This is a genomic window from Pseudomonas sp. UBA1879 (assembly GCF_002338065.1).
Classification (GTDB): domain Bacteria; phylum Pseudomonadota; class Gammaproteobacteria; order Pseudomonadales; family Pseudomonadaceae; genus Aquipseudomonas.
In genome coordinates, this window is the sequence record NZ_DDHJ01000011.1 from 114,967 (window position 1) to 215,798 (window position 100,832).

The 100,832-nt window shown below is 60.7% G+C and carries 97 protein-coding genes, 4 pseudogenes and 1 riboswitch (1 of these 102 running past the window's edge); of the genes and pseudogenes, 52 read left to right on the plus strand and 49 right to left on the minus strand.

Features of this window, described 5'->3' with window-relative positions; all coding sequences use genetic code 11:
• On the minus strand, positions 1 to 157 hold the 5' portion of the coding sequence (rmuC, locus tag B3N48_RS11050) for a DNA recombination protein RmuC (RefSeq protein WP_296183573.1). The gene continues 1,178 nt to the left of window position 1, outside the view; 157 of the gene's 1,335 nt are visible here — the first part of the coding sequence; it begins with the start codon at positions 155 to 157; its stop codon lies beyond the left edge, outside the window.
• Positions 158 to 1,254: 1,097 nt separating this feature from the next.
• Between rmuC and B3N48_RS11055 the strand changes: the two genes are divergently transcribed.
• The 3 genes from B3N48_RS11055 (at position 1,255) to B3N48_RS11065 (ending at position 3,689) form a co-directional block, all read left to right on the plus strand.
• On the plus strand, positions 1,255 to 1,479 hold the full coding sequence (locus tag B3N48_RS11055; RefSeq protein ID WP_296183371.1) for a hypothetical protein: 225 nt from the start codon (positions 1,255 to 1,257) through the stop codon (positions 1,477 to 1,479).
• A 279-nt stretch (positions 1,480 to 1,758) separates the two neighbouring features.
• Positions 1,759 to 2,250 (plus strand): hypothetical protein, encoded by a 492-nt coding sequence (locus B3N48_RS11060; protein ID WP_296183374.1) that lies wholly within the window; start codon positions 1,759 to 1,761, stop codon positions 2,248 to 2,250.
• A gap of 140 nt (positions 2,251 to 2,390) precedes the next feature.
• Positions 2,391 to 3,689: an OmpP1/FadL family transporter gene (locus tag B3N48_RS11065; protein ID WP_296183376.1), complete on the plus strand. Its 1,299-nt coding sequence runs from the start codon at positions 2,391 to 2,393 to the stop codon at positions 3,687 to 3,689.
• 223 nt (positions 3,690 to 3,912) lie between these two features.
• Here the strand turns inward: B3N48_RS11065 and B3N48_RS11070 are convergent, their stop codons facing one another.
• The 17 genes from B3N48_RS11070 to B3N48_RS11150 all read right to left on the minus strand — a co-directional run bounded on the left by B3N48_RS11070 (position 3,913) and on the right by B3N48_RS11150 (position 19,381).
• Positions 3,913 to 4,464: a glutathione peroxidase gene (locus tag B3N48_RS11070; protein WP_296183378.1), complete on the minus strand. Its 552-nt coding sequence runs from the start codon at positions 4,462 to 4,464 to the stop codon at positions 3,913 to 3,915.
• 115 nt (positions 4,465 to 4,579) lie between these two features.
• A complete protein-coding gene (locus B3N48_RS11075; RefSeq protein WP_296183383.1) occupies positions 4,580 to 5,311 on the minus strand; it encodes an adenosylcobinamide-GDP ribazoletransferase in 732 nt (243 codons plus the stop codon).
• Positions 5,312 to 5,884 carry an alpha-ribazole phosphatase family protein gene (cobC, locus tag B3N48_RS11080; RefSeq protein WP_296183387.1) on the minus strand — a complete coding sequence of 191 codons (573 nt, stop codon included), beginning with the start codon at positions 5,882 to 5,884 and terminating at the stop codon, positions 5,312 to 5,314.
• Positions 5,881 to 6,933, minus strand: a complete 1,053-nt coding sequence (gene cobT / locus B3N48_RS11085) for a nicotinate-nucleotide--dimethylbenzimidazole phosphoribosyltransferase (RefSeq protein ID WP_296183390.1) — start codon at positions 6,931 to 6,933, stop codon at positions 5,881 to 5,883. The genes cobC and cobT overlap by 4 nt, the downstream gene beginning before the upstream one ends.
• A complete protein-coding gene (gene cobU, locus B3N48_RS11090) occupies positions 6,930 to 7,451 on the minus strand; it encodes a bifunctional adenosylcobinamide kinase/adenosylcobinamide-phosphate guanylyltransferase (protein WP_296183392.1) in 522 nt (173 codons plus the stop codon). The genes cobT and cobU overlap by 4 nt, the downstream gene beginning before the upstream one ends.
• Positions 7,439 to 8,929, minus strand: a complete 1,491-nt coding sequence (locus B3N48_RS11095; protein ID WP_296183394.1) for a cobyric acid synthase — start codon at positions 8,927 to 8,929, stop codon at positions 7,439 to 7,441. The genes cobU and B3N48_RS11095 overlap by 13 nt, the downstream gene beginning before the upstream one ends.
• The gene (gene cobD, locus B3N48_RS11100; protein WP_296183397.1) at positions 8,916 to 9,929 is read right to left on the minus strand and encodes a threonine-phosphate decarboxylase CobD; all 1,014 of its coding nucleotides are present in this window, start codon (positions 9,927 to 9,929) and stop codon (positions 8,916 to 8,918) included. Before cobD ends, B3N48_RS11095 begins: the two co-directional genes overlap by 14 nt.
• A complete protein-coding gene (gene cbiB, locus B3N48_RS11105) occupies positions 9,922 to 10,830 on the minus strand; it encodes an adenosylcobinamide-phosphate synthase CbiB (RefSeq protein WP_296183398.1) in 909 nt (302 codons plus the stop codon). The genes cobD and cbiB overlap by 8 nt, the downstream gene beginning before the upstream one ends.
• Positions 10,827 to 11,477 carry a 5,6-dimethylbenzimidazole synthase gene (gene bluB, locus B3N48_RS11110; protein ID WP_296183401.1) on the minus strand — a complete coding sequence of 217 codons (651 nt, stop codon included), beginning with the start codon at positions 11,475 to 11,477 and terminating at the stop codon, positions 10,827 to 10,829. Before bluB ends, cbiB begins: the two co-directional genes overlap by 4 nt.
• Before the next feature lie 171 nt (positions 11,478 to 11,648).
• Positions 11,649 to 12,944, minus strand: coding sequence for a cobyrinate a,c-diamide synthase (locus B3N48_RS11115; RefSeq protein ID WP_296183404.1), 1,296 nt, complete (start codon positions 12,942 to 12,944; stop codon positions 11,649 to 11,651).
• Between the two features lie 10 nt (positions 12,945 to 12,954).
• Positions 12,955 to 13,566, minus strand: coding sequence for a cob(I)yrinic acid a,c-diamide adenosyltransferase (gene cobO / locus B3N48_RS11120; protein ID WP_296183406.1), 612 nt, complete (start codon positions 13,564 to 13,566; stop codon positions 12,955 to 12,957).
• A 106-nt stretch (positions 13,567 to 13,672) separates the two neighbouring features.
• Positions 13,673 to 13,879, minus strand: a riboswitch (cobalamin riboswitch).
• 159 nt (positions 13,880 to 14,038) lie between these two features.
• Positions 14,039 to 14,578, minus strand: a complete 540-nt coding sequence (locus tag B3N48_RS11125) for a C40 family peptidase (RefSeq protein WP_296183408.1) — start codon at positions 14,576 to 14,578, stop codon at positions 14,039 to 14,041.
• An 87-nt stretch (positions 14,579 to 14,665) separates the two neighbouring features.
• The gene (locus B3N48_RS11130) at positions 14,666 to 15,352 is read right to left on the minus strand and encodes a C40 family peptidase (protein WP_296183410.1); all 687 of its coding nucleotides are present in this window, start codon (positions 15,350 to 15,352) and stop codon (positions 14,666 to 14,668) included.
• A gap of 75 nt (positions 15,353 to 15,427) precedes the next feature.
• Positions 15,428 to 16,192 carry an NAD-dependent deacylase gene (locus B3N48_RS11135; protein ID WP_296183574.1) on the minus strand — a complete coding sequence of 255 codons (765 nt, stop codon included), beginning with the start codon at positions 16,190 to 16,192 and terminating at the stop codon, positions 15,428 to 15,430.
• Positions 16,193 to 16,200: 8 nt separating this feature from the next.
• Entirely contained in the window at positions 16,201 to 16,905 is a 705-nt protein-coding gene (gene hda / locus B3N48_RS11140; protein WP_296183411.1) for a DnaA regulatory inactivator Hda, read from the minus strand.
• Positions 16,906 to 17,182: 277 nt separating this feature from the next.
• Complete coding sequence (locus tag B3N48_RS11145) at positions 17,183 to 18,256, minus strand: AI-2E family transporter (protein WP_296183414.1); 1,074 nt, start codon at positions 18,254 to 18,256, stop codon at positions 17,183 to 17,185.
• A 54-nt stretch (positions 18,257 to 18,310) separates the two neighbouring features.
• Positions 18,311 to 19,381, minus strand: a complete 1,071-nt coding sequence (locus B3N48_RS11150) for a DUF2066 domain-containing protein (RefSeq protein ID WP_296183416.1) — start codon at positions 19,379 to 19,381, stop codon at positions 18,311 to 18,313.
• Positions 19,382 to 19,694: 313 nt separating this feature from the next.
• Here B3N48_RS11150 and purM point away from each other — a divergent pair, with 313 nt between their 5' ends.
• From purM to B3N48_RS11180, 6 genes are all read left to right on the plus strand, one after another.
• Positions 19,695 to 20,753: a phosphoribosylformylglycinamidine cyclo-ligase gene (gene purM, locus B3N48_RS11155; RefSeq protein WP_296183418.1), complete on the plus strand. Its 1,059-nt coding sequence runs from the start codon at positions 19,695 to 19,697 to the stop codon at positions 20,751 to 20,753.
• Complete coding sequence (gene purN, locus B3N48_RS11160; protein WP_296183421.1) at positions 20,753 to 21,463, plus strand: phosphoribosylglycinamide formyltransferase; 711 nt, start codon at positions 20,753 to 20,755, stop codon at positions 21,461 to 21,463. The genes purM and purN overlap by 1 nt, the downstream gene beginning before the upstream one ends.
• A gap of 14 nt (positions 21,464 to 21,477) precedes the next feature.
• Entirely contained in the window at positions 21,478 to 22,194 is a 717-nt protein-coding gene (locus B3N48_RS11165; RefSeq protein WP_296183423.1) for a DUF3108 domain-containing protein, read from the plus strand.
• Positions 22,195 to 22,347: 153 nt separating this feature from the next.
• Positions 22,348 to 24,159, plus strand: a complete 1,812-nt coding sequence (locus B3N48_RS11170; RefSeq protein WP_296183425.1) for a di-heme-cytochrome C peroxidase — start codon at positions 22,348 to 22,350, stop codon at positions 24,157 to 24,159.
• A complete protein-coding gene (locus tag B3N48_RS11175; RefSeq protein WP_296183427.1) occupies positions 24,156 to 25,322 on the plus strand; it encodes a catalase family protein in 1,167 nt (388 codons plus the stop codon). The genes B3N48_RS11170 and B3N48_RS11175 overlap by 4 nt, the downstream gene beginning before the upstream one ends.
• 263 nt (positions 25,323 to 25,585) lie before the next feature.
• Positions 25,586 to 25,777: a hypothetical protein gene (locus B3N48_RS11180; protein ID WP_296183430.1), complete on the plus strand. Its 192-nt coding sequence runs from the start codon at positions 25,586 to 25,588 to the stop codon at positions 25,775 to 25,777.
• Between the two features lie 52 nt (positions 25,778 to 25,829).
• On the opposite strand, the gene B3N48_RS11185 is transcribed toward B3N48_RS11180, so the two are convergent.
• The 7 genes from B3N48_RS11185 to B3N48_RS11215 all read right to left on the minus strand — a co-directional run bounded on the left by B3N48_RS11185 (position 25,830) and on the right by B3N48_RS11215 (position 34,283).
• Positions 25,830 to 26,375 carry a DUF2058 domain-containing protein gene (locus tag B3N48_RS11185; protein ID WP_296183432.1) on the minus strand — a complete coding sequence of 182 codons (546 nt, stop codon included), beginning with the start codon at positions 26,373 to 26,375 and terminating at the stop codon, positions 25,830 to 25,832.
• A 25-nt stretch (positions 26,376 to 26,400) separates the two neighbouring features.
• Entirely contained in the window at positions 26,401 to 27,234 is an 834-nt protein-coding gene (gene mazG / locus B3N48_RS11190; protein WP_296183436.1) for a nucleoside triphosphate pyrophosphohydrolase, read from the minus strand.
• Positions 27,235 to 27,326: 92 nt separating this feature from the next.
• Positions 27,327 to 29,570 carry a GTP diphosphokinase gene (gene relA / locus B3N48_RS11195; RefSeq protein WP_296183438.1) on the minus strand — a complete coding sequence of 748 codons (2,244 nt, stop codon included), beginning with the start codon at positions 29,568 to 29,570 and terminating at the stop codon, positions 27,327 to 27,329.
• Positions 29,571 to 29,731: 161 nt separating this feature from the next.
• Positions 29,732 to 31,087, minus strand: coding sequence for a 23S rRNA (uracil(1939)-C(5))-methyltransferase RlmD (rlmD, locus tag B3N48_RS11200; RefSeq protein WP_296183441.1), 1,356 nt, complete (start codon positions 31,085 to 31,087; stop codon positions 29,732 to 29,734).
• Entirely contained in the window at positions 31,087 to 31,989 is a 903-nt protein-coding gene (gene cysM, locus B3N48_RS11205; RefSeq protein WP_296183444.1) for a cysteine synthase CysM, read from the minus strand. Before cysM ends, rlmD begins: the two co-directional genes overlap by 1 nt.
• Before the next feature lie 190 nt (positions 31,990 to 32,179).
• Entirely contained in the window at positions 32,180 to 33,559 is a 1,380-nt protein-coding gene (locus tag B3N48_RS11210) for a sensor histidine kinase (RefSeq protein WP_296183447.1), read from the minus strand.
• Positions 33,552 to 34,283, minus strand: a complete 732-nt coding sequence (locus tag B3N48_RS11215; protein ID WP_296183450.1) for a response regulator transcription factor — start codon at positions 34,281 to 34,283, stop codon at positions 33,552 to 33,554. Before B3N48_RS11215 ends, B3N48_RS11210 begins: the two co-directional genes overlap by 8 nt.
• 238 nt (positions 34,284 to 34,521) lie before the next feature.
• On the opposite strand from B3N48_RS11215, the gene B3N48_RS11220 reads away from it, so the two are divergent.
• The 6 genes and pseudogenes from B3N48_RS11220 to B3N48_RS11245 all read left to right on the plus strand — a co-directional run.
• Positions 34,522 to 37,275, plus strand: coding sequence for a response regulator (locus B3N48_RS11220; RefSeq protein ID WP_296183452.1), 2,754 nt, complete (start codon positions 34,522 to 34,524; stop codon positions 37,273 to 37,275).
• Between the two features lie 219 nt (positions 37,276 to 37,494).
• Entirely contained in the window at positions 37,495 to 38,478 is a 984-nt protein-coding gene (locus B3N48_RS11225; protein WP_296183455.1) for a 2-hydroxyacid dehydrogenase, read from the plus strand.
• 287 nt (positions 38,479 to 38,765) lie between these two features.
• The gene (locus B3N48_RS11230) at positions 38,766 to 39,203 is read left to right on the plus strand and encodes a hypothetical protein (RefSeq protein ID WP_296183458.1); all 438 of its coding nucleotides are present in this window, start codon (positions 38,766 to 38,768) and stop codon (positions 39,201 to 39,203) included.
• Complete coding sequence (locus B3N48_RS11235; protein WP_296183460.1) at positions 39,200 to 39,604, plus strand: META domain-containing protein; 405 nt, start codon at positions 39,200 to 39,202, stop codon at positions 39,602 to 39,604. Before B3N48_RS11230 ends, B3N48_RS11235 begins: the two co-directional genes overlap by 4 nt.
• Before the next feature lie 114 nt (positions 39,605 to 39,718).
• Positions 39,719 to 39,928, plus strand: a complete 210-nt coding sequence (locus tag B3N48_RS26860) for a hypothetical protein (protein ID WP_414704226.1) — start codon at positions 39,719 to 39,721, stop codon at positions 39,926 to 39,928.
• 228 nt (positions 39,929 to 40,156) lie between these two features.
• Positions 40,157 to 40,252: pseudogene (locus B3N48_RS11245) on the plus strand (META domain-containing protein); the annotation flags it as partial.
• A 185-nt stretch (positions 40,253 to 40,437) separates the two neighbouring features.
• Here the strand turns inward: B3N48_RS11245 and B3N48_RS11250 are convergent.
• Complete coding sequence (locus B3N48_RS11250; protein ID WP_296183462.1) at positions 40,438 to 40,905, minus strand: TlpA family protein disulfide reductase; 468 nt, start codon at positions 40,903 to 40,905, stop codon at positions 40,438 to 40,440.
• A 102-nt stretch (positions 40,906 to 41,007) separates the two neighbouring features.
• Here B3N48_RS11250 and arsC point away from each other — a divergent pair, with 102 nt between their 5' ends.
• The 17 genes from arsC to B3N48_RS11335 all read left to right on the plus strand — a co-directional run bounded on the left by arsC (position 41,008) and on the right by B3N48_RS11335 (position 56,351).
• Positions 41,008 to 41,361 (plus strand): arsenate reductase (glutaredoxin), encoded by a 354-nt coding sequence (gene arsC, locus B3N48_RS11255; RefSeq protein ID WP_296183464.1) that lies wholly within the window; start codon positions 41,008 to 41,010, stop codon positions 41,359 to 41,361.
• A complete protein-coding gene (gene wrbA / locus B3N48_RS11260) occupies positions 41,358 to 41,963 on the plus strand; it encodes an NAD(P)H:quinone oxidoreductase (protein WP_296183466.1) in 606 nt (201 codons plus the stop codon). The genes arsC and wrbA overlap by 4 nt, the downstream gene beginning before the upstream one ends.
• On the plus strand, positions 41,956 to 42,363 hold the full coding sequence (locus tag B3N48_RS11265; RefSeq protein WP_296183467.1) for a DUF2069 domain-containing protein: 408 nt from the start codon (positions 41,956 to 41,958) through the stop codon (positions 42,361 to 42,363). Before wrbA ends, B3N48_RS11265 begins: the two co-directional genes overlap by 8 nt.
• A 69-nt stretch (positions 42,364 to 42,432) precedes the next feature.
• A complete protein-coding gene (locus B3N48_RS11270) occupies positions 42,433 to 43,104 on the plus strand; it encodes a DNA-3-methyladenine glycosylase I (RefSeq protein WP_296183469.1) in 672 nt (223 codons plus the stop codon).
• Positions 43,105 to 43,197: 93 nt separating this feature from the next.
• Positions 43,198 to 43,881 carry a GntR family transcriptional regulator gene (locus B3N48_RS11275; RefSeq protein ID WP_296183471.1) on the plus strand — a complete coding sequence of 228 codons (684 nt, stop codon included), beginning with the start codon at positions 43,198 to 43,200 and terminating at the stop codon, positions 43,879 to 43,881.
• A 265-nt stretch (positions 43,882 to 44,146) separates the two neighbouring features.
• Entirely contained in the window at positions 44,147 to 45,097 is a 951-nt protein-coding gene (locus B3N48_RS11280; RefSeq protein ID WP_296183473.1) for a 4-hydroxyproline epimerase, read from the plus strand.
• A complete protein-coding gene (locus tag B3N48_RS11285) occupies positions 45,094 to 46,227 on the plus strand; it encodes an NAD(P)/FAD-dependent oxidoreductase (protein ID WP_296183475.1) in 1,134 nt (377 codons plus the stop codon). The genes B3N48_RS11280 and B3N48_RS11285 overlap by 4 nt, the downstream gene beginning before the upstream one ends.
• Complete coding sequence (locus tag B3N48_RS11290; protein WP_296183476.1) at positions 46,220 to 46,456, plus strand: (2Fe-2S)-binding protein; 237 nt, start codon at positions 46,220 to 46,222, stop codon at positions 46,454 to 46,456. The genes B3N48_RS11285 and B3N48_RS11290 overlap by 8 nt, the downstream gene beginning before the upstream one ends.
• Positions 46,453 to 47,712: an NAD(P)/FAD-dependent oxidoreductase gene (locus B3N48_RS11295; protein WP_296183478.1), complete on the plus strand. Its 1,260-nt coding sequence runs from the start codon at positions 46,453 to 46,455 to the stop codon at positions 47,710 to 47,712. Before B3N48_RS11290 ends, B3N48_RS11295 begins: the two co-directional genes overlap by 4 nt.
• A gap of 332 nt (positions 47,713 to 48,044) precedes the next feature.
• On the plus strand, positions 48,045 to 48,788 hold the full coding sequence (locus tag B3N48_RS11300) for an AraC family transcriptional regulator (protein WP_296183481.1): 744 nt from the start codon (positions 48,045 to 48,047) through the stop codon (positions 48,786 to 48,788).
• Between the two features lie 362 nt (positions 48,789 to 49,150).
• Positions 49,151 to 49,969 carry a transporter substrate-binding domain-containing protein gene (locus tag B3N48_RS11305; RefSeq protein WP_296183483.1) on the plus strand — a complete coding sequence of 273 codons (819 nt, stop codon included), beginning with the start codon at positions 49,151 to 49,153 and terminating at the stop codon, positions 49,967 to 49,969.
• 214 nt (positions 49,970 to 50,183) lie between these two features.
• Positions 50,184 to 51,953, plus strand: a complete 1,770-nt coding sequence (locus B3N48_RS11310) for an aconitase family protein (protein WP_296183485.1) — start codon at positions 50,184 to 50,186, stop codon at positions 51,951 to 51,953.
• On the plus strand, positions 51,946 to 52,611 hold the full coding sequence (locus B3N48_RS11315; RefSeq protein ID WP_296183488.1) for an amino acid ABC transporter permease: 666 nt from the start codon (positions 51,946 to 51,948) through the stop codon (positions 52,609 to 52,611). The genes B3N48_RS11310 and B3N48_RS11315 overlap by 8 nt, the downstream gene beginning before the upstream one ends.
• Positions 52,612 to 52,621: 10 nt before the next feature.
• Positions 52,622 to 53,272 (plus strand): amino acid ABC transporter permease, encoded by a 651-nt coding sequence (locus tag B3N48_RS11320; RefSeq protein ID WP_296183492.1) that lies wholly within the window; start codon positions 52,622 to 52,624, stop codon positions 53,270 to 53,272.
• A complete protein-coding gene (locus B3N48_RS11325) occupies positions 53,265 to 53,987 on the plus strand; it encodes an amino acid ABC transporter ATP-binding protein (protein ID WP_296183494.1) in 723 nt (240 codons plus the stop codon). The genes B3N48_RS11320 and B3N48_RS11325 overlap by 8 nt, the downstream gene beginning before the upstream one ends.
• Before the next feature lie 173 nt (positions 53,988 to 54,160).
• Positions 54,161 to 55,198 carry a trans-3-hydroxy-L-proline dehydratase gene (locus tag B3N48_RS11330; protein ID WP_296183496.1) on the plus strand — a complete coding sequence of 346 codons (1,038 nt, stop codon included), beginning with the start codon at positions 54,161 to 54,163 and terminating at the stop codon, positions 55,196 to 55,198.
• 235 nt (positions 55,199 to 55,433) lie between these two features.
• Complete coding sequence (locus B3N48_RS11335; RefSeq protein WP_296183497.1) at positions 55,434 to 56,351, plus strand: dihydrodipicolinate synthase family protein; 918 nt, start codon at positions 55,434 to 55,436, stop codon at positions 56,349 to 56,351.
• Between the two features lie 176 nt (positions 56,352 to 56,527).
• Here B3N48_RS11335 and ttcA read toward each other — a convergent pair whose 3' ends face one another.
• Positions 56,528 to 57,352: a tRNA 2-thiocytidine(32) synthetase TtcA gene (gene ttcA, locus B3N48_RS11340; RefSeq protein ID WP_296183498.1), complete on the minus strand. Its 825-nt coding sequence runs from the start codon at positions 57,350 to 57,352 to the stop codon at positions 56,528 to 56,530.
• Between the two features lie 284 nt (positions 57,353 to 57,636).
• On the opposite strand from ttcA, the gene B3N48_RS11345 reads away from it, so the two are divergent.
• Complete coding sequence (locus tag B3N48_RS11345) at positions 57,637 to 58,131, plus strand: SprT family zinc-dependent metalloprotease (protein ID WP_296183500.1); 495 nt, start codon at positions 57,637 to 57,639, stop codon at positions 58,129 to 58,131.
• A 253-nt stretch (positions 58,132 to 58,384) separates the two neighbouring features.
• Here the strand turns inward: B3N48_RS11345 and B3N48_RS11350 are convergent, their stop codons facing one another.
• The 4 genes from B3N48_RS11350 to B3N48_RS11365 all read right to left on the minus strand — a co-directional run bounded on the left by B3N48_RS11350 (position 58,385) and on the right by B3N48_RS11365 (position 62,553).
• Positions 58,385 to 59,719 carry a dicarboxylate/amino acid:cation symporter gene (locus tag B3N48_RS11350; RefSeq protein WP_296183501.1) on the minus strand — a complete coding sequence of 445 codons (1,335 nt, stop codon included), beginning with the start codon at positions 59,717 to 59,719 and terminating at the stop codon, positions 58,385 to 58,387.
• A 504-nt stretch (positions 59,720 to 60,223) separates the two neighbouring features.
• A complete protein-coding gene (locus B3N48_RS11355; protein WP_296183503.1) occupies positions 60,224 to 61,567 on the minus strand; it encodes an ATP-binding protein in 1,344 nt (447 codons plus the stop codon).
• Entirely contained in the window at positions 61,564 to 62,241 is a 678-nt protein-coding gene (locus B3N48_RS11360; protein WP_296183505.1) for a response regulator transcription factor, read from the minus strand. Before B3N48_RS11360 ends, B3N48_RS11355 begins: the two co-directional genes overlap by 4 nt.
• A gap of 57 nt (positions 62,242 to 62,298) precedes the next feature.
• Positions 62,299 to 62,553, minus strand: a complete 255-nt coding sequence (locus tag B3N48_RS11365; RefSeq protein ID WP_296183506.1) for a hypothetical protein — start codon at positions 62,551 to 62,553, stop codon at positions 62,299 to 62,301.
• A gap of 236 nt (positions 62,554 to 62,789) precedes the next feature.
• On the opposite strand from B3N48_RS11365, the gene B3N48_RS11370 reads away from it, so the two are divergent.
• Both B3N48_RS11370 and B3N48_RS11375 read left to right on the plus strand, forming a co-directional pair.
• Positions 62,790 to 63,596: a dienelactone hydrolase family protein gene (locus tag B3N48_RS11370; RefSeq protein ID WP_296183508.1), complete on the plus strand. Its 807-nt coding sequence runs from the start codon at positions 62,790 to 62,792 to the stop codon at positions 63,594 to 63,596.
• A 228-nt stretch (positions 63,597 to 63,824) separates the two neighbouring features.
• Positions 63,825 to 64,553, plus strand: a complete 729-nt coding sequence (locus tag B3N48_RS11375) for a 4'-phosphopantetheinyl transferase family protein (protein WP_414704227.1) — start codon at positions 63,825 to 63,827, stop codon at positions 64,551 to 64,553.
• Positions 64,554 to 64,617: 64 nt separating this feature from the next.
• On the opposite strand, the gene fhuF is transcribed toward B3N48_RS11375, so the two are convergent.
• The 3 genes from fhuF to B3N48_RS11390 are packed head-to-tail and all read right to left on the minus strand — an operon-like array spanning position 64,618 to position 67,693.
• A complete protein-coding gene (gene fhuF, locus B3N48_RS11380) occupies positions 64,618 to 65,319 on the minus strand; it encodes a siderophore-iron reductase FhuF (protein WP_296183511.1) in 702 nt (233 codons plus the stop codon).
• Complete coding sequence (locus B3N48_RS11385; protein ID WP_296183512.1) at positions 65,316 to 66,956, minus strand: ATP-binding protein; 1,641 nt, start codon at positions 66,954 to 66,956, stop codon at positions 65,316 to 65,318. Before B3N48_RS11385 ends, fhuF begins: the two co-directional genes overlap by 4 nt.
• Positions 66,953 to 67,693 carry a response regulator gene (locus B3N48_RS11390; protein ID WP_296183514.1) on the minus strand — a complete coding sequence of 247 codons (741 nt, stop codon included), beginning with the start codon at positions 67,691 to 67,693 and terminating at the stop codon, positions 66,953 to 66,955. Before B3N48_RS11390 ends, B3N48_RS11385 begins: the two co-directional genes overlap by 4 nt.
• 762 nt (positions 67,694 to 68,455) lie before the next feature.
• Here B3N48_RS11390 and B3N48_RS11395 point away from each other — a divergent pair.
• The 6 genes and pseudogenes from B3N48_RS11395 to B3N48_RS11420 all read left to right on the plus strand — a co-directional run.
• Positions 68,456 to 71,371 carry a ribonucleoside-diphosphate reductase subunit alpha gene (locus tag B3N48_RS11395; RefSeq protein ID WP_296183516.1) on the plus strand — a complete coding sequence of 972 codons (2,916 nt, stop codon included), beginning with the start codon at positions 68,456 to 68,458 and terminating at the stop codon, positions 71,369 to 71,371.
• 399 nt (positions 71,372 to 71,770) lie between these two features.
• Complete coding sequence (locus B3N48_RS11400) at positions 71,771 to 72,019, plus strand: hypothetical protein (protein WP_296183517.1); 249 nt, start codon at positions 71,771 to 71,773, stop codon at positions 72,017 to 72,019.
• Positions 72,020 to 72,364: 345 nt separating this feature from the next.
• The gene (locus tag B3N48_RS26730; RefSeq protein ID WP_349677025.1) at positions 72,365 to 72,649 is read left to right on the plus strand and encodes a YhfG family protein; all 285 of its coding nucleotides are present in this window, start codon (positions 72,365 to 72,367) and stop codon (positions 72,647 to 72,649) included.
• A 25-nt stretch (positions 72,650 to 72,674) separates the two neighbouring features.
• Complete coding sequence (locus tag B3N48_RS11410; protein ID WP_296183518.1) at positions 72,675 to 73,037, plus strand: hypothetical protein; 363 nt, start codon at positions 72,675 to 72,677, stop codon at positions 73,035 to 73,037.
• Between the two features lie 742 nt (positions 73,038 to 73,779).
• Positions 73,780 to 75,027: a ribonucleotide-diphosphate reductase subunit beta gene (locus B3N48_RS11415; protein WP_296183519.1), complete on the plus strand. Its 1,248-nt coding sequence runs from the start codon at positions 73,780 to 73,782 to the stop codon at positions 75,025 to 75,027.
• Between the two features lie 88 nt (positions 75,028 to 75,115).
• A pseudogene (locus B3N48_RS11420) lies at positions 75,116 to 75,289 on the plus strand (HNH endonuclease); the annotation flags it as partial.
• A gap of 566 nt (positions 75,290 to 75,855) precedes the next feature.
• Here the strand turns inward: B3N48_RS11420 and B3N48_RS11425 are convergent.
• Both B3N48_RS11425 and B3N48_RS11430 read right to left on the minus strand, forming a co-directional pair.
• The gene (locus B3N48_RS11425; protein ID WP_296183520.1) at positions 75,856 to 76,350 is read right to left on the minus strand and encodes a hypothetical protein; all 495 of its coding nucleotides are present in this window, start codon (positions 76,348 to 76,350) and stop codon (positions 75,856 to 75,858) included.
• A 156-nt stretch (positions 76,351 to 76,506) separates the two neighbouring features.
• Positions 76,507 to 76,797, minus strand: coding sequence for a hypothetical protein (locus tag B3N48_RS11430; protein WP_296183522.1), 291 nt, complete (start codon positions 76,795 to 76,797; stop codon positions 76,507 to 76,509).
• A 370-nt stretch (positions 76,798 to 77,167) separates the two neighbouring features.
• Between B3N48_RS11430 and B3N48_RS11435 the strand changes: the two genes are divergently transcribed.
• Positions 77,168 to 77,392 (plus strand): hypothetical protein, encoded by a 225-nt coding sequence (locus tag B3N48_RS11435; protein WP_296183524.1) that lies wholly within the window; start codon positions 77,168 to 77,170, stop codon positions 77,390 to 77,392.
• 346 nt (positions 77,393 to 77,738) lie between these two features.
• On the plus strand, positions 77,739 to 78,401 hold the full coding sequence (locus B3N48_RS11440) for a polyribonucleotide nucleotidyltransferase (protein WP_296183526.1): 663 nt from the start codon (positions 77,739 to 77,741) through the stop codon (positions 78,399 to 78,401).
• 41 nt (positions 78,402 to 78,442) lie between these two features.
• Here the strand turns inward: B3N48_RS11440 and B3N48_RS11445 are convergent, their stop codons facing one another.
• Together B3N48_RS11445 and B3N48_RS11450 are read right to left on the minus strand one after the other, a co-directional pair.
• Positions 78,443 to 79,612 carry a hypothetical protein gene (locus B3N48_RS11445; protein ID WP_296183528.1) on the minus strand — a complete coding sequence of 390 codons (1,170 nt, stop codon included), beginning with the start codon at positions 79,610 to 79,612 and terminating at the stop codon, positions 78,443 to 78,445.
• Between the two features lie 101 nt (positions 79,613 to 79,713).
• Positions 79,714 to 80,349: a LysE family translocator gene (locus B3N48_RS11450; RefSeq protein WP_296183530.1), complete on the minus strand. Its 636-nt coding sequence runs from the start codon at positions 80,347 to 80,349 to the stop codon at positions 79,714 to 79,716.
• A 279-nt stretch (positions 80,350 to 80,628) separates the two neighbouring features.
• On the opposite strand from B3N48_RS11450, the gene B3N48_RS11455 reads away from it, so the two are divergent.
• A complete protein-coding gene (locus tag B3N48_RS11455; protein ID WP_296183532.1) occupies positions 80,629 to 81,708 on the plus strand; it encodes a diguanylate cyclase in 1,080 nt (359 codons plus the stop codon).
• Positions 81,709 to 81,781: 73 nt separating this feature from the next.
• Here the strand turns inward: B3N48_RS11455 and B3N48_RS11460 are convergent, their stop codons facing one another.
• From B3N48_RS11460 to B3N48_RS11485, 6 genes are all read right to left on the minus strand, one after another.
• Complete coding sequence (locus B3N48_RS11460) at positions 81,782 to 82,498, minus strand: hypothetical protein (protein ID WP_296183534.1); 717 nt, start codon at positions 82,496 to 82,498, stop codon at positions 81,782 to 81,784.
• A gap of 175 nt (positions 82,499 to 82,673) precedes the next feature.
• A complete protein-coding gene (locus tag B3N48_RS11465) occupies positions 82,674 to 82,922 on the minus strand; it encodes a LuxR C-terminal-related transcriptional regulator (protein ID WP_296183535.1) in 249 nt (82 codons plus the stop codon).
• A 523-nt stretch (positions 82,923 to 83,445) separates the two neighbouring features.
• Entirely contained in the window at positions 83,446 to 84,765 is a 1,320-nt protein-coding gene (locus tag B3N48_RS11470; RefSeq protein ID WP_296183537.1) for an MFS transporter, read from the minus strand.
• A gap of 109 nt (positions 84,766 to 84,874) precedes the next feature.
• Positions 84,875 to 85,642, minus strand: a complete 768-nt coding sequence (locus tag B3N48_RS11475) for a helix-turn-helix transcriptional regulator (RefSeq protein ID WP_296183538.1) — start codon at positions 85,640 to 85,642, stop codon at positions 84,875 to 84,877.
• A 95-nt stretch (positions 85,643 to 85,737) separates the two neighbouring features.
• Complete coding sequence (locus B3N48_RS11480; RefSeq protein ID WP_296183540.1) at positions 85,738 to 86,223, minus strand: GNAT family N-acetyltransferase; 486 nt, start codon at positions 86,221 to 86,223, stop codon at positions 85,738 to 85,740.
• 336 nt (positions 86,224 to 86,559) lie between these two features.
• Positions 86,560 to 88,731 (minus strand): TonB-dependent siderophore receptor, encoded by a 2,172-nt coding sequence (locus B3N48_RS11485; RefSeq protein ID WP_296183542.1) that lies wholly within the window; start codon positions 88,729 to 88,731, stop codon positions 86,560 to 86,562.
• Between the two features lie 162 nt (positions 88,732 to 88,893).
• Between B3N48_RS11485 and B3N48_RS11490 the strand changes: the two genes are divergently transcribed.
• Entirely contained in the window at positions 88,894 to 89,532 is a 639-nt protein-coding gene (locus tag B3N48_RS11490) for a LysE family translocator (RefSeq protein ID WP_296183543.1), read from the plus strand.
• Positions 89,533 to 89,580: 48 nt separating this feature from the next.
• Here B3N48_RS11490 and B3N48_RS11495 read toward each other — a convergent pair whose 3' ends face one another.
• Complete coding sequence (locus B3N48_RS11495; protein ID WP_296183545.1) at positions 89,581 to 90,477, minus strand: LysR substrate-binding domain-containing protein; 897 nt, start codon at positions 90,475 to 90,477, stop codon at positions 89,581 to 89,583.
• Positions 90,478 to 90,590: 113 nt separating this feature from the next.
• On the opposite strand from B3N48_RS11495, the gene B3N48_RS11500 reads away from it, so the two are divergent.
• Positions 90,591 to 91,025, plus strand: a complete 435-nt coding sequence (locus B3N48_RS11500; protein WP_296183547.1) for a PACE efflux transporter — start codon at positions 90,591 to 90,593, stop codon at positions 91,023 to 91,025.
• A gap of 4 nt (positions 91,026 to 91,029) precedes the next feature.
• Here B3N48_RS11500 and B3N48_RS11505 read toward each other — a convergent pair whose 3' ends face one another.
• The 4 genes from B3N48_RS11505 to B3N48_RS11520 all read right to left on the minus strand — a co-directional run bounded on the left by B3N48_RS11505 (position 91,030) and on the right by B3N48_RS11520 (position 94,336).
• Complete coding sequence (locus tag B3N48_RS11505) at positions 91,030 to 92,295, minus strand: type II toxin-antitoxin system HipA family toxin (protein ID WP_296183548.1); 1,266 nt, start codon at positions 92,293 to 92,295, stop codon at positions 91,030 to 91,032.
• Complete coding sequence (locus B3N48_RS11510; protein ID WP_296183549.1) at positions 92,295 to 92,630, minus strand: helix-turn-helix transcriptional regulator; 336 nt, start codon at positions 92,628 to 92,630, stop codon at positions 92,295 to 92,297. The genes B3N48_RS11505 and B3N48_RS11510 overlap by 1 nt, the downstream gene beginning before the upstream one ends.
• A gap of 176 nt (positions 92,631 to 92,806) precedes the next feature.
• Positions 92,807 to 93,952, minus strand: a complete 1,146-nt coding sequence (locus B3N48_RS11515) for a PQQ-dependent sugar dehydrogenase (protein WP_296183575.1) — start codon at positions 93,950 to 93,952, stop codon at positions 92,807 to 92,809.
• 51 nt (positions 93,953 to 94,003) lie between these two features.
• Positions 94,004 to 94,336 carry a hypothetical protein gene (locus B3N48_RS11520; RefSeq protein WP_296183551.1) on the minus strand — a complete coding sequence of 111 codons (333 nt, stop codon included), beginning with the start codon at positions 94,334 to 94,336 and terminating at the stop codon, positions 94,004 to 94,006.
• Positions 94,337 to 94,557: 221 nt separating this feature from the next.
• On the opposite strand from B3N48_RS11520, the gene B3N48_RS11525 reads away from it, so the two are divergent.
• The 6 genes and pseudogenes from B3N48_RS11525 to B3N48_RS26870 all read left to right on the plus strand — a co-directional run.
• Entirely contained in the window at positions 94,558 to 95,649 is a 1,092-nt protein-coding gene (locus tag B3N48_RS11525; RefSeq protein WP_296183553.1) for a DNA alkylation repair protein, read from the plus strand.
• A gap of 97 nt (positions 95,650 to 95,746) precedes the next feature.
• The gene (locus tag B3N48_RS11530) at positions 95,747 to 96,583 is read left to right on the plus strand and encodes an AraC family transcriptional regulator (RefSeq protein WP_296183555.1); all 837 of its coding nucleotides are present in this window, start codon (positions 95,747 to 95,749) and stop codon (positions 96,581 to 96,583) included.
• A 56-nt stretch (positions 96,584 to 96,639) separates the two neighbouring features.
• On the plus strand, positions 96,640 to 97,242 hold the full coding sequence (locus B3N48_RS11535; RefSeq protein WP_296183557.1) for a LysE family translocator: 603 nt from the start codon (positions 96,640 to 96,642) through the stop codon (positions 97,240 to 97,242).
• Positions 97,243 to 97,697: 455 nt separating this feature from the next.
• Positions 97,698 to 98,699 carry a diaminopimelate epimerase gene (locus tag B3N48_RS11540; protein ID WP_296183558.1) on the plus strand — a complete coding sequence of 334 codons (1,002 nt, stop codon included), beginning with the start codon at positions 97,698 to 97,700 and terminating at the stop codon, positions 98,697 to 98,699.
• A 433-nt stretch (positions 98,700 to 99,132) separates the two neighbouring features.
• Positions 99,133 to 99,915, plus strand: a pseudogene (locus B3N48_RS26865) (PAS domain-containing protein); the annotation flags it as partial.
• Between the two features lie 102 nt (positions 99,916 to 100,017).
• A pseudogene (locus B3N48_RS26870) lies at positions 100,018 to 100,452 on the plus strand (methyl-accepting chemotaxis protein); the annotation flags it as partial.
• Between the last annotated feature and the right edge of the window lie 380 nt (positions 100,453 to 100,832).

Genomic DNA, 100,832 nt, shown 5'->3' on the forward strand with positions numbered 1-100,832 from the left:
CCTGCGCCTGACGAGCGGCCTCGTGTTGCTGACGCAATAGCTCGACCTCGCGGCGCAGGGCGGCCAGATCGGCCTGCTTGACGGCATTGGCTTGCCCCAGATCGCTGATTTCATCGCGACTGGCATCAAGCTGAGCATTGAGTCCGTCCTGCGCCATCTGCGCATTACTCAAGCGCTCATCAAATAACGCGAGGTCCGCTTCACGCGATGCGATCCGCCGCTGCAGCTGCCACGCCAACGCCAGCAATGGCACCGCCGCTGCCGCCAAGCCCACCAGCAGGCTGGTGAGGTCCAAAGCCATAACCATTTCCCGACTCCACAATTGATGCTGGCGGCATTATGCGCAGAAGCGGCGCAGACGTCAGATCCGCATCGAGTATTGAAACAGGCAAGCACATTCGTGTGCAGGCAATCTCAAAGCCGCGGGCTAGAGCAAGCGCTTGGGACAATCCACAGAACCTGTGGATAACTCAGTGGACAACATCCCTTGAACCCTCGCAAACGCAGACGGAATGGGGCCTGCGTTCAAACTGACGATTTTTTCACCAACAAAAAAAAGCGATGATTTTCATTGACTTAATAATTCGATACATGAAATCAAGCTGTTATCGCCGATTGTGACAGTGAGATGGCAACTAACCGCTTTAATGTGCACAAGTCGATTTGCAATCGCTATAAGCCCGCTTCCGGTTAGCACCCGCTCGCTTGAATGCCACGGAAGACAAGGCCAACAGCCATCCCTCAACCCGTATGGGACTCAGGCCAGCGCCTGAAAACAGTTTTTTTTCACACGCCGCCTTGCATGGCAGCCATTAATCGCTTAGCATCGCCGCCGTTAGTACCAAGCTGAAAGTCAATTCTGATCGAACAAATCCCCCATCCACCTTTGCGCAGTCGCAAGCGGATTGAGAAAAGGGATCGATCACCTCGATGGTTTCCAGACATGAACTCGCACGGGCTGCCGAACAATCGGAGACGTGGGGCAGCACTCATGGCCTGTCCAGACCAGCCTGCAAATTGATCAGGATCTTCACCCCGAGCATCGAACCTTTGCTCCTGTTGTGTCGCCTGCCCTCCTAAGTACCTACCAGTCAGCCCAGCGCCACACGATAACCGCGCTTCAACTGGCTGCTTTTGTTCCAGACAGGTTCTGCGCCCTGCCCTGACTCGCCTTCGAGCACCGGCCCGCGTTTACTGGAACGTTTTTCTTATGCACGCCTCTATATTGCGTGCCGATTCAGGAAACACCTTTAGATGACTACTCATATCCAGACTCAAGACGCTATCCGTACATTGACCAACGCTTTTGCCCCCATGGATTGCCTGATCATGGCGGCCCGCAAAGGCTGCTTCAGCTTCACCATCGTCAACGAACACGGCATCGCCCGTCATAGCGAACGCCTTTACCCCGATCAGTACTCCAGCGCCGAGCCGCTGCAGGCCGTGATCGACCGTACGCGCCAAGCCTTGACTGCCTGATACCGTCCGTCGGGTAAATAATCCTACGACAAGCCTCACCTTTCAAAACGGTGGGGCTTTTTTGTGCCTGTTTTTCATATGAAAACAACGCTGCGCTCATTGCCGGATGAAATATGCGCGCTTCGCCACCCGATTAATTAGCCTAAAAACAGCCCTTTACACGGTAAATTTGAGACTACGCTTCAACTCAAGCGGTTTGTGCCGCTTCCGGTGGGCCCTACCATTCATTTCGCTGCCAAGCGTCAGGGTCCGCCGGACCATTGATCTCCCGAGGGTGTTATGGGAATTGCCGCCAGTGAATTGCGCCGTTATGTGATCCGCCCGACGCTGATCTATCTCGGTCGTCAGCCGCCAGGGGCAGAAGCCTTCCTGCTTGCCGTCGCGGCCAGCCAGTCCGCCTTGGGTGCCGAGCTGGACAGCCAGCGCGGACACGGCCTTTACGGCATCTCCGACGCACTTCACTACCAGCTATGGGATGGCTACCTCGCCAAAGACCCCGACCTCGCCAGTCTGGTCAGGGGTCTCGCCAGTCAGCACGCGTTCCTGACCGGGCCTGATCTGGAACTCACCGTCAACCTGCGCTACTCCACCGCGATTGCCTGGATGATGGTCGAAGCCAGCCGGCTGACGTTGCCACCCGAGGGCGATGTGAAAGGGATGGCAAGGATTTGGCGCAGGATATTTCAACCCCGGGGTCGCACGGATGATTTCATCGCGGCCTGGCAAACCGTGGTTCGCCCTTTGTTTCACGGCGAACCGGCCATTTTGTGACCCGGCAGTTTCGCTGGAGATCGCAGCATGTTTACCCGGATTGTCCTACAAAAACTGCTCTAACTCGGGTGATCCAGCCTATAGCGCGCTGTGGAAAATATTGGTAATTTCCGCGCGGTGATCAACAAGGAGTTCTAACAATGAAAAAAACAATGATCAAATCCAGCCTCAGTCTCGCCATCACGTTTGCCTCCACCCAACTTTTCGCTTCCGGCTTTGCCCTCAATGAGCAGAGCATCAGCGGTATGGGCACCGGTTTTGCGGGCCGTTCCTCATCCGCCGACGACGCCAGTATCGTCTATGGCAACCCGGCCGGCATGTCGCGCCTCAAAGGCCAGCAAGTCACTGTGGGGGTTGCTGCTATCGACGCGTCGACTGACATCAAGGACGTCAGCGGCCGAAGCAGCGGCACCAACAAAGGCGACATGGTCCCGTTCACCGCTGTTCCGATGGGTTTCTACGTTAACCCGGTCGACGAACACTGGGCATTCGGTCTGGGCGTCTACGCCCCGTTCGGTCTGGTTACCGATTACGAAAGCAGCTTCCAGGGCCGTAACTTCGGCAGCAAGAGCATCGTCAAGGTCGTGACCTTCCAGCCGACCATCAGCTATGCCTTCAACGATAAGGTGTCGATCGGTTTCGGTCCGACCATCAACCGCATTTCGGGCGCGCTGGAGTCGAACCCGAACCTGAGCGGCCTGACAGCCCCGATCACCGGCCGTCCGGCGGGCGACGGTCGCGTCCAGGTCAAGGGCGATGACGTGGGCTACGGCTTCAACGCCGGTATCCTGGTGCAAGCCACTGACACCACCAGCGTAGGCCTGACCTACCACTCGAAAGTCACCTACAAGCTTGAAGGCCACACCGAAGTAAGGCCAGGTGCTGGCGTCCCACCGGCCCTGCTGAGCGCAGGTCGTTACGACGCCAAGCTGAACCTGGACACCCCTGAGTCGGTGGACTTCTCGGTCACCCAGAAAATGAACGATGCGTGGAAACTCTACGCGGGTGCGACCTGGACGCGCTGGAGTCGTCTGGAAGACATCACCGTGAAGAACTCGGGCGTAAGCGGCGGTGCACTCGCCCCTCGTCTGTTCGGCACCATCACCGAAGAACAGAACTGGCACGACACCTGGGCTTACGCCATCGGTACGTCGTATCAGTTGAACAAACAGTGGGTCGTGCGCACCGGTCTGACCTTCGATCAGTCGCCTACCAACAATGACAACCGCTCGCCACGTATTCCGACCGGCGATCGGACGATCTTCAGTCTGGGTGCCGGGTACAGTCCGACCGAGGACATCACGATCGATGTCGCTTATTCGTACCTGAAAGAAGAGCCTGTGAAGGTGCGTGACGTCAGCCCGCTGGGTCAGACGTATAACGCGAAGTACGAAAACAGCGCGAATGGTTTTGGCCTGGGTCTGACCTACCGTTTCTAATACCGTTGACGGGACGGGTTGATCGCCTGTCCGCTTCCAGAAAACCCCGTTTCCAGCGATGGAAGCGGGGTTTTTCTTTACCGCCGATAGAAGTTCACAGGCGCTCGGGCCGGGCCCAAACCCGGACCCATTCCAGGCAAGCACTTACGCCGTCCAGCCAAAGGTGGCGTCGCCCCTTCGGCGATTTCCCCCCGTCCGCGCAGGGCATCGAACCCCGCCCCTATCAAGGTTTCGAGGCAATCGCCTTTTCCACCGCCGAGATCAGTTCAGGATCATCCGGCGTGGTCATGCTGGAAAAGCTCGCCACCACGTTTCCTTGACGATCCACCACGTATTTATAGAAATTCCAGCGTGGCGCGTTGCTTTGCTCGGCCAAGACTTTGAACAGGTTGATCGCATCGGATCCGCGCACGGGCTGGGGTTCGGTCATGGTGAAGGTCACACCGTAGTTGACGTAACACACTTTGGCCGTCTCTGCGGCGTCATTGGATTCCTGTTTGAAGTCATCCGACGGCACGCCCAGGACTTCCAGCCCCTGCCCTTTGAACCGCTGGTTCAGCGCTTCCAGCCCTTTGAACTGCGGGGCAAAGCCGCAGAAGCTGGCAGTGTTGACCACGACCATCGGCTTGCCCGCGTACTGCTTGCACAGGTCGATCGTCTGCTTCGCGCGCAGCTTGGGCAGTTCGCCCTTTAATAAAGGAGGGCATTCAGCCGCCGCGACAAGGCCGCTCAAACCCAGGAGAAGAACAGGAAGTGCAATCCAGCGAAGGTTCATGACGGCATCCATTCAAGGTCGGGTGTCAGACACACACGCTACTCTCTGCCAACGGTGCTGCCTAGGCGCGCAGGTTCACCGGATCATGATCAGTGGCGGGGCAGCCATTTGCAGATCAGAAAAACGCCAAGGTCACCAATACCAGCACCTCCAGCAGTTCCAGCATCGCCCCGGCGGTATCGCCCGTGCTGCCGCCCAGTCGCTGATTCATTACACGACGAAGCCCAAAAAAGCCGACGGTCGCGATCAGCAACGACGCCACCCCTGCCCCACCCGCCACCAGGACGACGCCCAGCGCACTGCCTGCGAGCACCTGAAAGCCGAGGCGACGCGGCAGATGATCGGCCAGCGCCTGGCCCAACCCGCCCTTGCGCACATAAGGCGTGGTGAGGAACAGGCCCAGCATCGCCGCCCGCCCGATGACCGGTGCCAGCAGCAGGCCGATGCTGTGCTGGTTCTCGATCAGCGCCAGGAGAGCGGTGAATTTCAGCAACAACACGATGACCAGCGTGACCACGGCGATGGGGCCGCTGCGGGGGTCTTTCATAATGGTCAACGTACGCTCACGGTCGCCAAAACCGCCAAGCCAGGCGTCGGCGCTGTCGGCCAGGCCGTCCAGGTGCAGGCCGCCGCTGAGCAACACCCAGGCTGCCAGCAATAAGGCCGCGTGCAGGAAAACAGGGGCGCCGTAGAGCAGCAGGTTCAGCCCCATCAGAATCGTGCCGAACAGCACGCCTACCAGCGGATAAAATAGCAGCGAACGCCCCAAGGCCTGAGGCGCGGGCATGCCCGGCAGGCGAATCGGCAGGCTACTGAGAAATTGCAGGGCGATCCAGAATGGCAGCATTTACACCTCCGTCAGCGCGCCATTGGCGTCGACCCTGACCCCGAACAGACCGCCATGACCGACGACCACTTCCAGCAGCTGTTCGCGAGGCAAACCGCGCGCTTCGGCCAGCAGCAGGCGCATCACCCCGCCGTGGCTGATGAGCAGAATTCGCTCGCCGTCGTAGGCCTTCTGAAGACGTCGGACCGCGCCATGCACCCGTTCGGAAAACGCCAATACCGGCTCGCCATTGGGCGGCGTGAAGATGTAGGGGTTTTCCCAGAAGCGACCCAGCCCTTCGGCGTCGGTCTCCATCAGTTGCGCAGTGCTCACGCCTTCCCAGTCGCCGAAATGCAGCTCTTGCAGATCAGGCTCAAGGTGTAGGGGCAACGAAAGCCGCGCCGACAGTTCTTCCGCGAACCGCGCGCAGCGTTGCAACGGCGAGCTGACCATCCGATCCCACGACAGGGGCTCGGCCACTGCGTCGCGCATCTGCTGCCAGCCAACGGGGGTCAAAGCGTCGTCCAGACTGCCGCGCAGCCCGCCGCCCTGTTCGGTTTCGCCGTGGCGCAGCAGGTCCAGACGCAAGGTCATTCAGGGCGATCCGCCACGGCGGCCTCGGCGAACGTCGCCATGCCGTTGTGCAGCTCACACGCCAGGCGCATCAGCGGTACCGCCAATGCCGCGCCGCTGCCTTCGCCCAGACGCAGTCCCAGTTCCAGCAACGGCTCGGCCTGCAACGTTTCCAGCACATGGCGGTGACCCGGCTCGGCACCGCGATGCCCAAAGAACAACCATTCGCGGCACGACGGGTTCAAGCGCACCGCCACCAGTGCCGCCACGCTGCAGATGAAACCGTCGACCAACGCAGCGATGCCCTCTTGTGCGCAGGCCAGATAAGCGCCCACCAGCGCCGCCACTTCAAAGCCGCCCAGCGCACGCAGACTGCCCAATGCGTCGCCGGACTGGGACGTGTGTAACTGCAATGCCCGTTCGATGACTTGCGCCTTGTGCTGAATGCCGTGCGCGTCGAGCCCTGTACCTGGGCCGACCAGCAGCGGCGCCGGGCAGTTCAGCAGCGAGCAGGCCACGGCACTGGCCGCCGTGGTGTTGCCAATGCCCATCTCGCCGCCAATGAACAGCTGAGTGCCCGCCGCTTTGGCGCGCAACACGCTGTCACGCCCGCCCGCCAGTGCGCTGTCCAGTTGGGCTTGAGTCATCGCCTCGCTTTTGGCGAAGTTGGCGGTGCCCATGCCGAGGTCAAGGTGACGCACGCCGGGCAGGTTCAAGGGCGAAACCGTGCCGAGATCGACCACGTCCAGCTGCGCTGAAAGCTGCTTCGCCAGCACGCTGATCGCCGCGCCGCCCATGATGAAGTTGTGCAGCATCTGCCCGGTGACGGCCTGCGGATAGGCCGACACGCCTTCCTCGACGACCCCATGATCCCCGGCGAAAATCGCGATCCAGACATTGTCCACGACAGGTTTGACCCGGCCCTGTAAACCGGCCAGCTGTACCGCAACCGTTTCCAGTTGGCCCAGTGAGTCTGTAGGCTTGGTCAGTTGCTGCTGTCGGGCCAAGGCCTGTTCGCGGCTGGAGTGATCGATTTCTTGAGACGGCGCGAGCCACCAGGCGTTGCTCATAGCGGGGATCCTTTCAGGGTCATGGGCAATCCGGCGACCGTGAACACCACGCGCTGGCAACGTTCGGCCAACGCTTGATGCAGCCAGCCGGCTTCATCGACATAACGACGGGTCAGCTCACCGAGGGGCACGACGCCCAGCCCGGTTTCGTTGCTGACAAAAATGATTTCACCCGGCAATTGCGCCAGGCAATCGATCAGGGCGTCGCGCTCCTGCGTCAGTCGCTGCGGATCGTCCAGCATCAGCAGATTGGTCAGCCACAGGGTCAGGCAGTCCACCAACAGGCAGCGGCTCTGCCCTGCGCTTTCCTTCAATACACGGGCCAGTTCGAGCGGTTCTTCGACCAAGCCCCAAGTAGCCGGGCGACGTGCGCGGTGCGACGCCACCCGTTGATTCATTTCGCCGTCCAGCGGCTGGCTGGTGGCGATGTACACCACGTCGAGGCCGCTGTCGCTGGCCAATTTTTCGGCCAGCCGGCTCTTGCCGGAACGCGCACCGCCGAGGATCAATTGCTGCATTTAACAGGCTCCAGGCCGCAGAGTTCGCGCAGCAGTTTGCCGTCCAGGTGCTGCTCCACCAGATCCGCCAGCCGCTCGATGTCCCGCTCGCGCAAGGCGTGATAATCGACCTGCTGCACGTTCTGCAAACCGGCCCAACGCAGCAAGGCACTGCTGGACGCCGGGTGTTCGAACAGGCCATGCAAGTACGTGCCCAATACCTGGCCATCGGCACTTTGCGCGCCATCGCATCGACCGTCACTGAGCTGCACCAATGGGCGTTCCAGCGCAGGCCCGGTGGTCACGCCCGCGTGAATTTCGTAGCCGCTGACGTCGGCGCCTTCCAGGGTCAAATGCCCTGAGACGTTGCGCAGCTGCTTTTCCTGCTCCAGCACCGTGCTCATCGCCAGCAGCCCTAGACCCGGACTTGATCCCGCCGCGCCTTCCAGTCCCAGCGGGTCATGTAAATGCTCGCCGAGCATTTGCAAGCCCCCGCAGATGCCCAACACCTTGCCGCCGTAGCGCAGGTGTCGGGCAATGGCGGTTTCCCAGCCGTTATTGCGCAGGTAGGTCAGGTCGCTGCGCACGCTCTTCGAGCCCGGCAGGATGATCAGGTCGGCGGGGGGGATCGGCTGACCGGGCCCGACGAATTGCAGATTCACTTGCGGATGCAGACGCAGCGGGTCGAAATCGGTGTGATTACTGATGCGCGGCAGCACCGGCACGACGACGTTCAGCACTTGGTCGGCCTTGTCGGTCTGTCGCTGATCGAGGCCGTCTTCGGCCTCCAGGTGCAGGTCCATGACATAGGGCAAAACGCCCACCACCGGTTTGCCGGTGCGCTGCTCAAGCCAATCCAGACCCGGTTGCAGCAAGGCGATGTCGCCCCTGAAACGGTTGATGATGAAGCCCTTCACCCGCGCCTGTTCACTGGGAGACAACAACTCCAGCGTGCCCACCAAGTGCGCGAAAACGCCGCCGCGATTGATGTCAGCGATGAGTAACACCGGGCAATCCACGGCCTCGGCAAAGCCCATGTTCGCAATGTCCCCCGCCCGCAGATTGATTTCCGCCGGCGAACCCGCGCCTTCGACCATCACCACCGGCCAGCCTTCGCTCAGTCGCCGATGAGACGCCAGCACCGCCTGCATGGCGATAGCTTTGTAGTCGTGATAGGCAACCGCGTTCATGGTAGTCACCGCGCGACCGTGAATGATCACCTGCGCGCCGGTGTCGCTGTTGGGTTTGAGCAGCACCGGGTTCATGTCGGTATGGGGTTCGAGGCCACAGGCCTGAGCCTGCACCGCTTGCGCCCGACCAATCTCGCCACCGTCGGCGGTCACTGCGCTGTTGAGCGCCATGTTCTGCGGCTTGAACGGCACCGTGGGCACGCCCTGACGGGTCAGCCAGCGACACAGCGCAGTCACCAGGGTGCTTTTGCCGGCGTCTGAAGTGGTGCCCTGCACCATCAGGGTTTTGCCGGGCTTAGGAAGATTCATGCACGCCCCGGGAAAATTCGCTCAGCGCCTGTTCGAATCGCTGCCAATCGGCTTCTTCACGGGGCAGGCCGAAACGCAGGCTGCTGTTATGCGGCCCTGCGTTGAGGAAGATCCGCAGCAGAATCCCGCGCTGGGCGCAGAACTCATGCAGCTCAGCGGCCAACGGCGTGATCAGCCATTGGAATAACGCGCAACCGCCTTGAGGCGCCAGGCCTTGGCGGGTCAAAAGGTCCACCAGACGCGCACTGGCCTGTTCCGTGCGTTGCCGTTGCAGCCGCTGACCTTCAACGTCCGCGAGACAGACTTTGCCGAGAATGCGCGTAGGACCGCTCACCGACCAGGGTCCGATCTGTTTGGCCAACACTTTGAGAAAACGCGATTCGGCCAGTACGAAGCCCAGCCTCACTCCCGCAAGACCGAAGAATTTGCCGAACGAGCGCAAGACGATCAGGCCGGGGCGCTGGGTTTCGGCAGCGAGGCTCAGGTGGGGGGTGTTGTCCATAAAGGCTTCATCCACCACCAGCCAGCCGCCGCGCTCCGCCAGGCGCGCATGCCACGCCAACAGGCGTTCGGGCGTCAGGCTCAGGCCCGTAGGGTTATTCGGGTTGACCACCACCAGCACGTCGAGGGTGTCGATGAAGCGTTCCACCTCATGCTCCAGCACTTCACGCACCAGAAACCCGGTGCTGCGCCAGGCCTCGGCATGCTCGGCATAACACGGCGACAGCACGCCGACCTTGCCCGCCTGACGCAAACGCGGCAGCGCCTGAATCGCGGCTTGGGAACCGGCCACCGGCAGGACATCCGGCGCACCGTAATAAGCACAGGCCGCCGCCTCCAGCCCGTCATCGGTTTCCGGCAAACGCGCCCACGCGGCCTCCGGGATGGGGGGAACCGGCCACGACCACGGCGAAATCCCACTGGACAGGTCCACCCAGTCGGCCTCATCGATGCCGTATTTCTGGACCGCACCGCGCAACCGACCACCGTGCTCAAGCATAGAATTCAGTCCCCAGGCACAACACCAGCAACCACAGCCAGACGCCACGCTGCACCAGTTGCCAGCCTTGATCAATGGCATTCGCATCGGCTGGCGCACCTTCGCCCAAGGACGGGCGCTGATGCAGTTCGCCGTGATAAATCGCAGGGCCGCCCAGTTGCACGCCCAGCGCCCCGGCGCCAGCCGCCATCACCGGGCCCGCATTCGGGCTGTCCCATTTGGGCGCCTGGGTCCGCCAGCAACGCAGCGCCAGTCGGGTGTGGCCGAGCAAGGCGTAGGTCAACGCCACAAGCCGGGCCGGAATGTAGTTCAGCAAGTCGTCGATTTTTGCCGCAGCCCAGCCGAAACGCTCGAAGCGCTCGTTTCGATAGCCCCACATCGCGTCGAGGGTGTTGCTCAAGCGATAGAGAATCACGCCGGGCGCGCCCAGCACGACGAACCAGAAGATCGCAGCGAACACCGCATCGCTGCCGTTTTCGAGGACCGACTCGGTGGCGGCGCGGGCGACCTCGGTGGCGTCCAGTTCCGAGGTCTGGCGGCTCACCAGAAAGCCGACCCGACGCCGCGCTTCTCCCAGATCGTCGCTGCGCAACGCCTGCGCCACTGGCGCGACGTGTTCGCCCAGACTGCGCAGGCCCAAGGCGAAATACAGCGCGGCCACGTCCACCAGCCAGCCGATGTAAGGCAACCCACTCAGGAGCGTGACCAGGAGGGTCAGCGGGATGACCGCGATGAACCAGGCCGTCACGCCATGGCTGCGCCAGCCGCGGCCGCCGCTGTTGAAGCGTTGCTCGATGCGCTCGGCGTATCGGCCAAACGCCACCAGCGGGTGGTTCCGTTTTGGCTCGCCCAGCAGCGCGTCCAGCGCAACCCCGGCGACGCTCAACAACGCCACGCTCATGCACTCACCCCCCATCGGTTTTCGTAGACCAACTCATGCAGCGGACGTGCCTGCGCCCACCCCTCCAACACCAACATCGGCGCCGGATAGAACTCCTTGACCGGGCCCAGGCACAAAATTGCCAAGGGTTTTGAACCGGTTGGCATTTGCAGCAGGTCGGCCAACGCCTGCGGGTCGAACAATGACACCCAGCCCATGCCCAGACCCTCCGCGCGGGCCGCAAGCCACAGGTTCTGAATCGCGCAGGACAACGACGCCATGTCCATTTCCGGCAGGGTGCGACGGCCGAAGATGTGCTTCTCACGGTCGTCCATCAAGGCGGCGACCAATACTTCGGCGCAGTCGTTGATGCCTTCGACCTTGAGCTTCATGAAGTCGTCGGCGCGCTCCCCCAAGGCGTCCGCAGTGCGAATTCGCTCCTCTTCCACCTGCGCCTGAATCTGCCTGCGCAGCTGACGTTCGCTGATACGGATGAATCGCCACGGCTGCATCAGCCCGACACTTGGCGCCTGATGCGCTGCTTCCAACAGACGCGCCAGCAGCGCTGGCGCCACGGTGCCCCCGGTGAAATGGCGGATGTCGCGGCGCTCGGCGATGGCTCGGTAAACCGCCGCGCGTTCGGCATCGCTGAAGGCGTGGTCAGTCATGGTTTTCCCTTGCCCGGTGCAGAGAACGGAACGGATAGATACCTCGGACGCTGTGGGCGTGAGCTGGCCCACGAAAGCGGCAGACTTGAGAAGCGAAGGTGTCAAACATCGCGCTTTCATGAGTAAGCGCACTTGCACAGGTACGTGTCACATCCGAACAGTGCGGGATTTTCATGGCAACAACAGCGCCGCCATCGCCTGCGGGTTGGATGGAAAATAGAAGTGCACGTAAGACGCGGTCATCCGCCCTTCTCGATAAACCGCTTCCGCGCCGCGCCCACCGTTGGGGCTGACGCCACGGGCGATCGGGGTCAGTTCGGTGCTGGTGAGCGAATGGTGATACGTGTGCCCGCGCAAGGTCCCTTCGGGCAGTTTCACCGATTGCAGGGCCAGCGCAGCCAGGCGTTTTTGCATGACGGCTTCGCCGTCGAGCAAGCCCACCAATTCGGCGCGCTGGCCCTCGACGTCGGTCAAGGCATTCAAGAGGTAAAGCATGCCGCCGCATTCTGCGAGCAGCGGTTTGCCAGCGGCGTGATGAGCGCGAATCGCGTCCAGCATCGAAAGGTTGTGACTCAACGCGACGTGGTGCAATTCCGGGTAGCCGCCGGGCAGGTACAGACTGTCCGCGTCCGGCAATTGGCGGTCGCGAATCGGCGAGAAGAACAGCAACTCAGCGCCCATTGCGCGGAGCAGATCAAGGCTGGCGCCGTAAGTGAAAGCAAAGGCTTCGTCGCGGGCCACGGCGATGCGCACGTCAGCCAGTAACGGCTCGGCGGGCACGATCTCGGGCGCTTCGAACCTCACGGCAGGCGGTAACGTCGAATCGCAAGTGCTGGCCAGTGCGTTGGCGGCGGCATCGAGGCGCAGGTCCAGGTCATTCAATTCGCTGGCCTGCACCAGCCCGAGATGACGGCTCGGCAGCTCGATCCCGGTCTCCCGCGACAGCGCGCCGTACCAGCGCAAGCCTTCGGTCAGGCTGCCTTCGAGCAACTGCGCGTGACGCACGGTACCGACCCGGTTGGCCAGCACGCCAGCGAACGGCAGGTCCGGCTGATACCGCGCCAGGCCCAATGCCAGCGCACCGAAGGTCTGCGCCATGGCCGTGCCGTCGATCACGCCCAGCACCGGTACGCCGAAACGCCGGGCCAGATCGGCGCTGGACGGGGTGCCGTCGAACAGCCCCATCACACCCTCGATCAGAATCAGATCGGCGTCCGCCGCCGCTTGCCAAAGCAGGCGACGGCTTTCGTCCTCGCCCACCATCCACATGTCGAGCTGATACACCGGGTTGCCGCTGGCGCGTTCGAGAATCATGGGGTCGAGAAAATCAGGTCCACATTTAAAGACCCGGACATTACGCCCCTGATTGCGATGCAAGCGGGCCAAGGCCGCCGTGACCGTGGTTTTGCCCTGGCCGGACGCAGGTGCCGCGATCAGCACGGCGGGGCACTGGCGAGGCTGGCTCATGAAGGTATCCTCACAGCTCGATGCCCTTCTGCGCCTTGATGCCCGCCTGAAACGCGTGCTTGACCACACCAATCTCGGACACGGTGTCCGACAGATCGATCAGTTCCTGCTTAGCACCACGACCGGTGACCACGACGTGCTGCATCGGCGGACGCGCCTGCAGATCGCTCAGCACCTGCTCCAGATCGAGATAGCCGTGCTTGAGGGCGATGTTCAATTCGTCGAGGATCACCAGACCGATGTCAGGGTTGCGCAGCAGCCCCTGGGTCACGATCCAGGCCGCTTGCGCCGCCGCGATGTCGCGCTGGCGGTCCTGGGTTTCCCACGTGAAGCCTTCGCCCATCACGTGATAGCTCACCTGCTCAGGAAACCGGCGGAAAAACAACTCTTCACCGGTGGCATTGCGGCCCTTGATGAACTGCACCACGCCGCACTGCATACCGTGCCCCATGGCCCGCGCCAGCATGCCGAACGCCGAACTGCTCTTGCCCTTGCCGTTGCCGGTCAGCACCAGCAGCAGGCCGCATTCATTGGGCGCGCTGGCAATGCGCTCGTCCATCACGGCCTTTTTGCGCAGCATGCGCGCCAGGTGGCGTTCGTCACGTTCGGGGGATTCGCTCATCTCAGCTCTCCGCTTGAGGGCAGGTGTGGCAAACGGAGGGCCCAGGCAAAGACTGACAGCAGGCGCCGGACAATGCCGAGCCTGCGCAGAGCATCGCCCTCCGTGATGCTGTTGAATGGATCAGGCCGGTCTCCGGACTCATGAGCGGATCACAAACCGCGCGCCTTCCCATGCTCATTGAACACAGTGGCATCGTGCGCAGCCTTGACTCATTTACCGTTGCGGAGGCAGCGCCGGGATTGATCGCACACGCGTTCGCACCGGCTTCCCTGTTTCACCCTTTCTAGCGGGCACCTGAAACAATCGGCGAAGGTTAGAGGGTTGACTACTAAGCGTCAATCGAAGCGGCAAAGGATCTGCCGCATCCTGAAGCAGCACGGCTTGCCGGCAGTGGCGTCCGCGAGTTTTAGCAAGGAAGAAGAATCGGGTGTTTGCTGCGCAACAGCAACGCAGCAAAACACTCAGGAAGGGATCAGTTGCTGCGGGCCAGACTCGACGGCTGAATCACACGTTTGGCGTTCAACCATGCCTTTTGCCAATACGGCTTGTCGAGGCTGTCGAGCTTGACGGTGCCGCCGGTGGCCGGGGCATGCACGAAGCGGCCTTCACCGACGTAGATCCCAGCGTGGCTGACGTTCGAGCCGCCGCCGGTGGCGAAGAACACCAGATCACCGGTCTGCAACTGGCTGCGGTCGATATCCGGGCCGCGCAAGGTGATCATCTCGCGGGTCGAGCGCGGCAGGCTGATGCCCGCGGCATCACGATAGACGTAGCCAATCAGTCCGCTGCAGTCGAAGCCCGAATCCGGCGTGTTTCCGCCCCAGCGATAAGGCGTACCGACCAGTCCGATGGCGCGCAGCAGCACGTCGTCCGCTACGGGAGAACTGAATTGAGGGGGAGCAGTGATCACAGGTCGATAAACGACCTTGGGCGGGGGTGGCGGTGGCGTGCTGGAACAGGCGGCCAGCAATACAGCCAATGAAGCAACAGCCAGGCGAACCGTAATCGACATAAACAACAACCTTCCTAGGATGCGGCCTATCCTGCCGGGGTCCGAAGCGGCGCGCAATCAGGATTTTCCCGATTGCGCGGGATGTACTTAACGGTGTTGACGCTTGAGGGTCGTCGAGGTCATCGCGGTCGTGGTTTCCGGAACCTGGGAAGGTGCCATGGCCAGCGCGCGCTTGGCTTCGATGAACGTCCGGGCCCAGTAGGCGTCGTCGAGGCTGTCGACGCGCACGCCGCCACTGCGACGACTGCTGGAATGGATGAACTGGTCATCGCCCAGATAGATGCCGGCATGGCTGACACGGCCACGGCCTGCGGTGCTGAAGAACAGCAGGTCGCCTGGCTTGAGGTCGTTGCGCTTCACCAGAGGGGCATCGATGTTGATCATTTCGCGGGAAGAACGCGGCAGGCTCATGCCGGCCTCTTCGCGGAACAGGTAGCCGATGAAACCGCTGCAATCGAAACCGGACGTGGTCGAAGTACCGCCGAAACGGTAGCGGGTCCCGATCAACGATTTACCACGTTCGAGAATACTGTCAGCCAATACTGGCAGCCGGTAGGGCTTGTTGTCGGAGAACTGGGCCAGTTCATCTTCGGTGGCGATTTCGTCATCCAGTACGGAGGCGGAATAATCGGCACGCTTGGCGGTTTGCGCCGTGGCAGAGTCCCGGAATTGTGGATTCTGCGACTGCTGTTGCGACGCTGGCATCTGGGCCGCGCAGCCGAACAGCAGCGTTACGAGTGCGAGAGGCACGAGGGGTGCGAAGCGATTTAGCATGGGCACGACCGTGGCGTATGTGTAAAGAAGCCGAGACTATGCCCTCAATCGTCATCATTTGCAAATTCAATCGAATCAAATGTGACTTAGCAGGTCGCTCATCACATCTAAGGCTCTACACCTCAGAAATACATCCATGTGGATGGAGTGATCCGTCAACGAAGGATTGATCTCGGCAGTAAAGCCTCCCGCCACCCGCGTGCGCAACATCGGCTCGTGAATATAAGGGAAGCTAGCAGTGGTTCCGATGCTGAGCACAGCGTCAAAGCCTTTTGCCATCTCTTCATACAGCACATTCAATGCCAGCTCTGGCAACATCTCCTCAAACAACACGACCGGTGGTCGCAATATGCCATGACACCGCGCGCACAAAGGCGGCAGCGGTCGTTGCAGGTGCTCGCTGAAAAGCGGGTCTTCGGCGCCACAGGACTGGCAATAGAGCGGCGCCAACTGACCGTGAATCTCGATCAACCGCTCCGGCGGGCTCCCCGCCGCGCGATGATAGCCGTCGACGTTCTGCGTCAACACCCAACACCCCGGTTTGCGCCGTTGCAGCTCGGCGATCGCATAATGCGCCGCATTGGGTTCTCCGCCGAGGCACGCGCTGCCTAATTGGGCAATGTATTTCCAGCACAGGGCCGGATCGTCGCGCAACATCGGCCCGGACAATGCCCTTTCGATGGGCAGCCCGTCATCGGTGTGACCGTTATAAAGGCCGCCTACGCCGCGATAAGTCGGCAGCCCGGAATCCGCCGACAGCCCGGCGCCGGTAATGATCAAAATGCGTTCGGCGTGGCGTAAGGCTGCTGCGGTCTGCAGCACGAGTGCCGGATCAACCAGCGGCGAGTTCACCAGCCCAGGGTCTCTTTCAGGAAGGGAATGGTCAGTTTGCGCTGCGCCTGCAACGAGGCCTGATCGAGTTCTTCGAGCAGGTCGAACAGCGCGCTCATGCTGCGCTTGCCCCGGGTAAGGATGAAATGCCCGACTTCATCTGTGAGGTGCAGGCCCCGGCGGGACGCGCGTAATTGCAGGGCACGAAGTTTTTCTTCGTCGGACAGCAGGCGCATCTGGAACACCAGCGCCATGGTCAGTCGCGATTTGAGGTCGGCCAGTTTGACCGGCAGTTCTCGAGGAGAACAGGAGGCGGCGATCAGCAGGCGACGGCCGCTGTCACGCAGGCGGTTGAACAAGTGAAACAGGGCTTCTTCCCATTCAGGTTTACCGACGATGGCCTGAATGTCATCGAGACACACGAGTTCATATTGCTCAAGATGGTCGAACAGCTCGACGCCCTCATCGATGACGTCAGCCATGGGCAGGTAAACGGCGGGTTCGCCCATCTGTTCGAAACGCAGGCAGGCGGCCTGTAACAAATGAGTGCGCCCTACCCCATGCTTGCCCCATAAATAGATGAGGCTTTCAGTCCACCCGGCCTCGGCTTCGCACAGGCGTTCGACATAGCCGAGTGCAGCGGCATTGGCGCCTGGATAGTAATTGATGAAAGTGGCGTCATCACGCAGACGCACACTCAGGGGCAGCTGAACTGGTTTCATGCTGGCTGAACGGCTCCGTGAAGAACCGCCAAGGGGCCTCTGTGTAAAGTGCGCAAAGTTTATACCCGCAGCACGGGCCGCACAATGCGGCAGAGGATGTGCAAAATCAAAGGCTTGCGTTTCTCTCGGGCCAGGCGACGGATTATGGGCGTCACACCGATACCCTGTAGGAGTGAGCTTGCTCACGATCACGCACCGCCAGACTCCATTTCTGACACGGATATGCCGCAATCGCGAGCAAGCTCGCTCCTACAAATGGGGTCGCGCCAGCCCCCTCCTACAAATCCGGATCTTCCATGCCGCCGTAGATATCCGACTCTTTATAGAGATCGTGCACATGCCGCACCAGCACCATGATCACGGCCGCTACGGGCAACGCTAGCAGGATGCCGGTGAAACCGAACAACTCGCCACCCGCCAAAATCGCGAAGATCACCGCCACCGGGTGCAAACCGATGCGATCGCCCACCAAGAGCGGTGTCAGCACCATGCCTTCCAGCGCCTGACCGACCATGAACACCGCGACGATCCCGAGCATCGGATACAGGTCGCCGGCGAATTGGAAGAAGCCCGCAAGGATCGCCGAGCCGATACCGATCACGAAGCCCATGTAGGGCACGATGGCCGCCAGACCAGCGATCACCCCGATCAACAAACCCAGCTCCAGGCCGACCAGCATCAAGCCCGCCGCGTAAATCACCCCAAGCGCCACCATCACCAGCAACTGGCCGCGAATGAACGCGCCCAGCACTTCATGGCATTCATCGGCCAGCGCTACGATCTTTTTCTCGCGATGACGGGGCAGCAAGCTGCGCACCTTGGCCATCATCACGTCCCAGTCACGCAATAAATAGAAGCAGACCACCGGGATCAGCACCAGGTTGGTCAGCCAGCCAATCAACGCCAGCGTCGAGGTCGTCGCCTGAGCCAGGATGATGCCGACGATATCGCCGGTCTGCCCCATGTGCTCGGAGATCGCCGCCTTGACCTTGTCGAACTTCCAGAACCCGTCCGCCAGTCCTAGTTTCGCCTGGGTCCACGGCAACGCGGTGTGCTGCAACCAATCGAGGATCTGCGGTGCCAGTTCGTACAGGCGATACAACTGCTTGGCGAGCATCGGCACCAGCACCAACAACAGCCCCATGAAAATCAGGGTGAAGAACATGAAGACCGTTACCACACTCCAGGTTCGCGAGAACTTCAGTTTCTCAAGTCGATCCGCCAGGGGGTCGCCCATGTACGCCAACAGCAACGCCACCAGAAACGGCGTAAGGATGGCGTGCAGCAGCCAGACAAACAGGCACAACAGGACAACCCCGCCCAGCCAGAACCAACGACGCGTATCAGTCATTACCGCCCCTTAACCCAAAATGAAATGCTTCATGCAACGCCGTTAAGAACCCGTTTACCAGCGGAAGTGCAGTGTTTGTGTCGCGGCCGGTGCAGGGACCGGCGCAGGCGCACCTGGCGTGGCACCAACGGCAGGCGTTTGCCCGGCATCGACCGGCGCAGTGGGCACTTCAGCCGCCGGCACTTCCTGCAATTTCGCCAGCGCCAATTGCGAACGCAGTTGATCGGTGCTGCCGCTTACGTCGAACGTCACCCGGTCTGCGTCTACCGATTTGAGGCGACCGCCGAACGGTTCGAGCAAGCGGCCCAGTTGCGCATAACGCTCCAGATTCATCCCCTGGACCTCCAGTGCCATGCTCGAAGACGCCCCCGGTTTGACGACGAACCTCGGGGCCAGACGCTGACTCACTGCCAGCAGCACGGCGTCAGCCAGTGCTGCGGAACTGGCGCCGGTCGCAGTGCCCTGCTCCGCCTTGTCGCCCAGCCACAGATGCCATTTGCCTTGCCACTGACCGCCATTTTCCTGCGCATGAACGGCGAGAATCGCATCGGAGCCGTAGCGCTCCGACGCCTGCTTCAGCGGCGCGACGTCATTGCCGTCCAGGGTCTTGGCATTACCGATGCCCTGCTCACTCAAGTCTGCCAATGGCAACCGCAGTGGCAGGCCCCGGTGCTGGGCAGCGCGGCGCAGTGGTTCGGCACTAGACTGACCGTCGCCCACCAGATTAGCGCCGTCGGTGGCGTCGTTCAGCCACCAGGCCATGATCACCGGGCGGTTCGAACCCCACAGTGACAAACCGGCCTGGCGCAAAGCGCGGTCCGTGCTCGCCGGATCGAAATCCACCTGCAACGACTCGGGCGGCCCGGCGTCGTAGCCGTACTGGCTGATGATCTGCTGCGGGTCTTTACGAACCTCGGCAAGGCCCGCCCCCTGAGCGGCCTTGGGGTCGCCGGTCAGACGAATGACCAGGGTCTCCAGCGCGGCCTGCGTGGCGCGGGTTTTCTCATCAGGGGTCTGCCCGCTGACCGGCTCGCGCACCTGATAGAGATTGTTCACCGTCTCGGCCAGGGCCGGAAGGCTCATCAAGGACAGACAACCTACGAACAGGCAGTTTTTAAGGCGCATAAGGATTCCCACGAAACAAAAATCGCAGCTGATAAATAGCTGCATGAACTTGACTGGCTCGAATCAGACCGCATGGCCATCCGAATCGCTCACTGTGCAGACGAACTTACACCTTTTGGCGTGACCGACGAACGGCTAAACCCTGAACGAACCGGTTATTTTTTCTTCATCCATGGCCCTGCCGGTCGGCCCAAGGATGGCCGCAGGGGTCTAACCCTGATAAAATCGCGCGCCTTCGCAGACCGGCGATGACACGGCCACGCGCCGCATCCACCTCGGTCGTTACCCCGAATCCCCCCTAAAGGCCTGGATCATGAGCAAGCAACCCTCCCTGAGCTACAAAGACGCCGGTGTAGACATCGACGCCGGTGAAGCATTGGTCGAACGCATCAAGAGCGTCGCCAAGCGCACCAAGCGCCCGGAAGTGATGGGCGGCCTGGGTGGCTTCGGCGCGTTGTGCGAAATTCCGGCCGGTTACAAGCAGCCGGTGCTGGTCAGCGGCACCGACGGCGTTGGCACCAAGCTGCGCCTGGCCCTGAACCTGAACAAACACGACAGCATCGGCATCGACCTGGTGGCCATGTGCGTCAACGATCTCGTCGTCTGCGGCGCCGAGCCTCTGTTTTTCCTCGACTACTACGCCACCGGCAAACTGAACGTCGACACCGCCGCTCAGGTTGTGACCGGCATCGGCGCTGGCTGCGAACTGGCGGGCTGCTCGCTGGTGGGCGGCGAAACCGCTGAAATGCCCGGCATGTACGAAGGCGAAGATTACGACCTGGCGGGTTTCTGCGTCGGTGTCGTGGAAAAATCCGAAATCATCGACGGCTCGAAGGTCGTGGCCGGCGATGCGCTGATCGCCCTGCCCTCTTCCGGCCCGCACTCCAACGGCTACTCGCTGATCCGCAAGATCATCGAAGTGTCCGGTGCCGACATCGAAACCATCCAGCTGGACGGCAAACCGCTGGCCGATCTGCTGATGGCGCCGACCCGTATTTACGTCAAGCAATTGCTCAAGCTGATCAAGGACACCGGCGCGGTCAAGGCCATGGCCCACATCACCGGCGGCGGCCTGCTGGATAACATCCCGCGCGTCCTGCCCGAAGGCGCACAGGCGGTGGTCGACGTGGCGAGCTGGACCCGCCCGGCGGTGTTCGACTGGCTGCAAGAGAAAGGCAACGTCGACGAACACGAAATGCACCGCGTCCTGAACTGCGGTGTAGGCATGGTCATCTGCGTGGCGCAGGAGCACGTCGACGCATCACTGAACGCCTTGCGTGACGCGGGCGAGCAGCCTTGGGTCATCGGCCAGATCGGCGTTGCAGCCGAAGGCGCTGCACAAGTCGAGCTGAAGAACGTCAAGGCCCATTGATGTCCGGCGCAACCCAGCCTGACACCTCCAAGCCTGATTTACCCCAGCGTTGTGACGTAGTGGTGCTGCTGTCCGGCACGGGCGGTAACCTGCAAGCGATGATCGACCGCTTCCAGGACGGTTCATGCCCGGCTCGCATTCGCGCGGTGATTTCCAACCGCGCCGATGCCTACGGACTCGAGCGAGCGAAGCACGCGGGCATCGACACCCGCGTCCTCGATCACACCGCCTACGAGGGTCGCGAGGCCTTCGACGCGGCACTGGTCGAGCTGATCGATTCGTTCTCGCCGAAGTTGGTGGTGCTGGCTGGCTTCATGCGAATTCTCACCCCGGGTTTCGTGCGTCATTACCACGGGCGTCTGCTGAACATACACCCGTCATTGCTTCCCCTGTATAAAGGCTTGCACACCCACCAACGGGCGATCGAGGCCGGCGACACGGCCCACGGCTGCAGCGTGCACTTCGTCACCGAGGAACTCGATGGGGGCCCTCTGGTCGTACAGGCTGTTGTTTCGGTAGAGTTGCACGACACGCCTGCCACTTTGGCGCAACGGGTTCACGCCCGGGAACACCTGATTTACCCACTGGCGATCCACTGGTTCGCGGAAGGTCGTCTGGCTCTGGGCAAAGAGGGTGTCACACTCGACGGGCAGCCATTGGGCCCTCGCGGCCATTTGATCCCGGCCACTCAACCCGGCTCTTCACTTTAAAGACAGGAGATACCATGCGTCGCGCTCTGCTCTTCGCTTTCGCTCTGTTCGCACTCCCTGCAGTCAACGCGGCAGACCTTCAACCCTTCTCCGCCAGCTACACCGCTGATTTCAAACAGCTCCCTGTTGGCGGCGGCAGCGCCACCCGCAGCCTGGAAAAGAACGCCAACGGCACCTGGACCCTGAGCTTCAAGGCATCGATGATGATCGCCAGCCTGACCGAAATCAGCACGCTCAAGGTCGACAAGGATCAACTGCTGCCACAGACCTACCACTTCGAACGTGGCGGCCTGGGCAAAAGCAAAACGGTGGACCTGGTTTTCGACTGGCCGACCAAATTCATCACCGGCACCGACCGTAACGACGCGGTGAAAATCCCGCTGAACACCGGTGTTCTCGACAAATCCACCTATCAACTTGCGCTGCAGCATGACGTCGCCGCCGGCAAGAAGAGCATGACGTACCAAGTGGTCGACGGCGATGAAGTCGATACCTACGACTTCCGCGTGCTGGGCACCGAGAAAGTCGACACCAAAGTCGGTTCGGTGGATGCCATCAAGGTCGAGCGCGTGCGCGACCCGACGCAGAACAAGCGCATCACCGTGATGTGGTTCGCCAAGGACTACGACTACTTGCTGGTGCGGTTGCAGCAGGTGGAGACCGACGGCAAGGAATACAACATCATGCTGCAGGACGGCACGGTGAACGGTAAATCGGTGAAAGGCAGCTGATTCGCAGCCTTACCCGAGCCCCACAAAGAACCCGCCCGTCCCGGCGGGTTTTTTTTGGCCTGCGCGGTGGGCCAGTCTCCGGCATACGCGTGACTTGCCACAGCATCGCCGTGATGTCATAAGGACACCAAAAAACCGACAAGGATTGTTATCTTGCGCATTCTTCGCCGTGCATTGCTCCTGCTACTCGCCAGTGTGGTGCTGATTCTGGCTGTGGTGATCTACTACGTCGTCAACCCCAAGCTGCCTGACTACACGCCGGTCGAGCAGGTGCTGTATCAACACCAATGGGACGACAGCGACCGCCAGACCTATTACTTCACCCCGCAAGGCACGCAGATAAAAGGGTTGCATTACAACTGGTTCACGGCCTTGGAGATGCCGTTCTCCGAAGCGCGTTTCGCAGCGCCCGAACACCTCGCCCGCTTTGGTTTCCTGGTGGACCCCAAGCAGGTGCCCACATCGCTGAATCCCGGCAACCTGCCCGTTGGCTTCACGCGCCACTTGAACCCTGATCACACCGTCGAGTACCTGGACATTACCTGCTCCGCCTGCCACACCGGCGAATTGCATTTCAAGGGACAGGCCCTGCGCATCGACGGCGGCACCGCGCAGCATGTATTGCCGTCCAGTGTGCCAACGCTGCGGGGCGGCAGTTTCGGTCAAGCGTTGGTGGCCAGTCTTGTGGCGACCTATTACAACCCGTGGAAATTCGAGCGCTTCGCTCGCAACGTGCTGGGCGACCGTTATGAGGCCGCCCACGCGCAACTGCGTGATGAGTTCAAGCAGTCGCTGAACACCTTCGTCAAAACCGCCTGGAACGATACCCATCGCGGCCTCTATCCCACCGAAGAGGGGCCGGGGCGCACCGATGCGTTCGGTCGCATCGCCAACGCCACCTTCGGCGACGCTATTTCCCCCGAGAACTATCGCATTGCCAACGCGCCCGTGGACTACCCGCAGCTGTGGGACATCTGGACGTTCGACTGGGTGCAGTGGAACGGCTCCGCCAAGCAACCCATGGCGCGTAACGTCGGCGAATCCTTGGGCGTCGGCGCGACCCTGACGTTCTTCGACAGCGCCGGGCAAGCCCTCAAAGGCGCTGATCGTTACCCGTCCAGCGTGCGTGTACGCGATCTGGACACCATCGAACAGGCCTTACAGCGTCTGAAACCCCCGACCTGGCCCGAGCAACTGTTCGGCCCGATCAATAAGCCGCTGGCTGCTCAGGGCCGCGCGTTGTTCGCTGAGAATTGCGCAGGCTGCCATGTCCCTGCGAAAAGCCTGGTCGACGGCCGCACCGTGCAGTACCTGAACATGATCCCGGTGACGAAAGTCGGCACCGACCCCAACACCGCCGACAACATCGCCAACAACCATTACGACGTCAGCGCGCTGAAGTGGACCCAGGCCGAACTGGACCAACTGACCAATGTCCATCTGGTCCCGAAACCGACAGCCCCGCTGGACACACATAATGTGACGTCCGCCAAGGCGCTGGCTTACATCACCGCTTACGTGGAAAACAACGCCTACAACGCAGCGAACGTGCCTGTTGCTGATCGCCCTGCCATGGACGGTTTCGGCCTGCCGATCGCTGTCCAGGAACTGCGCGCCTATAAAGCCAGGCCGCTGGACGGCGTCTGGGCGACGCCGCCTTTCCTGCACAACGGCTCGGTGCCGACGATCTATCAATTGCTCTCGCCTCAGGACGAGCGCAGCACGACGTTCTACAAAGGCACCTTCAACTATGATCCCTTGCATTTGGGCTACGAAACGACCGCGTTCAAAAACGCCTTTCTGTTCGACACCCGAACACCCGGCAACCACAACAGCGGTCACGAATTCCGCGACGGCCAGCAGATCAACGGCGTGATCGGACGCGGTTTGCAGCCCCAGGAGCGCTGGGCGCTGCTGGAATACCTGAAAGTGTTGGGCGGCCCGTTGGAGCAGCAATTGCCATGATCACTCGACATCGCGACACGCAACACTCCCTGCCCGCGCGTCTGTGGCTGCGCTTGGGTGCATTTCTGGGCAAGGCCCTGCTGTGGCTGATCGGCCTCGGGCTTTTAGGTTGGCTGGCGTCGAGCGCCTGGTTCGCCTGGCAACACAGCGGCCGGGTCTCGACAGAAGAGCAGATCCCGCCCGGTGAAGCGGCCATGACCCAGGGCATCATTCAAACCGCCGTGCGCATCGTCGACCAGCATCGCGAACCTACGCGCTACCTGCGCGATGCCCATGCCAAGGCCCACGGCTGTGTGAAAGCCGAGGTCAGCGTGCTGGCGAACCTGGACCCGGCCTTGCGCCAGGGCGTGTTCGCCGAACCGGGCAAAACCTGGCAAGCGGTCATGCGCCTGTCCAACGGCAACGCCTACCCGCAGTTCGACAGCATTCGGGATGCCCGAGGCATGGCGCTCAAGTTGCTCGATGTGCCTGGCAAACAACTGCTGGCCGATCAGCCGACGCGGGCCGAACAGGATTTCGTGATGTTCAGCCACCCGAATTTCTTCGTCAGCGACGTGGCCGAATATGCCCAAAACATCAGCGCTCAGGCCGACGGCCAGAAGGTGCTGGCGTTTTTTCCCCGCCTCGACCCGCGCAGCTGGCAAGTACGGCATCTGTTCATCGCCCTGGCAACGCTCTCGTCAGCACCGATCAGCCCGACGCAGACCACTTACTACTCGGTATCCCCCTACAAGTTCGGGGCCGCGAACGCCAAATTCCGGGTGGCCCCTGACCCGCAGAGCTGTCCGCCCTACGCGGTGCCGAAACAGAACCAGGACCTGCCCAACTTCCTGCGCAGCGCCTTGAATCAACAGCTGTCCACCGACCGCATGCCAGCGTGTTTCGTGTTGCAGATTCAGCGGCAAAACCCGCAGGCATTCATGCCCATCGAAGACACCAGCATCGAATGGAAGGAAAGCGATGCGCCGTTCGAGACCGTGGCCAGTGTCAGGGTCGCGCCCCAGGATTTCGATACGCCCGCGTTGAATCTGGCCTGCGACAACCAGTCCTTCAACCCATGGTTCGGGACCGAAGCGCATCGCCCGATCGGTGGCATCAACCGTTTGCGCAAGGCCGTATACGAGGCAGTCAGCGACTATCGTCATGCGCGTAACGCCCAGTAGTCTCGCAGCAAATCCGGCGGCCAATGACGCCGGGTTTGTGACGGATTCTGTTCCCCGCGTCTTTATGAAAGATTCTTCATGGCCTTCAAATGAGTGCGACAAAACGCCGCAGAGCCTTCGGAAACAGTCACTTGGCTGACTGTTACGAAATCTGCAAATAACTGTTGCAGAAATGGCTCGTTTACTTAGCAGGCTACGCAAATTTATAAAGAAGCCACTGCGACGTCCTGCCGCAGATTTTCAAAGAGTCAGGAGTCTCCACTATGACGGTAACTGTTACTGAACGCGACGAGTCCCATATCTCCCACGAAAGCATTGCAGATGGTATTCAGATCTGGGATGTTCGCCAGCAAGACCAACTGGTCGGGATGTTCCACCACGAATCGGACGCACAGCGTTACGCAGCAGAGCTGGCGGAGCTGGAAGCCAAGAAGGCAGCGAGCAACTCGCAATAACGGAATCGCGACAAAACAAAACCCGCCTCGGCGGGTTTTGTTGTGTTAAGGGCTACCACATCAGATCGTCAGGGATCTTGTAGGCCGCGTATGGATCGTCGCCATCGGCCGGCTCTTCCGTCGGCTCGCTGAGCATCACGATGCGACGCGGGTCGCGTTCCTGAACTTTGAGGGCGGCCTCGCGCGGGATCACTTCATAGGTGCCGCCGTGATGCACGATGGCCAGCGAGCCGTTGCTCAGCTTGCTGCGCATCAGCGCATTGACCGACAGGCGCTTGACCTTTTTGTCGTCGACGAAGTTGTAATAGTCCTCGGTGGTCAGCTTCGGCAAGCGAGTCGCTTCGATCAACTGCTTCACCTGCGCGGCACGGGCTTTCTGCTCGGCCTTCTCCTGCTGCTGGCGGTTCAACTCCTGGTCGCGCTTGGCTTTCTCGGCCATGGCCTCCTGAGCAGCGCGCTGCGCGGCATCGTCAGCCACAGCCTGACCTTTGTGCACCAGACGTTGCTCTTTCTGCTTGGTCTTGGCGACCTGTTTGGCCTGCTTCTCGTTGACCAGCCCTGCCTTGAGCAACTGGTCACGAAGGGAAATACCCGCCATTTATCTTCTCTCTCTCAATAGTCACTCAACCGCAGTTGGGCGTGTTCTTTTCCTGGCGCTTGGCTTCGCCCCAGAGCGCATCCATCTCTTCGAGGCTGCAATCTTCGATGGGGCGGCCAGTATCGCGCAAGGCGTGTTCGATAAAACGAAAGCGCCGCTCGAATTTGCCGTTGGCGGCGCGTAAGGCATGCTCCGGATCGACCTTCAAATGACGCGCCAGATTCACCACCACGAACAGCAAATCGCCGATTTCCTCGTGGATGCCTGCGGAGTCAGCGTCGGCCATGGCCTCAAGGACTTCTTGCAGCTCCTCGCGCACCTTGTCGACCACCGGCAGCGCCTCGGGCCAGTCGAAACCGACCTGCGCCGCGCGCTTCTGCAACTTGGCCGCCCGCGACAACGCAGGCAACACAGCCGGCACGTCGTCGAGCAACGACAACTGCTCAGGCACATGCGCCTTTTCAGCACGCTCCTCGGCCTTGATCGCCTCCCAGCGTTGCTTGACTTGCTCTTCGCTCAGGCGCGGTGTCTCCAGCGGCGCGTACAGATCACCGGTAGGAAACACGTGGGGGTGGCGACGAATCAGCTTGCGAGTGATGCCGTCGACCACACCCTCGAATGCGAAGCGCCCTTCTTCCCTCGCCAGTTGGCAGTAATACACCACCTGAAACAGCAGATCGCCCAATTCCCCGCGTAGGTCATCGTAATCGCCACGCTCAATGGCGTCGGCCACTTCGTAGGCTTCCTCGAGGGTGTGCGGCACGATGGTGGCGTAATTCTGCTTCACGTCCCACGGGCAACCGTACTGCGGATCGCGCAGGCGGGCCATCAGGTTCAGCAGATCATCCAGGGTATACATTCAAAGAATCTCTTCACTCTCAGCGGCAAGCCACGAGCCGCAGGCTGTACACAGACAACTTGCAGCTTGCAGCTCAAAACTCACAGCTGTTTTCAGGGCGTGCGATTACGCCGGGTTTCGATGATGTTCGGCAACTGCGAAATCCGCCCCAACAGACGACCCAACGCGTCCAGCCCCGGAATCTCGATGGTCAGCGACATCAGCGCGGTGTTGTCTTCCTTGTTCGAGCGGGTGTTGACCGCCAGCACGTTGATGCGCTCGTTGAGCAGCACTTGGGAGACGTCGCGCAGCAGACCGGACCGGTCGTACGCGCGGATGATGATGTCCACCGGATAGGTGAGCACCGGCACCGGCCCCCAGCTGACCTGGATGATCCGCTCCGGCTCACGCCCGCCCAGCTGCAACACCGAGGCGCAGTCCTGGCGGTGAATGCTCACGCCCCGACCTTGAGTGATGTAGCCGACGATGGCGTCTCCGGGCAACGGCTGGCAGCAGCCGGCCATTTGCGTCATCAGGTTGCCGACGCCCTGAATCTGAATGTCGCCGCGCTTGCCCGGTTTGTAACCCGAGGCCTTGCGTGGAATCAGCTCCAGTTGCTCATTGCCGCGTTCCGGCTCGACCAGCTGTTGCGCCAGATTGACCAATTGCGCCAGACGCAGATCGCCGGCCCCAAGGGCGGCGAACATGTCTTCGGCGATTTTCATGTTGGCCTTTTCGGCCAGCTTGTCGAAGTCCACCTGGGGCAACGCCAGACGCGCCAGCTCGCGCTCCAGCAAGCCCTTGCCCGCCGCGACGTTCTGATCCCGTGCCTGCAGCTTGAACCAGTGAACGATCTTCGCCCGCGCCCGCGACGTGGTGATGTAACCCAGGTTCGAGTTCAGCCAGTCGCGGCTCGGGGTGCCGTGTTTGCTGGTGATGATTTCGACCTGCTCACCGGTCTGCAAGCTGTAGTTGAGCGGCACGATACGCCCGTTGATCTTCGCGCCTCGGCAGTTGTGGCCGATTTCGGTGTGCACGCGGTAGGCGAAGTCCAGCGGAGTCGCGCCTTTGGGCAGGTCGATCGCGTGACCGTCCGGGGTGAACACGTAAACGCGGTCCGGCTCGATGTCGACGCGCAGTTGCTCGGCCAGGCCACCGATATCACCCAGCTCCTCGTGCCATTCCAGCACCTGACGCAGCCACGAGATTTTCTCCTCGTAGTGATTGGAGCTGGATTTGACGTCAGTACCTTTGTAGCGCCAGTGGGCGCAGACCCCGAGTTCAGCTTCTTCGTGCATGGCGTGGGTACGGATCTGCACCTCCAGCACCTTGCCTTCCGGACCGATCACCGCAGTGTGCAGCGAGCGATAGCCGTTCTCCTTGGGGTTGGCGATATAGTCGTCGAACTCTTTGGGAATGTGGCGCCACAGGGTGTGGACAATCCCCAGCGCGGTGTAGCAGTCCCGCATCTCCGGGACCAGCACGCGCACGGCGCGAACGTCGTAGATCTGGCTGAATTCCAGACCCTTGCGCTGCATTTTCCGCCAGATGGAATAGATGTGTTTGGCCCGACCGCTGATATCGGCCTTGACCCCCGTCGCCAGCAGTTCGTTCTCCAGCTGGGACATGACGTCGGTGATGAAACGCTCGCGGTCGAGGCGGCGTTCATGCAACAGCTTGGCGATCTGCTTGTACTGCTCGGGTTCGAGGTAGCGGAAGGACAGGTCCTCCAGCTCCCATTTGATATGACCGATGCCGAGGCGATGCGCCAACGGCGCGTAAATGTCGAAGACTTCCCGGGCGACCCGGTTGCGCTTCTCATCGTCGGTGTTCTTCACCGCGCGAATGGCACAGGTGCGCTCGGCCAGCTTGATCAGCGCGACGCGTACGTCATCGACCATCGCCACCAGCATCTTGCGCAGGTTTTCCACCTGCACCTGGGTACCAAGGACCATCGATTGGCGAGGACTGAGGCTGGCGCTGATAGCAGCCATGCGCAGCACACCGTCGATCAGCTTGGCCACGGTCGGGCCGAAACGCTGACTGACGTCGGGCAAGGGGATCTTGCCCTCGCGCACGGCACGGTAGATCACAGCGGCGACGAGGGAGTCCTGATCGAGTTTGAGGTCGGCCAGGATTTCGGCGATTTCCAGACCCGTCTGAAAACTCGACGTGCCCTCCGCCCAGAGGTTCTTGGCGGCGTTGTCCTGTTGCTCGGCTTGCCGGGCAAATTCACAGGCTTCTTTCAACGCCTGTCGGTCCACTGCGAGGTCGACGCTGACCACATGATCAAGCCATGCGTCGAGGTTGATACTGCCGTCTGTGTTGATCGGCTGGTGCGCTCTCACCTGTACCATGTTGCTTACCTTCCCTAAGGCGCGATGAAATGCGCCATCAGTCGCCGGCCTTCTCAGCGCATGCTCCTTGCGGGCCTTGCAAGGTCTCGCATGCGCGGGCCAGTCGGATTAAACGGGTTTCCCTGTGAGACGTCGGCTTGCTTCCTGAAGCCCTGCTGGTCTCACTTACCCGCTTCAAATAACGCCATTGCCTCGACATGTGCTGTCTGCGGGAACATATCGAGAATTCCGGCACGTTTTAATCGGTAGCCCTGCCTGATCAGTTCGACCGTGTCGCGCGCCAAAGTTGCCGGGTTGCACGACACATACACCAACCGCTCGGCGCCCAGCTTTGCAAGCTTGCCGACTGCCTCGAACGCCCCGTCACGCGGGGGGTCGAGCAAGACCGCGGAGAAACCTTCCGCTGCCCATGACGCCTTGTCCAGCGGCTGCGACAAATCCGCCTGATGAAACGTCACGTTGTGCAAACCGTTGCTGGCCGCATTGTCGGCCGCCCGTCTAACCATGACGTCGACCCCTTCCACCGCCACCACCTCGCGCGCGATCTGCGCCAGCGGTAGAGCGAAGTTACCAAGCCCGCAGAACAAGTCCAGCACTCGTTCATCCGAACGTGGGGCAAGCCACGAAAGTGCCTGCTCGATCATTGCCTGATTGACCTGCGCATTGACCTGCACAAAGTCACCGGGCCGATACACCAGCGCCAGGTTCCACGGCCCGAGCTCATACCCCAACTGCGCGGCAGGGTCCACAGGCTGCGGCTCTCCTTCGCCGTGCAACCAGAGTTGCGCGCCGTGGCTGTCACAAAACGCTTTGAGGGTTTCCAGATCCTGCGTTGCCAGCGGCGCGGTGTGGCGCAGCAACACGGCATTGGCCGAACCGCTGAACAACTCGACATGACCCAACGCCTGGGGTTTGTTCAACCTGCGCAGCATGCCCGGTAACGCCGTCATGATCGGTTGCAAGGCCTGTACCAGCACCGGGCATTCTTCGATGGCGATGATGTCCTGGCTCGAGGCGGCGCGAAAGCCAACGTCCAGCCGTTTGCCTTTGGCATCCCAGCGGACGGCGATGCGCGCCCGCCGACGGTAGGCGTATTCGTCACCCACTAACGGAGCGGCCCACTCTTCGGGCTCGACCCCGGCCACGCGGCTCAACTGCTCGGCCAGCATGCGCTGTTTCAGGGCAAGTTGTTCGTCGTGAGGCATATGCTGCACGCTGCACCCACCGCACCGGCCAAAGTGCTTGCAGGGTGCCGGGCGGCGTAGCGGGCTGGCCTGGAACACGCGCTCGGCCCGCGCCTCGACCACTTTGCCGTGGGCGCCAAGCACCCGCGCTTCCACGTCTTCGCCAGCGAGGCTGCCGGCAACGAACCAGGTCCGGCCCTCGACGAAGCCGATGCCGCGCCCGTCGTTGGCCAGCCGCTCGATAGTCAAACGTTGCTTTTTACCGGTCGGGACCTGCGTTGTCCGGGTGCCGCCACTGGGCTGGAAACGCAGGCTGGTCTCACGCTTGGCCATCAGTTGGGCGCATCGTAGACGCCGGTCGACAGGTAACGGTCGCCACGGTCACAAATGATCGCGACCATGACCGCATTCTCGACTTCCCGGGCAAGACGCAACATGCCTGCCACAGCGCCGCCCGAGGACACGCCACAGAAGATGCCTTCTTCGCGGGCCAGACGCCGCATCACGTCCTCGGCTTCGCTTTGCGCCATGTCGACGATGCGGTCGACACGGTCGGCCTGGTAGATTTTTGGCAAGTATTCGTAAGGCCAGCGACGGATGCCGGGAATCGATGCGCCGTCCATGGGTTGCAGGCCGACGATCTGAATCGCCGGATTCTGTTCCTTGAGGTAACGCGAGGTGCCCATGATGGTCCCCGTGGTACCCATGGAACTGACGAAGTGGGTGATGGTGCCGCCGGTCTGCCGCCAGATTTCCGGGCCGGTGCCGACGTAATGCGCCTCAGGGTTGTCGCCATTGGCGAACTGGTCCAGTACCTTGCCACGGCCTTCGGCCTGCATGCGCTCAGCCAGATCACGGGCGCCTTCCATGCCTTCTTCCTTGCTGACCAGAATCAGCTCGGCGCCATAGGCGGTCATCGCGGCCTTGCGTTCGGCGCTGGAGTTGTCCGGCATGATCAGAATCATCCGATACCCCTTGATGGCGGCGGCCATGGCAAGAGCGATGCCGGTATTGCCGGACGTCGCTTCGATCAACGTATCGCCGGGGTGGATCTGACCGCGCAGTTCGGCACGGGTGATCATCGACAGCGCCGGACGATCTTTCACGGAACCGGCCGGGTTATTGCCTTCGAGCTTGAGCAGCAACGTGTTGCTGGTGTTCCCGGCCATGCGTTGCAGACGCACCAGCGGGGTGTTGCCGACGCAATCGGCGATGGTTTGATACTGCAGGGTCATGGCGTGTTTGCGATCCAGACGTGCGGGGGTCGCCTATCATACCGGCAATCGCCCCAAGCCCATATCACGCAAAGTGAGTTCGATAGGGCGAAATGGAATAAAGGCTAAAGATGCGACTGCATGATGCAAGGATCCTCCTGTAGGCGTGAGCGTGCGCGCGCGGGGCTACAGGTGTGTGGACGGGGCCGAGTCAAGTTGCGGCCTCTGTTTCTCTGGCAGGCAACCGCATGATCATCCGCAACCCGCTTGCCGTGTTCTCGGCCCACATGTCGCCGCCCTGCAACCGCAAGGAATTGCGGGCGATGCTCAGTCCCAATCCGAATCCACCATCCCCCGGCCGGGCGCCGTCGAGTCGGATGAACGGCGCGAAAATGCGTTCAAGGTCGCTCTCGTCCACCCCGCCGCCTTGGTCCTCCAGCCACAACAGCCAGGCATCTCCGTCACGACGGCCACCCAATTGCACGATGCCTTCAGGGGGCGAATGACGAATCGCGTTGCGCAGAATGTTTTCCAGGGCCTGCGCCAGGGTATTGAGGTGGCCACGGACCCAACAGTCGCTGTCCAGATCACACACGAACTGCCGCAAGGGCCAGCAGCTCTCGAAGCGGGCGTTATCCACCAGCATGTCCCACAGCGCCAGCACCTGAATGTCTTCGTCAGGCAACTTCTCGCGCTCGGCGTCGAGCCAGGCGAGGTGCAGGGTGTCGTCCACCAACCGGCGCATGCCCTCGACTTCCCGGCTCAAGCGCTTGCGCAGGTCCGGCAGACTTTGCTCACTGTCACAGGCGACGCTGAGTCGGCTCAACGGCGTGCGCAGTTCGTGGGACAGGTCCCGCAGCAACTGCTGCTGAATCTGCACCGTCGATTGCAGGCGCGCGGCCATGTGATCGAACGCGCGATTGAGTTCGCCCAGCTCGTCCTGTCGGGCGGTCATCTGCGACGAGAGGCGGCTGGACAGGCGATCGGCCCGCCAAGCGTTGGCCTGCTCCCGGAGTTGATTGAGCGGGCGGATGAGCAACCGGTACAGCCCGACGCATAGCAGCAGCGTAAACAGCGCCGGGATGACCCCGTTGGTCAGCATTTGCCAGACCAGCGCATAACGCCCCGGTTTGAAACGCTCCGGCAATTCGATGACCAGGCTGCCGAGGCTGGGATCATTGGGAAAGGGGATCTTGAGCCAGGGAGCAGTCTTTTGACGTCGGCTCATGGGCCAGTCGACGCCCCGCATGAAGGTCAGCCGCTGCATCTGGCTGTCATCGAGCGGCATGCTGCTCAGGGACTGCAAGTCGTGGCCAATCACGCCCACCCAACCGGGCTCATGGCGGCGGACCTCTCGCAGCCAGTCGTCAATGCCCCGCTCGTTCCCTACCGTCCAGGCCTGCTCGGCTTCGGCGGCATAGCCGTTGAGGACAGTCCGCGCTTCCGCGGAAAGGAAGGCGTTCTGGGTCTCGACGTAGCGCCCCCAATACCAACTGAGCCAGATCATCAACAGGCAGAAACCCACCAGCAGAAAGGCGAGTTTCCAGAACAGCGAATGCTTGCCGGGCAAACGGAAACGGCGGTCAGGCATCCGCTGGCGCCGCCGTCAGCACGTAGCCTTTGCCCCATACGGTCCGCAGCTGACGCGCTTCATAGCCAATCGCCTTGAGCTTGCGCCGAATCTGACTCACGTGCATGTCGAGGCTGCGGTCATGCTGGGAATAGCCGCGCTGCAACACATGCTGATAAAGGAAGGCTTTGCTCAACACCTCTTCGGGCGTGCGCCAGAGGGTTTCCAGCAGACGATATTCACTGCGGGTCAATTGCGCGGCCTTGCGGCCAAAACTGACGTCACACAGGTCCTCGTCGAACGTCAGTGGGTCGACGCTGGGCGCCACCGCTGTCTCGACCACCGTATTGAAGCGTCGCTCCAGCTCCACGCGGCGCAAAATGGCTTCGATACGGACCCGCAGTTCGTCGACGCTGAACGGCTTGGGCAGGTAATCGTCGGCGCCATGGCGAAAACCGGTGATGCGGTCAGCCTCGGCGCCCAGCGCCGACATGAGAATGATGGGCATCGTGTGGCGACGACGCAGATGAACGAGGATGTCCAGCCCGTTCATGCCCGGCAGCAGAATGTCCATGAGCACCACATCGAAAGGTTGCGCCTGGGCACGTTCGAGCCCGTCTGCGCCGTTCTGGCACCAGGTGACATGAAAGCCGCAACGGTCCAGTTGGTCGTGCACGAACGCGCCGAGCACAGGATCGTCCTCGATGGCGAGTATGCTAGGGCGATGAATGATGGCGGGATTCATTGGCGTCTGCGAGTGATTCTCAGGGCCGCGATTATTCAAGATTGCGCAGTGACGGGCAATGGCGACTGATCGGAGATGTGCGTAGGAGCGTTCCTTATCGTCCATTTAGCCGGGATTGCTGTCGCGCAAGTGGCTACACTGCCCGGATTACCCAAGGTCGAAAGGCAACCATGGCGCAGGTCTTGCTGCGATTCATCGCATGACATGAGTACGTGAACGGGATTGCCGGAGAAAAAGTGTGCTGAACAAACTGGGCATAAAAGGCCGCGTATTGCTGCTGACGCTGTTGCCAACCTGCTTCATGGCAGCGTTGCTGGGCGGCTATTTCACCTGGATGCAGCTGTCGGAACTGCACACCCAGTTGCTCAAGCGGGGCGAAATGATCGCCAACGAACTCGCACCCTTGTCGGCGGCAGCGCTGGCCAGCGCCGACAAACCGATGCTCGAGCGCATCGCCGGTCAGGTGCTGGAGCAGGCGGACGTCCGCGCCGTGTCGTTCCTCGACGCCAACCGGGCCGTGCTCGCTCACGCGGGGCCGACCATGATCAACCAGGCGCCGATCGGCAACAGCACGCACATGCTGCAGCGCTCGGAAAATGACGCCACGCGGTATCTGATGCCCGTATTCGGACGCAATCGTCACCTGACTGGCAGCGTGATTCCCGAAGAAGCCGATCGCCTGCTGGGCTGGGTCGAGCTGGAACTGTCCCACAGCGGCACCCTGTTGCGCGGCTATCGAAGCCTGTTCGCCAGCCTGCTGCTGATCGCCGCCGGTCTGGGTCTGACTGCCGTTCTCGCCCTGCGCATGAGCCGCACCATCAATGCCCCCATCGCGCAAATCAAACACGTGGTGGCGCAACTGAAGGATGGCAATCTGGAAGCGCGGCTGCCGCCGATGGGCAGCAATGAACTGGACGAACTCGGCTCGGGCATCAACCGCATGGCCGCGACGCTGCAAAACGCCCAGGAAGAATTGCAGCACAGCATCGAACAGGCCACCGAAGACGTGCGCCAGAACCTGGAAACCATCGAAATCCAGAACATCGAGCTGGACCTGGCGCGCAAGGAAGCCCTGGAAGCCAGCCGTATCAAATCGGAATTCCTGGCCAACATGAGCCACGAAATCCGCACGCCACTCAACGGCATTCTCGGCTTCACGCACCTGTTGCAGAAAAGCGAGATGACCCCGCGTCAGCACGATTACCTCGGCACCATCGAAAAATCCGCCGACAACCTGCTGAGCATCATCAACGAAATCCTCGACTTCTCGAAGATCGAGGCCGGCAAGCTGGTGCTGGACGCCATCCCCTTCAACCTGCGCGATCTGTTGCAGGACACCCTGACCATCCTCGCCCCGGCCGCCCACGCCAAACAGCTGGAGCTGGTGAGTCTGGTGTATCGCGACACGCCGCTGTCACTGGTGGGCGACCCGCTGCGGCTGAAGCAGATCCTCACCAACCTGGTGAGCAACGCCATCAAGTTCACCCGCGAAGGCACCATCGTCGCCCGCGCCATGCTGGAAGACGAACAGGACGATACGGTGCAGTTGCGCATCAGCGTGCAGGACACCGGCATCGGCCTGTCGAGCCAGGACGTGCGGGCGCTGTTTCAGGCCTTCAGCCAGGCGGACAATTCGCTGTCCCGGCACTCCGGCGGCACCGGGCTGGGGCTGGTGATCTCCAAGCGCCTGATCGAGCAGATGGGCGGCGAAATCGGTGTGGAAAGCACGCCCGGCGAGGGCTCGGAATTCTGGATCAGCCTGACCCTGCCAAAAACCCGCGACGACCTCGAAGACCTGCCCGCCCCGCCGCTGATGGGTCGGCGGGTGGCGGTGCTGGAGCATCACGATCTGGCCCGCCAGGCGCTGGAGCACCAACTGGAAGACTGCGGCCTGCAACCCATGGTGTTCAACAATCTGGAAAACCTCATCAATGGCGTCACCGTGGTGCACCAGACGCCGCACGCCATTGAAATGGCCGTGCTGGGTGTGACCGCCCATGAGCTGCCCCCCGAGCGTTTGCGCCAGCAGATCTGGGACCTGGAGAACCTCGACTGCAAGGTGCTGGTGCTGTGCCCGACCACCGAACAGGCGCTGTATCAGGCTTCGGTGCCGGATCCCTACAGTCAATTGCAGGCCAAGCCGGCCTGTACCCGCAAACTGCGGCGCGCGCTCTCAGAGCTGATCAGCCCGAAACAACTGCGCAATGAAGCGCCCGAGCCGGTGTCCAGTCGCCCGCCACGCATTCTGTGCGTGGACGATAACCCGGCGAACCTGTTGCTCGTGCAAACCCTGCTCGAAGACATGGGGGCCAAGGTCCTGGCAGTGGACAGCGGTTACGCGGCGGTTCAGGCGGTGCAGGACGAAACGTTCGATCTGGTGTTGATGGACGTGCAGATGCCGGGCATGGACGGGCGTCAGGCGACCGAAGCGATTCGCGGCTGGGAAACCGAGCGCCAGATTACCTCGCTGCCGATCGTCGCCCTCACGGCGCACGCCATGGCCAACGAAAAACGTGCCCTGCTGCAAAGCGGCATGGACGATTACCTGACCAAGCCGATCAGCGAACGGCAATTGGCGCAGGTGGTGCTGAAATGGACGGGCCTGGCCCTGCGCAATCAGGCGCCGGAGCGGCATCAGGAGATCAGCCAGGGCAGCCTCAGCATGCAGGTGCTGGATCATGAGGAAGGTTTGCGCCTGGCCGCTGGCAAGGCCGATCTGGCCGCCGACATGCTGGCGATGCTGCTGGCATCGCTGAGCACCGACCGCGAGGCCATTCGTTCGGCCCGCGACGCAAGTGACCATGTGGCGCTGATCGAACGCGTCCATCGCCTGCATGGCGCTACCCGTTACTGCGGCGTGCCGCAATTGCGAGCCGCCTGCCAACGCAGCGAAACCCTGCTCAAACAGGACTCACCCGACAGCGACAAAGCCCTGGATGAGCTGGAGAAGGCCATCACGCGGCTGGAAATCGAGGCGCGGGTGAGTGCTTGATGTGGGTCAGCGCTACATCGTGTCGGCCGTGCCACTCTCCCTCTGTAGGAGCGTGGCTTGTCCCGCGATCTGTCGCGCAGCGGCAGCAATCCCAAAGCACGCGCCAGATCTGATACACCGCGTTTTTCAATTTTACGGCGGGTTCCCCACCGATCGCGGGACAAGCCACGCTCCTACCGTTCTGCTGTGTCAGACATAAGCTCTTCGGGAAGAACCACCATGCGTACCCTCCTCTACAGCAGCCAGACCTACGACCGCGACAGTTTCCTCGCCGCGAACGCCACCGCACGCCTCGACCTGCATTTCCAGCCCGCACGCCTGACGCTGGACACGGTGGCGCTGGCCGGCGGTTACCCGGTGGTGTGCGCCTTTATCAATGACGACCTCAGTGCACCGGTGCTCGAACGATTGGCTGCGGGCGGCACTCAGTTGGTTGCACTGCGCTCTGCCGGTTTCAATCATGTCGATCTGCCGACCGCTCAGCGCCTCGGCATCAGCGTTGTGCGTGTCCCGGCCTATTCGCCTCACGCGGTGGCCGAACACGCGGTGGCATTGATCCTTTCGCTGAACCGCCATTTACACCGCGCCTACAATCGCACCCGTGACGGCGACTTCACCCTGCACGGTCTGACCGGGTTCGACCTCGTGGGCAAGACCGTCGGTGTAGTCGGCACCGGGCAGATCGGCGCCACCTTCGCGAAGATCATGGCGGGTTTCGGCTGTCAGCTGCTGGCCTACGACCCTCTTCCCCATCCGCAGGTCGAGGCCCTTGGTGCGCGGTATCTGCCGCTGGATGAACTGCTCGCCGAGGCGCAGATCATCAGCCTGCATTGCCCGCTCAACGAACACACCCGGCATCTGATCAACCGGGCGTCGCTGTCGCGCATGCAACGGGGGGCAATGCTGATCAACACCGGGCGCGGTGCGTTGGTCGATACCCCGGCGCTGATCGGCGCGTTGAAATCCGGTCAGCTTGGCTATCTGGGGCTGGACGTCTACGAGGAGGAAGCGCAGCTGTTTTTCGAGGACCGCTCCGACCTGCCGTTGCAGGACGATGTGCTGGCGCGCTTGCTGACGTTTCCCAACGTGGTGATCACCGCGCATCAGGCGTTTCTGACCCGCGAGGCGCTGGGGGCGATTGCGCAGACGACGCTGGATAACATCGCGGCGTGGGCGGCGGGGAATCCGCAGAATAGCGTGTAGACCGATGTATGTTCAGGCGCTGACGGCCCGGTGGGAGTGAGCTTGCTCAGGAAAGCGATCTGCCTGAAAAGCGATCAGCGTCTGACTGGACGCATTCTTCAGCATGCTCACTCCCATGCAGCGCCACCCATTCGGCGTGTCAGCGCAACAGCTCGCGAGCAAGCTGCGCACCTAAGCCCCCGGCCAGTAACAGACCGCATGAATTCCGATCTCGGCTGCACTCCGCCCACCGGCAGCGGGCATCTGCGATCTAAAGTGTTAGCATGCGCGCCTATTTGGAGACCCCTATGGCCGAACACGATTTTCGCTACAGCATGCTGACCCCGCACCACACCCTGATCGAATGCCGCAGCCTGGCGGTCGGTCGTTATCAAGTGACCGGCAACGGTGGCTCGATCAAGCACGACGACGTGCTGCTCGTCACCGTCAAAGGCAGCAAAGACCTTTACATGCGCCTGAACGTCGAAAAAGTCCGCCACCTGATCAACCCGCCTGGTCAGTGGGTCGCGGTGGCCAACGGCCCGGCGTTCACCGAGCTGGCGATTCATCAGTGGACAGTCAACTGCAACGGCTGTGGCAAGGCGCAAGACATCGAGTTCATGGTCGATGCCAAAGAAGGCAAGAAAGCCCTGAAACCGGCCGCCACCGCGCGCATTGCCGAGTTGGGCTGGAAAACCGTCGGCGAGAACCACCTGTGCCCGGCCTGCGCCAGGAACGCCGCATGAAACGCCTTGGCCTGACCCTGCTCGCTGCCACGCTGCTCAACGGTTGCGCGAGCGATAACGACGCGCTCAAGCGTGATCACGGCTACGTGCTGGAGTGGATCGGCGAGCGTCCGCTGATCGACAACAGCCACCTGACCATGACCCTGGGCAAGGATGGCCGGGCGTACGGCAATGGCGGCTGCAACCACTGGTTCGCGTCGTACACACTGAAGGGCGACGCGATCAGCTTCGGGCCTGTCGGCAGCACCCGCAAGATGTGCGCCCCTGCCTTGATGGAACAGGAGCACCGATTCCTTGAGGCGTTGGCCACGGTGCAGCATTGGGATGTGTCGGAGGTTGAGCAATTGCAGCTGTGGCCTGCGCAAGGTTTGCCGCTGAGGTTCTGGCTGGAAGAAGGTTGATACGTTCGCGGTGAACTGGCTTGCCTCGAACGTCCTGTAGGAGCGTGGCTTGTCCCGCGAACTGTCGGGAACCGGCAGCAAACCCGGCAGACGCGGTGTCCCCAGGTGCTCGGCATGTTCAGGTTTTACGACGGGTTCCCCGTCGATCGCGGGACAAGCCACGCTCCTACAGTGGATTGCAGCGCTTACCCCTTGCCTTTCGATTCCATCAGTTTCTGCGTCGCGCTGGGCACGGTGCAGCATTGGGATGTGTCGGAGGTTGAGCAGTTTGAGCTGTGGCCTGCGCAAGGTTTGCCGCTGAGGTTCTGGCTGGAAGAAGGTTGATACGTTCGCGGTGAACTGGCTTGCCTCGAACATCCTGTAGGAGCGTGGCTTGTCCCGCGAACTGTCGGGAACCGGCAGCAAACCCGGCAGACGCGGTGTCCCCAGGTGCTCGGCATGTTCAGGTTTTACGACGGGTTCCCCGTCGATCGCGGGACAAGCCACGCTCCTACAGTGGATTGCAGCGCTTACCCCTTGCCTTTCGATTCCATCAGTTTCTGCGTCGCGCTGGGCACAGTGCAGCATTGGGATGTTCCGGAGGTTGAGCAATTGCAGCTGTGGCCTGCCCAAGGTTCGCCGCTGAGGTTCTGGCTGGAAGAAGGTTGATACGTTCGCGGTGAACTGGCTTGCCTCGAACGTCCTGTAGGAGCGTGGCTTGTCCCGCGAACTGTCGGGAACCGGCAGCAAACCCGGCAGACGCGGTGTCCCCAGGTGCTCGGCATGTTCAGGTTTTACGACGGGTTCCCCGTCGATCGCGGGACAAGCCACGCTCCTACAGTGGATTGCAGCGCTTACCCCTTGCCTTTCAATTCCGCCAGTTTCTGCGTCACGCCCGCCGCCGTCTGCTCACCCATCAACTGCTCACGCACTTTGCCCTTGTCGTCGATGATGTAGGTCACCGGCAGTGCTTCGCTTTTCGGCAGGTCGTATTGTTCGGCGGGGTCCTGGGCCAGCACGGTGAATTTGATCCCCAGTGCGTTGGCGGCGTTTTTCAGGTCTTCGCCTTGCAGGTCGTCGAAGTTCACCCCGAAGACACTGACGTTTTGCCCCTTCATTTGCTCGGACAGCGCGTTCAATTCCGGGATTTCCGTCCGGCACGGGCCGCACCATTCAGCCCAGTAGTTAACCACCAGCCAGTGTTTGTCGACCCGGTCGCTGGCCACCTTCTGACCGTTCTGATCAGTGCCCAGATCAACGCCGCACCCGCTGAGCAACACACTTCCGATAAGCGCTACCGCTGCTGCCAACCGCCTTGCCATGATGCTTGTTCCTTTCATTGAAAACGCGATGCGGACCTGAGGTTGGTCTTTACCGAGACGCCTGTAGAATACCCGCCACCCCACGAAAGATGCGACCCGCAAATGACCGATCTGACGCTTTATCACAACCCGCGCTGCTCCAAATCACGTGGCGCGCTGGAATTGCTCGAAGAACGCGGCCTGACGCCGACCATCGTGCGTTACCTGGAAACGCCGCCCAGCGTCGCCCAATTGCGCGAACTGCTGGGCAAGCTCGGCATCGATGCCCGCGCCTTGTTGCGCACGGGCGAAGAGGAATACAAAACCCTGAATCTGGCCGACTCCGGTTTGAGCGATGACGCGCTGATCGAAGCGATGGCCGCGCACCCCAAGCTGATCGAACGCCCGATTCTGATCGCCGGTGACAAGGCTGTGATCGGTCGTCCGCCTGAGAACATTCTGGAGTTGCTGCCATGAGCGCGCCGTACATTCTGGTGCTGTTTTATAGCCGCAATGGCTCGACCCGCGAAATGGCGCGGCAGATTGCGCGGGGTATCGAGATGGGCGGGATGGAAGCGCGAGTGCGCACGGTCCCGGCGATTTCCACCGAGTGCGAAGCGGTCGCGCCGAGCATTCCGGAGGCCGGTGCGCTGTACGCGACCCTCGACGATCTGAAAAACTGCTCGGGCCTTGCGCTAGGCAGTCCGACACGTTTCGGCAACATGGCCGCGCCGCTCAAGTATTTCCTCGACGGCACCAGCAACCTGTGGCTGACCGGCGCACTGGTCGGCAAGCCAGCCAGCGTGTTTACCTCCACCGCCAGCCTGCACGGCGGCCAGGAAACCACGCTCATGTCGATGCTCCTGCCGTTGCTGCACCACGGCATGCTGGTCGCCGGTCTGCCTTACAGCGAGGCGGCATTGGTCGACACCCGCGGTGGCGGCACGCCTTATGGCGCCAGTCACCACGCAGGGGCGGACGGCAAACGCCCGCTGGATGAACATGAAACGACGCTGTGTCGCGCACTGGGTCAACGTTTGGCCAAGACCGCGCTGTTGCTGGAACCTTCCCGTGGCTGAAAAGCCCAACGTGCTGCCCCCGTTGCACTGGCTGGAATCGCGTGTTCGCTGGAGTCGGCGGGTGGCCCTGGGATGTTTTTTGGCACTGATGGCGTTGCTGGGCGTGTATGACCTGGCGTTCGCCGACCTGCACGGCGCACGGCCTTGGGTGATTCTGTCGATCGAGTGGGTGCCGCTGCTGGTGCTGGCCCCCGGCATGTTGATCGGCAGCCCTCGTGGCCATGCGTGGACCTGCTTCGTGGTGAATCTGTATTTCATCAAGGGCGCGCTGGCGGTGCTCGACCGCGGTCGCGCGTGGTTCGGCGCGCTGGAAATACTCGCCAGCCTTGCCGTCTTTACCAGCGCGCTGCTATATGCGCGCTGGCGATTTCAGCTCAACTGCAAGCTCGCCGCCTTGTAGGAGCGCGTGGTGTCAGAGGATCCGGGGTGAATAGTCAAATCCGGCCGTGAATTTCGTTTTGGAGAGGGCATGCAAGACTACAAATGGCTCAATGAATACTGCCTCAATCGCTTTGGTTCCGCCGCCGCGCTCGAAGCGCATCTGCCAACCCCCGCTACCCCGAAAAAACTCAAGGCCCTCAGCGACGACCGCTACCTGTCGACCATGGCGCTGCGGGTGTTTCGCGCGGGGCTGAAGCACAGTCTGGTGGACGCCAAGTGGCCGGCGTTCGAGCAAGTGTTCTTCGGCTTCGACCCGGAAAAGGTCGTGCTGATGGGGGCCGATCATCTCGAACGGCTGATGCAGGATGCGCGGATCATTCGCCATCTGGGCAAGCTCAAGAGCGTGCCCCGCAATGCGCAACTGATCCTCGACGTCGCCAAGGAACACGGCAGTTTCGGCCGCTTCATCGCCGACTGGCCGGTGACCGACATCGTCGGTCTGTGGCGCTATCTGTTCAAACACGGCAACCAGATGGGCGGGTTGTCGGCGCCGCGTTTTCTGCGGATGGTGGGCAAGGACACCTTCATTCCCAGCCACGACGTGGTCGCCGCGCTCAACGCACAGAAGATCGTCGATAAAGTGCCCAGCAGCCAGCGCGATCAGGCGGCGGTGCAGGCGGCGTTCAATCAATGGCACGCTGAAAGCGGCCGCCCGTTGTGCCAGCTGTCGATGATGCTGTCGTACACGGCCAACCACTGATCTTTTTTTCAGGCACGGCGCGCAGACCCCTCACGACACAAATCGGAGGCCGTATACAATATCCGGCATTCGCCCATTGCCTGAGTCGCTCGCGTGCCCTTCCTTCTTGCTGATGCCCCCAACCTCGGCGTTGCGCCCTCCGCGTCCGAGGTCATCGCCACGTATCTGCGTGAGTCGATCATTTCCGGTCAGTTCGCCGAGGACGAGCCGATTCGCCAGGACGACATCGCCCGGGTGTTCAACGTCAGCAAGATCCCGGTCAGGGAAGCGCTCAAACGCCTGGAAGCGGAGGGTTTGGTGCAATTTCAGCGCAACAAGGGCGCAGTGGTCACGCGGATTTCCGAGCCGGAGCTGGCGCAGATTTTCGAGGTCAGGGTGTTGCTTGAGGTGCAGGCGATTCGGCTGGCCGTGCCGAGAATGACCCAGGCGCAGATTGACCGGGCGCAGACCATCTGCGATGAGTTCATGGGTGACGATGACATCGGGCGCTGGGCCGAGCTGAACTGGGCGTTTCATACCTGCCTGTACGAGGCGGCGCAACGGCCGTTCCTGCTGAACATGATTCGCTCGATCCACGACAAGGTCGAACGCTATCTGCGGGTGCAGATGAGCTTCGACGAAGGCAAGGAGCGGGCCGATCTGGAGCACCGCGAAATCCTCAAGGCCTGTGCTGAACGAGACGTGGACAAGGCTGCCGAACTGATCGAGCACCACATCATCGGCGTCTGCCGCGCCCTCTACGCCCACCTGCCCAACGCGGCGCTTAGCGAAATCTGACGCCAGTGACTGTGCCGATTTCGTCATTTCATGGGGCGAAATCGGTCAAGACCCTTTTCTGTATTACCGCCAATCTGATTGACAACGAACTCGACATTGATCTGAGGCGCGGCCACTGATCTGTAGGAGTGAGCTTGCTCGCGATGGGGTTCTGCCAGCTGCTTGTCCGGGGCTGACACACCGCGATCGCGAGCAAGCTCACTCCTACAGGGATCGGCGTATGCCGAGGGATCAGCGCTCTCTCTGGCAGGTTTAAGGTGAACACATGAAACGCATCCAGATCCTCGATTCCCACACCGGCGGCGAGCCCACGCGGCTGGTGCTGAACGGTTTCCCCGACCTCGGCACCGGCAGCATGGCCGAACGTCGCCAGCGGTTGGCCGATGCGTTTGATGACTGGCGGGCCGCCACGGTGCTGGAGCCTCGGGGCAGCGATGTGCTGGTCGGCGCGTTGCTGTGTGAGCCGGTGGACCCCGAGGCCTGTGCCGGTGTGATCTTTTTCAACAACAGCGGCTACCTCGGCATGTGCGGCCACGGCACCATCGGGCTGGTCGTGTCGCTGGCTCACCTGGGCAAGATCGGGCCCGGGGTGCATCGCATTGAGACGCCGGTCGGCACGGTTCAAGCGACCCTTCACGAAGACCGTTCGGTCAGCGTCAACAACGTGCCCTCGTATCGCTACCGCAAGAACTTCATCGTCGACGTGCCCGGCCTTGGCAACGTGACCGGCGATATCGCCTGGGGCGGTAACTGGTTCTTTCTCATCGCCGATCACGGCCTCAGCGTCAGCGGCGACAACCTCGACGCCCTCACCGACTACACCTGGAAAGTGCGTCAAGCGTTGGAAAGTCAGGGTATCCGGGGTGAAGACGGCGGCGTCATCGACCATATCGAGCTGTTCGCCGACGACGATCAGGCCGACAGTCGCAACTTCGTCCTGTGCCCCGGCAAGGCCTACGACCGCTCGCCCTGCGGCACCGGCACCAGCGCCAAACTGGCGTGCCTGGCCGCCGACGGCAAACTCGAACCCGGCGCGCTATGGCAGCAGGCCAGCGTGATCGGCAGCCAGTTTGACGGCAGCTTCCAATGGCAGCATGGCGAGCGGCAGGTGGGCGACCGCATCGTGCCGACCATCCGGGGCCGCGCTTATATCAGTGCCGAAGCCACGCTGCTGCTGGATGACGACGATCCGTTCGCCTGGGGCATCCGTTCTTGATCGCAGGGCGCGTGGCTGACGTGATTGTCATCGGCGGCGGCATCGTCGGCGCGGCCTGCGCGGACGAACTGGCCAGCCAAGGCCTCAACGTGTGCGTCCTCGATTGCCAACGCCCGGCCGCGACGGCAGCGGGCATGGGCCACTTGGTGGTGCTCGATCACAGCCCGGCCGAACTGGCACTGGGCGAATATTCAGTACGGCTGTGGCGCGAGCTGGCAGCGCACCTGCCGGACGACTGCGCCATGCGCACCAACGGCACGCTGTGGCTGGCCTGCAATGAGCCGGAAATGGCCGAGGCCGAGCGCAAACAGCAGGCCTTGAGCGCGTTCGGTCTGGGCTGCGAATTGATCAGCGGCGCGGCGCTGGCGGAGGTCGAACCGTCGCTGCGCCCCGGCCTGCTCGGCGCGCTGAAGGTCAGCGGCGACGGCATTCTGTACGCTCCCAATGCGGCGCGCTGGTTATTGCAACGTCAGCCAGGTCGTGTGCGTCAGCGGCAGGCTGAAGTCGTGGCCGTCGAAGGCAATCGCGTGAGGCTCGCGGACGGTCAGTGGCTACAGGCCGACGCAGTCCTGCTCGCCAATGGCATCTACGCTAAAGACCTTTGCCCGGACTTGCCTCTGCAGGCCAAGAAAGGCCACTTGCTGATCACCGACCGCTACCCGGCGCAGATCAGCCACACGTTGGTAGAGCTGGGCTATATCACCAACGCCCACAAGGGCGACGGCCCATCGGTGGCGTTCAATCTGCAACAGCGTCCGACCGGGCAACTGTTCGTCGGCTCGTCCAGGCAATTCGACAACCACGACCCGGCCATCGACGCCGCCATGCTCGGCCGCATGCTGCGTCGGGCCATGGACTTTCTGCCCGATCTGGGCCATCTGAACGGCATTCGCAGCTGGACCGGATTTCGCTCGGCCAGCCCCGATGGCCAGCCGCTGGTAGGCGAACATCCCCAGCAACCTGGACTGTGGCTGGCGGTCGGGCACGAGGGGCTGGGCGTGACCACGGCCACCGGCACCGCCAAGCTGCTGGCCGCGCAGTTGCTGCGCACTTCGCCACCCGCCGAGCTGCAACCGCATCTGCACGCTTACCTGCCACAGCGCTTCATCGGAGCCCATGTCCATGCCTGAATTACGCATCGACGGCCAGCCGTTTCGCTTCGCCCAAGGCACCACCGTCGCCGCCGCGTTAATGGCCTGCGGTGACCGTTGCAGTCGCACATCGGCCAGCGGCCAGCGTCGAGCGCCACTGTGCGGGATGGGGATTTGTCAGGAGTGCCGCGTCAATATCGACGGCCTGCGGCGATTGGCCTGCCAAACGATCTGCCGCGACGGGATGCAAGTGGACACGCAGCCATGACCGATCACGTCGACCTGCTGATCATCGGCGCCGGGCCTGCCGGAATGGCCGCTGCCCTGGCCGCTGCGACTACGGGCATCCGCATTGCGATCCTCGACGATAACCCGCTGCCGGGCGGGCAAATCTGGCGCGACGGGCCGAACGCTCAACTGCCGGCACTCGCCAGCCACATGCGCACGCAACTGCAACGACCGGCCAACATTCAACGGCACACGGGCACCAGGGTCGTTGCCTTGGCAGGCCCCAAACAGCTGCTGCTGGAAGATCCCGAGCGCGGTTGGGTGCTGGGCTACGATCGGTTGATTCTGTGCACCGGTGCCCGTGAACGGCTGCTGCCCTTCCCCGGCTGGACCTTGCCCGGCGTCACCGGCGCAGGCGGGTTGCAGGCGTTGATCAAGGGCGGTTTGCCGGTGGCGGGCGAACGGATTGTGATCGCGGGCAGCGGGCCGCTGTTGCTCGCCTCGGCACACACCGCGATCAAGAACGGCGCGGAGGTGGTGCGCATCGCCGAGCAGGCTTCGTTCGGTGCGGTCAGCCGTTTTGCAGCGGGCTTGTGGCGCTGGCCGAACAAGGCGGTTCAGGCCACAGGGCTTGCCCATGCGGCGTATCGAACGTCGGCCCATGTGCTGGAGGCGCTGGGGTCGGCGCGTCTGGAAGCGGTGCGCATGCAAGTGGGGAATCGGGTTGAAGACGTCCCCTGCGAGCGGTTGGCCTGCGGGTTCGGTCTGGTGCCGAATGTGGAACTGGCCTCGGCGCTGGGCTGCCGGATTGAAGAAGGGGCGATTGCCGTGGATGAGTGGCAGGCCAGCAGTCTGGCCGATCATTTCGCCGCCGGGGAGTGCACAGGGTTTGGTGGCAGCGAGCTGGCGTTGGTCGAAGGCCGGATTGCCGGGCTGACAGCGACGGGTCAGCAGGATCAGGCGCGTCAGCTGTTTGCGGAACGTCGGCGTTGGCAGGGGTTTGCGGACCGGTTGAATCACGCGTTCGCCCTGCGGCCTGCGCTGAGACACTTGGCGCGACCGGACACGTTGGTTTGCCGTTGCGAAGACGTGCCTTACTCGGCACTCGCCTTTCATGACAGCTGGAGCGCCGCCAAACTCAACACCCGCTGCGGCATGGGCGCGTGCCAGGGGCGCATTTGCGCCACTGCCGCGCAGACGCTGTTCAACTGGGAGCCGCCGCGGTTACGGCCGCCGTTCAGTCCAGCGAGGGTAGCGACGTTGGCGTGTTTGGGTGAGTCGGATTCCGCGGCCTGAGACCCTCTATGGGTTGAATGCGGCCTGCTTTTGATTCTGGCCAAAGGCCGTGGGAGCCGGCTTGCTGGCGAATGCGGTGTGTCAGTTGCCGAATAAGCTTCTTGACACGACGCTTTCGCCAGCAAGCCGGCTCCCACAGGTATGACGCCGGTCGCAGATTTTATGACCTATGCATGACCCTGTAGGAGCCGCCTTGGTGGCGAATGCGGTTTGCCGGGCCAACATAGAATTCCCACGGCCTTCGGCCAGAAGTGCGATCTCGGCTAGGCGTCGTACCTCATATGCCGCATCATCAACCTCGTCCTTCTGATGCGACGCGCTCCGCGGTGAACATGATTGACCTGCTCCCCACTTCGCCCCCGCCCAACCTCGATCACCTGATCGCCAGCCTGGCGCTCGTCGCGCCGTTGCTGGATGCGATCCCTGAGGTCGTGTTTTTCGTCAAGGACGCGCAGGCCCGCTACGCAATGGTCAATCAGACCCTGGTGCAACGCTGCGGCTTCAAGGAAAAACGCGATCTCTTGGGCCGCACCGCCGAGGACGTGTTCCCCGTCCGTTTCGGCCCGTTGTACACCGCGCAGGATCGTCGCGTGCTGGCGGATGGCAGGCAACTGAACGATCAACTGGAGCTGCACCTTTATTACGGCAATCGGCCGGTCTGGTGCCTGACTCACAAGATTGCCCTGCGTGATGCTCAAGGAGCGATCATCGGTCTGGCGGGCATCTCGCGGGATCTGCAAATCCTGCAATCGCACCCGGCGTATCAGAAGCTGGCCGAGGTCGATGCCTACATTCGCGAACACTTTTCCCGACCGATCACGCTGCAAGAACTGACGGCCATTGCCGGTCTTTCCATCGCGCAACTGGAACGCCACTGCAAACGCATCTTTCAGCTCACGCCCCGGCAAATGATCCACAAGGCACGACTTGGGGAGGCCTCGCGTCTGTTGCGTGAAGACCTGTCGATCACTGAGGTGGCGTTGCGCTGCGGGTACACCGACCACAGTGCGTTCAGTCGGCAGTTCCGGGCGTTGACTGGCGTCTCGCCCAGCGAATACCGCGAGTCCCAGAGGTAAGGCTCCGCTGAAGGGTTGTGCCTGGTGATGCACCTGTGAGCGTGATGCTTGCTGACGAACGCGCCAGAACGGCCACCTCGAAACCGACTGGGCTGACCTCTTCGTGAGCAAGCTCACTCCCACAATTTCCGGTCCGGCTACCCGTTCATCGCTCGCCCAACGTGCATCCATGAAGCACTCGGTCTGTATTTGCTCCTTTATGTAACACCGCTTTTGCGCGTCGGTCCGCGGGACGTTCGTAACCCACTGATCCCAAACCCAGAATCACACAGCGGTCAAACAGGCACGTCCCGTGCATAGAAAATATCGTATACGAAATTACTTATCCGGCCGTTTCCTGACGTTCATCCAATGAGGCTCCTATGAAAAAGCATGCGTTTGCAGTAGCCCTCCTCGCCGTAATGAGTTCTTCCTTTATCAACATGGCGTTTGCCGACAAGCTCGATGACATCATCGACTCCGGCAAACTGCGCTGCGCGGTGACCCTGGATTTTCCGCCGATGGGCTCCCGGGATGACAAGAACAACCCGGTCGGATTTGACGTCGATTACTGCAACGATCTGGCGAAAGTGCTGGGGGTGACCGCTGAAGTCGTCGAGACGCCGTTTCCCGATCGCATTCCGGCGTTGGTGTCCGGGCGTGCCGACGTGATCGTCGCCTCGACGTCCGACACCCTCGAACGCGCCAAGACGGTCGGGATGACCATCCCTTACTTCGCCTTTCAGATGGTGGTGCTGACCCGCGACAACACCGGCATCGCCAAGTATGACGACCTCAAGGGCAAGAACGTTGGCAACACCAGCGGCACCTATGAAGCCATCGCCCTGGAGAAAGACCAGAAAGCCTGGGGCACCGGCAGTTTCCGCGCCTACCAGACGCAGAACGACACGATCCTCGCCGTCGCCCAGGGCCACATCGATGCGACCGTGGTCACCAACACCGTCGCCGCCGCGACCCTCAAATCCGGCAAATACAAGGGCCTCAAAGTGGCCGGCAATGCGCCTTACGTGATCGATTACGTGTCGCTGGCGGCCAAGCGCAACGAGTACGGCCTGATCCATTACCTGAACCTGTTCGTCAACCAACAGGTGCGTACCGGCCGTTATGACGAGTTGTGGAAAAAGTGGGTCGGTGATGAAATCAAGCCCGCCAACCTGACCGTGCCAGGGGTTTATTACTGAGCCCGACATGACCACGGCGTTGGCGTCCGGCGATTTTTTTGCGCCGCACGCCCAACCTGTGGGAGCCGGCTTGCTGGCGAATACGGCAGTTCAGGCACTGATGTGTCGACTGCTCCACAGCTTTCGCCAGCAAGCCGGCTCCCACAGGGGTTCGGTGTTCGGCGTGACAACAATGCGCGTCGAATAGCCTAAGCCCTCGTTTCAGGAGCCCACGATGTCTGAAGTTTCATTGAACGGTCGGTGTCTGGTGGCCGGCAGTGCCCAAGGCGCGTTGTTGTATGCCGACATGGGCCTGAGTTTCTGGGGTGGGGTCGAGCCGTTTACCGGTGAGGTGATCGACCGCCATCACCCCCTCAGCGACCAGATCATCACCGGCAAAGTATTGGCGATTCCCAGCGGACGCGGGTCGTGCACCGGCAGCAGCGTGTTGCTGGAGTTGATCCTCAACGGCCATGCCCCGGCCGCGCTGGTGTTCGAACGGGTCGAAGACATCCTGACCCTGGGCGTGCTGGTGGCCGAGCAGATGTTCGGCCATTCGATCCCGGTCATCAGCCTCGGCGAAGCGGGGTTTGCGGCCTTGCGCGAAGTGAAATACCTCCGGGTCGAAGACGCCCGTGTCACTGCTTTCGACATCCTGCCTCCGGCAATGCCTCCTCGCGCGCCGGTGCAGCAAAGCGCGTTGCACAGCACCCTCAACCTCACCGAAATGGATCAGGCCTTTCTCGACGGTGCTTACGGCAAGGCTGCTCAAGTGGCGATGGGCATCATCCTGCGCATGGCCGAGCTGCAAGGCGCGACCGAGTTGCTGGACATCACCCAAGCGCACATCGACGGCTGCATTTACACCGGCCCCGCCAGCCTGCGCTTCGCCCGGCAACTGGTGGACTGGGACGCGAAAGTCCGGGTGCCGACCACCCTCAATTCCATTTCCGTGGACAAACGCCGCTGGCGCGAACTGGGCGTGGACCCGGCGCTGGGCGAGCCGTCCAGCCAGTTGGGCGACGCTTATCTGGACATGGGCGCACGGGTCAGCTTCACCTGCGCACCGTACCTGCTGGACAGCGCGCCGGAGCTGGGCGAGCAGATCGTCTGGGCCGAATCCAACGCGGTGGTCTACGCCAACAGCGTGATCGGCGCGCGCACCCTGAAGTACCCGGATTATCTCGACATCTGCATCGCCCTTACCGGTCGCGCGCCGAAGATCGGCTGTCACCTGACGCAACAGCGGCTGGCCACGTTGCGCATCGACGTGCCCGACCTCGGCGAGCTGGACGACAGTTTTTACCCGCTGCTGGGCTATCACGTGGGCCTGCTTTGTGGCGCGAGCATTCCGGTAATCTGCGGCCTGGAACACAAGGCGCCGACCCTCGACGACCTCAAAGCCTTCGGCGCCGCGTTCGGCACCACGTCCGCGTCGCCGATGTTTCACATCGCAGGCGTGACCCCGGAGGCCACCACTGCCGAACTGGCTTTGGGCGGCGGCTCGCCCGATAAAATCTTCAGCGTCAGCGAGCGGGATCTGCTGCACAGCTGGCGGGAGCTGAACAGTGCGCAAAGCCCCGACGTCGACGCCGTGACCTTGGGCAACCCGCATTTTTCCCTGAGCGAATGCGCCACCCTCGCGCGTCTGTGCGAGGGCCGACGCAAGCTCGACAGCGTGGCCATCGTCATCACCTGCGGTCGTGCCACCCTGGAGCGCGCGCAGCAGGCAGGTCATGTCGCGACGCTGGAAAGCTTCGGCGTGCAGTTCGTCACCGACACCTGCTGGTGCATGCTCGGGGAGCCGGTGATTCCGCCGAAGGCGCGCACCCTGATGACCAACTCCGGCAAGTACGCGCACTACGCGCCGGGTCTGGTGGGACGTCGGGTGCATTTCGCCAGCCTGGCCGAGTGCGTCGACAGCGCGTGCTCGGGCACGGCCAGCGGGCGTTTACCGGTGTGGCTGCGCGCGGCCGAAAAGGCTGAGGCGCTGACGCATGTTTGACTACAGCTTCCACTGGCGCGCCGCGTTCAAAGCCCTGCCGGACATGCTCGACGGCGCGATTGTCACGTTTCAGACCGCGGCGCTGTCGATGATTCTCGGGGTGATCATCGCGCTGTTTCTGGTGTTCATGCGTCAGGGCAAGAACCCGATATTCCGAGGCTTCGCGGCGACCTGGATTTCCATTGCCCGCAACACCCCTTCGCTGTTCCAGGTGTACATCCTGTATTTCGGCCTTGGCTCGTTCGGCTTGCACGTCAGTTCGTGGGTCGCGCTGCTGGCGGGGATCACCATCAACAACGCCGGCTACCTGGCGGAGAACTTTCGCGGCGGCTTGAAGGCCGTGCCGGACACGCAGTTGCGCGCCGCCCGCTCGCTGGGCATGAGCGCGCCCCAGGCGTATCGGCTGATCGTCATCCCGCAACTGCTGCGCATCGTTTACTACCCGTTGACCAACCAGATGGTCTGGGCCGTTCTGATGACGTCGATGGGCGTGATCGTCGGGCTGAACAACGACCTGACCGGCGTGACCCAGGACTACAACGTCAAGACCTTCCGCACCTTCGAGTTCTTCGCCATCGCGGCGGTGCTGTATTACCTGATCGCCAAATTGATCGTGGCCGTGGCACGGCTGCTGTCATGGCGCCTGTTCCGGTATTGAGGAGCTGACCATGTTCGACAGCACATTCAGCTGGGGCGATTTGCAATTCATGCTGCAAGGGGCGTGGGTGACGATCCTGCTGACCCTCGTCTCGATGCTGATCGGCACCCTCGCCGGGGTGGTCTGCGGCATGGCCCGGGCGCTGTTGCCGCGCAGTACGATCCCGCTGGCGTGGCTGCTCGACGTGTTCCGCAGCGTACCGTTGCTGATTCAATTCGTGCTGTTCAACGCGTTGAAAAGCATCGCCGGGCTGAACTGGAGCGCCTTCACCGTCGCCTGCATCGTGCTCGGTTTGTACGTGACGGCCTATTGCACCGAAATCGTTCGCAGCGGCGTGCTGTCGGTGCCGCTCAACCTGCGCCGCGCCAGCCGTTCGCTGGGCCTGACGTACTGGCAGGACCTGCGCCAGATCGTCATGCCGATGGCGACCCGCGTGGCCTTCCCTGGCTGGGTCAACCTGCTGCTGTCGGTGATGAAAGACACCGCGCTGGTGATGTGGATCGGCATCGTCGAGCTGCTGCGCGCCTCGCAAACCATCGTCACCCGCATTCAGGAACCGCTGCTGGTGCTGTGCATCGCAGGCCTCATTTACTACGTCATGAGTCTGGTGATCGCCCGTCTGGGTGCCCGACTGGAAACAAGGTGGCAGGAAAATGATTGAGATCGACAACGTACACAAATCATTCGGCGAGCTTGAAGTCATCAAGGGCGTGAGTCTGAAGGTGGAGAAAGGCGAAGTGGTGTCGATCATCGGCGGCTCGGGTTCGGGCAAGTCGACGCTGCTGATGTGCATCAACGGCCTGGAGTCGATCAAGAGCGGCAGCATTCGCGTGGACGGCACCGAGGTGCACGCCAAGAGCACCGACCTCAACAAATTGCGGCAGAAGATCGGCATCGTCTTTCAGCAGTGGAACGCCTTTCCGCACCTGACCGTGCTGGAAAACGTGATGCTGGCCCCGCGCACGGTGCTGGGCAAAAGCAAGGAAGAAGCCGAAGCCTTGGCGGTCAAGCAGCTGAAACACGTGGGGCTGGGCGACAAGCTCAAGGTCTTCCCGGGCAAGCTGTCCGGTGGTCAGCAACAGCGCATGGCGATTGCCCGGGCGCTGGCCATGTCGCCGAATTACATGCTGTTCGACGAAGCGACGTCGGCGCTGGACCCGCAACTGGTGGGCGAAGTGCTGGACACCATGCGCATGCTCGCCGAAGACGGCATGACCATGATTCTGGTGACCCACGAGATCCGTTTTGCACGGGATGTGTCGGATCGTGTGGCGTTTTTCCGTACCGGGCTGGTGCATGAAATCGGCACGCCGGATCAGGTCATTGGCAACCCGCAACGGCCCGAGACGGCGGATTTCTTGCGGTCGATCAATTAAGGGCAAGCACCCGGTATTTCGGATGGGTGGAGATTAACGGTAGGAGTGAGCTTGCTCGCGATAACGGTATGTCAGGTATGAATTTGGATCTGACAGCTTGCAATCGCGAGCAAGCTCACTCCTACAGGTCATGTGTTCCGTCAGTGACATCTTTGACAGGAGGGCTTTAAAGCATGCGCTCATCGAAAGTGATTCACGTGGTCAGTTGTCACGCTGAGGGTGAAGTCGGCGATGTGATCGTCGGCGGGGTGGCGCCGCCCCCGGGGGAGACGATCTGGGAGCAGTCGCGCTGGATCGAGAAGGACAATGTGCTGCGCAATTTCATGCTCAACGAGCCGCGCGGCGGGGTGTTTCGCCACGTCAACCTGCTGGTGCCGCCGAAGAACCCGAAGGCGCAAATGGGCTGGATCATCATGGAACCCGCCGACGTGCCGCCGATGTCCGGTTCCAACTCGCTGTGCGTGGCGACGGTACTGCTGGACAGCGGCATCCTGCCCATGACCGAGCCGGAAACCCGCCTGATTCTGGAAGCGCCAGGGGGCCTGATCGAAGCCATCGCCCAGTGCCGCGACGGCAAGGTGCAGAGCGTCGAAGTGCACAATCACCCTTCATTCGCTGACCAGCTGGACGTGTGGATCGAGGTGCCGGGGTTGGGTTCGATTCAGGTCGATACCGCGTATGGCGGCGACAGCTTTGCCATCGTTGATTCAGTCAAGCTGGGCTTCTCGCTGACCGCCGATGAGGCCAAGGATCTGGTGGAAACTGGCCTGAAGATCACCCAGGCGGCTAACGAACAACTGGGGTTCACCCACCCGCTGAACAAGGACTGGAACCACATTTCCTTCTGTCAGATCGCCGCGCCGGTTAACTACGACGGCGGTGTGGCCAATGCCGCCAACGCCGTGGTGATTCGCCCCGGCAAGATCGACCGCTCGCCCTGCGGCACGGGGTGTTCAGCGCGATTGGCGGTGTTGCACGCCAAGGGCCAGTTGCAGGTGGGAGACCGGTTCATTGGCCGCTCGATCATTGGCTCGGAATTTCACTGCAAGATTCAGAGCGAGACGGAAATCGCGGGACGCAGGGCAATCGTGCCGAGCCTGTCGGGCCGGGCGTGGATCACTGGAACCCATCAACACATGCTCGACCCTAGCGACCCGTGGCCTGAGGGGTACAAGTTGACCGATACCTGGCCGGTTGGGCTGAAGTTGTGATGTAAAGAAACATGCAATACCTGTAGGAGCGTGGCTTGTCCCGCGATCTGCCGGGAACCGGCAGCAAACCCTGGAAACGCGAGCTGTCTGACCTATCGCGCATGCAGGTTTTACGACGACGTTGTCGCCGATCGCGGGACAAGCCACGCTCCTACACATTGACGCACTCGACAAGGCGTTTCACGCTCAAACAACAACGTATACGAAATACCTTTACTCAAAACAGGAGTCACTCATGACCCAGTCCGTATCCTGGAACGGTGTTTTCCCCGCCGTCACCACGCAGTTCAACGAAGATTTTTCTCTGAATCTGGAGGCCACACACAAGGTCATTTCCAACCTGGTGCGCGATGGCGTATCAGGATTGGTCATTTGCGGCACGGTCGGTGAGAACACGTCCCTCAGTGTGTCGGAAAAGATCAGCCTGGTCGAAGCCGCGAAGGACGCCTCTGCCGGACGGGTGCCGGTGATTTCGGGGATCGCCGAATTCACCAGCGCCAATGCCAGCGTCGTCGCCAAGGACGTACAAAAGGCCGGGGCGGACGGAATCATGCTGATGCCGGCGCTGGTGTATTCCTCAAAGCCGTTCGAGACTGCCGCGCACTTCCGCACCGTCGCCGCCGCCTGCGACCTGCCGATGATGGTGTACAACAATCCGCCGATTTATAAGAACGACGTCACGCCGGACATCCTGATTTCCCTGGCGGACTGCGACAACATCGTCTGTTTCAAGGACTCCTCGGGTAACACCAATCGCTTCATCGATGTGCGCAACGAAGTGGGCGATCGCTTCGTGCTGTTCGCCGGGCTCGATGACGTGCTGGTGGAAAGCGTGGCGGTGGGCGCTGTGGGTTGGGTGTCGGGCATGTCCAACGCTTTCCCGAAAGAGGGCGAAACCCTGTTCCGTCTGGCCAAGGCCGGGCGTTTCGCTGAGGCAATGGCGCTTTACGAGTGGTTCATGCCGCTGTTGCACCTGGATGCGCGTCCTGATCTGGTGCAGTGCATCAAGCTCTGCGAAGCGATCATGCAACGCGGCAGCGCCCTCACCCGCCCACCCCGCCTGGCGCTGCCGGACAGTGATCGCGAATACGTGGAAGGCCTGATGAAAACGGCATTGGCGAACAAGCCGGTGTTGCCGGAGGTGGGGTTGTAAAGCAGGGCACGATCACCTGTAGGAGCGTAGCTTGTGTCTGGGCCGCACTCGGACGATCTGCTGCGAAGCGGCAGCCAATCCGCTGAACGCGTTGTATCAGACAGGCCACGTCAGCCGATTTTACGACGGGTTCCCCGCCGATCGCGGGACAAGCCACGCTCCTACAAGGGAACGCTTTACAGATTCACCACATTCACAAACCGCGACGCCGCGGTCTCGTCGATCTTGAGGCTGGTGAAGTCGAACAGGTTGCGGTCCGCCAGTTGCGATGGCACGACGTTCTGCAGGCTGCGGAAGATCATTTCCGAGCGGCCCGGGGTCTTGCGGTCCCATTCCTGAAGCATGTCCTTGACCACCTGACGCTGCAGGTTTTCCTGCGAGCCGCACAGGTTGCACGGGATGATCGGGAATTGCTTCATGTCCGAATAGGCCTGAATGTCCTTCTCGGCGCAGTAGGCCAGCGGGCGGATCACCACGTTGCGGCCATCGTCGGCGCGCAGTTTCGGCGGCATCGCCTTGATCGTGCCGTTGAAGAACATGTTCAGGAAAAACGTTTCGACGATGTCGTCGCGGTGATGACCGAGGGCCATCTTGGTCGCGCCGATTTCATCAGCAAAGGTGTAGAGCGTGCCGCGACGCAAGCGCGAACAAAGCGAGCAGGTGGTCTTGCCTTCTGGAATCAGCTCCTTGACCACCGAGTAGGTGTCTTTTTCGACGATGTGGTACTCGACGCCCAATTCTTTCAGGTAGGCCGGCAGCACGTGCTCGGGGAAACCCGGCTGTTTCTGGTCCATGTTCACAGCGACGATGGAGAACCGGATCGGCGCGACTTTCTGCAAATGCAGCAGCACGTCGAGCATGGTGTAGCTGTCCTTGCCGCCGGACAGGCAGACCATCACCTTGTCGCCCTCTTCAATCATGTTGAAATCGGCTACCGCTTCGCCTGCAAGCCGACGCAGACGCTTCTGCAGTTTGTTCTGATTGACTGAAAGGGTGCCCATGGCGCTGTGGTCCGCTCGCTGTGACGTGGAGAAAGGGGCGGTATTTTACGCATAAACGTGACGGGGAGTAATGCCCAAAGGGCTCGAAGACATCACCGTTCGTAGGAATCCGCAGCCCGGGAAGGAGGAGCGCCGGAGGCTCCCCGTCTGAGCGACGCTGCGCCATCGCGGGCACGCACGTTGCCGTTATCGGAAACGGCAGTGACCATGACCATTCGGCAGCTTGAGTTTTCGACACACCCCCGCTTTGCGGCATACTCGCCTCCTCTGGAGACCGATGAAGCATGCTCGAGCCACTCAATTCCCGCGTCGAATCCTGTTACCAACAAGCCGAAGATTTTTTCAAACGTCCTTTCAAACGCCCTGTCGTCAGCCTCAAGCTGCGCGGCCAGAAGGCGGGTGTCGCGCACCTGCACGAAAACCTGCTGCGCTTCAATCCGCAGCTGTACCGCGAAAACAGCGAAGACTTCCTGCGCCAGACCGTAGCTCACGAAGTCGCGCACCTGGTGGCCCATCAATTGTTCGGCGACACCATTCAGCCCCATGGCGAGGAATGGCAACTGATCATGCGCGGCGTGTACGAACTGCCGCCCAATCGCTGCCACACCTATGAAATCCAGCGCCGCAGCGTGACCCGATACATCTATCGCTGCCCGTGCCCGGACAGTGATTTCCCGTTCTCCGCCCAACGGCACAAGCTGGTGCGCAAAGGGCGTCGGTACCTGTGTCGGCGCTGCCGGGAGATTCTGGTGTTCAGCGGCGAAACGCGGGTGGAGTGATGCGCTCGCCATGGCATTCAATGCCGGCCCTTTCGTGAGCAAGCTCACCCCCACAGAACACGTCACATGTCGCCAGATTCGCGGGCACTGAGGTCTACCGTGGGAGTGAGCTTGCTCACGAAGGCGTCTAACCATTGGTTACCCCGCCACATCCCACAGCGGGGGTGCCGAAAGCCCTAAAACAACCGGGCAACAAAAACCCGCCCCCGGTTTCCCCGAGGCGGGCTTTTCAGTTCAGCGCGAGGCTAAGGGATTACGAGCGGCCTACCTGAGCAGGCCCCTCGGCCACGCCCAGGTCATCCTCAGGACGGTTTTCTTCGATGGCACGACCACCGGAAGCAAGCTCAGCCTGCATTTGCGGCACGTCCAGCTCTTTCACCCACTTGGCGACCACCAGGGTAGCCACCGCATTGCCCACCAGGTTGGTGAGGGCGCGCGCTTCGGACATGAAGCGGTCGATGCCCAGAATCAGGGCAAGACCCGCCACTGGCAGGTGACCGACCGCCGACAGGGTGGCGGCCAGCACGATGAAGCCCGAACCGGTCACACCGGCAGCGCCTTTGGAAGACAGCAGCAGCACCAACAGCAGCGTGATCTGGTGAGTGATGTCCATGTGGGTGTTGGTCGCCTGAGCGATGAACACCGCCGCCATGGTCAGGTAGATCGAGGTACCGTCCAGGTTGAACGAGTAACCGGTCGGGATCACCAGACCCACGACGGATTTCTTCGCGCCCAGACGCTCCATCTTGATCAGCATGCGAGGCAGTGCGGACTCGGACGACGAGGTGCCCAACACGATCAGCAGTTCTTCGCGGATGTACTTGATCAGCTTCAGCACGCTGAAGCCGTGGGCGCGGGCGATGGCGCCCAGCACCAGCAGCACGAACAGCAGGCAGGTGATGTAGAAGCACAGCATCAACTGGCCCAGTTGCACCAGGGTGCTTACGCCGTAAGCGCCGATGGTGAATGCCATGGCACCCAGCGCACCCAGCGGTGCCAGCTTCATGATCATGTTGATGATGTTGAACATGATGTGAGCGAAGCGATCGATGAAGTCCAGCACCGGCTTGCCGTAGGCACCCAGACGATGCAGGGCGAAACCGAAGATCACCGAGAACATCAGTACTTGCAGGATGTCGCCGTTGGCGAAGGCACCGACGATGGTGTTCGGGATCACGTTCAGGATGAAGCCAACGACGCTCTGGTCTTGGCCAGCGCTGACGTAGGCGGCGATTTTGGAGGCGTCGAGGGTCGAAACGTCGACGTTCATGCCGGCACCCGGCTGAACGACGTTGACCACGACCAGACCGATGATCAGCGAGATGGTGGAAACGATTTCGAAGTAAAGCAGCGCGTAGCCGCCGGTCTTGCCCACGGATTTCATGCTTTGCATGCCAGCGATGCCGCTGACGACGGTGCAGAAGATGATGGGGGCGATGACCATTTTGATCAGTTTGATGAACCCGTCACCCAAAGGCTTGAGCGCTTTACCAGCGTCGGGATACCAGTGACCGATGGCGATACCAATGATGATTGCGACGATCACCTGGGCGTACAGGGATTTGTAGATTGGCTGACGAGTCGTCATTGCAGTTTCCTCAAGAGCATCGTGCGCATCATTCCCGATACACCGATGCCTAAAGTGCGAACCCACCTGCTCGGAGGGATTTGTTGTTGTCGAGCTGCGCGCGGCAGACCTCTGCGCCCTCTATCGCAATCACCGTGCCATCTTTGGCGAATTCACTGGAAGCCCCGAACGGCATGGACTGCCTGGTTAACGTTCGCCAACAATTCGGCTCCAAGGTGGCGGATTTCCGCCCATTCCTGACAATATCGCCTGTTCATTGGCGGGTATCCGCCTTGTGGCATCGCTGGATGGCTTCGCGGTTTGATCAGGCGATCAAGGTGTGGATAGGGCATATCGGGCGTAGGGAATCTGGCATTGAGCACCTGACATTGTAGGAGTGAGCTTGCTCGCGATAGCGGCCGGTCTGGCACCCGTGTAATGACAGGTAGATCGCAATCGCGAGCAAGCTCACTCCTACAGGAGGAGGAAGCGTCCGTGAGGTGAATTCAGCCCCAATCCGAGTCGTCAAATCGCAAACTGAATCCTGAACGCCGCGCCCCCCAACGCCGATTCGCCCAGCGTCAACTGCGCGCCGTAGCTTTCAATAATGTCTTTGACCACCGCCAGTCCGATCCCCTGCCCCGGGTTTTGTCGGTCCAGCCGCTCGCCGCGTTCCAGAATCCGGGCACGCTGGCTGTGCGGCACGCCAGGCCCATCGTCTTCGATCAGCAACACGTCACCCATCACCGAAGGCTGCCAGCGGATGCGCACTTCGCCGAGGCACAGGCGATAGGCGTTTTCCAGCAGATTGCCGAGCATCTCCAGCAATGCGCCTTCTTCCATTTGCACCTGGCTGTCGTCCGGCAGGTCGTAGGTGACCGCCACCCGCTTGTCGCGATAGACCTTCTCCAGCGTATTGCACAGGCTCTCGACCACTGGCTTGAGGGCCACGTGGTGCCGCACCAGCCCGCTCTTGCGCAGGCTGGCCCGTTGCAATTGATAGCCGATCTGCTGACTCATGCGCTCGATCTGCGATTGCAGGATACGCGCCTGTTCCAGGTCTTCCGGGCGTTTGGCGATGTTCTCGCTGACGCCTTGCAGCACAGCCAGCGGAGTCTTCAGGCTGTGGGCCAGATCGCCCAGGGAGTCGCGGTATCGAATTCGCTGTTCACGTTCGCTGCGCAACAGGCGGTTGAGGGAGTCGGTCAGGCGCAGCAGTTCGCTGGGATGCTTTTCGCTGAGGCTTTCCCGCGAGCCCTCCTCGACTTGATCCAATTCCTGGCTCATGCCCTTGAGCGCACGCAGGCTCCACGTCAGGCCGACCCACAGCAGAATCAGCAACACCAGCAAGGCGCCGCCGAAGCCGAGGTAAAGCTTCTCCCGCAGATCGGAAATCGTTTGTTGATACTCGCGAACGGGCTGCACCGCGACGATGCTGTACGCCGCATTGCGTCCACCGAGCAGTTTGATTTCCACGTCATAGACGAAGAACTCTTCGCCATCGGCCTGACGAATCTTGGCGAATTCGGTGCCGAGGCCGTCGTAGCGCGGTTGGTAGTCGATGGCCTCGTCTTCGGTGGCGCGGGACCGCCAGACCAGCTTGCCGGCCCGGTTATAGATGTAGCCCAACAGGCGGCTGTCGGGCAGGCTGAATTGCTCGCCGGGCAGCAGGGTCGGCATCATCAGCCGGTCGTCCTCGACCCGGGCGGCGGAAATCAGCGTCGTGACGTCGGACGCCAGGCGCTTTTCGATGGAGCTTTCGAGGGCCAGGCTGAAGGCGCTCTGCAACGCCGGCAACATCAACAGCATGAAAATGACCGCCAGGGTTGCGGCGGCCAGCATCAATCGGACGCGGAGCGATCGAATCATCGACAGCGCTCAGTGAACAGGTAGCCCAAGCCGCGTACGGTGTCGATCGGCTTGAAGCCTGCCGGGCCTTCCAGCTTGCGGCGCAGACGCCCCACCAACACCTCGATCACGTTCGGGTCGCGCTCGTCGTCATCCGGATACAGCTGCTCCATCAAGCGCTCCTTCGGCACCACTTGCTGGTGATGGCGCATGAGGTATTCGAGAATCCGGTACTCGTAGGCTGTCAGCGCCAGCGGTGCTTCGTCCATCGATGCCTGTTTGCGGTTGAGGTCCAGCGTCAGCGGCCCGGCGACGATCGTGGACTGGGTGAAGCCGCTGGAACGGCGCAGCAGCGCATTCATGCGGGCTTCGAGTTCTTCGAACTGAAACGGTTTGACCACGTAGTCATCGGCGCCTGCCGCCAGCCCTTCGACCTTGTCCTGCCAATTGCCGCGTGCGGTCAGAATGAGGATCGGGAACGCCTTGTTCTGCGCCCGCAGTTGACGAATCAGGTCCAGCCCGCCGATGCCCGGCAGGCCAAGGTCGATCACCGCCAGGTCGTGGTTGAACTGCCCTGCCTGATACAGCGCCTCCTCTGCGTTGCCCACCGCCTCGACCACGTGACCGCTCTCGGTCAGCCGCGTCTGCAAATGATGGCGCAGCAGGGCTTCATCTTCGACAACCAGCAGTTTCATGACGCTCTCCCGGGCACATTCATACCTCTCGCTTGATGATCCTTGAACGCTGACGGCTTACAACCGGTGATGCACAGGCAAATAATTGTCCGGCCCCTGGGTCAGGCTGGCCGACTGCGAGGCGTACGCCCCGCTCATGGTCGGTGCGGTGACGGAGAGTTTAGCCGCGCTTGGCAGCATTATCCCGCTGAGTTTCCTGCTGCTTTTCGCCGGATCGACACGGGAAACATCGGGACGGCCTTCGGTGGCGTGTGCGGCGGCGCTGCCGCCCAGAAACGCCAGCGCCAAAAACAGCTTGTTCATCGTCGGCATATGCAGGTCCTCCGGCGCCGGGCGCCTTGTTGGGTACGGGGTTGAGCATACGCAGCCAGCGCTGAACCCCTCCTGAACACGTTCTGAACCCCGGCTGAACACATATGTACCGCACGGGGTCGGAACCTGTACGGCACAATCGTCTAGGCTCAACGCCAGACGAAGCCCTTTGTAGAAGCCTCTTCTAAAAAGTGCAGCCCCTTATAAAAAGTGCAGCCCCTTAAAAGGAGAACACCATGCGTTTATTGATCGCTCTCACGCTCATGTGTCTGGCGGGGCTCGCCCAGGCCGAAGTGAAAACCCGCACGATCGACTATCAGGCCGCCGACGGCACGAAACTGGTCGGCTATTACGCCTATGACGATGCGATCAAGGGTCCGCGTCCGGGCGTTGTCGTGGTGCATGAGTGGTGGGGCCTGAACGATTACGCCAAGCGCCGGGCCCGTGATCTGGCCGTGCTGGGCTATACCGCGCTGGCCATCGACATGTATGGCGAAGGCAAGAACACCGAACACCCCAAAGATGCCATGGCGTTCATGCAAGCCGCCACGGCAGACGCCGCCGCGTCGGCCAAGCGCTTCGACGCGGGGCTGGAGCAACTGAAGAAGCAGCCTGAAACCAACCCGCAAAAAATCGCCGCGATCGGCTACTGCTTCGGCGGCGGCGTGGTACTGGACGCGGCACGTCGAGGTGAACCGCTCGACGCCGTGGTCAGTTTCCATGGCGCGTTGACCACCAAGACCCCGGCGAAAGAGGGCGTGACCAAAACGCCTATGCTGGTCGAGCATGGCAATGGTGACACCATGGTCACTGCGCAGAACGTCGCAGACTTCAAGAAGGAAATGGACGCCGTCAAGGCTGACTACAAGTTCGTCGGCATCGACGGCGCCAAGCATGGCTTCACCAATCCCGACGCCGACAAGCTGAGCCATGGCGATCATGGCGGTCCGGATATCGGCTACAACGAAGCCGCCGACATGAGTTCGTGGGCCGACATGAAAGCGTTCCTGAAAGAGCAGTTTGCGAAGAATTCGACGATGTAAGTCGATCTGATCATGTCCCTGTACGAGCGTGGCTTGTCCTGCGATCGACGGTGAAACCGTCGCAAGAACCTTCACCCAAATTTTCCTGATACAACACGGGTGTATGGTTTTTGCTGCCGGTTCCCGTCCGATCACGGGACAAGCCTCGCTCCTACAGGGGATGGCAGACACCGCCCCCCTTTTAGCAGGCAAGAGATCTGTGGTGTTTGGAGATCCAATTCCTGCAAAATGCCGCTCATGACGCCGACTCTTCCCCCCTGCTGCCCTACCCTTACCGCTCATTGGCCGCTGCCATTTCCATTGGCCAATGTGGTGTTGGTCAGCACCCCATTCGATCCGCAAAAACTGGTCGAAGGCGACTTCCAGCGCTGCTTCATCGAACCGCCCGCCAGCATCCAACGCTCGGTTGCCAAGCGTCAGACGGAATTTCTCGCAGGCCGTCTTTGTGCGCGGGAAGCGATGCATCAGCTCGATGGTCGCCAGCATGTGCCCTTGATTGGCGAAGATCGCGCTCCGATCTGGCCTGATGACTTGTGCGGCTCGATCACCCACAGCACCGGCTGGGCTGCCGCTATCGTTGCGAACAAACAGCACTGGCGCAGCTTGGGCATGGATGCCGAACAGCTGATGACGTCTGAACGCGCCTCAAGACTCGCCGGAGAAATTCTCATCGCTGACGAACTGCAACGCATGGCTGCAGGCCCCGAACACCAGATCGCACTGCACGTCACCCTGACCTTTTCCCTCAAGGAAGCCTTGTTCAAAGCCCTCTACCCTCTGGTGCTCAAGCGCTTCTACTTCGAAGACGCTGAACTGTTGGACTGGGCGGAACAGGGCACGGCCAGATTGCGATTGAAGATCGACCTGTCAGAGGAATGGCACAGCGGGGTTGAGCTGCAGGCACAATTCAGCGTAGAGGGGGGCCAGTTGTTGAGTCTGGTGGCGATACCTGCCTGATCGGGTCTGTACAGAGGTCGCAGAATCAAAAGCAGGTCTGGTTTGGTCTGATTACCTAAATCTGTCAGGCGCTATTCGCCGACGGGCAGTGCTCACACCGCCCCACCCATTCCACGCGATAACTCAAACAACAGCTGCGCCGCCGCCGAATCAACTTCCCATCGGTCCCTTCTTCATAAGTGATGGTCTTGAACAGCGGATTGCGCGCCCCGTCGGGCCTGAACCGCTTGTTCAGCAGGCCATGACCGACCTCGGCAGCGAGGCCATCGATCTGCGCCAGTTGCCGCAAACAGCGTTCCAGATAATCCCCAGCACTGCTCCACAACACCGCCGAGGCGACGCCGCCATAGGCACTCAACCGCTCAATCACCTGTTGCAAATTGTTCAGCAGTGGCGCAAATCGTTCGAAGGGGTCTTTCGAATCCGACGCTTGAAACGCCTCGCTCTCAAACCTCACGCCGTCCAGAAAACCCCGCTCATGCAGGGCAAACGCCAGATCATTCAGCGCCAAAGGCCAGCTCATCCCCTTTACCAGACTCGCCACCACCACGGGCGGGATCAGTTGCATGGCGTAGAACTTGAACCATTGCGACACCAGCACCGGCAGCTTCTCAGGCATCAGTTCCGGGCCGTACACCTGCATCAGCAGGCGATTGAGCGCTTCGTCCCGCAGCAATTCCGGCAGCAGGAACACCGGGCGAGCATCGTCTTGTACGCAGGTATTAGCGAATCCCGCATAAGGCCCGCCGAGAATGACCCGATTCACGCATCCCCCTGCTGACGAGGCCACGTCAGGCTAAAGCACGCGCCGCCCAACGACTGGCTGCGACCGACCAATGCCCGCCCCCCGTGCCAATGCACGATGCGCCGGACGATGGACAGCCCCAACCCATGGCCGCCCGACGCCCGCGTGCGGCTGTCGTCGAGGCGCATGAACGGGGTGAAAATTCGATCCCACGCGGTTTCCGGGACACCGGGTCCATCGTCTTCAACGTCGATGCGGCAACGCGCCTGACTCAATTGAAAGACGATCCGCACCTCGGATTCAGCGTGCCGCATTGCGTTGCTGACCAGATTTTGCAACGCGCGATGCAAGTAGCGCGGCTCGGCCTCGACCCACGCTTCGTCGTCTTGCGAGGCGTCCTCGCCGATCAAGCGCTGCGTCCCGCGCATCACACGCACATTGGCCCGCAGTGGCGCCAGTTCGGTGATCACCTGATCGATCAGCGCTTGCAGATCGACGCGCTGAAAACTCAAGGTTGGCGCGCCCTGCTCCAGCCGCGCGTAGGTCAACATCTCGTCCACCAATTTGTCGAGGTCCTGGATGTCGTTGTCCATGCCGATCAGGTACTTGCGCCGCGCCTCAGGGGTGCTGGCATCGCTGATCATCTCCAGGCCAAACCGCAGGCGTGCCACCGGCGTGCGCAGTTCGTGGGACACCGCGCGTACCAGTTCGCGCTGGATGGTCAGCGAACGCTGCAAGTGCTCGGCCATGCCATTGAAGGCTGAGGCCAGGCGGCCTACCGAATCGGCACCGGTTTCCGGCACCCGGGTTTCCAGACTGCCTTGGGCGATCTGCGTGGCCGCCGCTTCCAGTCCGCGCAAACGATGCTCCAATCGACGCACCAGCAAATACACAAACAGCCCGATCAGACACAGCCCCAGAAACGCGATCAGCACCAACAGCTCGGGCGGATAAGGGTTCAGCTGATACAAAGGGCCAAGCTCCAGCACCCACGGGGTCTTACCGACGCCGGACAGCACCCGGATCGAGTCGCCGCCCTTGCCCAGCGCCATCACCGTGTCACCTTCCTCGATGCGCCGTCGCTGGTCGTCGTCGACATCGGCCCTCTGCAGCGTGATCAGGTGCATGTCGAAGCCAAATCCCTTACTCACGCGCAGGGTTTCCAGACGCGCTGGCTGCTCCTCGACAGGGAAACGCACCAACTCGTCGAGCAGTAGAAAAATCGTCGCCCGGGCCAGTTGCTCGCTGATCTGCTGCACCTCACCGGTCAACAGCAGCGCACTGCCGGGCTTATCGGACGCGCCGGGCTCCACCTCGCGGAACACCCGCGCGGCGTGGGGGCCGGTCTGTTCGACCAGCACCTGGCCGTGGCTCAGCCGGTTGCGCGCCCCGCTGTCCAGATGCGCCTGTTCAGCCGTTTCCAGTTCAAGGGGGATGCCCAGCAACCGCTCCCAGACCGCCAGGGCGCGAATACGCTCGATGCTGTCCATTGCCTTGAGGTTGTCGGCCATCAGGCTGAACGTGCCATGGGCCAGTTGTTCGCGGTACTGCTCACCCCGGACGCTGTTGGCCACATGCAGCGTCAACACGCCCAGCAGCGCCACCAGCACCAGAACGCCGAGCATCCCGCCGTAAATGCGCAGGAAAATCGAATTCATCGCTCGACCCGGCCAGAGATGCTCATCTCTTTCGCCGCTTCCGGCACGAACAGGTAGCCCTTGTTGCGCACGGTTTTGATCAGGCGCGGATGAATGGGGTCGTCGCCGATTCGAGGGCGAATTTTCGAAATGCGCACATCGATGGAGCGGTCCTGCCCGTCGTAGCCAACGCCGCGCAGGGCGGTGAAGATCTTCTCGCGGGACAGGATGCGCCCGGCATGGCTCACCAACAGCCACAGAAGATCGAACTCAGCGCTGGTCAATTCGATGCTCACTTCATGGAGCCAGGCTTCGCGCAGGGCGTTGTCCACGACCAAAGGGCCGAACACGCGACGCCGGGGTACTTGCGTAGAGGCGTCTGTCGTGTCGCTGCGCCTCAACAGCGCGTGAATACGCGCGAGCAACACCCGGGGATGCACCGGTTTACAGACGAAATCGTCAGCCCCCATGTCCAGCCCCGCCACCTGATCACTGTCGTCGGTGCGCGCGGTCAGCATCAGGATCGGCCCATGATAGTCGGCGCGCGCGTTGCGACAGATGCTCAGGCCGTCTTCGCCAGGCAGCATCAGGTCAAGAATCACCAGGTCCGGCTGCTCTTCGACAATGCGCCTCGCCGCCCGCGTGCCGTCACTCTCGACGGCCACCTGCAAGCCATGACGCTCAAGGTAGTCGCGGGTCAGCTCTGCCAGCCGACGGTCATCCTCGACGATCAGCACCTGCCAGGGTTCTTGCTGCACGCTCCATGTCTCCTGGTTTCTTATTATTAATAGACGGCTGGCGCGATCCGCCTGGCAAGACAACTTCCACGGCCTGCGGCCAGCATCAACAGCAGCCCCTGAATCAACGGGCCAGGGATTCTACCCCTCGCCCAACATGACACGCGACATGCAAAACCGACCTCAGCACGACCCTGTCCACCCCGACGTGTCTGACAGAATTTGCACCTGCGCACAACTCGAAAATTCTTTTTACCGGTGAAAAATGGCTCGTCCCAGTGACGACGCGGCCTACGCGGGATTTCCCCATATCCCACACAAATTACACACAGCTTTATCCACAGCTCATACGTTGCAATTGGTGTCCGAAACGCATTATCTTGTACCCCGTCGCTGATCGAGACCCTACATGTAGGGTTTCACTGAAAAAACCAAACACAAGTGACCGAGAAATTTCAAGCTTTTTTCTCGCGCCCAAGGGGCTGAGTTATCCCCCGTTTCACCGCCTGACCGCTCACGCGAATGGCAGACAATCCGGCTTCATGATCTGCGCGTTACGGTACAAGTGCTGCAACATTAAACCAGCATTCTGCTTCAGATTTTTCCGGGTGACGCGCCGCAGAGCCGCACCCTTTTCGGACTTCAAAGCCAGGGTCGGCGCTTCTTCAGCCTTCCCCTTCGTTATGAAGTCTTTGGGTCGACGTTGGTCGGTCAACGGCTTCAAGACGGAACGGTGGGCATGTGATTCATGCCCAATAAACATTAGAGAACGTGGAGACACCCATGCAAACAGACACAACTCGCGAGAATCCGCAGGCCATCGCGCCGCAGCCAGGTGCGACCCAGCAGGACCTGTCCGCGACCGCACCGGGTCAGCTGCGTGTGATCAAACGTAACGGCACGGTCGTGCCGTACACCGATGACAAGATCACCGTTGCCATCACCAAAGCGTTCCTCGCAGTTGAAGGTGGCACTGCCGCCGCGTCTTCGCGCATCCACGACACCGTTGCCCGCCTGACCGAGCAGGTCACCGCGACCTTCAAGCGTCGCATGCCGTCGGGCGGCACCATTCACATCGAAGAAATTCAGGATCAGGTCGAACTGGCGCTGATGCGCGCTGGCGAGCAAAAAGTGGCTCGCGACTACGTGATCTACCGTAACGACCGCTCCAAAGAGCGCGCCGGTCGTGGCGGCGAAGCGCCGGTTCAGGCTCACCCGTCGATCCGCATCACTGCCAAAGACGGCAGCCTGGTGCCGCTGGACATGGGCCGTCTGAACACCATCGTCACCGAAGCGTGCGAAGGCCTGGCTGAAGTCGACGCCAACCTGATCCAGAACGAAACCCTGAAAAACCTCTACGACGGCGTAGCGTTGACCGACGTCAACACTGCGTTGGTGATGACCGCACGCACCCTCGTCGAGCGCGAGCCGAACTACTCGTTCGTGACCGCCCGCCTGCTGATGGACACCCTGCGCGCCGAAGGCCTGGGCTTCCTGGGCGTCGCCGAAAGCGCCACTCACCACGAAATGGCCGACCTGTATGCCAAGGCGTTGCCGGCTTACGTCGCCAAAGGCATCGAGTTCGAACTGTTGAACCCGGTTCTGGCCGAATTCGACCTGGAAAAACTGGGCAAGGCGATCAACCACGAACGCGACCAGCAATTCACTTACCTGGGCCTGCAGACCCTGTACGACCGTTACTTCATCCACAAGGATGGCGTGCGTTTCGAACTTCCGCAGATCTTCTTCATGCGTGTGGCCATGGGCCTGGCGATCGAAGAGAAAGCCCGTGAAGACCGCGCCATCGAGTTCTACAACCTGCTGTCGTCCTTCGACTACATGGCCTCGACCCCGACGCTGTTCAACGCCGGTACCCTGCGTCCACAGCTGTCGAGCTGCTACCTGACCACCGTTCCGGATGACCTGTCGGGCATTTACCACGCCATCCACGACAACGCCATGCTGTCCAAATTCGCAGGCGGTCTGGGCAACGACTGGACCCCGGTTCGTGCGCTGGGCTCGTACATCAAGGGCACCAACGGCAAATCCCAGGGCGTCGTGCCGTTCCTGAAAGTCGTCAACGACACCGCCGTAGCCGTGAACCAGGGTGGCAAACGCAAAGGCGCGGTCTGTGCCTACCTGGAAACCTGGCACATGGACATCGAAGAGTTCATCGAACTGCGCAAGAACACCGGTGATGATCGCCGTCGTACCCACGACATGAACACCGCCAACTGGATCCCTGACCTGTTCATGAAGCGTGTCTTCGACGACGGCAAGTGGACCCTGTTCTCGCCATCCGAAGTGCCGGACCTGCACGACCTGACCGGCAAGGCCTTCGAAGAGCGCTACGAGTACTACGAAGCGCTGACCGAATACCCCGGCAAGATCAAGCTGTTCAAGACCATCCAGGCCAAAGACCTGTGGCGCAAAATGCTGTCCATGCTGTTCGAAACCGGCCACCCGTGGCTGACCTTCAAGGACCCGTGCAACCTGCGTTCGCCGCAGCAGCACGTCGGCGTGGTTCACAGTTCGAACCTGTGCACCGAAATCACCTTGAACACCAACAAGGATGAAATCGCGGTCTGCAACCTGGGCTCGATCAACCTGCCGAACCACATCGTCAACGGCAAGCTGGACACCGACAAGCTGAAACGCACCATCGACGTCGCCGTGCGCATGCTCGACAACGTGATCGACATCAACTACTACTCGGTGCCACAGGCGAAGAACTCCAACTTCCGCCACCGTCCAGTCGGTCTGGGGATCATGGGCTTCCAGGACGCGCTGTACCTGCAGCACATCCCTTACGGTTCCGATGCGGCCGTCGAATTCGCCGACCGTTCGATGGAAGCCGTCAGCTACTACGCGATCCAGGCGTCCTGCGACCTGGCCGACGAGCGCGGTGCCTACGAGACGTTCCAGGGTTCGCTGTGGTCCAAAGGCGTGCTGCCGCTGGATTCGCAACAGATCCTGATCGAAGCCCGTGGTCAGAAGTACATCGACGTCGACCTGAACGAAACCCTGGACTGGGCGCCAGTCCGTGCCCGCGTTCAGAAAGGCATTCGTAACTCGAACATCATGGCCATCGCGCCGACCGCGACCATCGCCAACATCACCGGCGTTTCGCAGTCGATCGAACCGACCTACCAGAACCTGTACGTGAAATCGAACCTGTCGGGCGAATTCACCGTGATCAACCCGTATCTGGTTCGCGACCTGAAAGCACGTGACCTGTGGGACTCGGTCATGATCAACGACCTCAAGTACTACGACGGTTCGGTGCAACAGATCGAGCGCATCCCGCAAGAGCTGAAAGACCTCTACGCCACCGCGTTCGAAGTCGAAGCCCGCTGGATCGTCGACGCGGCAAGCCGTCGCCAGAAGTGGATCGACCAGGCGCAGTCGCTGAACCTGTACATCGCTGGCGCCTCGGGCAAGAAGCTTGACGTGACCTACCGCATGGCGTGGTTCCGTGGCCTGAAAACCACCTACTACCTCCGTGCCCTGGCCGCGACCAGCACCGAGAAATCGACCATCAACACCGGCAAGCTGAACGCCGTTTCCAGCGGCGGCCACGGCCCGGACGACTCGGCGATCACCGCCCCACGTCCAGCCGAAGCAGCCCCGGCAGCTGGCCCGGCGCCGGTACCAAAGGCTTGCGCCATTGATGAGCCGGATTGCGAGGCTTGCCAGTAAGCTAACTAATAGCCCCCCAAGGGGGGCCTATTAGAAAATCACGAAAATTATCACTGTGCGTGCTGCAGCACGAAGGTGAAAAAGGAGAGGTATAGGCAGGCGAAAGCGGCGTTAAAGCAGAAAGCCGCTGTGTCAGGTTATGGAAAACAAAGAAGGAGTACGAAGCGATCTGCAATACGAGGATAAATCTAAAAGATTAGCCTCCGAAGCTTAACAGAGCGATAAAACTCGCGGGCAATTGCGCAAAGTTGTGGAGACCTACCGCAATACCCGCGCCACTAAAACCATGTCAAAGCGTCTGAGGGGAGTGCATTGAGCCAAATACTGACGATATCGTCAATGACTCTCTGCCGGATGGTCCCCGTAAGACATGAAATTTTTCCTTACGGAGATCCGATCATGAGCATTAATACAAAAGCTTCATCCCACGAAGTTGCGCAATTGGCTTCCGAGACTTTACGGAACCCTAGCGCCTCTGCAATTTCCAAGACGCTCGCAGCGTCAGTACTTTCCCAAACCCATTCGGCGAAACAGACGGGCGCGGAAATGGAACATATCGCCGGGAAAGTATTGCAGAGCGACAAATACAGCGAAACCAGCAAGACCCTTGCCGGCTCGCTAGTGTCTCAGTCCAACAAAGATCGCTGAGGTGGACCATGAGAATTAATATGGCTCACGTCAGAGAACGTGCATCGGGCGGCGGATGGATCAATTTCGCGGTTTTCGATGCGCGGTCCACAAACGGAAGCAACGATGCCCTTTTGGCGCAACTCACCTACTCCGCAAGGAATTCGGGCTTGAAGGTTGACCAAGCGGCTTTGGCTTACAGGTCTGGCGGTAGGATTCAGTTTTACGGCGCCAAGCATCTTGTAGACTATCTCGCGAGGATGGGTCTTCCACGGTGGACTCATACCATTGATGCTTAAACTTTAAGGACGAGGAGCCCAGAATCATGGGCTCCACAACTTACCTCACATGGATTATTTATGACGGATGAACCGTGCTGCGAGCATTTCGGATCATCTATCGTTTTCCTACTTCAGATACTCCACCGCTTGCCAAGCTAGGAGTACGCCTCATACCAGCTGCCTCGCTAAATTCCAAAAAACCTATTGCGTCAGAGCGCGCCGCTCCGACTACGCTGCCAGTCTTCGTATGGAAGGCTTCGATACCTCGACCGCCGAGTCCAAACGCCGTCTGCCCTCCCGAGAAGAGCTGCTCAACAGCTACCGCAAAAAAAACAGGCCTAATGGTCGACAGATACGGCGTCGGACATGACCTTTACTGCTCGCGTGGCAGCACCGTGCTGCGCAACCGTTTCGACCTGACCGAAGCGAAAATCCTAGAGCAAGCCGAGCACGACCTATCCGAAGTCGCCGCTGAAGCCATCTACTTCCCCCCTCCCCTAGACGACCGGCGGTACCTGCAAGCCTTCCACTACAAGCTGTTCGCCGATCTCTACGATTGGGCGGACGAGTTGCGCACCGTCGACATTTTCGAAGACCAGACCCACTTCCGCGTCACTCACCGCATTGAGCCCATGGCCAACAAGCTGTTCAAGGTATTGGCCGACGCAAACTGCCCTTCAGGAGCTGGAACGGGGGCGATTGATTGCGGCGAGTGCGGGGCTGTTTGGCGATCTGAACGTGATTCATCCGTTTCGTGAAAGGAACGGGAGTGCGCAGCGGATTCTGTTTGAACACAATCTTCGTGAACGTGGGGTTTGAGATCAGTTGACGGCCGGTGGGGGGATTGGCACTTCCGCTGGTTGACGCGCCTTGACCAAAATACTGCGGGCATGGGCGCCTTTTGTCAGGTCAGCGGTCATCGAAATGGGCAACGTTGAAAGTCGCACATGCGTGAACGTCAGGTATTACGGGCATCTGCAGGGTCAAGGGCATTTATCAGCCGTTGACCTGCATCACAAACACCGACACATGACGAAATACGCAGTTTCGCTAATACCACATCGTGTGTATTCTTACGCCTCTGACCACTAGATAGGCGATTAGCAATCAGTGAATCGCTAGCAGGTCAAGAAGAATTCGTGCGCTTTCATAAACTCGAATGACGCCTGAAAATGATGGATAGACGGGTCGCAGCACTGACGTATGGAGCATATTTCCGTATACTCGCGCCCCCCAAATCAAGGACAACGCCATGACCACCTGCGCAGCCAAAGCCGACCGGATTTGCATGGTCATCACCCGTCTGCCATGTCAGCGTTCTGCTCCTCTCCCGGGTGACGGCCCTCGCGTCTGACAGCCTTCACGGCAACCCCGAACACATAGATTTCCCGAGAGCCTTCCCTCGAACGCTGTATGAAGTGACCCATGTCACAGCAGCAAACCGATTACTCAAATCCACAGGCCGCTTAAAACCGGTCCTCTAGCAGGAGCCTCCTCACCATGCTGAGCTGGGACGAATTCGACAAAGAAGACGCCGCTGAACCCATCAAAGGCGCCAACGCTGGCCACGCTTCCGAAGCGGCCATGGATAAACTCGACAGCGCCGGTGGTGCTGCCGCTCGCGACGCACGCGCTGTCAGTGCCAATGACTCCGCAGCCGTGGCGCGCGCCAAAGCCGCGCTGGACAAACTCGACGTTGCCGAAGGTCTGGCCGAACTCGAAGGCTCGGCTGCCCGCGTCGCTGTCGACGAAAAGCGCATGATCAACTGCCGCGCCGACCTCAACCAACTCGTGCCTTTCAAGTACGACTGGGCCTGGCAGAAATACCTGGACGGCTGCGCCAACCACTGGATGCCGCAAGAAGTCAACATGACCGCCGACATCGCCCTTTGGAAAAACCCGGAAGGCCTGACCGACGACGAACGCCGCATCGTCATGCGCAACCTGGGCTTCTTCTCCACCGCCGACTCCCTGGTCGCCAACAACCTCGCGCTGGCCGTGTATCGCCTCATCACCAACCCTGAATGCCGCCAGTACATCCTGCGCCAGGCCTTCGAGGAAGCGATCCACACCCACGCCTACCAGTACTGCATCGAATCCCTGGGCATGGACGAAGGCGAAATCTTCAACATGTACCACGAGATCCCGTCGGTCGCGAAAAAAGCCGCCTGGGGGCTCAAATACACCCGCGCCATCTCCGACCCGGAATTCAACACCGGCACCGTCGAGACCGACAAAGAACTGCTGCGCAACCTGATCGCTTACTACTGCGTGCTGGAAGGCATCTTCTTCTACTGCGGCTTCACCCAAATCCTCTCCATGGGCCGCCGCAATAAAATGACCGGCGTCGCAGAACAGTTCCAATACATCCTGCGCGACGAATCCATGCACCTGAACTTCGGCATCGACGTGATCAACCAGATCAAAATCGAAAACCCACACCTGTGGGACGCCGAACTGAAGGAAGAAGCCTCGCAAATGATCCTGCAAGGCACCCAACTGGAAATCGAATACGCCCGCGACACCATGCCCCGCGGCGTACTCGGCATGAACGCCGCGATGATGGAGGACTACCTCAAGTTCATCGCTAACCGTCGGTTGAGCCAGATTGGGTTGAAGGAAGAGTACCCAGGGACGACCAACCCGTTCCCTTGGATGAGCGAGATCATGGACTTGAAGAAAGAGAAGAACTTCTTTGAGACTCGGGTGATTGAGTATCAGACGGGTGGGGCGTTGAGCTGGGATTGATTTGATCCTGCTATCACCAATTAGAAAGAAAGGGGCTGCCAGAACTGGCAGCCCCTTTCCAGCCAGCCCTTTCCAAATTTGTGAAACTTCATTTCTCGAAGTTCACCACGTCAAGCATCTGGCACATCAAGGGTCTGACCGCCCAAGCAATGCGGTTGCGCTCTGTCCGAACTGCCACCGCCGATGCCACCACTCCAGCGATAAGCAGGCGTTCACCGATGCTCTCTATGATAAGGTCAAGCGGCTGGTTCGAGAGCCTTGACTCATGATGCCTCGGTAAAACGAGACCCTCCCCTCATCAGGCAACGGTCAACAATGCAAACGTATCGCATGGCACCCAGCGTCTGAGATTAATTGTAGTAATCCCTGTATTTGTCACAGTTGAAGAACAGCTCCAGCCCTATACACCATGCGACCACACCCCCCCAGATAAAAAAATTGTCTACCCGACTGTCGAGCAGGAATGTCGCGCTTGCACCTGCCAGGATGAGAGCAAAGCCGACATGTTTGCGTTTTTGCCTCTGTCTGATTTTGCGGTTGAGCAGATACCAACTGGTGCATGTGAGAAACAGGACAAAGAGCAAGAGCATCAGGATTGGCCCTCTTGTCTGTCGCTGTAGTCACGACCAAACAGCAATCCAACCCCTGAGGTCATGAGTGTAAGCACCACGATGAGAGAAGCATCAGTCAGGATTGGCGCCCGAAAAAACGCTGCTACGCCAGCGCCTGACAATGCCAGCCCGGCCGCCTTTCTCAGAACTCGCGGTCTGAGCTTGAAGACCAATAGGTATTGGATTGTCATGCAAACCCCGAAAAGCATCGGGTCAGTCATTGGGTCGGAACTCCACCTTGGGCTTCGATCAGCATGGATTTGGCTGAATGCTGCGGCCCGATGCCTCCGTTCACCCATGCCTGCATGTCGACGAGGACGTCGCCCGCGTGGCGCGTCCCCAGTGCCGACCTGACGCCAAATCCGGTTGCGACGCCGGCGGTTTTCCTTAGACCGGACGACTTTGCCGGAAATACCAAGCGACCGACCGCTGCAGCCACGACGGCCCAGGAGTCATTGCTGTCATTGATTCTCTCCGCTTGGTCTCGCGTAAGAGGATCAGACACCGCGATGATCATTTCGCATGGGCGTTTCTGGGCGAGCATACGGTCGTAGAGTTCGACCAGCACGTCATGGATTTTCCAGTTGATCTGGAAAAAATCACAGAACTGCAGGGACCGAAGATTACGCACGTCCTCTGGCATGATGACAACGCGCGTTGCCTGAAAGCGGACGTTGAAACGACCGTAGTATTGAATCCTTTCCAGCTCCATCGAATGCACCTGCCGCAATAGTGAGGCGTCGGATTCTGCTGAGCTGGATTGGATTCCGAAATGCGGGTGACGCGGAAATGGACGAACCTTACCGTTGTTTCGGAGAAGTCCTACGCGGAGGTGCTTATATCGAGGATATCAAGCCGTGGGCGGCCATCACCCCTTCGTGCGCGCCCGATACTCCTGCACCATTTCCTTCGTCACATCCTCTTTGAAGCACAACGGCGAGTACCCACCCGGTCGGCTGTAGGCGCTGCGCTTTCCACATCGGCTTCCATTACGCGCGGCGTTGTAGGGACAGGGGCAATTGCCGGCGTAGTTGGCGATGGAGTCTTCGATGAGGATTTGGGCGATGGCGGCGTCGGTGAGGCGGGTTTCTTTGGCGTTGACGGTGAAGGCGCTGAGCAGTGCGAGGGCTGCGATGAAGCTGGTTCCTACCTTTGTCATGGCTGTTCCTTAGCGATACGGATGAATTTTCCGAATCACTTTTTACCATGACATCATTGAGCCATCACACTGCTTTTTCGCGGTAGATTGTGATCGCATTCCTACCGGGATGGACGAAGGTTCTTACGGACGGTTCGTTGTTTTCCGAATCGAGTTTCTACGGTGTACTTGTGGTCGCTGTCGGACTCCAGCCCGTAGGCTGTTGTTGGATAAGAACCGCCTCAATGACCGTGTGACATTTAATTCCCTGACACCCACATAACTTTTTCGCTAATGAATATTTAGCCGGGTTTCATTTGATCCGGAGCGGCTGGGTTCTTACAGTGGCTTCACCTAATCGAACTTGCACGCGCAAGAAGGTTTATTTCAAATGTTCAAATCCATCGGCATCATCAGCGCGCTCGCTGTTTCTTCTTTGATGGCCTCCCCTGCCGTTTTTGCCGAAGAATCTCCTGCCTTCGTGGCCCGTAACGAAGCGCTGCAAGCGAACGTCGAGCAGCGGGAAGAAGCCTTGGCTGCCAAGGCCGGGGAGCAGGGTAAGTCCCAGCAAGCCTCGACCTACGACCCTCAAGCGGAGCACGCCAAGCACACCTGACCTGTACCGTTTTTCGTTCTGTCTTTTCCTTTGTTGTGTATCTGTTGTTGCAACTCTCTGCGTCGTTGCTCCCGACGTGGGGCCTCAAAGCTCCAAACTTCAGCCGCTTTCCCTAGCGGCTTTTTTTTGATTTAAATAATGTCGACTGGGTAATGACAGTGGAATAGCCGACTTATGTCGGCTGTTAAAACGGGTTAAACATTCTGCAACGTGACCACTGCTGGATTTTCGCCGGCAAGCGCGCTCCTACAGTCGGAGCGGATTGGACGAACGCATTTCTACCATCGTCGGCATGCGTCAGGCAAAATGCGGACCTTTGTAGGAATCAGCCTTTGATGAGGTAGGAATGCGCTTGCTCACCTTGAAATCAGCCTTGATTTGCACCGCTCTGACGTTCGCTTTGAGCGTCGCAGGCGCTCAGGCTGCCACGGACACCAAGCATCCGGCCAAATCGTCCAAAACGGCGCATTCGTCCAAGTCTTCGAAATCTTCCAAAACTTCCAAAACCTCAAAAACCGCACCTGCCAAACCCTCAGGGCAGAAGGTCTCGATGCTTGGGGGCAAGTTCGTGTTTTATCTGCCCAAAGAGTATGTAAAAGGCCCGATGGAAGAGATCGACGATAAGGCTAAAGCCGCAGGCGTGACTGGCTCGCTGTACATGAATACGCCCGCCAAACGAGTGGTAATCATTACTGAAACGCCGCTGCCAGACGGTAAGAACGTGCCCTCCAACGACACTGAAACCCTGGACAACATCATCGCGGAAACCCTGGTGCAGCAGCAGTCCAGCTACAGGGATTTCAGCAAGCTGAGCGAAAAGAAGGTGGTCAGAAAAGGCGTCGGTCTGCGTCAGCTGGATATCTCTGGCAGCGTCGACGGTGGCAAGGTGCTGAGCACGACTGTCGCCGCTGCATCGGGCAATCGCACGGCGATGGTCAATGTGATTTCGCTCGCCAAGGATGCCAAGGCTCACGCGCTGGTGGTGAAGGGTGTGACGGGGAGCAAGTGATGAGTGCTGGCCGTTAAGCAGCACTTTTCAAGCGGCGTCACTCAGTCCGGCAACACCACCCTCACGCCCCCCGGGTGCGCCTTGATCGCGGCGTACGGCACCACTGACCATTCCGGCCCTTCGCAAGCGCGCATGACGCGGGCGAAGTACGGGCCGACATAGATGCCTTTTTCGGTGAAGTGCCACGAAGGAAAATCCCAGACGGATTCGTCGGTGTAGTCGCAGTCGTCGTCGGTTTCGGGGGCCTTCATGTCGTCGGGATGAGCGGCTTTGAGTTGGCTGACGAGCCAGGGCGCGAAGGCCTTGCTGCGGTAGTCGGAATAGGTGTCGAAGCTCACGCCGCCCTCTACGTCGCGTTCGTAATGGAACGGCTTGCCTTTGCCGACCCAGAGAACGTCTTCGAGAGTGAGCGCCTTGCCGGTCGTCGCGTCGAGATTAAGGGGCGAATCGCCGAAGTCAGGGTGTGCGCCGCCGCAGTCGTAGGAGGTGGAGATGTTGAGGCTGACGATACCGGGCGTCATCAATTTCGGGGTGACGGACTGGTCGAACTCACCTTGCGTACGGCTGCCACCGAGCATGCATTGGTGGTAGCTGACGACTTCATTCCACAGCCGCGAGCGCAGTTGTCGGTTGATTTTCTCGGCCTGTTCGGGGGCGTAACCGGAAGTGATTTCGAACAGGGTGATGCCTGATTCAGGCTCGACCCACCATTGCAGGTCGTGCCCCATGAACGTCTCTTTTTTATCAGCCTTGAGTTTCAGCTGGCTGAGGCGCAGGTAGTCGTAAGGAGAGTCGCGATAGATGTCTTGCCAGCCAGGCTCGGCGGTGGCCTCAGGCGCAACGACCTTCTTTTCGCTCAATTGCACCTTGTAGGATTTGCCCTTGGGACTGCTCCACTCCCCTGCCCACCCATCGTCTGAAGATTTATGCAGACGCAGGGTGGGTAAATCTGGATTGTCGTCGTAGCTCAAGCCTTCGGTCAGCGTCAGATCCTGCCCAGTCTGTTTGCCGGAAAGTGCCAAATCCTTGTGGTACTTCTCATAGAAGTAACGCCCGCTGATGTCGTCGGGCCTGGTCAGGTCCAGTTCTACCACGATGGGCGATTTACCGAGCGTGCCGGTGAAGACGTGCAGGCCATCAGCAGCATGAGCGAGCGGGGTCATCAACGCGGCGAGGCACGTCATCTGAGGGAGAAAGCGTTTCAGGGGCATCAGCCGATCCTTTGAAATGATGCGAATTCGGCGGCTAATCTGGCCGTTGACGCAGCATCTGACAAGGGATTGGTGAACGTTTTTTCCGAAGGTGTGAAACTTCATTTTCTGCTTTCGACCGCCATGCGCACCGCAAAGCCGAACAGCACGGTGCCCATCAACCAGCGCTGCACGTTAGCCCACGTGGGTTTGGTCGCCAGAAACACTGCGATCGACCCTGCCGCCATGGCCACCATCGCATTGACCGCGAGACTGACGCCGATCTGCGCGCTGCCCAATATCAGCGACTGGCTGAGAACACTGGAGCCGTTACCGACCGTGATGAATTGCGGCAGCAGCGAGAGATAAAGCACCGCGACTTTGGGGTTGAACAGGTTGGTCAACAGGCCCATCAAAAACAGCTGCTTATTGCTGTCCTGCGGCAACGATTTGACCTGAAACGGTGAACGACCGCCCGGTTTGACCGCTTGCCAAGCGAGGTACAGAAGGTACAGGGCGCCCGCGATGCGCAGGGTGTCATAAGCGTAAGGCACGGCCATGACCAGCCCGGTGATGCCAAATGCCGCGCACACCATATAGAAGATGAAACCGACGCCCACGCCCCCCAGTGAGATCAGCCCTGCCTTGCGACCTTGTGAGATGGAGCGCGAAATCACGTAGATCATGTTCGGCCCTGGGGTCAGAACCATACCCAGCGAGATGAGGGAAAAGGTGATGAGGTTCGAGAGTTCTGGCATGAGCGCTGTCCCGCCATGGTGGAAAATGCCACTCGCAGGAAGACAAGTGACGTTTAGCGCATTGCATGCCATTCGACTGCATAGCGTCTATAGACAGATTCACTGAAAAAGCACCCGGACAGATGGCAGACTTTCGCGCTTATCGACAGCCGGTGGCGATTATTTGACCAGTAGTGGCAAATCGCTCTTCCCAGTTATCCGGAAGCGCGCGACACTCTGAGGCGTTCGTTGTGGCCGATGTTTCAGTCGGGATGCTGCGTCATTACCCGGTGAAGAGCTATGAACACCTCACGCCCAAAAGGTCTCTCATTTGCCAAGCGCATGCATGTGCCTCGCAGCGTGGGGATGGGCATCGGCTTTTTTGCCGTTGCCGCTGCGCTGTATCCGTCACAGCCTCACGTATGGGTATGGACGCTGTTGGTGCTTCATGGCTTTGGCTGGCCGCATCTGGCGTATCTTCTTGCCAAGTCATCGAAACAGCCCTACAAGGCCGAACGGCGGAATCTGATATACGACTCGCTGGCGGGTGGGCTTTGGGCCGGCGCGATGGGCTTCAACCCCTTGCCGACCGTGGCGGCGCTGTCGATGATGGCCATGAACAACATCGCCGCTGGCGGACCGCGGTTGTTTCTGTGGGGCGTTCTTGCGCAAACGCTCGGAGCGCTGGCCGCCTACGGTATCTTCCTGCCTGAACTGTTTCCGACCATCACGCAGATACAGGTCTACGCCTGTCTGCCAATGCTGGCGATCTATCCCATGGCGATTGGCTGGTTGAGCTATCGCGTGGCGTTGCAGTTGTCAGAAAGCAAGAAAACCCTGGAAAAGCTCAGTACCACCGACAGCCTCACGGGCCTGATGAATCATGGCGCCTGGAAAGATCTGCTACGGGTTGAGTTCAACCATTGCCAGGCTCACAGGCGTCACGACAGCGTGGCGCTGATCGACATCGATCATTTCAAGACCATTAACGACACCTACGGCCATATCATCGGTGACAACGTACTCAAGCAACTGAGCACTGTGTTGTCCGCCAACCTTCGCGAAACCGATTTGGCTGGCCGCTATGGTGGCGACGAATTCTGCGTGATCCTCCCCGACACCACCCTCGCTCAAGCCACCGACATTCTCGAACGCCTGCGTCGCACGGTGTATGACCACGCCCATACCGCCCTACCGGACATACGGCTCAGCCTGAGCATCGGGATTGCGGCGTATGGCCCGCACCTCACTGACGCTGGTATGTGGTTACATGAGGCCGACATGGCGCTGTATGCGGCGAAAAGTACCGGGCGCAACCGGGTCAACGCGGCGCTGCCCGGAGAAAAAGTGTACGGAGCCCTGAGTGCGGCGTTTGATTAGAGACCCCGACCCACGCTGACCGGCATCGTGATGCCTGCCCCTCATCTCCAGAAGGTTATGCACGGTGACGGCATTACAACGCCCCCTCGGCCTGTAGCTGAACCTGCTCCAATAGCTCCACCGCAGACAGGGTGCCCAAGAGCGTGAGGATGTCATCCTTTAATGGCAGTGGCCCATAAAGGCTTTCTTCGCGGTCCAGATGCGCTTGCTGGACGCTGCGATAGCCGTCGGGGTAGATGCTTTTCTCGATGGGCAAAAGACGATCGTAATGCTCCAGCAAACCGCGAAACACGATGCGCCTCTCCACTACGCCACGCGTGGTGGCGATCAATTTGATGAAAATGTCTGCATCGGTTTGCCGTACCGCCTGATAAGCGGCATATCGCTCGACCAGCGTGTACCTCCCGGAATCGTCGAACACCACGGCGCAAAGGGCTTCTCGTCGTCGCCCCATGAAGGGATTGAGCGCGGGAACGCGGCGATGGCTCTGGGCGAGGACGAATGCCACGGCCAACTCGGCTTCCTGCAAACGTTCAGGGGTGGCGAGCTTCTTGAGGTCATCGAGGGCAGGTGCTTGTCGCCCCAATTGCTCGATTTCCTCACCAAAGACTGCGAAGACGCCCCGCGGGCCTAGCCACTGTCGATGAATCGTGTGCAGATCTTCTTTACTGTATGCAGCCTGCTGCAAAACCAGTTCATGGAAACGGTCCATTTCCGAATCTTCGTGATCGAGAAACGCTAAAGATCCATCAACAGGTACGCCATGGTCGTTTGAACCATCAACGGACATCACTTTGCTCCTTATTCTTATTAACTTTGAACAATTACCAAGCCGAGGCGGTAGGACTAAAACATTCACGCTGACAGTCATTCATAGTCGGCCACATGAAAACCGGTCGAGCGAAACACCTCGAGCATCGACTTATTAACTTCCATTAAACACGTCGCCATTATGCCCACATGGATCATTGATACAATCCGTCAAATGTAGGGGGTAGCCGGGTTTTTCGTTTACGCGGTAGCACGACATGCAGCGCCATCAGTTGCGCGCGATTCTTCACTTCGTTTTTCTTCAACAAGGCCGAAACATGGTCCCGGGCCGTGTAATCACTGATGCCCAGCTGCTGCGCGATGTCTTTATTGGTGTACCCCAACAGTACCAGTTTCAATACCTCACACTCCCGTGGCGTCGCTCGGCTCGCTCGTTGCCGCATGGGCTTTCCCTCCTGCATGGACGTGTCTTGGACTCGGTTGAGTGCCTTCCCTGGCATTGAACTTCCCATCGGCGACAACAGGCGTTTATTGAGCGTTAATTTGGTTTTTTTACATTTGAATGGCGTGTTTGGCATCAGGGTTATTATGAGCACTGCAATGGGTAATTATTCCTACAGACTATGAAGACAAATCCGTATTCACGTCTGACAAAGATACGCACCAGGCACAGTCCCGCGTATGCGCAAACAGTAATGGCATAGGACTGTGCAGATCAGTTGTATAGACCGCGACGATAAACGCAACAATTTGCAATTACAATCATCGGTTACAAATCATTTGACGATTAATGAATGAACAGTGTGCGGAGCCGTGACGACGACATGCGATCCAAGCGCCGTTATGTGCAAATGCCGACACTCAGCAGGGAAACGCCTGACGTGAAATCAAGATGCGCCCTGCTGGGATAGCCCGATCACGACACGTGATACCGACCGGGGCGCCGCTCCAACGACGCCCCGCCAGTCAAGGGCTACAGCGTGCAGGCAGCGTGTCGTCCACGTGCAGGCCTTTACGCACGCCGAAGAACATCGCGGTCAACAGGCCGACCGCGCCCATGATCGCGCAGTAGCCGACGCAGACCCATGGGCTCCAGGGCATCAGGGCGATCAGCGCCAGCGGCGTGGTGCTGGCCCAGAGTGCATAACTGATGTTGTAGGTCAACGAGATGCCCGAGACGCGAATGTTCGCCGGAAACAGTCCGACCATGACCGAAGGCACAACACCGACGATGCCGCACGCCAGCCCTGCCACCGCATACGCCAGACTCACCGGCAGCCAATGGATCACCAGACTGGCATAGAGCAGACCCACGCCCACCGGCAGCAAGAGGCTGTACAACACGACGCCGCGCCAGGCGCCGATGCGGTCTACCAGCATGCCTGCCAGCACACAGCCGATGTTGAGGAAGACAATCCCCACGCTGCTCAGCGCGAAGGTATCACTGGGGCTCATGCCAAAGCGCTGTTGCATCACGGTCGGGGTGATGACCACCAGGGTCACCACCGCCGAGGTCAGTACGCAGGTCAGCAGCGCGGCGGGCAACAATGATTGACGGTGCTCCCGCATGACGGCGCGCAGAGGCAGTTCGGGCATCCCTTGGCGTTGGGCGTGCAAGGCCATGAACACTGGGGTCTCGCTCAGCCAGCGACGTAGCCAGACGCCGATCACACCAAAAACCCCGCCCAGCAGGAACGGTATGCGCCAGGCGAAATCAAGGATTTCCGCGTGGCTGAACACCTTTGCCAACCACGTCGCGGTCAGGGCCCCGAGCAGATAGCCGAAGGTCAGCCCGGCTTGCAGCACGCCCAAGGCATAGCCGCGATGCCCCTTGGGCGCGTGTTCGGCAACGAATACCCAGGCGCTCGGGACCTCCCCGCCCACCGCAGCGCCCTGCAGGATGCGCAGCGCCAACAGGATCAGCGGCGCCCAATAGCCAATCTCGGCATAGGTCGGCATCACGCCTATCAACAAACAGGGCAACGCCATCATCAGAATGCTCAGGCTGAACACCCGCTTACGTCCCAGTTTGTCGGCAAAGTGCGCCATCAGAATGCCGCCCAGCGGGCGGGCCAGGTAGCCGGTGACGAAGATCCCGAAGCTCTGCAACAACCGCAGCCACTCAGGCATTTCCGGCGGGAAGAACAGCTGACTGAGGGTCAACGCGAAGAACACGAAAATGATGAAATCGTAGATTTCCAGCGCCCCGCCCAATGCCGCCAGGCCGAGGGTCTTGTAATCGCCCCGGCTGATCGGTTGTGGACGTGGTCGAAGAATGGCTGTCATGGAAGACCCCATTTGGCAGTGAAAACGGCAGTTAGGTGCGACAAAGGCGCGCAGGATAACAAAGCTGACGCCATGAGGGCGGCTGGCAGACCACCGGACTTGCGTCACATCAAGCGGCATACACGCCGGGCGTCACACCAAACTGCGCGCTAAAGGCGCTGATGAAGGTGCTAACGCTGTCGTAACCCAGCCGTTGGGCAACGCGACTGACGTTGTCACCCTCGGCCAGCAGTTCCAGCGCGCGCTTCATCCGCGCGACGATGCGCCACTGCATTAACGACATCCCGGTTTCAGCGCGAAAGTGTCGGGTCAGGCCCCGTCGTGACATGCCTACCCGTCGCGCCCAATCGTCAAGGCTGGTCTTGTTGGCGGGGTCGGAGACGATGGTCAGCGTCATGCCCACCAGATGCGGACTGCTGGGCATGGGAAGAAATAACGGCTTTGCGGGGGAGATTTTCAGCTCGTCGAAGAGAACGTCGAGTTGGCGGTGCTGGGGTGCGGTCAATTCTGCGGCGTGATCGTCCCAGCCACCGATGCGTTCGAGCAGTGCGCTGGACAGCGATGTCATGTCGAACACCATCGGGGTTGCGGGAAACAGCGGGCAAAGGTCGGGGCGAAGGGCAATCATCCACCCCCGGGCAGCGGCGTGCACGCGCGTCGCATGGGGAACGCCTGGGGGAATCCAGCCAATGTGGCGCAAAGGGACGACCCAACTGCCTGCGTCCAGTTCGGCCGTGATCACGCCTTCCTGCACCGCCCATAACTGACCTTCGCGGTACCGATGGAGCGTGTCATCGCTGCTGGTGTGCTGGAGCGCAATGGTCAACAGCGGACGCCCGTCCTGAATACGGCGTTGCAACGGGTACTGTGCTGGCATGGCCCGGTTTCCCTGTCGAGTGGCTTGGGGACGGTAGCAAGCCCCAGGGAACGGCGCCAGCGCATCCAACGGCGGAAGATGCGTTCAACAGCAGATCAATGAACCGATGAAGCAGGCATTTCCCGCTCCATGTAGAGACTGCGCAAGGCGATGCCGCTGGGGTGCTCATAGGCGTCGTTGCGAATGGCCACGAACCCCATCGCCCGATAGAAATCGGCGGCGTTGAGCGAGGCGTACAGGTACAGCCGGGCGAACCGCTCCTCGACGGCCATCGCTTCCAGACCTTCCATCAAGCGCCTGCCCACGCCCCTCCCCGCTGCTGCGGGCTCGACGAACACGGCGATGACTTCGCCACTTTGGCGATCCAGAATGCCGTACCCCAGCCACTGGCCGTCTTCTTCGGCGATCAGCGCACACCGGGTGGCGAGCAGGCGCAGATAGGATTCAGGGGGTGGCGACTGGCTCCAGATTTCGATCTGCTCAGGTGAATAATGACTGGCGCACAACTGCCGGACAGCGCGGGTGCGCAGCGACCACAGCAATGGGATATCCGAAATGTTGCCCGGTTTGAGTTCGATCATGTCGCGATTCCGATAAAAGAAAACCCACGGACGTTCCTGTTCGTGCGCAGCCATGCAGCGGTAGAGCGACAGGATGCGCTTTTGTCGGCACAGGTGAAAGGTGCCGCCGCCCTGGGGGCTTTGATGCTGGCCAAGGGCCCTAGGAGTCCAGCTTGCTGACGATCTGCCGGGGTCGCGCTCGACCCGTAGCAGCAAACCCAGTGGATGAGGTCTGCCTGAACCCACTGGGCGCCTGATTTCACTGCCGGTTCTCGGCAGATCGCCTGCAAGCAAGGCTCCCACGCCCTCCGGGCAGAAGCGGGATCACGAGAGGCCCGCCTCAGCGATCTGCGGTCCCTAAAAACTCACTGTCGCCGACAATCGCGCGGTACGCGGGGCGCCGAGGAACAGGTAGTCGTCGCCCAAGTACTCGCCGACGTCGCGCCAGTAACGTTTATCGAACAGGTTGTCGACGGTCAGACGGAACACGGTGTCGTAGCCGTCGAGCGTGGTGCTGTAGCGGCTGCCAGCGTTGAACACCGTGTAGTCGTCGACCTTCACCGAGCCTTCGCGGTTGGCGTATTTGCTGGCGCTGTATTGCACACCGCCCAGCAGCGCCAAGCCCGGGATTGGCAGGCTGTAGTCGGCAGACAGGCTGCCGCGGAACGTGGGCACGTTGATCGCCTGATGATCTTCATAGGCTGAAGTACCGCTGTCTTCCACACGCGCTCTGATGACGGCGGCACTGGCGGCGATTTGCAGCTGTGAGGTCAACCAGCCGTTGGCGCTCAGTTCAAGCCCGGTGTTTTTTTGCTGGCCTTGCTGAACGAACGTCAAGGTGCCGTCCTCGTCAGGCTTCGAATACTGATACGCCTGACGGGTCTGGAATACCGCCGCCGTGAAACTCATGCGCTGCCAGTCATACTTGACCCCGGCTTCCAGTTGGCGGGAGAGGGTCGGCGCCAGAATCTCTCCGATGTTGCTGTCGAACACCGATGCCGTGCCGCCGAGCGACAGCCCTTTGCTGTAACTGACGTACAGCGAAAGGTCGTCCACCGGTTTGTAGATCAGCGCGCCTTGGGGCAGAAAGATCGAGCGTTGCGTGTGGCGATTGTCACTGCCGTCTTCGTTGTAGGCTTTTTCGTCGAGGCGCACCTGACGGCCACCGATCACGGTCTGCCAATGCTCGTTGAAGCGGATGCGGTCCGTGGCGAACAGCCCATACTGGCGGCTGTCGAGACGCCGCTCGGTATGGCCCACGGGCAGATCCGAGGGCGCGAAGGCTTCCGGCGTTTCGTTGATGTTGCCGGAACCCACGTAGTTGCTGAAATACGGCCGGGTGTCGACCGTGCGACGGAACGCGCTGGAACCAAACGTCAGCTCATGCTTGAGCCAGCCGGTGTCGAAGAGGCCGGTCATTGCCGCTTCAACTTCATCATTGCGGCGCGTGTCGTCGGGGCTGCGGAAGTCGTAGATGTCGTAACCGCCGTCGCTGTTGAAATGCCCGGTCACAGGGGTAGCCGGGCAATCGCTCTGGTAATAGCAGCCATAGGCGAAGGCGCTGTAATCGTCGATCACCACACGGCTGCGCGACGCGCTGAGACTGGCTTTCCAGTCGTCACTGAAGCGGTATTCATAGCGACCGCTCATGTTCAGCGAATCGATCCCCACCGGGTTCGAACCGGGTTGGTAGCCGAGCAGCTTGCGCGGCGAGGCGTCGTGGGGCAATTCGGTGCCGCCGAGCAACTGATAACCCGGCACCGACCGCTGTTCTTTGGTCTGGTACTCGACGTCCAGTTGCAAGGTCGATTGGTCGTTGATGTTCCAGTCGAACGCCAGTGAGGCGAAATCCCGCTGACCGTTGGCGTGTTCGACGTAGGAGCGAATGTCTTCATGAGCAATGTTGGCCCGCAGGCCGAACTGCTGTTCGCTGCCAAACCAGCCCCCTAGGTCCGTGGCGATGTAGCGCTCGCCATGTTCGTTGGTGGAGACCGTCACCGAGCGCACATCTTCGGGGCGTTTGGTCTTGTAATTGATCACGCCCGCAGGCTCCGACACCCCGCTTTGCAGACCGGACAAGCCTTTGAGCAATTCGACCTGCTGCTTGTTTTCCAGCGCAACGTTTTGCTCGCCGGTGATGCTGCGGCCGTTGATGCGGTAACTGTTTGCCGCATTGAGGGAGAATCCGCGTACCACGAAATTTTCGTAATAGCCCACGGGTGCATAGCTGTCGCCCACCGACGCATCGTTGCGCAGCACATCGCTGAGCAACTTGGCCTGCTGGTTTTTCAACAGGGCCTCGCTGAACACTGAAATGGACGCGGGCGTGTCGCGCAACGGCGTTTCGTTGAAACCGCCCACCGACGCGCTGCCGGCCTGATACATCGACGCCTGTTCTGCGGACACTTTCACGGCCTCCAGCGTCATCGGTTCCGCCTCTTGAGCCGCCAGCCACGGCGAGACACAGGCAATGCTCAGCGGCAGCAAGCGACGGTGAAAGCCGGATGCAGGTCGGCGTGGGGTGGTCATCGGACGTGAAGCTCCAGGCGGGATTTTTTCTCGGCGCACTTTTTACGTTCTGTATGGTTTTTTTACAACCTCGACACGTCCTCTTCAAAGGTATGAAAACCCTCGAAAGAGTGTCGTCCCCTCATCTACACTCGCCCGTTCAACCTGCAGGAAATTTCCGCCATGACCTCCTCGCTGCTGTTCGCTGTACTCGCCTCAGGCTTCATTTACGCCATTTCCCCCGGTCCGGGCGTGCTGGCCGTGTTCGGCATCGGCGCGTCCAAGGGGCGTCGGGCGGGCGCCGCGTTCCTCTGCGGGCATCTGCTCGGGGATGTGATCTGGTGCAGCACGGCGCTGGCCGCGATCATCGGCGCCAAGGTCATCGGTTCGACCACCTTCGATGTGCTGGGGGTCGTCAGCGGCCTGTTTCTGCTCTGGCTCGGCTGGCGTGCGATTCGCGCCAGGCGCAGCAGCAGCGACGAACCGAAAGCCCCCAGCCGTCACCCGTTCTGGCACGGCATCATGTTCGGCCTGACTAACCCCAAGGCCTATCCAGTGGCGGTGGCGACCTTCACGGCGCTGCTGTCCAGCCGGGCCGATCTGCTGAACTGGTCGATGTTGCCGCTACTGATTCTGGTCAGCACACTGGGCGGGATCGTGGCGTACGGCATCATCATCGGGGTGGTCGGCGCGCGGCATGTGCGGACGGTGTATCAACGCCACGAACTGACCATCACCCGACTGTGCGGCGTGATGTTCATCGGGTTTGCGATTCATGCGCTGGTGCACGCGGTGCCAGGGTTGTTGCCGCGCAAACCTTGATTCGGATGTCGATGCAAGACGCTCACACCGTCAGGGTCGGGGCTGTCTTCAATTAAGGGGTGTAGCAGCGGCTTCTTCGGTGAGCCAGGCCAGAAACGCCTTGATCTGCGGATCCCGTTCCCGACCCGGCACGCAGACCGCCACGTAACGTGGACCGGCCAGGCTGACGTCCGGCCTGAACGGCAGGAGTTCGCCGCGCGTGACGCTGTCGGCCACCAGCACGTTACTGGCCAGCACCAGCCCGTGCCCGGCAACGGCGGCATTCAGCGCGTAATGCTCGTCATCGAACTCACGCATCCGCGCCGTTTTCAACCAGCCCGCGCAGCCCGCCGCCTCGCACCAGCTTGGCCAGTTGATCGACACCGCCCCGGGAATATCCCAGCGCAGATCGATCAGCTCGACCCGATCCTCATCCAGCGCCGCCAGCAGTCCCGGCGCGCCATACACGCCGAAACGCTCGTCCATCAGGTCCTCGCTGAACAGCGTCGGGTCGTCGCGGCGGACGGTCCGAATGCCCAGATCGACGCTGGAATCACGCAGCAGATCGACCAGTTCAATACGTGTGTCGATGCGCACGCTAAATGAAGGAAACGCCCGATAAAACCCGCCCAGCCGGGGAATCAGCCACGCTGACGCCAGCGCCGGAGTGGTCGTAAGGGTCAAGGTGTGCGACGCCGCTTCAGGGCTGAAGTGTTCCAGGCTGCGGCGAATATCGAGCAAGGCTTGGTGGCTTTGGCGATACAGTCGCTCCCCGTCCTCCGTCAGCTTCACCCCCTGCCCGGATCGGTCGAACAGCATCGCGCCGAGCCAGGCTTCCAGCGTCTTGACCTGATGAGAAATGGCCGCTGGCGTCACCGACAACTCCTCGGCGGCCGCCTTGAAACTGCCCAGGCGCGCCGCCGCTTCGAAGGTGCGCAACGCATTGAGGGGAAGGGTGGAAAACACGGGCAGCTCCCTGCATGAAATGAACTGATGCGGCGTCAATTTATCTCATTTCTCCCGGCGCGGACGATCCGTTAGGGTGACCGCCATCGTTCTTCACGCTCAGGACAAACATCATGCAAGGCGCTACACGCAAGGTGGTTCAAGCCATCCTCTACGAACTCATCGCGATTGCCGTGCTGTCGCCGACCCTCTCGTTGATCTACGACGACGGCCTGGCCCACGCGGGTGCGCTGTCCGTCATGCTCTCGGCCAGCGCGTTGATCTGGAACATGGTTTACAACTACGTCTTCGAATATTGGGAGGCGCGTCAGACTCAGCGCACGCGAACGCTGCGCCGTAGGCTGCTGCACTCGCTGGGTTTCGAAGGTGGCCTGGTGGTGATGCTCGTGCCGCTAGTGGCCTGGTGGCTGGACATCACGTGGTGGAGCGCGCTGGCGACCAACCTCGGTTTGTTCGTGTTTTTCTTTTTCTACGCACTGGTGTTTCAGTGGGGGTTCGACCGGGTGTTCGATGTGCCTGCTTCGGCGCGCGAGCCGGTATCGGGTTGAGGCATCACTCGATTCGAAAATCGGGGTGCAAGCCTTTCCAGTGCGCGCGCAGTAGAGCTTTTTGGCTGTCGATCATCTGACTGTCGTTCAATGCCCCCGGCCATAACGCCCGTGCACTATCCATCGCTGCTCTGAGGTTGTAGAGCACCGGACGCCAAGGAATGTCGCCGTAGGCTGCCCATCGCTTGAAATGCTCCAGAGAGGCCTCGTACCAGTTTTTGGTCTTGGCCATGTTCAGGGCGTATTGGCTTTCGTCAGCGATATAACCTTTGGTCATCACGATATCGTAGGCCGGTGACAGCTCTGCATGCCGACCATCCCGGTAGATGATGCTCCAGTTCTTGAGGTGAGCATCGCCGTTCGCCAGCAGAATGTTGACCAACAGACGCCGGGCCATCTGAATCGCGTCCCGCTGTCCATGGATTGAATTTTGATAGAGCAATTTACCGATCTGGTCGTAGCTGGCCCTTCGGTATTTGTCATGGGCATACGCATAGAAGATCTGAGCAAAATCCTCCGAATGAATTCTCTGGTTTCCAGCTAACCGATCATAGCGACGGATCCCGTAAGCCTGCTGCTCGTCAGGCAGGTTGATTTGCGGCAACGCCTCAATATCCGCCATCTGAATCAGCTTTATTTCAGGGATGTCGACACCGGCCAACGCCGCGAGCGTCATTGCCGTGTACTCGTTCAACGGAACGAAAGGGTGGACCGTCGAGGGCGTTTTGATGATCCAGTCGCCGGGGGCATTCGGGTCCCCGGTGATGTAACGACCCTCCTGATCACGCATGGAAAATTTCATCTGCACGCCAGCGAGCGAGAAATGGGCGCGGCTGTCGGGGATATCAATGACCGTCGGCTCGATCTTTCCATGGTGCTGTAAAGCCGACTGAGGAATATCGGCGGACTCAACACGCTCGGCAATCAGCGCCCCGGGCAAATCACGGCCTAGCCAACTGAGCAGCGGAAACTCATTGTCCCGATGCACTTTCATGGCTTGCGACAAAACGTCACGCAAGACGCCTTCCGGCAGCAGATTGCTTAACACTGGATGCAGACGCTGAGCACTGATATAGGGATGCCGGTTCGCTATCTGCTGTGAGAAAACCTGCGGATCGGTGTGAGACAACGTCAGCGGATACCGTGCGTCATTCTCGATGTAGTCAGGTGCCAACGTGAACACGTTCTTGCCGTTGGAATACCCCGCCACATGACCCACCAACTGGCTGTGAAGCGTTAGCCGGAGAGCGGCGACTGTTTCCACCGCCATCAGATGTCGCCCCACGGGCTTTCGTCGTCATGCAGAACAGGCGAGCGCTGTTCCGCAGATAACCGATCCAGATTTGGGTACAGCGGTTCGATATCTTCCACGACTTCGCTGGCGAGCACTTTTTCTACACGATTCAGCTTCGATTTGGGAACTAGAATCAAGACCGCATCCAGGCCTTCCGCAATCTGATCGAGCGTATCGAGCCTGGGATTGCCACCGGCTTCGATCTTTCCGTATTGCTGACGGGTGAGCCCCGCGCGCAAGGTCATGTCCTGGATTTTCAAGCCCAGGGCCAAACGCTGTTTTCGAATTTGATCAAGCAGGGTGGTTTTCATGACGCGGTCTCAGTTGAATGTTCGGCATGTGCACTGTATGACTCTCATTCGCCGAAGAGAGCCATACAGGTGACAAAAAACACTCTACGAGCCATATGCATGACATTCAAGCATAAATGAGCCTTATATGGCTCTCTTTATCAAAAAGAGCCATATAGATTACATCTCTAAGGCGACTACTGTGCTAACCCCACCTTCAACAGCTTGCCATCATCCTCATCGGTCAGCACATACAGGTAACCATCCGGGCCCTGACGCACATCGCGGATGCGGGCTTTGAGTTCGCCCAGCAAACGCTCTTCGTGCACGACTTTGTCGTCTTTCAGTTCCAGACGAATCAGCACCTGCGCCGCCAGCGCGCCAACGAAAATGTTGTGATCCCACGGCTTGAATGTGTCGGCGCTGTAAAACGCCATGCCGCTGATGGCCGGCGATTTTTCCCATACATGGAACGGGTTAGTGACGCCTTCGACGATCTTACCTTTAGATTCCGGGATCGGCTGGCCGTTGTAGTTGATGCCGAAAGTGGAAATCGGCCAGCCATAATTCGCGCCGCGTTCGATGATGTTGATTTCATCGCCACCCATCGGGCCATGCTCGTTGGTCCAGACGGTGCCGTTCCAAGGGTTCAGCGCGGCGCCTTGCTGGTTGCGATGGCCGTAGCTCCAGATTTCCGGGCGGACGTTTTTCTGGCCGACGAAGGGGTTGTCGTCCGGCACCGAGCCGTCGGCATTCAGGCGCACGACCTTGCCTTGCAGCTTGTCGAGGTCTTGTGACGTGGGCCGGTTGTTGTTCTCGCCCAAGGCGATGAACAAGTAGCCGTCCTGATCGAACACCATCCGCGAGCCAAAGTGATTGCCCACGGACAGCTTCGGTTGCTGCTGGAAAATCCGCGTGAAGCCTTCGAGTCGGGTCATGTCGGGAGACAGCCTTCCACGGCCTGCGGCGGTGCCCCCGGTCTGGCCATCGGCCGAGGCTTCGGCGTAGGTCAGGTACACCATGCGGTCTTTGGCGAAGTCTGGCGACAACACCACATCGAGCAAGCCGCCCTGCCCCTGCACCCAGACCTTCGGCACGCCGGAAATCGGCGCCGAGAGTTTGCCGTCCGGACTGACCACGCGCAGGCTGCCCGTGCGTTCGGTCACCAACATGCCTTTGTTGCCCGGCAGAAAAGCCACCGCCCACGGATGTTTCAGGCCACCTACGACCTCGTCCACTGTCAGCGTGCCCTCCTCGCTCTGGTACGTGGCGGCAGAGACGTGCAGCGAAGTGCTGAGACAGGCAGTTGCACAGAGGGTGGCGATCAGGGTTTTACGACCCAGGTTTTGACTGAACAGGCTGTAGAGCATGGGCGATTCCTTTTGCTGAGACGGTTAATGGCTGCCGCGGGCGTTACTGGAAGGGCGCGGGGCCTGCTGCCGGGTCGGGTAGCCGTTGCCGATACCGCCGTTTTCCAGCGTGGGCATGCGCTGAGGGGCCGTATTGAGGTTGGAGCCGCGCGGGACAGGGGCAATGGGCTGAGTGCCTTGGCGGCTGTTGGGATTCGCGCGGCGGATGGCGCCGTTGTCGGATGGCGTGCGATTGGGGTAACTGGCAGACGCCAGAAGCTGAGGGGACTGCGTGATGTGGTCGTCGGCATGGGCCAGACCAGTCCCCAACAAGGCGGTCAGGGAACACACAGCAAGACGTCGCAGGAAGCTGTTCATCATTGACCTCATGGGCATGAATGCGTGGCGAGTCCGGTGTTTGATGGCGCAAGCGCCGGTAGGTTCGTTGAGAGATTCGCGGTGAGCGAAGGGATGAGCAACCTGTAGGACATTTCACTTTGTAACAAGAACAGTCCTGCCATCCCCGGCTTCCCCATGAACGGCGCCAGGTTTGCGTGTACCCTTCGCCGACGAAATCTGCCTCGAGCCCTGACCCTGCCATGTCCGACGCCCCTGCCCTCAAGGAAATCTTCAACCGCGCACGCCTGCAGCACATTGCCGATGAAACCGCGGCGGTGTATCCCGCCTTCGATCGCAAGGCTTTTTTGGCCTTGGCCAGCAAAGACCTGGACGGGCTGTCGGTGATGCAGCGGTTGAACAGGGTCAGTCAGAGCCTGCACGCCGGGCTGCCGGAGGACTATGCCGCCGCGCTGGACATTCTGTATGGGCTGGCGCCTCGCCTGAACAGCGCGTTCGTCAGCATGATCCTCCCGGAATACGTCGCCTTGTACGGCCAGGCGGATTTCGAGCGGTCGATGGACGCGCTGAAATGCTTCACCACGTTCGGCTCCTCGGAGTTTGCCGTGCGGCACTTCTTGCGGCGGGATTTTCCTCGGACCCTCGAGGTGATGCACGACTGGTCGCTGGACGAGAACCCCCATGTGAGGCGCCTGGCCAGCGAAGGAAGTCGCCCTCGCCTGCCGTGGTCGTTTCGGCTGGAAAACCTGATGAAAGACCCGACGCCGGTGCTGGACATCCTCGACAACCTCAAGGCCGATGACAGCCTGTACGTGCGCAAATCGGTGGCCAACCACTTCAACGACATCACCAAGGACAACCCCGAGTGGGCGCTCGATCAACTGGAGGGTTGGTCGCTGGACAACCCGAACAGCGCCTGGATCGCGCGCCATGCCTTGCGTTCGTTGATCAAAAAAGGCGACGTGCGCGCACTGACGTTGATGGGCGCGGGTCAGAAGGCGCAGGTCAAACTGAGCGACATGAAAGTCACACCTGAGGCGATCAGACTTGGCGAGCGCATCGAGCTGAGTTTTACGCTGACCTCAACGTCGAAAGACACTCAACGCCTGATCATCGATTACGCCATTCATTACGTGAAAAAGTCTGGGGGCACCTCGGCCAAAGTCTTCAAGCTCAAGACGCTGGCATTGGCCCCGGGCGAATCAGTCACCCTTCGCCGTGAACAGCAGGTGCGCAACTTCACCACTCGCGTGCATTACGCCGGCCGGCACGAGGTGGACCTGCTGATCAATGGTGAATGTCTCGGCCGCAGCGGGTTCGACCTGAGCCTGTGAGTCAGGGCAGTCGGTCAGATGCTGCACAAATCTTCCAGACCGCGCACCGGGCTTTGAGTTAACGTCAGCAGTCATGGCCTTTCCTTCAGGAGCCCCCATGCCGGAACGCAACTGGATCGATCTCAAGCAGGACGCCTCGTCCGGCATTGAGACGGTGCGCGCGCATTTCGAGGGGCACGCGTACGACCCACACTGGCACGACAGCTATCTGGTGGGCATCACCGAGCAAGGCGTGCAGCAATTCAATTGTCGGCGTCAGCAGCACAACAGCACCCCGGGCAAAGTGTTTTTGCTTGAACCGGGCGAGATTCACGACGGGCACGCGCCGGAAGCTGATGGCTTCACCTACCGCACGCTGTACCTCGATCCGCACTGGATGGACCGAGAGCTGCGGGCGCAATTCGAAGAGGCGCCCGACAACGGCCACGTGAGTTTTGCCGCCACCCTGGCCGACGACAATCGCTTGGCCATCGCCACAGCCAACGCCTTCGAAGCGATGCACAGCGGCGAGTTGCGCATCGTGCGCCAGACCGCGTTGGACAATTTGCTGTCCAGCCTGACCGACCATTTGCATTGGCGCACGCTGATCAGCCCCGACCCGCGCCTGCCGTTGGTCGCGCAACGGGCGCGGGACTACCTGCACAGTCATCTACATCAGGACATTGGGCTGGACGATCTGGCAGCGGTCACGGGCGTCGATCGCTTCCGCCTGAGCCGGGCCTTCAAAATGGCGTTCGGGATCGCGCCCCACGCCTACCTCATTCAACTGCGGTTGACGCGCGCCCGCCACCTGCTGGCCCGAGGTGAACTGCCGGTCGATGTGGCCGCCGCGCTGGGTTTTGCCGATCAAAGCCACCTCGGTCGCTGGTTCCAACGGGCCTATCGCATGACGCCCGCCGACTATCGCAAGCGCTGCTCAAATCTTCCAGACTGAGACCTGTCTGCGCCGTGATCATCGCTGCATGATCCTTCGCTGCCGAGTTGTCTGCCATGCAAACCTTTCTGCCGTTTCTGCTGTTCGCCTTCGTCGCTTCAATCACCCCCGGTCCGACCAACATTCTGGTGCTGACCAACAGCTCCCGCTATGGCCTGCTGCGCACGTTGCCGATTGTGGTGGGCGGATGTGCCGGGGCGGCAGTGCTGGTGTTGATCGTCGGCACGGGACTGGGCGATGTGCTGGCGCATCATCATCAGGTGCAGACGGTGATGGCGTGGGTGGGCATCGCGTGGCTGAGCTGGCTGGCGTGGCAGATTTTCAGCGCCCCCGCCGAGGCCATCGACCCTGCCCAAGTCAACAGCGGGCCGACGCTGGGGCTGTGGAGCGCGGCCAGCCTGCAACTGGTCAACCCGAAAACCTGGATGATGGCGCTGGCGGTGGTCAGTGTGTTCGCGGGCACCGACGCTGATCGCATGCTGCGGGTGATGTGGCTGTCGCTGACGTTCTTTCTGGTCGCCATTCCTTGCATGGCGGCGTGGGCGTATCTGGGGGTCAGCGCCGCGAAGTTTTTCCGTTCGGCGCACAGTATGAAACGCTTCAACCAAGTGATGGCGCTGTTGCTGCTGGCGTCGGCGTGGTTGACGTTGGTGGTGTGAGGATTCCTCCATTGTCGCCAACACGCCTCATGGGTCGCTGAAGCACTGCGATCCCCTGCAGGCGTGCGCGTGCTCGCGAAGACTGAAGCCTGGCCGCGGGAAATCTGGGAGATGTACAGGCCTCATCGCGAGCAAGCTCATGGCTACCGGATTGGCAAAACCCTGAAGACTGAACCCCCACGCTCACTGTAGGAGCGCGGCTTGCCCCGCGATCCGTTGCGAAGCGACAGCGGAATCGGCGAATGCGGTGTTTCATGCAAACCGCAACCTCCGGGTTACGCCGGGTTCCCCGTCGATCGCGGGACACGCCACGCTCCTATAGTCCAATTTAGCCGTTTCGACTCAAGGTAATGCCAGGCGTCAGGCTCGTCGCCCTGCCGCACGGACGAATCCATGCAGGGGCCGCCCACATGATTTAATGCCGGTTTTCAACACGCATTCCGGACCCTCCCGCCATGGCTCCTTTTTACGACGCACGCGGCAATATCTACGCCGTGATTTCCCCCGAGACCCTGCGCGCAGCGGGGGTGAACGTGCCGCTCTCTGCCGCCGACGCTGCGCAGGCGCGGATGAGTTGGGCGCCCCAGGCCGTGGCGGCGATCTGTGACTGGCCAGAAGGCAAACGGCCGGCGAACAGCAAGACCCATCGCTCGGACGGCTTGCTGGTTGGCCCGTTTCAGGACGCCGCGCCCTTCGATGTGCTGATCGTCAATACGGATGGCACGCTTGCCGAACGCAGTGGCAACGGTCTGACGATCTTCTCGCAGTCCCAGGCCGATGCGCACCGCACCCCGCGGGATCAGAGCTTCAGGTTATGGGTGCACCACGATAACCCTGACTCTGCCAGCCCGGTGTCGACAGACGTGCTCCCGGCCGTGGTCGACGGTGTCGCCGGTTTCTGGCTGGACATCGGCACGCCTGGGTTTGGCGCGCAGGCAGTGGGCGCGAGCGGGTCGGGTGTGACGGAGGCAACGCTCAACGACGCGCCGGTCCATCGCGTCGAACGCCTCGCCCGTCTGCACCCCGACTGGCAGACCAGCGTGTTCGTCCGGGTAGGCAATCCGCACTGCGTCACGCTGGTCGAGCAGGTGGCCGCACTGCCCGGCTTCGACCAACTGCACTATTATCCCCTCAACCACGCGCTGACCCGCATTGCCTTTGCGGCAGGGGAATTCGGCGAAGGCGACCCTTGCCCTGCGGGTGTCAACCTGCAATGGGCAGCGCGGGTTGCGCCGCAACGTCTCATGGCCCGAGTGTTCGAGCGCGGCGAAGGACCTACCGCCTCTTCCGGCACCAGTGCCAGTGCCGTGGCGTCTGCCGCGTGGCTCAGCGGCTGGGTAGAGGCCGGACTCGTAGAGGTGGTGATGCCGGGTGGGACGGCACCGATCCGGTTGATCGAACAGGATGGGCAACTGCGACAAGTCCAGCTGTTCGGCACGGCGCACCTTCAACCCTGATTCCAAGACCTCGCGCAAGCCTGCGTGTGAGGAAGTGTGAACCGGTCCGCGCCTGCATGTTAAATTGCCACCATTGCGTTGCATCTGTATCAGGGTTGGCTATGCTCTGTGCAGCCGCCCTGTCCGCTTCGGATAGTCAAGGGGCCGCGATGTCATCGACACGGATGTCAGCATTGAAATGGACACACCCCAAGCTTGCGCCTATCCACGACCGCTGATCGCTTCGATAGCCATCAGACGATCGGTAGTGATGGGTATAAATATCCGCAAACCCCTCTACTCCGCACGCTGCAGACGTACAGAGCGGTGCCTGTTGCCCGGCGATGTCATACCGCCATGACTCATGCAGGACAGTTTCGGGTCGATTTCCGTACAGCCAATCAAGGAAGACGGTCGCGTTGACCGGGTTTTCGTAATCATGAGGTGCGTGGCAATGTTCAATTCTCTTCGCAAGGCCGTCGAGGCCGAGTTGCAGGTCTCCACCGCCGCGTTGTGCCAGTCGAAGGCCAAGCTGGCGGCGATCAGCCGTTCCATGGCCATGATCGAGTTCACGCCGGACGGCATCATCCTCGATGCCAATGAAAATTTCTGCCTGACCATGGGCTATCAGCCGGGCGAACTGACGGGCAAGCATCACCGGATTTTCTGCGAGAGGGCGTTCTGCGACAGCGAAGCCTACGGCAAATTGTGGCGCGACCTGGCCCGCGGCGAACCGCTGTGCGGCACGTTCATGCGGCTGGACAAATCGGGTCGCGAGATCTGGCTGGAAGCGAGTTACATGCCGGTTTACGACACCGACGGCCGGGTTCAGAGCGTGATCAAGGTGGCGGCTGACATCACAACCCGCGCGCATAAGGATCACGAGAATCAGAGCATGATCGACGCCATCAGCCGTTCGATGGCGACGATCGAGTTCTCTCCCGACGGGAGGGTGATCACCGCCAATGACAACTTCCTCAAGACCCTGCACTACACCCTCGCCGAAGTGGTCGGTCAGCATCACAGCCTGTTCTGTACGCGCGAAGAGGTCGAGTCGCCTGCCTACAAGGCGTTCTGGGCCTCGCTGAATCGCGGCGAGTATCACTCCCATCGCTTCGAACGGGTCGATAAACACGGTCAGAAAGTCTATCTGGAAGCCACCTATAACCCGCTGTTCGACGCCAAGGGGCGCCTGTACAAAGTGGTGAAGTTTGCGAGCGACATCACCGAGCAGGTGACCGTCCAGCGCAGTGCCGCGACCACCGCCCACGACACCTCGGTGCGCACCGACGCCTGCGCGCAAAAGGGCTCGAGCGTGGTGCAGCAAACGGTCGAAGTGATCGAGCAGATTTCCCGCGACCTCAACGAAGCGGCGCGCAGTATCGACGCGGTCAACAAACAGTCGGAAATCATCGCCACCATCGTCCAGACCATTCGCGGAATAGCCGATCAGACCAACCTGCTGGCACTCAACGCTGCCATCGAAGCCGCGCGCGCCGGCGAGCACGGACGCGGGTTCGCCGTGGTGGCCGACGAGGTGCGCGGGCTGGCCGCCCGGACCAGCAAGGCCACGGTCGAGATCGTCGACGTCGTGCGACAGAACAATGAGCTGGCCAAGAGTGCGGTATCGAGCATGCAGTCGAGCCTCAGCCGAACCGGCACCGGGGTGGAATTGGCGAATGAGGCAGGCGAAGTGATCCTGGAAATCCAGCAGGGATCACGGCACGTAGTGGATGCGATCAGCCAGTTCAATTCGACGTTGAAGCTGGATTAAGTCAGGTGCCGGGGTCTGCAGGAACATCGGGGACGCCGCAGATCCTGAACAGCGCCCCCAATGTCGGACACCTATTTGCGACGGCTGGGAAGCGGCGTGTCAGACGACGCTTCGCCGTCTGAACCATCGCTTCGCGGCCGTCGTTTCTATGGCTGCTTCTACACGATAAGTGGCGTTGTCGAAGATTTCGTCTCATACCGACTTCTGTTGGAGCAGCCGAAGGCATGACGTCCGCGTATGTTGCGTGTTGATAGACTCTTTGGTTCCGGCGTTTCCCTCTTGAATGGACGCGTACTTGAATTAGTGTTTCACACCGATCAGTGTAGGCTCGTCCGGAGGCACGACGGCTTCTTCGACGGTATGTCTGATGCTCATCACCC

Bases quoted from the DNA above. Each gene is read 5' to 3' on its own strand.
- B3N48_RS11055 (WP_296183371.1), top strand. From the start codon at position 1,255: ATGACTACTCATATCCAGACTCAAGACGCTATCCGTACATTGACCAAC.
- B3N48_RS11060 (WP_296183374.1), top strand. From the start codon at position 1,759: ATGGGAATTGCCGCCAGTGAATTGCGCCGTTATGTGATCCGCCCGACG.
- B3N48_RS11065 (WP_296183376.1), top strand. From the start codon at position 2,391: ATGAAAAAAACAATGATCAAATCCAGCCTCAGTCTCGCCATCACGTTT.
- B3N48_RS11070 (WP_296183378.1), bottom strand. From the start codon at position 4,464: ATGAACCTTCGCTGGATTGCACTTCCTGTTCTTCTCCTGGGTTTGAGC.
- B3N48_RS11075 (WP_296183383.1), bottom strand. From the start codon at position 5,311: ATGCTGCCATTCTGGATCGCCCTGCAATTTCTCAGTAGCCTGCCGATT.
- cobC (WP_296183387.1), bottom strand. From the start codon at position 5,884: ATGACCTTGCGTCTGGACCTGCTGCGCCACGGCGAAACCGAACAGGGC.
- cobT (WP_296183390.1), bottom strand. From the start codon at position 6,933: ATGAGCAACGCCTGGTGGCTCGCGCCGTCTCAAGAAATCGATCACTCC.
- cobU (WP_296183392.1), bottom strand. From the start codon at position 7,451: ATGCAGCAATTGATCCTCGGCGGTGCGCGTTCCGGCAAGAGCCGGCTG.
- B3N48_RS11095 (WP_296183394.1), bottom strand. From the start codon at position 8,929: ATGAATCTTCCTAAGCCCGGCAAAACCCTGATGGTGCAGGGCACCACT.
- cobD (WP_296183397.1), bottom strand. From the start codon at position 9,929: ATGCTTGAGCACGGTGGTCGGTTGCGCGGTGCGGTCCAGAAATACGGC.
- cbiB (WP_296183398.1), bottom strand. From the start codon at position 10,830: ATGAGCGTGGCGTTGTTGAGCGTCGCCGGGGTTGCGCTGGACGCGCTG.
- bluB (WP_296183401.1), bottom strand. From the start codon at position 11,477: ATGACTGACCACGCCTTCAGCGATGCCGAACGCGCGGCGGTTTACCGA.
- B3N48_RS11115 (WP_296183404.1), bottom strand. From the start codon at position 12,944: ATGAGCCAGCCTCGCCAGTGCCCCGCCGTGCTGATCGCGGCACCTGCG.
- cobO (WP_296183406.1), bottom strand. From the start codon at position 13,566: ATGAGCGAATCCCCCGAACGTGACGAACGCCACCTGGCGCGCATGCTG.
- B3N48_RS11125 (WP_296183408.1), bottom strand. From the start codon at position 14,578: ATGTCGATTACGGTTCGCCTGGCTGTTGCTTCATTGGCTGTATTGCTG.
- B3N48_RS11130 (WP_296183410.1), bottom strand. From the start codon at position 15,352: ATGCTAAATCGCTTCGCACCCCTCGTGCCTCTCGCACTCGTAACGCTG.
- hda (WP_296183411.1), bottom strand. From the start codon at position 16,905: ATGAAACCAGTTCAGCTGCCCCTGAGTGTGCGTCTGCGTGATGACGCC.
- B3N48_RS11145 (WP_296183414.1), bottom strand. From the start codon at position 18,256: ATGACTGATACGCGTCGTTGGTTCTGGCTGGGCGGGGTTGTCCTGTTG.
- B3N48_RS11150 (WP_296183416.1), bottom strand. From the start codon at position 19,381: ATGCGCCTTAAAAACTGCCTGTTCGTAGGTTGTCTGTCCTTGATGAGC.
- purM (WP_296183418.1), top strand. From the start codon at position 19,695: ATGAGCAAGCAACCCTCCCTGAGCTACAAAGACGCCGGTGTAGACATC.
- purN (WP_296183421.1), top strand. From the start codon at position 20,753: ATGTCCGGCGCAACCCAGCCTGACACCTCCAAGCCTGATTTACCCCAG.
- B3N48_RS11165 (WP_296183423.1), top strand. From the start codon at position 21,478: ATGCGTCGCGCTCTGCTCTTCGCTTTCGCTCTGTTCGCACTCCCTGCA.
- B3N48_RS11175 (WP_296183427.1), top strand. From the start codon at position 24,156: ATGATCACTCGACATCGCGACACGCAACACTCCCTGCCCGCGCGTCTG.
- B3N48_RS11180 (WP_296183430.1), top strand. From the start codon at position 25,586: ATGACGGTAACTGTTACTGAACGCGACGAGTCCCATATCTCCCACGAA.
- B3N48_RS11185 (WP_296183432.1), bottom strand. From the start codon at position 26,375: ATGGCGGGTATTTCCCTTCGTGACCAGTTGCTCAAGGCAGGGCTGGTC.
- mazG (WP_296183436.1), bottom strand. From the start codon at position 27,234: ATGTATACCCTGGATGATCTGCTGAACCTGATGGCCCGCCTGCGCGAT.
- relA (WP_296183438.1), bottom strand. From the start codon at position 29,570: ATGGTACAGGTGAGAGCGCACCAGCCGATCAACACAGACGGCAGTATC.
- rlmD (WP_296183441.1), bottom strand. From the start codon at position 31,087: ATGGCCAAGCGTGAGACCAGCCTGCGTTTCCAGCCCAGTGGCGGCACC.
- cysM (WP_296183444.1), bottom strand. From the start codon at position 31,989: ATGACCCTGCAGTATCAAACCATCGCCGATTGCGTCGGCAACACCCCG.
- B3N48_RS11210 (WP_296183447.1), bottom strand. From the start codon at position 33,559: ATGCCTGACCGCCGTTTCCGTTTGCCCGGCAAGCATTCGCTGTTCTGG.
- B3N48_RS11215 (WP_296183450.1), bottom strand. From the start codon at position 34,283: ATGAATCCCGCCATCATTCATCGCCCTAGCATACTCGCCATCGAGGAC.
- B3N48_RS11225 (WP_296183455.1), top strand. From the start codon at position 37,495: ATGCGTACCCTCCTCTACAGCAGCCAGACCTACGACCGCGACAGTTTC.
- B3N48_RS11230 (WP_296183458.1), top strand. From the start codon at position 38,766: ATGGCCGAACACGATTTTCGCTACAGCATGCTGACCCCGCACCACACC.
- B3N48_RS11235 (WP_296183460.1), top strand. From the start codon at position 39,200: ATGAAACGCCTTGGCCTGACCCTGCTCGCTGCCACGCTGCTCAACGGT.
- B3N48_RS26860 (WP_414704226.1), top strand. From the start codon at position 39,719: ATGTTCAGGTTTTACGACGGGTTCCCCGTCGATCGCGGGACAAGCCAC.
- B3N48_RS11250 (WP_296183462.1), bottom strand. From the start codon at position 40,905: ATGGCAAGGCGGTTGGCAGCAGCGGTAGCGCTTATCGGAAGTGTGTTG.
- arsC (WP_296183464.1), top strand. From the start codon at position 41,008: ATGACCGATCTGACGCTTTATCACAACCCGCGCTGCTCCAAATCACGT.
- wrbA (WP_296183466.1), top strand. From the start codon at position 41,358: ATGAGCGCGCCGTACATTCTGGTGCTGTTTTATAGCCGCAATGGCTCG.
- B3N48_RS11270 (WP_296183469.1), top strand. From the start codon at position 42,433: ATGCAAGACTACAAATGGCTCAATGAATACTGCCTCAATCGCTTTGGT.
- B3N48_RS11280 (WP_296183473.1), top strand. From the start codon at position 44,147: ATGAAACGCATCCAGATCCTCGATTCCCACACCGGCGGCGAGCCCACG.
- B3N48_RS11290 (WP_296183476.1), top strand. From the start codon at position 46,220: ATGCCTGAATTACGCATCGACGGCCAGCCGTTTCGCTTCGCCCAAGGC.
- B3N48_RS11295 (WP_296183478.1), top strand. From the start codon at position 46,453: ATGACCGATCACGTCGACCTGCTGATCATCGGCGCCGGGCCTGCCGGA.
- B3N48_RS11300 (WP_296183481.1), top strand. From the start codon at position 48,045: ATGATTGACCTGCTCCCCACTTCGCCCCCGCCCAACCTCGATCACCTG.
- B3N48_RS11305 (WP_296183483.1), top strand. From the start codon at position 49,151: ATGAAAAAGCATGCGTTTGCAGTAGCCCTCCTCGCCGTAATGAGTTCT.
- B3N48_RS11310 (WP_296183485.1), top strand. From the start codon at position 50,184: ATGTCTGAAGTTTCATTGAACGGTCGGTGTCTGGTGGCCGGCAGTGCC.
- B3N48_RS11315 (WP_296183488.1), top strand. From the start codon at position 51,946: ATGTTTGACTACAGCTTCCACTGGCGCGCCGCGTTCAAAGCCCTGCCG.
- B3N48_RS11320 (WP_296183492.1), top strand. From the start codon at position 52,622: ATGTTCGACAGCACATTCAGCTGGGGCGATTTGCAATTCATGCTGCAA.
- B3N48_RS11325 (WP_296183494.1), top strand. From the start codon at position 53,265: ATGATTGAGATCGACAACGTACACAAATCATTCGGCGAGCTTGAAGTC.
- B3N48_RS11330 (WP_296183496.1), top strand. From the start codon at position 54,161: ATGCGCTCATCGAAAGTGATTCACGTGGTCAGTTGTCACGCTGAGGGT.
- B3N48_RS11335 (WP_296183497.1), top strand. From the start codon at position 55,434: ATGACCCAGTCCGTATCCTGGAACGGTGTTTTCCCCGCCGTCACCACG.
- ttcA (WP_296183498.1), bottom strand. From the start codon at position 57,352: ATGGGCACCCTTTCAGTCAATCAGAACAAACTGCAGAAGCGTCTGCGT.
- B3N48_RS11345 (WP_296183500.1), top strand. From the start codon at position 57,637: ATGCTCGAGCCACTCAATTCCCGCGTCGAATCCTGTTACCAACAAGCC.
- B3N48_RS11350 (WP_296183501.1), bottom strand. From the start codon at position 59,719: ATGACGACTCGTCAGCCAATCTACAAATCCCTGTACGCCCAGGTGATC.
- B3N48_RS11355 (WP_296183503.1), bottom strand. From the start codon at position 61,567: ATGATTCGATCGCTCCGCGTCCGATTGATGCTGGCCGCCGCAACCCTG.
- B3N48_RS11360 (WP_296183505.1), bottom strand. From the start codon at position 62,241: ATGAAACTGCTGGTTGTCGAAGATGAAGCCCTGCTGCGCCATCATTTG.
- B3N48_RS11365 (WP_296183506.1), bottom strand. From the start codon at position 62,553: ATGCCGACGATGAACAAGCTGTTTTTGGCGCTGGCGTTTCTGGGCGGC.
- B3N48_RS11370 (WP_296183508.1), top strand. From the start codon at position 62,790: ATGCGTTTATTGATCGCTCTCACGCTCATGTGTCTGGCGGGGCTCGCC.
- B3N48_RS11375 (WP_414704227.1), top strand. From the start codon at position 63,825: ATGCCGCTCATGACGCCGACTCTTCCCCCCTGCTGCCCTACCCTTACC.
- B3N48_RS11385 (WP_296183512.1), bottom strand. From the start codon at position 66,956: ATGAATTCGATTTTCCTGCGCATTTACGGCGGGATGCTCGGCGTTCTG.
- B3N48_RS11395 (WP_296183516.1), top strand. From the start codon at position 68,456: ATGCAAACAGACACAACTCGCGAGAATCCGCAGGCCATCGCGCCGCAG.
- B3N48_RS11400 (WP_296183517.1), top strand. From the start codon at position 71,771: ATGAGCATTAATACAAAAGCTTCATCCCACGAAGTTGCGCAATTGGCT.
- B3N48_RS26730 (WP_349677025.1), top strand. From the start codon at position 72,365: ATGAACCGTGCTGCGAGCATTTCGGATCATCTATCGTTTTCCTACTTC.
- B3N48_RS11415 (WP_296183519.1), top strand. From the start codon at position 73,780: ATGCTGAGCTGGGACGAATTCGACAAAGAAGACGCCGCTGAACCCATC.
- B3N48_RS11425 (WP_296183520.1), bottom strand. From the start codon at position 76,350: ATGGAGCTGGAAAGGATTCAATACTACGGTCGTTTCAACGTCCGCTTT.
- B3N48_RS11430 (WP_296183522.1), bottom strand. From the start codon at position 76,797: ATGACAAAGGTAGGAACCAGCTTCATCGCAGCCCTCGCACTGCTCAGC.
- B3N48_RS11435 (WP_296183524.1), top strand. From the start codon at position 77,168: ATGTTCAAATCCATCGGCATCATCAGCGCGCTCGCTGTTTCTTCTTTG.
- B3N48_RS11440 (WP_296183526.1), top strand. From the start codon at position 77,739: ATGCGCTTGCTCACCTTGAAATCAGCCTTGATTTGCACCGCTCTGACG.
- B3N48_RS11445 (WP_296183528.1), bottom strand. From the start codon at position 79,612: ATGCCCCTGAAACGCTTTCTCCCTCAGATGACGTGCCTCGCCGCGTTG.
- B3N48_RS11450 (WP_296183530.1), bottom strand. From the start codon at position 80,349: ATGCCAGAACTCTCGAACCTCATCACCTTTTCCCTCATCTCGCTGGGT.
- B3N48_RS11455 (WP_296183532.1), top strand. From the start codon at position 80,629: ATGAACACCTCACGCCCAAAAGGTCTCTCATTTGCCAAGCGCATGCAT.
- B3N48_RS11460 (WP_296183534.1), bottom strand. From the start codon at position 82,498: ATGTCCGTTGATGGTTCAAACGACCATGGCGTACCTGTTGATGGATCT.
- B3N48_RS11465 (WP_296183535.1), bottom strand. From the start codon at position 82,922: ATGCGGCAACGAGCGAGCCGAGCGACGCCACGGGAGTGTGAGGTATTG.
- B3N48_RS11470 (WP_296183537.1), bottom strand. From the start codon at position 84,765: ATGACAGCCATTCTTCGACCACGTCCACAACCGATCAGCCGGGGCGAT.
- B3N48_RS11475 (WP_296183538.1), bottom strand. From the start codon at position 85,642: ATGCCAGCACAGTACCCGTTGCAACGCCGTATTCAGGACGGGCGTCCG.
- B3N48_RS11480 (WP_296183540.1), bottom strand. From the start codon at position 86,223: ATGATCGAACTCAAACCGGGCAACATTTCGGATATCCCATTGCTGTGG.
- B3N48_RS11485 (WP_296183542.1), bottom strand. From the start codon at position 88,731: ATGACCACCCCACGCCGACCTGCATCCGGCTTTCACCGTCGCTTGCTG.
- B3N48_RS11490 (WP_296183543.1), top strand. From the start codon at position 88,894: ATGACCTCCTCGCTGCTGTTCGCTGTACTCGCCTCAGGCTTCATTTAC.
- B3N48_RS11500 (WP_296183547.1), top strand. From the start codon at position 90,591: ATGCAAGGCGCTACACGCAAGGTGGTTCAAGCCATCCTCTACGAACTC.
- B3N48_RS11505 (WP_296183548.1), bottom strand. From the start codon at position 92,295: ATGGCGGTGGAAACAGTCGCCGCTCTCCGGCTAACGCTTCACAGCCAG.
- B3N48_RS11510 (WP_296183549.1), bottom strand. From the start codon at position 92,630: ATGAAAACCACCCTGCTTGATCAAATTCGAAAACAGCGTTTGGCCCTG.
- B3N48_RS11520 (WP_296183551.1), bottom strand. From the start codon at position 94,336: ATGAACAGCTTCCTGCGACGTCTTGCTGTGTGTTCCCTGACCGCCTTG.
- B3N48_RS11525 (WP_296183553.1), top strand. From the start codon at position 94,558: ATGTCCGACGCCCCTGCCCTCAAGGAAATCTTCAACCGCGCACGCCTG.
- B3N48_RS11530 (WP_296183555.1), top strand. From the start codon at position 95,747: ATGCCGGAACGCAACTGGATCGATCTCAAGCAGGACGCCTCGTCCGGC.
- B3N48_RS11535 (WP_296183557.1), top strand. From the start codon at position 96,640: ATGCAAACCTTTCTGCCGTTTCTGCTGTTCGCCTTCGTCGCTTCAATC.
- B3N48_RS11540 (WP_296183558.1), top strand. From the start codon at position 97,698: ATGGCTCCTTTTTACGACGCACGCGGCAATATCTACGCCGTGATTTCC.